The organism is Mycolicibacterium iranicum (assembly GCF_014190915.1).
GTDB classification, from domain to species: Bacteria; Actinomycetota; Actinomycetes; order Mycobacteriales; family Mycobacteriaceae; genus Mycobacterium; species Mycobacterium iranicum_B.
The window spans coordinates 1-115,343 of sequence record NZ_JACHVU010000007.1; the positions used below are offsets into that span (position 1 = coordinate 1).

The following is a 115,343-nucleotide window of genomic DNA, read 5'->3' on the forward strand; positions in this document are numbered from 1 at the left end:
GGCGTCCACTTCTTCACCCGCCAAAAAGCCATCACCACCCGCTGGCTCGACCCCAGCCACGGCGGCATCAACCTCGGCTTCCCCGAAAACACCTAGACGCCGAACGGGCCGGCACCGCGAGCGCGCGTGTCTGCACAGCGACACACCGTGTCCGACTGGGCAGATGCGCGCGCTCGCGCTCAGGGAGCGACGTGAAACTACCGCAGTTGATCGCGACGGCATGGACGAGTGCAGGCAACACCTCACCGATGGCCTGCCCCGCAACAAGCCCGGTCCCGATCACCGAGCGCGTGCGCGCGATCGCCGAGGCGGGCTACGCGGGGTTCGGTCTCATCGCCGACGACCTGCTGGCAGTGCGGGATTCCATCGGATTCGCAGCGTTGCGCGACCTCGCCGCCGACCTCGGGTTGACGCACATCGAGATCGAACTGATCGAACGGTGGTGGGTCCCCCGCGGCGCACCGGGTCACACCTTCGATGTTCGGGACCTCCTGCTCGACGCGGCCAGGGTCCTGAAACCGGCGTTCGTCAAGATCGGCTCTGAAAACGGCGCCCCCGCTGCGGATCTGCGTCCACTCGTCGCTCCGCTGCGGGAACTCGGCGACGATGCTGCCCGCCTGGGCACCCGTATCGCCCTCGAGCCCATGCCATTCTCACGCGTCGATTCGGTGCCGAGGGGTGCCGAACTTGCCGCAGCGACAGGGCATCCCGCCGTGGGCCTGGTGATCGACGCCTGGCATGTCTTCCGGGCCGGCACCTCACTGTCCGAACTGCGTGCGACTCTGCCCGGTGACATCATCTTCGGTGTCGAGCTCGACGACGCGGCGCCGGAGGTTGCGGGCACACTCTTCGACGACACGGTCGAACGCCGGCTGCTCTGCGGCGAAGGGTCGTTCGACCTGGCCGGGTTGGTGCAGTTGTTGCGGGACAAGGGCTTCGACGGTCCGTGGGGCGTGGAGATCCTGTCCTCGACGTTCCGCGAACTCCCGGTGCAGGAAGCACTGGCGCTGGCCGCCGACACCGCCCAGACGGTGCTCTAGACCGCGACCCAGCCACCCGCAGAATGCATCGATTCGACGAGGGCGTCGGCGACACGCGCTGCTCTGAGTCCGTCGTGAGCCGTCGCCAGGGTGGACGGCCTCTTCTCGACGAGGGAGTCGACCCACTCCTGGAGCTCGATGCGGTAGGCATCGCGGTAGCGCAGGATCCAGTCGGCGGGATAGTCGACGGCCCGTCGGCGTTCGGCATCGGTGACGACGTGCGTGGGCAACGTGAGGGCGGAGGTCCCCGTCTCCATGACCACCTCGCAGCGGGTGTCGTAGCCGTACCGGGCGTTGAGGAACAACTCGACGGTGACCAGGACATCCGACGCGGTACGGAGCAGGTACAGCTGAGGATCCTGGCGGGTGCCCGAGTTCACAGATGACCGACCCCGCTGCCAGCTGACCTCGACGATCGGCGAGTTGAGCAGCCACGGCACGATGTCGAGTTCGTGAATGGCGGAGTTGGTGACCGACGACGCCGAATCCCCACCCGGCGAGGTGGCCACGGTGCGGCTCACGCAATGTGCCATCAGCGGCGCACCCAGGTCACCGCTGAGCACACGGTCACGAAGCGTGACGTAGGACGGATCGAATCTGCGCATGAAGCCGACGGTCACAAGGTCCACCGGTGCCGCCAGGGCCCCCTGCGCGGAGATCACCCGTCGGCAGTCCTCTGCCGTTGGTGCCAAGGGCTTTTCGCACATCACCGGTTTGCCCGCCGCTAGCGCGGCCAACACCAGATCGGTATGGGTGTCGTCGCGGGTGGCGATGACCACGGCATCGACATCCTCATCGGCGATCAACGCCGCCCCGTCGGCGCACACCCGTGCATCCATCTCGGCGGCCACGGCAGCCGCCACCGACGAGTCGAAATCCGCGACCGCGACCAGCTCACCGCCCGAGACCACGCGGGCGATGGTGCGGGCGTGATCTGCCCCCATCACCCCGACGCCGACCACTCCCACCCGCACACTCATACCTTGAGTATTACATGCTGTTGTCTTAACAAATGCAGCCGCAGACCGATAGGCTGCCGCCATGGCCGTCACCGCACTCCCGTCCCCCCGCACCCCGGATCCGCGCGAAGCACCCACGCTGCGCTGGGGCATCGTCGGGCCCGGCTGGATTGCCCACCGTTTCGTCGAGGCGTTGCAGAACAACACGACTCAGCAGGTGGTGGCGGTGGCTTCGCGCGATCTGACACGCGCCGCCGCCTTCGCCTCGGCATGGTCACTGCCCGCGGCCTACGGCAGCTACCGGGAATTGCTCGACGACCCCGGCATCGACATCGTCTACATCGCGACAACGCATCCCAGCCACCGCGACAACGCGATCGAGGCGCTGGACGCCGGTAAGCACGTCCTGGTCGAGAAGCCGCTGGCGGTCGATTCCGCCGGCGCATGGGCCATCGCGGACGCCGCGCGCCGGGCCGACCGTTTCGCCGGCGAGGCGATGTGGACCAAGTTTCTGCCCAAGTTCGACGTGCTCCGCCAACTCCTCGACGACGGCGCACTCGGTGAGGTGCATTCAGTCATCGCCGACCACGGCGAATTCTTCACCCCGGACCACCGGATCTACGACGCCGGATTGGCCGGCGGCCCACTGCTCGACCTCGGCACCTATCCGATCGCCCTGGCGCACATGGTGTTCGGATCCTTCATCTCGGTTGCGGCGCACGGCCAGGACGCAATTCCAGGCCTCAACGGCCAGATTTCGGCGATCCTGACCGACACCGCCGGCAATCAGGCGTCTCTGCACACGACCATGCTTGCCGACACGCCCACCTCGGCGGTCATCGCCGGCCGCGACGCCACCGTGCACATCGACGGCCCCTTCTTCATGCCAGGCCCCTTCACCGTGACGCGCCACCAGGGACACCCGACCCATCCCGGGCACGTCCTGCGGTACGACGAGAAGCCGGGCGTACAGGCAGACGGCCTGCACTTCGCGGCGACCGACGCCGCACGCGTGATCGCCGGGGGCGGTGTCGAATCCGAGATCCACCCGCTGCGGTACGCGATCAGGACACTCGAGGTCGCCGACGAAATCCGCCGCCAGCTCGGCATCACCTACTAGGGGGCGGTCGGCCCCGAGGCCTCAGGACGGACCCAGGACCCGGTGCGTACGGACTCACCGATCGCCTCGATCACGCGCGCCGCGGCGACCGCATCCCAGATCGTCGCCCCGGCAGGCTCTCCGGATGCGATCGATGCCAGAAAGCGCTGCGCCTCGATGACTTTGAGGTCGTCATAGCCGAGGGCGATCGCCGAGCCAGGCTGGAACGCGCCGTACTCGCCGTCGCCGGGCCCGACGAAACGCGTCGTCACCGGCTGGTCCTGATACTGCGCGCCCACGCCGACGCGCAGCTCCCCGATCCGGCGGAAGTCCCACCCCACGACACCCGCCGTGCCGTGGATCTCGAAGCCGTACGCGTTCTGCTCACCCACGGCGACCCGGCTGGCCTCGACCGAGCAGCGCGCCCCCGACGCCATCCGCATCTGAGCGATCACGTAGTCCTCGTTCTCCACCAGGCCGCGGGCTCCCCCGGCGGCCAGTTCGTGCCCGCTCGTCGCGCCCGTGGGCAGCGGCCGCTGCGGGATGAAGACGGCTGTGTCGGCGACGACGGCATCGACGGGGCCAAGCAGGTGGTGCACGAGATCCACTGCGTGCGAGGCCAGATCGCCGAGGACTCCGTTGCCTCCGCGTGCCTGTTGATATCGCCAGCTCAGCGCCCCGTCCGGATGCGCGGCGTAGTCGCTGAGGAAGTAGAAGCGCGCATGGGTGATGTCGCCGAGTTCGCCTCGCGCGAGGAGTTCTCGCGCCGCCGCGACGGCGGGGGCGTTGCGGTAGTTGAAGCCGACGGCGGTGCGGACGCCCTGGGTGTCGGCTGCCAGCGCGACGTCCAGGGCATCGGCGGCAGTGAGCCCGACGGGCTTCTCGATCCACAGGTGCTTCCCGGATTCCGCGACGGCGACGCCGATCTCGCGGTGCAGGAAGTTCGGCGCGGTGACGCTCACCGCCCGCAGCTCGGGGTCGTCGAGAAGCGCCCTCCAATCGGTGAGGGCACGCTCGGCACCGAATTGCCGTGCGGCGTCCTGCGCGCGGCCGGGAGCCTCGTCGGCGATCGCGACGAGTGCCGGGAACTGCACGAGATCGGGGTAATGGTGGCGCACCCGCAGGTACGCCTGCGCGTGCACCCGGCCCATCCAGCCGAACCCGATGATTCCGACGGGGACACTCCGGTGCCGTTCGGAAGGGCGGGAAGACGCGGCGGTGTCGATGCTCACGGCGGGAGTGTAGCTTCGGCACAGATCACCCGTCCACTATTGTCCTTACGTCAGGACAAAAGCTCTGAACTGCACCAACTGTCACCGGAAGCCGGTTGAGCCGGAACGTAAGATTCTCGCGGGCCGCCTCGGGTATCCGGCAGCGATGAGAAGGTTGCTGTGGGTCGGTGTCACAGCGTGCATGCTCACCGCCTGCGGCACCGACGCCGCAGAGGAGGCGTCGACGCCGGCCTCCGAAGGGCCCGCCACGACAACGGGATTGGTCCCCTCCGGCGTCCCGACCGAAGGCAGCCGACCGCCCGCCGACAACCTTCCCCCACCCGCGGAACCTGCGCAGGCAGGTGCACCGACACAGCCTGCACCGGGCCGCCAGGTCGCGGTCGGGTCCGCCCCCGAGGGCATCGTGGTCGACCCCGTGACCCGGACCGTCGCCGTCGCCACCCGCAACCCCAACCAGCTCGTGCTCCTCGATGCCGACACCGGCGAGATCCGAACGCGCACCGCGCTTCCCGGCGCCGTGCGCCACCTGCAACTCGCGCAGCCCGGCGGCCCGGTGCTGGTACCCGTGGAGAGCGCGAACGCGCTGGTGCGTGTCGACCTGCCCGGCGGACAGGCACGACCTCAGGTGATCACCGGGACGGTGCCGCACGACGCCACTCAGGCACCCGACGGCACCGTCTTCGTCGCCAACGAGCTCGGCGGCACGGTCACCGTGCTGCGCGGGGACGAGATCGTCAAGGTGTTCTCCGACAGCGTGCAACCGGCCGGGCTCACCCCCGTCGGCGATCGTGTCGGCCTGCTCGACGTCCGAAAGAACGACCTGACGATCTACGACGTCACGAACCTGACGATCGTGGGGTCGACCCCGGCGGGCGAGGGACCCACGCATCTGGTCGCCGACAAGCACGGCCGGATGATCGCCGCCGACACACGCGGGGACGCCGTGCGGGTGTTCGACACCGAACCGAAGCAACTCGCCGAGATCGCGCAGCCGGGAGCGCCGTACGGCATCACCTACGACGGAGTCCGCGACAGGCTGTGGGTGGCCTCCTCTGGGACCAACGAGGTCGTCGGCTACGACATGACCGACCCGACTCCGCGCGAGGTCGCGCGGATACCGACGGTGCAGAACCCCTACACCGTCGCCGTGGATCCGAATACCGGCCGCTTGTTCATCGCCGGTGTGACCGCCGGCGTCGTCCAGATCGTCGAGCCGGGATGAGACGCGCGTTCGCTGCGGCGCGAGCGCGCGCAAATGCACGGTAAACCCGGCGCGGCGGCGTGCAGACACGCGCGCTCGCGGTGCAGGTCCGGGAGCGGGCCTAGGCTGGACGGCATGCGTGCGCACCACCGACCCCAACGATCCCGCGCGGCCCGGCGGCGCGACGGGCGGGTCTCGTAGTGGGGCGGGTGACGGCGCGCCGCAGGGTTCACCACGTCACCGCCGAGGACGCGGTCGCCAGGCCCGACACGCTGGTCGTCGAGGAACCGCTGGAGATTCGCGTCAACGGCGCCCCGCTCACCGTCACGATGCGTACCCCCGGCTCGGATGTCGAACTGGCACAGGGTTTTCTGCTCACCGAGGGGATCATCGGCAGCCGCGAGGACATCGTGTCCGTGCGGTACTGCCGCGGGGCCACCGAGGACGGGGTCAACACCTACAACGTCCTCGACGTGACCCTCGCGTCCGACGTTCCGCCGCCCGACGTCGATCCCACGCGCAATTTCTATACGACGTCGTCGTGCGGTGTGTGCGGCAAAGCCTCCCTGGACGCGGTGCGCCTGATCAGCAGACACGGCCCGGGTGACGATCCGTCGACCGTGACCGCCGAGACGCTCTCCGCGCTGCCAGAGAAGCTTCGCGGTCGGCAGAAGGTGTTCGCCGCGACCGGCGGACTGCACGGCGCCGCGCTGTTCACCACGGCCGGCGCCGTCCTGGCCGTGCGGGAGGACATCGGCAGGCACAACGCCGTCGACAAGGTCGTCGGGTGGGCCCTCGAACAGCGCCGGATCCCACTCGGCGGCACCGTGCTGCTGGTCAGCGGGCGCGCGTCGTTCGAGCTCACGCAGAAAGCCGTGATGGCGGGCATCCCGGTGCTCGCCGCCGTGTCCGCGCCGTCGTCGCTGGCGGTCGATCTGGCCGGCCAGTCCGGCCTGACGCTGGTGGCCTTCCTGCGCGGGGACTCCATGAACGTCTACACCCGGCCCGACCGGGTGCGGAACTAGCGCCGGCGCCGGCCTCCCGGCAATCTCCACACAGTCTCCACCGAACCTTCAAGCGTGCCCGCTGCCGACCGGCGAGCATCGACTCCATGCCAGAGATCCTCATCGCGTCCTGCCCTCCCCTGGGCCACATCTCGCCGCTGCTGAACGTCGCGCGAGGGCTCGTCGCGCGGGGTGATCGCGTCACGGTGCTCACCAGCGCGCGCCACGCCGACAAGATCCGGGCCGTCGGCGCCGAACCCCGGCGCCTGCCCTACGGAGCGGACTACGACGACGCGACGTTGGACGCCGACCTGCCGGGGCGCGCCGAGACCTCGGGCATCCCCCGGATCAACTTCGACGTCGAACACGTCTTCGTCCACCCGCTGCCCCACCAGTTCAGTGCCCTGCAGGAACTGTTGTCCGACAACCACTTCGACGCAGTCATCACCGACGCGTTCTTCCTCGGCACGTTGCCTCTGCTGTTGGACGGCACCGCGCCGCGGCCCCCGATCCTGTCCTACTCGACGACCCCGCTGTTCCTGAGCAGCCGGGACACCGCGCCGGGTGGGCCGGGGATCGCGCCCATGCCGGGACCGATCGGTCGCCTCCGGAACCGGCTGCTGACACTGCTCACGCAGAGCGTGCTGCTACGGCCGTCGCAGCGCGCCGCCGACCGCATGCTCAGGGCGTTGGGCCTGCCCCGGCTTCCGGTCTTCGTCCTGGACTGCGCGGCGCTGGCCGACCAGGTGATCGTCCCGACCATCCCCGAGTTCGAATACCACCGCAGCGATCTGCCCGCCCACATCCGCTTCGTCGGAGCCGTGAACCCGATGCCCAGCGACGACTTCGTCGCGCCCTCCTGGTGGCCGGAGCTGAGCGGGGACCGTCCGATCGTGCACGTCACGCAGGGCACCGTCGACAACGCCGATCTGACGCGGCTCATCGAACCGACCATCGAAGCACTGGCCGACGAGGACGTCACGCTCGTGGTGACGACCGGCGGGCGACCCGTGTCGCAGATCGGGATCCCGTTGCCGCCCAACACCTATGTCGCCGAGTTCATCCCGCACGACGTCCTGCTGCCCCTGGTGGACGTGATGGTGACCAACGGCGGATACGGGGCGGTGCAACGCGCACTCACCGAGGGGGTGCCGCTGGTCGTGGCCGGGCAGACCGAGGACAAACCCGAGGTGGCAGCCCGCGTCCAGTATTTCGGCGCGGGGGTCGATCTCAAGACCGGCACCCCGGCGCCCGACCAGGTGCGCCTCGGCGTACGCCAGGTGCTCGACGACCCGACGTACCGGACCAACGCCCGCCAGCTACAGCGCGCCTATGCCACGCGCGACAGTATCGCCGAGATCGCCGCGGTGGTCGACGAGGTCATCGGCGAGCACACGCCGCGCCCCCAGAGTGTCGGTGCAGCGCCGTGAACCCCTGCGTCGACCCCTACCTGCCCGGGCCGCGCGACGCGGACCGACACCCGGGCGGCCGGCCACCCGTGAACCCGAGCTCCTCGCCGTTGCCGCACTCCTGCTGTGGGGGCTGGCCGGCGCCGTCTGCGACGCCGCACGTCCCCACGCCGTCGCACACAAACAGCGAGAGCGCACCGACTCGTGTCGATGCGCTCTCGCTGAGTGAGATCTAGGCGCTCTTGTCGCGCCGTTCGGTGCGCGACGGCTTGCGCGGCACGATCGTCGGAAGCACGTTGTCGTCGACGGTCTCCTTGGTGACGACCACCTTGGCGACGTCGTCGCGGCTCGGGATGTCGTACATCACCGGCAGCAGGACTTCCTCCATGATGGCGCGCAGGCCGCGAGCTCCGGTGCCGCGGTGGATGGCCTGATCGGCGATGGCCTCCAGCGCGTCCTCGGCGAACTCCAGCTCCACACCGTCCATCTCGAACAGGCGGGTGTACTGCTTGACCAGAGCGTTCTTCGGCTGGGACAGGATCTGCACGAGCGATTCCTTGTCCAGGTTGGTCACCGAGGCGACGACCGGCAGGCGGCCGATGAACTCCGGGATCAGACCGAACTTGATCAGGTCCTCCGGCATGACCTCGGCGAAGTGGTCCTGGGTGTCGATCTCGGCCTTCGAGTGCACCTCGGCGCCGAAGCCCAGACCACGCTTGCCGACGCGGTCGGAGACGATCTTCTCCAGCCCGGCGAACGCACCGGCCACGATGAACAGCACGTTCGTCGTGTCGATCTGGATGAACTCCTGATGCGGGTGCTTGCGGCCGCCCTGCGGCGGAACCGAGGCCTGCGTGCCCTCCAGGATCTTCAGCAGCGCCTGCTGCACACCCTCGCCCGACACGTCGCGCGTGATCGACGGGTTCTCGCTCTTGCGGGCGATCTTGTCGACCTCGTCGATGTAGATGATGCCGGTCTCGGCGCGCTTGACGTCGTAGTCGGCAGCCTGGATCAGCTTGAGCAGGATGTTCTCGACGTCCTCGCCGACGTACCCGGCTTCGGTGAGTGCGGTCGCGTCCGCGATCGCGAACGGGACGTTGAGCATCTTGGCCAGCGTCTGGGCGAGGTAGGTCTTGCCGCAGCCGGTCGGACCGAGCATCAGGATGTTGGACTTGGCTAACTCGACCGGCTCAGAGCGCGAGTCGCGGCTCTTCTCCCCGGCCTGGATGCGCTTGTAGTGGTTGTAGACCGCCACCGCGAGGGTGCGCTTGGCGGTGTCCTGGCCGATGACATAGCCCTCGAGGAAGTCACGGATCTCGGCGGGCTTGGGGAGTTCGTCGAGCTTGACGTCGTCAGCGTCGGCGAGTTCCTCCTCGATGATCTCGTTGCACAGGTCGATGCACTCGTCGCAGATGTAGACGCCCGGTCCCGCTATGAGCTTCTTCACCTGCTTCTGGCTCTTTCCGCAGAACGAGCACTTCAGCAGGTCACCGCCGTCTCCAATGCGTGCCATGGTGCTGGTGTCCCACTTCCTGTCGCCGTCGATGTCGTTCGTCCGGTGGCGCCCACCGGGACTGCGAAATACGTAGTCCCGACGCTACCCGCTGTTTCCGTTGCCGTGCGACCGATAAAGCCGAATAGCGCCGCTGGTATTTACCTGTAGTCGCGTCAACATATCGCCTGAACCGCCGCGGATGGCCACGGAGCGCCCACCGTGTCTCTGGCGTGTCGCCGCTGTTACCCGACCGAGAGTACCTGTCCGGCCGGAACGTAACCGGCGGGTATCCGAGTGGGGCGCATGCCAAACCCCGCAGCCGGGGCCACGGGACGCTCCCACCGCCACCTGTACCGCTTCCGCGCTGGTCACCCGCGGCGCTCCCGCGACCGAAGACAGCGTGCCGACAGGCCACGGCCGCGGCAAGCCCGCCAGGACATGGTTGCTGGACATCTGTTCGCCGCCGTTCTGCTGTGCGCGGAACCCGCGCATCGGCGGCCCCGGTGTCAGCGCGGTCCGAGCGGACCGGGGCCCGCCGGGCCAGGACCGACCGGTCCGGGGCCCACCGGGCCGACGACGCCCCCAACCCCCACCGGGCCGGCGGGGCCGACGACCGGGTTGGGCGGGTTGACGTAGACGGTCACGGCCACACATGTGGCGGTCGCGGCGTCCCAGTAGGTTCCCGCCGGACAGACCGGCTCCTGTGCCTGTGCGACGGCCGGTGCGACTCCCGTGAGCACGGCCCCTGCGGCCACCCACGCCGCCACCGCAGCTCTGCGCATCTTCATGGCCCGACCTCCCGCCGAAACTGACGACTGCGTCGATATCAGAGTGGCACTTTCGCCGCGGCGGCGGCGCCGTTTCGCCGTAATCGCGGACGCGTGCGCCGTCACCGGTCGCGGAAGGACCGCAGTCGTAGTCTGCGGACATGAACACGCTGCAGGAGGCCTTCGCGCTCGCCGAGGCCGACAACGGGCTGGCGGTGGTGTCCACGCTGCGCGCCGACCACACCATCCAGTCCACGCTGATCAACGCCGGCCCGCTGGCGCACCCGTCCACCGGTCGATCGGTGCTCGGATTCGTCACCTACGGCCGGGTGAAGCTGGCGAACCTGCGAGCCCGCCCGCAGATCACCGCCACGTTCCGCAAGGGCTGGCAGTGGGCCACCGTGGAAGGGCGCGCCGAACTCGCCGGCCCCGACGACCCGCAGCCGTGGCTCGACGCCGGGACATTGGCCCCGCTGCTTCGGGACATCTTCACCGCAGCGGGCGGCACCCACGACGACTGGGACGAGTTCGATCGCACGATGCGCGAACAGCGCCGCACCGCCGTGCTGATCGACCCGACGAGGATCTACAGCAACGGCTGACGATCAGCCCTTCTGGGCGGACAGCTTCCGGTACTCCAGCACCGTGTCGATGATGCCGTAGTCCTTGGCCGCCTCGGCGGTCAGGATCTTGTCGCGATCGGTGTCCTTGCGGATCACGTCGGCCGGCTTGCCGGTGTGGCGCGACAGGGTCTCCTCCATCAGCGTGCGCATGCGCTCGATCTCGGCGGCCTGGATCTCCAGGTCGGAGAACTGACCCTGGATCACCCCACCGAGGGCGGGCTGGTGGATCAGGACGCGGGCGTTGGGCAGGGCCAGACGCTTACCGGGGGTACCGGCAGCCAGCAGCACCGCCGCGGCCGACGCGGCCTGACCGAGGCACACCGTCTGGATGTCGGCACGCACGTACTGCATCGTGTCGTAGATCGCCATCAGGCTGGTGAACGAACCACCGGGCGAGTTGATGTACATCGTGATGTCGCGGTCGGGATCGAGCGACTCCAGCACCAGCAGCTGCGCCATGATGTCGTTGGCCGACGCGTCGTCGACCTGCACCCCGAGGAAGATGATGCGTTCCTCGAACAGCTTGTTGTACGGGTTCGATTCCTTGACGCCGAAGCTCGAATGCTCGATGAACGACGGCAGGATGTAGCGGGCCTGCGGCTGCACGCGGGGATCCAGCGACGGGTGGATAGCCGAATGGATGTTGTCGGTCATTTGTCGAGTCCTGCTCCTGGTCCTTCGCCGTTGAGGCTGGCGCTGGTGATGATGTGGTCGACGAAGCCGTATTCGAGTGCTTCCTGGGCCGTGAACCAGCGGTCGCGGTCGGAGTCGGCTTCGATGCGCTCGATGGACTGCCCCGTGAACTCCGCGTTGAGGCGGAACATCTCCTTCTTGATGCTGGCGAACTGCTCGGCCTGGATCGCGATGTCGGCCGCGCCGCCGGTGATGCCACCGAGCGGCTGATGCATCAGGATGCGGGCGTGGGGCAGCGCGTACCGCTTGCCCTTGGTGCCCGCGGCGAGCAGGAACTCGCCCATCGAGGCGGCCATGCCCATGGCGTAGGTGGCCACGTCGCACGGCGCGAGGACCATCGTGTCGTAGATCGCCATGCCGGCGCTGATGGAGCCACCGGGCGAGTTGATGTAGAGGTGGATGTCCTTGGTCGGATCCTCGGCCGACAGCAGCAGGATCTGGGCGCACAGCCGATTGGCGATGTCATCGTCGACCTGGGAGCCCAGGAAGATGATCCGCTCGGCCAGCAACCGCTCATACACCGAGTCGACAAGGTTGAGGCCCGAAGAGGCGCCACGCATGTCAGTCACGACTGGATACCTGCTTTCTTTGTGTACTTCCGACGCGGTGACCGGTCTTACGAATGACACTAACGAACCCGCGCCGCCGGGGAGTCCCCAGACGGCGCGCGTTCGCTCAGAGCATCACTTCGCGTCGTCGTCCCCGGCGCTTGCTTCGATGTCGTTGTCGGCGTCCGCACCGTCCTCGACGGCGTCGGCGGTGTCGTCGGCGGTGTCGTCACCGCCCTCGACGGCGGCGGTGTCGTCGCCGTCACCGCTGGCGGCAGCCGCGGCGGCCTCACCCGAGGGCCCGAAGAATTCGGTGGTGTCGATCTCGGTGCCGTCGGTGTCCTTGACCGTCGCACCGTGGACGACCGCGGCGACGGTCAGGCCGCGGCGGACGTCGGCGAACATCGCGGGCAGCTGGTTGTTCTGCTGCAGCATCTGCAGCAGCTGCTGCGGCTCGAGGCCGTACTGACGCGACATCAGCACCAGACGTTCGGTGAGGTCGTTCTGGCCGACCTGGATGTCGAGCTTGTCGGCGATCGCGTCCATCAGCAGCTGGGTCTTGATCGCCTTCTCGGCGTTGGTGCGGTTGTCGGTGTCGAACTCTTCGCGGCTGCTGCCCTGCTCCTTGAGCGTCTCGGCGAACCGGTCCTCGTCGTGGTCGAGGCCGTGGATCGCGTTGTGCAGCGTGTCGTCGACCTGGGCCTGCACGACCGCCTCGGGCAGCGGGATCTCGGTCTGCTCCAGCAGCACCTCGATAGCCTTGTCGCGGATCGCCTCGGCCTGCTGAACGGTCTTGACGCGGGTGACCTTCTCCCGCAGGTCGGCGCGCAGCTCGTCGATGGTGTCGAATTCGCTTGCCAGCTGGGCGAATTCGTCGTCAAGCTCGGGAAGCTCACGCACCTTCACCGACTTGACCGTGACGGTCACCTCGGCCTCCCGGCCGGCGTGCTCGCCGGCGACCAGCGTCGTGGTGAAGGTCTTCGACTCGTCTTCCTTGAGGCCGATGATCGCCTCGTCGAGGCCCTCGATGAGCTGCCCCGAACCGATCTCGTGGGACAGGCCCTCGGTCTTGGCCTCCGGGACGTCCTCGCCGTCGACGGTGGCCGACAGGTCGATGGAGACGAAGTCGCCGTCCTCGGCGGGGCGGTCGACCCCGGTCAGGGTGCCGAAGCGCTTCTGCAGCGCCTCGACCTCGGCCGCGACGTCCTCGTCGGCGACCGCGACCGGGTCGACGGTGATGGTGAGAGCCTGCAGGTCGGGCAGCTCGATCTCGGGACGGACGTCGACCTCGGCGGTGAAGACCAATTCCTCGTTGTCTTCGAGCTTGGTGACCTCGATCTCCGGCTGGCCGATCGGCTGCAGCGATTCGGCGCTCACGGCCTCGCTGTAGCGGGCGGGCAGCGCGTCGTTGACGACCTGCTCGAGCACGGCGCCGCGGCCGACGCGGGCCTCCAACAGCTTGCGGGGCGCCTTGCCGGGACGGAAGCCGGGCAGCCGGATCTGCTTGGCGAGCTGCTTGAACGCCTTGTCGATGTCGGGCTCGAGCTCAGTGAAGGGCACCTCCACGTTGATGCGAACCCGGGTCGGGCTCAACTTCTCGACGGTGCTCTTCACGTTCGTACTCCTCTATTGCTTCTCTGCGGATGGTCGTGCTCGGGGCGTGCTGGTCGGGGTGACAGGATTTGAACCTGCGGCCTTCCGCTCCCAAAGCGGATGCGCTACCAAGCTGCGCTACACCCCGGTCATGGCTGCTCGCGCCTGCGCGCACAGCATCAGACCACCGGCGATCTTACGGCCTGGCCACGCCGAAGCTTCAATTGGATTTGAGTTGGGCGGTGCCGGTACAGTCTGCCGGTACTGTCACGTAGTGCAGCAGCACGCGGGCGTAGCTCAATGGTAGAGCCCTAGTCTTCCAAACTAGCTACGCGGGTTCGATTCCCGTCGCCCGCTCCACTGGCACCATCGCAGAGCCGTCGAACAGCCCGTTCGGCGGCTCGCGTGGTCTCAGGGTCAGCGCGGGGCAGGCGGCGGCGGATCGGTCGGGGTCACCGCGATCGGCAGCCGATGAGTGCCTGGTCCCTCACCGGGGCAACCGGCTCCCCCGACGACCAGGGTCCTCTCACCGGAGAAGCTGCCGTCGGGGTTCGGGATCAGATAGTCCGAGCGCACCGACTGGACGACGCTGTCGGGATTCGCGCGGTCACAGAAGTACGGGTAGTCGCCACTCGTCTCCCACCGGTCGCCGTTCCATCTGTACTCGAAGACCGCGGGAGCACCGGGGTTCCTGGTGAGGTCGCCGGAGTTGTCCATGCTCACCACGCAACCGTCGACGTCGCAGCGGGCGGTGTATTCGACGACGAAAGTCTTGGCGGGCATCGGTGTCGGAAGACCGTTGAACGTCTGGCGGGAGAAATCGACGAAGACTTCGTAGTACCCGTACAGCAGCGGCGGAGTGCCGCGCTCGGCGTTCGCGACGGGCGTCACCGCAAGCATCGCGCATGCTGCCAGCAGCGCGGCACCCACCGACTCGGCACGGTTCTTCGGCACCCGACCAGTAACCCACAGGTCGGCCCCGTCCATCGCCGATTCGCGCGTTCGATCCCCGGCTCCGGCAACGGCAACGGCTCCGGCGACCGCCCCCACCGAGCGCTGCCGCACCCACCCTGCGAATCGGGGAGCGAACGGAAGGGATAAAAGGGCGCCGACGGGGTAGCCCGCGGCCGAGCAGCTTTTCAGAAACGAGAAGGGGGCCGGATGAGCGCGGTCGACAACGGACAGGGCGCAGGTGCGGCCCTCCTGGGTGTCGCCATGCCGGACCTTCTCGAACTCGACGACGTGGACCTGGTGCGACTGCGGGCGGGAAACGAGATCTTCGCCGAGGGCGACGGCGACGCCCGCCTGTACCTGATCGAGGACGGCCGGGTGAAGGTCGGCCGTCACGATCCGGACGGCAGGGAGTGCCTGTTCACCATCCTCGGCCCGGGCGAGGTGTTCGGCGAGGAGTCGGTCTTCGACCCCGGGCCCCGAAGCTCCAGCGCCACGGCGATGACCGACGTCGTGGCGCTCGCCGTGGGGCGGGCGTCGCTGATGAACCTCACCCTCGCCAACCCGCAGATCGCGCAGAGCCTGTTGAGGATCCTCGCGCGCCGGATCCGCTGGACGTCGGGCAACATCACCGACACCGTCTTCGCCGACGTCGCGGCCCGCGTGGCCAAGCACCTGCTGGGCCTGGCGCAACGATTCGGCCGTCAGGAGGACGGCGCGATGCGTGTGCCGATGAACCTCACCCAGCAGCAGTTCGCGCACCTGGTGGGCAGCTCCCGCGAATCGGTCAACAAGGTGCTCTGCGACTTCACCGAGCGGGGCTGGATCCGCCTCGGCACCGACAGCATCCTCATCAGAGAATCAGAGCCCCTCGCGACCCGGATGCGTGGCGCGCGACGCGCCGGCGGCGGTGCGGCGGCCCGGCAGACAGGCAGCTGACATGCAGGTAGACGTGACGTTCATCGGAAACGCGACCACCCTGATCCGGTGCGACGGGATCACCGTCCTCACCGACCCCAACTTCCTCCACCAGGGGCAGCACGCCTATCTCGGCCACGGTCTGTGGTCCAAACGCTTTCGGCCGCCGGCGATGTCGCCCGATCAACTGCCCGACCTGGACGCGATCGTGCTCTCCCACATGCACGGTGACCACTGGGACAGGGTCGCTCAACGCAGCCTCGACCGCTCGCTCCCAATCGTGACCACCCACCACGCCTCGAAGCGGTTGCGGCACAGGGGTTTCGACGCTGCCGTCGGCCTGGGCACGTGGAACACGTTCGTGCTGGACAAGGGCGAGGAACGGCTGACCGTGACCGCCCTGCCGGGGCGCCATGCCCCCACCCCGATCAATCGCTTTCTACCGCCGGTGATGGGCACCATGCTGGAGTTCCAGCCGACGCCGGACATGACTCCGCGCCGCCTCTACGTCTCGGGCGACACCCTGTACATCGACGAGTTGAGCGAGATCCCGGTGCGGTTCCAGTCGATCGACGCCGGGATCCTGCACCTCGGCGGGACCCGGTTACCGGCGGGCAACCGACTGCCGTTCGGGCTGACCGTGACGATGGACGGCCGACAGGGCGCCCAGACGGCACAGCTGCTGGACCTCCCCCGCATCATCCCCATCCATTTCGACGACTACAGCGTATTCGCCTCTCCCCTGGAGGATTTCACCAAAGAAATGGCCGCGCGCGGACTCGCCGAACGGGTGTCGGTCATCGAACGCGGCGAGACCATCTCCCTGTAGAGCACTCCCTGCTGAGCACGGCCGAACGTACGGTCCCACGGGAGAACAGAACCCGTCAGGAACCGTACGTTCGGCGCTTCCGGGCGACTCAGCGGCGCACTGCGGGGTCGGTGACCCCGTTCTGCGTCCGAGCAACAGACCCAGGGCGAGCATGCCGACGGCCAGCGCCAGGTGCAGCCAGTTGTCCGCGGTGTTGACCGGCACGAAATTCGCGGAGCTGTCGTGGTCGATCACCAGGCCGTAGAGCCACAGCACCGCGTAGATGACGCCCCCGACGATGAGGTACAGCCGCGCCGTGTGGAACGTGCGGGCCAGGGCGATTCCGGCGACACCGAAGAGCAGGTGCACGACGTTGTGCAGAATCGACACGGCGAACACGCCCAGCAGCATCGCGCTCGAGTGGTGACCGGCGAAGCTCAACTCGCTGTAATTGGTGGTCACGCCCGGGATGAACCCGGCGATACCCACCACGAGGAACACCGCTCCGACCGCGAGCGCGGCGAGTTGTACGGGTTCACGTTTGGCCCGCACCCGATTTCCCGGTGTTGTCATCTTCGGTCCCTTCTCGATACTGCTCTGACCCCACCTGGGTCACGCACCGAGCTACCCGGCCTCCACGCGCGAAAACCGAACTGGGCAAATCGACTCCGGGGACGTGCAGTTTCTGTCGGTACGCTGTGAGCCATGAATGGCGTACTGCTCGTCCTCATCCTGGTGGTCGTCGCGGCGATCGGTTTCGCCGTCTACGCGTCGTCGAAGGCGTCGAACAAGCGCACCGCGGCATCCCTGGCCGATGCCAAGGCGGACGCGCGCCGGGTCATCGAGCGCCTCGGGGGCCAGGTGTTCGCGCTGAGCGGCTCCGACGACGCCTCCAAGCAGGCACTCGCGGACGCCTCCGAGCGGTACACGGCCGCGTCCTCGCAGATCGACCAGGCCACCACGGCGCGCCAGGCCGAGCTCGCCAAGGAGAGCGCGATGGAAGGTCTCTACTACGTGCGCGCCGCCCGCACCGCGATGGGCATGGACCCCGGCCCGGAACTGGAATCACTGTCGGGTCAGCGGACGGCGGGCACCGTGACCGAGGACCGTCGCGTCACCTTCGAGGGCCGCGAGATCGAGGCGTCGCCCTCCCCGTCGCAGCGCACCCCGAACTATTACCCGGGCGGGCGGGTGGCCGGCCGACCTGTCCCCGCAGGCTGGTACTCCGAACCGTGGTGGAAGCCCGCCCTGGTGGCCGGGGCGTGGGGCCTCGGTTCGGCGCTGCTGTTCAGCACGATGTTCTCCGGGATGGCCGGTGTCGGCTACGACGCGCAGGCGTTCGAGAACGGCTACGGCGACGGCTTCCAGGACGGACTCGACCAGGGCCAGCTCGAGGATGGTGGTGGCGGCGACTGGGGTGGCGACGGTGGCGGCGACTGGAGCGGCGACACCGGCGGCGGCTGGGATTCCGGCGGCGGGGACTGGGGCGGCGACTTCGGCGGTTTCGACTTCTAGCCGGTGCGGCGGCAGCCCGCTGCGCTCAGAAGCGGCTCTCCAGCCGGGCCGAAACCCCCGCCTCCTGCAGGTCCAGGCGCTCCAGCATGGCCCGCACCGCCTCATCGTCGATGCGTCCGGCGTCGCGTTCCCCGATCAGCGCCGCCCGCTGGGCGGCCAGCACGTCGCGGTAGAGCTGGGCGAACACCTCGGCCCGCAGCGTGTGCGCCTCGGGATCGGGCATCTCGTCGGCGTCCTGTGAATGCCGGGCCACGATGCCGCGGATCTCGGCGAGGACCTGCGGGTTCAGGCCCGCGGGCGGATGCGCGCGGAACTCGGCGATGATCTCATCGGCGGCCGCGTGCACCACATCCTCGGCTTTGCGGGTCTCGGCTGAGGCGTAGACCTGATCGACGTCGCCCGACACCTTCAGGCGCCGGATCAGCAGGGGCAGCGTCCAGCCCTGCAGCAGCAGGGTGCCGACGCTGACCACGAACGCGATCGCCTGGATCGTGGCGCGTTCGGGGAACGGCTCACCAGCCGCCGTGGTCGCCGGGATGGCCGCCGCGGCCGCCAGCGTCACGACGCCCCGCATCCCCGTCCAGGACACGACGACGTTCTCCTGCCAGCTCAGCGCACGGTTGCCGGTCCTGGGCCGCCAACTGCCCCGCGAGGCGTCCCGGCGTCGGACACCCAGCGCGCCGCGGCCACCGCCTTCGGGGATGGGCACGCTCAGCCGCTTCTCCACCTGCTTGGCGAGCTTCTTCCTGCCGAACATCGCGAACACCGAGACGGGCCGGATCACCAGCACGATGAGCAGCACGACGCCCGAGGCCACCGCCACCTGCATCAGCGACTCGTGGGCTTGGTTCAGATCTTCCAGGACGAATCGCAGGTGCAGGCCGATGTAGGCGAAGACGAACGCCTCCAGCAGCACGTCCAGCGAGTTCCACACGTAGCGCTCCTGCAGCCGGGTCTGATAGCCGGCGTCGACCGTGCCCGTGCCGACGACGAAGCCGGCCACCACGACGGCCAGCACGCCGGAGGCGTGCATCTCCTCGGCCAGGATGAACGCCGCGAACGGCACCATGAGGCCCTGCACGGTTTCCAGCGCGGGGTTCGCCAGCCGCCTGCGGATCCAGAGCGTCACGAACCCGAGCGCGGCGCCCACCAGCGGCCCGAGCACCGCGCTGTAGGTGAACAGCAGCAGGGGGTTCTCGATGAACGTGTGGCTGCCCGCGACCTGGGCGACGGCGACGGAGAACAGGGCCAGCGCGGCGGCGTCGTTGATCAGGCTCTCGCCGGTCAGGATGGACATGACGCGTTTGGGCAGACCGAGTTTGCGGCCCACCGCCACGGCGGTGACGGCATCCGGTGGGGCCACGATCGCACCCAGCACCAACGCGGTGGCAAACGTCAACGGGACGACGACCAACCACGACGACACCGCCGCCACGGTGAACGCGGTGACGACGACCAAGCCGACGCCGAGCCCGAGGATGGGTTTGATGTTGCGCAGAAACGTCGGAAACGAGAAGTCCAGTGCGGCGGAGTACAGCAGCGGGGGCAGGACCACCGACAGCAGGATGTGCGAATCCAGTTCGGGCGCTTCGAAACCGGGCACGAAGGACACCGCGATACCGACCACGACGATGATCAGCGCGGGTTCCAGACCACGCCGATGCGCCATCGCGGTGACCACGATGGCGCCGACGACTACCAGGATCAGTTCCACGCGAGAATTCTCCCGGCTGCCCGGGCCGCCCGCCCGGCGGGGGCGTTTAGCTCTGACAGGTCGGGCACCAGAACAGGTTGCGCCCCTCCAGCACCTCGGTGCGGATCGCGGTGCCGCAGATGCGGCACGGGTCCGTGGCGCGCCGGTAGACGTAGGTGCGCGGGCGCCGCGGCGCGTAGGACGGCATCCCGTGATCGTCTTCCGGGCGCATCGTGATGATCCTGCCGCGCCGCACGCCGACCTTCATCAACGCCACCAGGTCCGTCCAGGCCTCGGCGAACTCGCTCTCCTCCATAAGGGTGCCCGGTCGGTGGGGGTTGATCCGGTGGCGGTAGAGCAGCTCGTTGCGGTAGACGTTGCCGATGCCGGCGATGATCGTCTGGTCCATCAGCAGCGCCCCGATCACGCGGCGCGACTTGCTGATTCGCGCCCACGCCGCCGACGGGTCGGCATCCTTGCGCAGCGGATCGGGGCCCAGGCGCGCGAGGATGGCCGAGACCTCGGCCTCGTCGACGACCTCGCAGGCGGTGGGGCCGCGCAGGTCGGTGCCCTTCTCGGTCCCGACGATGCGCATGCGCACCTGCCCCACCGGTTCGGGGACGCCGTCCTGGACCGGGAAGTCGGAGAACTTGCCGTACAGCCCGAGGTGGACGTGCACGATGCGGCCGCCCTCGTAGTGGTGGAAGAGGTGCTTGCCCCACGCGCTGGCCCGGCTGAAGACGCGCCCGTTCACCGCGTCGGCGCCGTCGATGAACCGGCCCTGCGGGCTACTGACCGCGACGTGCTGGCGGCGGAAGAGGGTCTGATGCCGGCGCGCCAGGCGGTGGATGGTGTGACCTTCGGGCATGCCTCAAGTGTGCGTCAGGCCGCTCACGCGCCGGGAACGGACGGCGCCTCGTGCGTCTTTTCGTACTCGGCGAGGATGTCGATGCGGCGCTGGTGACGCGGCGCCTCGGACCACTGCGCGGCCAGGAACGCGTCCACGATCGCCAGCGCCTCCTCGGTGGAGTGCATGCGGCCGCCGATTCCGATCAGCTGCGCGTTGTTGTGCTCGCGGGCCAGAGTGGCGGTCTCGGTGCTCCAGGCCAGTGCGCACCGCGCGCCCGGGACTTTGTTCGCCGCGATCTGCTCGCCGTTCCCCGAGCCGCCCAGCACGATGCCGAGGGAACCGGGATCGGCGACCGTCTTCTCCGCGGCCGCGATGCAGAACGCCGGGTAGTCGTCCTCGGCGTCGTAGGCGAACGCGCCGCAGTCGACGGGCTCGTGGCCTGCCGCGGTGAGGTGCTCGAGGATGGCCTGCTTGAGCTCAAATCCGGCGTGGTCGGCTCCGAGGTAGACGCGCATGGCGCCTACCCTAGCGCCCTGCGCGAACCGCTCAGCCGACCCAGCCGGGCTGTCGGCTCAGCCGACCCCGGCAGGACTGTCGGCTCCGCCGACCCCAGCCCGACTGTCGGCTCAGCCGACGGTGATCGCGTCGAGTCGTTCCTTGATGAAGTCCGCCGACGTGACCGCGTCCAGCCCGGCGACCTTGCCGATCGGCGGGTCCAACGGCGTGACGAGCGCATCGTGGTTGGCCTCGTAGAAGTAGATCAGCGAGACCAGATCCTCCTCGGGCGCGTCGGCCTGGGGTGGCAGCACGCGGTGCCGCCCCGAGGGCCAGCGCCGTCCGCTCCAATACTCCAGCAGGTCACCGATGTTCACCGTCAGGGCGCCCGCATCGTAGGGGGCGTCCTCCCACCCGGCGGCCTCGGAGTACACCTGAAGCCCGCCCGCTCCCGGTTCGCGGTCCAGGATCGTCACCGTGCCGAAGTCGGTGTGCGGACCGATGCGGAACTGGCCCGGCTCGGGGTCGCCGACCACGCTCACGGGCGGATAGTGGTTGATGTTCATCGTCCAGGTGGGCGTGCTGGCCAGTTCGGCGAACGGGTTCACCGGCAACGTCAGCGCGTGGGAGAACAGTGCCAGCAGGTCGTCGGCGACGCGGCGCATCTGCTCGGTGTACCTGTCCACGAGCCCCTGCAGCGCGGGCACCTCGGCCGGCCATACGTTGGGCGCGAACCAGATCCGGTCGATCTCGGGGTCGCCGGTCGCGGTCTCCGCACCCAGGCTGAAGCTCTCCTTGAGATCCGGTGGCGTCTCGGTCCCTTCGGCGTACGCGTTGGCCTCCGCGCCGGGGCCGATCCATCCGTGCCCGCCGACGCCGACCGAATACCTCGACTTCACCGCATCCGGCAGCGCGAAGAACTCGCGCGCCGCGGCGCGCACGTCCCGGGCCAGCGCGGGGTCGACGCCGTGACCCCGCACCATGATGAATCCCGCCTGCTGCAGGCCGGCATCGACCTGCGCGGCAACGCGGTCGGCGTCCGCGCCGCCCGCGCGCCAGCGCGAAAGGTCGACGCTTGCAATCACACTCATTCTCCGATGTCCTCCGCCCACAGGTCGGGTTGTGCGTCGATGAAGTCACGCATCAGGGTCACGCAGCGTTCGTCATCGAGGATGGTGATCTCGACACCGTGCTCGGCGAGCCAGTCGTGGCCGCCGCTGAAGGTCCGGCTCTCCCCGATGACGACCGCCCCGATGTTGAACTGGCGCACCAGCCCGCTGCAGTACCAGCACGGCGAGAGGGTCGTGACCATCGTCGTCGAGCGGTATCCGCGCTGGCGGCCCGCATTGCGGAACGCGTCGGTCTCGGCATGGATGGACGGGTCGTCGAGCTGCACTCGGCGGTTGTGGCCGCTGCCCAGCAGGGTCCCGTCCGCGCCGAACAGAGCCGCTCCGATCGGTATTCCGCCCTCTGACAGCCCTTTTCGGGCTTCGTCGACCGCGACGTCGAGCATCTGCTGCGGTGTGGTCATCTCATCTCGGCGGTGATCTTGGATCGGCACAGGATCAAGTATGCGGCTCCCGAGAGCAGGAAACCCACGAAGAACGCGATGTCGCCCAGCTGTGGCAGCGCAGCGGCGACGACCCCGACGAACTTCTCCTGGTTGGCGAACAGCACGACCGAAACGACCAGACCGAGGACGAATGCCGCGAACCCACCCCAGTTCGTATACGACCGGTCGTAGAGCAGATGCGAAACCTGTTGCCCCCGGCGCAGATACTGATCGGCGAAGAAGACGCCGAGCCAGGGGCCCACCCAGTACGCGATGATCAGGAGGAACGCTTTGTAGCTGTGCGCCGCGTCGGCCAGCGCCCACCACGCGACCAGGAACCCGGCCACGCCGAAGAACGCGGTCACCACGGCGCGCGCGGTGTGCTGGGGCAGGGTGATGCCGATCGTCACGAACGCCATCGCCCCGGAGTACACATTGATGGCGTTGGCGGCGATGGCCCCGACCGCGATGGCCAGCAGGGTCGCGGCGGCCAGCGGCGAGGCCAGCTCCGCGGTGAACGATCCGGTCGGGTCCGCCAGCGACGCCTCCCCCGTCGTGACCGACGCCGCACCGACCACCTCAAGGACCGCACACGCCGTGAACAGTCCTGCCGCGGCGAAGAATCCGGTGCGCCGGGTCGACACCGTCGCGGGCAGGTACCGGGTGAAGTCGGCCGCGTACGGCGCCCACCCGGCCGCGTAACCGAACGACGTGCCGACGGTGAGCAGGAAGCCGCCCAGTCCGCCCACACCGTCGGCCGCGGGTGTGGCGTTTCCGATGTCCGCGTGGGCGAAGACCACCACCGACGCCGCGATGAAGACGACCGCCAGCACCGGGAACGAGTACCGCTCGAACGCCTGGATCAGGTTGTGCCCGAAGAACGCCAGCGCCGTCTGCAGGAGCACGATGATCACCAGACCGACCAGCGGGCCGAACCCGAATAGGGTCGACAGGGCGAACGCGCCGCTGACACTGTTGGTGGCGAACCAGCCGACGCCGGCGGTGACCGCCATCAATACCGACGGCAGTGCGTTGCCCTTGAAGCCGAAAGGCAGGCGCGCCAACACCATCTGCGGGACGCCGTGCAGAGGTCCGCGAGCGGACAGGAAATAGTGTGCCATCGCGCCGAGGCCGGTGCCGAGGACGATACCGGCGACGGCCTGCCAGAACGTCATGCCGAACGCCAGCACCGAGAGCATGCCCACGAAGATCGTCGCGAACTCGAGGTTCGGCGACGTCCAGGTCCAGAACAATTGACTCGGCCTGCCGTGGCGGTCGGCGTCGGCGATGTACTCGTTGCCGCCGGGCTCCACCGCGACGACGCGGTCGCGGTAGGTCCCGTCGGTGGTCGGTTCGGACACAATCACCGGTACAACATCGCCCCGAACATGGCGCGCCGCAACCCGAGTCAACGTGATGGAAACATTCCGGGCTCGACGGTGGTTGCACGCGAGGATGAAGGTCCTGATCTTGAGCGCCAGCCCCCGCGATGACGGGAACTCCCACACATTGGCGCTCGCCGCGGGTGACGGAGCGCGCAAGGCGGGCTCGGCGGGCTCGGAGGTCGAGCACCTGTTCCTCGACGACTACGTCGACAGAGATGCTCCGCAACTGCGAACAACCTGAAGATCACCCGCAACGACGAGGTGTGACTCCAAGCTGAAGATCAACGGCATCGCAGTACCGGCTCCCAAGCCAACTACCCTCAGATCTATGGGGAAAATGGGGGACTCCTTCGCAAGCTGGTTCGTCGCGCTGCCGAAGGGTCGGAAGTTTGTCATGTCGGCGGTTATGGCTTCGACCACGATCCTTACCCCTGTATTGCTGCTTACGCCTACGCATCACTGGGACGACAGGATCTCCCCGAGCCAGTTCGAGTTCACCTGTGCCGACCCCCGGCAGGGTGACCATCAAGTCAGCGTCGAACTCCCCACCGACCCTGACCGGATCGACGAGATGAATGCTCATCCCGAGCAGTTTGCGGCCCTGTTCCGGACGGCCTGCCCGACCTACTGACAGCAGAGCGCCCACCTCCGAGAAGGTGGGGCTTCTTTGCGTTGTGGGTGTCAGCAGAGCTGATGCTCTGCGGCCTCGACGAGGAACATGCCGTGGGGCCGCCGGTGCCGACGCTCGGACAGCCGCTGCGCACTCGACGACGCATACGAGACGCTGCTGATGGACCACATGCTGACCGCCGATGCGATTCGTGTACGCGATGCCGCTGTACTTCTACGGCATGCCGGCGCGGCTGAAGACGGTCTTCGACCGTCTCTTCTGTTACACCTCGCCCAGTTCCAGGAACTCACGCGATATCTGCGCCAGGACCTCGTCGGTGTGGTGGTGGGCAATGCGAACAGCCGCGGCGAGATCGTGCGCGACCACCGGCTGGACACGGCGCGGTCCCACCGGGTGTGGGGCGACGCCCGGTGAATCAGTCGAATTCCGGGCTCTCGGTACGGGACCGCTTGAGTTCCCAGAAGTGCGGATAGGACGCGAACGTCACCGAGGCGTCCCACAGCTTGCCGGCCTCCTCGCCGCGCGGGATGCGGGAGAGCACCGGGCCGAAGAACGCGACGCCGTTGACGTGGATCGTGGGGGTGCCGACGTCGTCTCCCACGGCATCCATGCCGGCGTGGTGGCTTTCGCGCAGTGCGTCGTCGTACTTATCCGAGGTCGCGGCCTCGGCCAGTTCTGCGGGCAGGCCGACCTCTTCGAGCGACTCCCTGATGACCCTCTCGAAGTAAGGGTCGGATTCCCGGTACCCCTGGTTGTGGATCCGCGTGCCCATCGCGGTGTAGAGGGGGCGCAGGACCTCGCGGCCCTTGAGCTGCTCGGCGGCGATGGCGACCCGGACCGGGCCCCAAGCCGTCTTCATCATCTCCTTGTACTCCTCGGGCAGGTCACGACCCTCGTTGAGCACAGCCAGGCTCATGACCCGGAAATCGACGTCGATGTCGCGCACCTTCTCGACCTCGAGGATCCATCGTGACGTGATCCAGCACCACGGGCACAGCGGGTCGAACCAGAAACCGGCGACATCCTTGTCTGACATCTGCAGATCCTCTCGAAGCGTTTCGGACGGACTTCCGTTCAGCACAACCATGCACCGCCAGCCTGTGTTCCCGTTCACGGCTAGTGTTGACGAGCGTGGCACTTCCTAACCTGACCCGCGACCAGGCCGCCGAGCGCGCCGCCCTGGTGACCGTCGACAGCTACCGCATCGAACTCGACCTGACCGACGGGGACGGCAAGCCGAGCGAACGCACCTTCCGGTCGGTGACGACCGTCGAATTCGACGCCCTCGCCGGCGCCGACACCTACATCGACCTCGCTGCCGACGCAGTCCGCAGCGCGACGCTCAACGGTGCCGAGATCGACGTGACGGGCTACGACGAATCGTCCGGGATCCCGCTGCGGGGCCTGGCCGAGCACAACGTCGTGGTCGTCGACGCCGACTGCTCGTACTCGAACACCGGTGAGGGCCTGCACCGCTTCGTCGACCCGGTCGACGACGAGGTCTACCTCTATTCGCAGTTCGAAACCGCCGACGCCAAGCGGATGTTCGCGTGTTTCGACCAGCCCGACCTGAAAGCCGCCTTCGACGTCACCGTCACCGCGCCCGCGCACTGGGAGGTGATCTCCAACGGCGCCACCGCCGACGTGACCTGGGACGGGTCCGCCAAGCACCACACCTTCAAGGCCACCCCGCGGATGAGCACCTATCTGGTGGCGCTCATCGCCGGGCCCTACGCCCGGTGGGACGACGTGTACTCCGACGACCACGGCGACATCCCGCTGGGCATCTTCTGCCGCAAGTCGCTGGCCGACCACATGGATTCGGACCGGCTCTTCACCGAGACGAAGCAGGGATTCGGCTTCTACCACAACAACTTCGGGATCCCGTACGCGTTCGGCAAGTACGACCAGCTGTTCGTCCCGGAATTCAACGCCGGAGCGATGGAGAACGCCGGGGCGGTCACGTTCCTCGAGGACTACGTGTTCCGGTCCAAGGTGACCCGCTACTCCTACGAGCGACGCGCCGAGACCGTGCTGCACGAGATGGCGCACATGTGGTTCGGCGACCTGGTCACCATGCAGTGGTGGGATGACCTGTGGCTCAACGAGTCCTTCGCCACCTTCGCGTCGGTGCTCTGCCAGGCCGAGGCGACCGAGTACACCCAGGCCTGGACGACCTTCGCCAATGTCGAGAAGTCCTGGGCCTACCGCCAGGACCAGCTGCCGTCGACCCATCCGGTCGCCGCCGACATCCCGGACCTGCACGCCGTCGAGGTCAACTTCGACGGCATCACCTACGCCAAGGGCGCAAGCGTGCTCAAGCAGCTCGTGGCCTACGTCGGCCTGGAGGCTTTCCTCGCAGGGCTGCGCGACTACTTCCGCGACCACGCGTTCGGCAATGCGACGTTCGGCGACCTGCTCGGGGCGTTGGAGAAGTCCTCGGGCCGCGACCTGTCGGGATGGGGCAGGCAGTGGCTCAAGACCACCGGCCTCAACACGCTGCGGCCCGAATTCGACGTCAACGGCGACGGCGCGTTCACCCGCTTCGCCATCGCGCAGGGCGGCGCCAAGCCGGGCGAGGGCGAGACCCGCGTGCACCGGCTGGCAGTCGGCGTCTATGACGACGACGGATCCGGCAAGCTGGTGCGTGTCCACCGCGAGGAACTCGACGTCGACGGTTCGACGACCGAAGTGGCTGCGCTGCAGGGTGTTCCGCGCGGCAAGCTGATCCTGGTCAACGACGACGACCTGACGTACTGCTCGCTGCGGCTCGATCACGATTCGCTGCAGACCGTGCTGACCCGCATCGCCGACATCGCCGAGCCACTCCCGCGCACGCTGGCGTGGTCGGCGGCCTGGGAGATGACCCGCGACGCCGAACTACGGGCTCGCGATTTCGTCGCGCTGGTGATCAGCGGGCTGCACGCCGAGACGGAGGTGGGCGTGGCGCAGCGGCTGCTGCTGCAGGCCCAGACTGCCCTCGGCTCCTACGCCGACCCCGCCTGGGCCGCCGAGAACGGGTGGCCGGCCTTCGGCGACGCACTGCTGGACCTGGCCCGCGAATCGGCGCCGGGTTCGGATCACCAGCTGGCCTTCGTCAACGCGCTGTGCTCGTCGGTGCTGTCGCCGAACCACATCGCCGTCCTGTCGACGCTGCTGGACAACGAGCCCGCGTCGGTCAACCTCGAAGGTCTGGTCATCGACACCGATCTCCGCTGGCGGGTCGTGACCGCGCTGGCACGCGCCGGTGTGATCGACGCCGACGACACCGACACGCCGTTCATCGATGCCGAGGCCGACAACGACCGGACCGCGGCAGGCCGGCGTCACGCCGCCGCTGCGGCGGCGGCCCGGCCGCAGTCGGCGGTGAAGAACACCGCGTGGGAACAGGTCGTCGAGGACGACACGCTCGCCAACATCACCGCGCGCGCCATCATCGGCGGGTTCGTGCAGCCCGGTCAGGGCGATGTGCTGGCGCCGTTCCGGGACCGCTACTTCGGCACCATCTCCTCGGTCTGGCAGCGGCGGTCCAGCGAGGTCGCCCAGACGGTCGTCGTCGGCCTCTACCCCTCGTGGGAGATCAGCCAGGACGCCCTCGACGCGGCGGACACCTTCCTGTCGGATCCCGAGGTGCCACCGGCGCTGCGCCGGCTGGTGCTCGAAGGCCGAGCAGGCGTGGAGCGCTCGCTGCGGGCGCGCCAGTTCGACGTCAGCTAGACCCCAAGCCCCGCACACCCCCACCCCGGCACCGCGAGCGCGCGTGTCCGCACGCGACACGCCGCTCGCGGCCGGCAGTTCACGCGCGCTCGTCGCGCCCGCGCGCACCTATGCTCACGCCGTGGCGGTGAACAACAGTCGCAGAGCGCGGGCGGCGCGGCGACGGAAGCGGCGCGTCGCAGCCGTCGTCAACGATCTGACCGACACGCAGTGGGCGTCGATCAAGGCTGCCTGGAATGGGTGCGCCTACTGCGGCACGACCACCGGGACGATGCAGCGGGACTGCGTGATGGCCATCTCGCGCGGCGGCCGGTACACGGTCGACAACGTGGTCCCCGCCTGCGCGGCCTGCAACGCCAGCAAGTGCAACGACGAGGTGACCGGCTGGCTGCGACGTAAACGGCTCGACGAGCGGCTGTTCCTGGAACGCTACGTGCGGATTCGTGCCGAGCTCATGGCCGCCCACGCCGAACGTGCACTCTCGGTGGCGACCGACGTCCGGCCACTACCGTGAATGCACGTTCGCGGCGGGGCTAGCGGGGCGAGACGCCCGCCGAGAGCACGCGGATACCGCTGATCAGGCCGTCGATCAGGTTGCCTTCGCGGAACGACGCGGCGGCGGCGGACACCCCCAGCGGGGCTGCCTCCTCGATGCCGCGGCCCTTGACCTCCGAGCCGTAGACGACCTCGATCGCGCGCTGATCCGGCGACACGGCCAGCAGCACTGCATTTCCGGGCGTGGGCACCTTGGCCAGAATCTCGCGGGCCGTGGCCGCGGTATCGACACCGAGATCGCCGATGTAGACGGCGAACCGGGCCTTGGCAGCCCGCGAGCCGTACTTCAGCGCGTTGTCGAGGACCACGAGCTCCCGCGTCGGGAACGGGTAGTGCACCGACAGCTCACCGGGCTCGGTGACCCCCGAGACGCGCCCGCTGGCGGTGATGACCGAGCCGTAGGGCAGCTCGGCGAGCTCCAGCGCACCCGCTCTGGTCAGTTCACCACTTGCCACTTGCGCCACCTCCGATGGTCAGGTGCGAGCCGTGGCCGCCGTGGCCGTGGTCCGCCGGTTCGTCAGCCGCCCACAGGACGGGCTCGTGCGTCCACTTCTCCGACATGTCGAACGTCGCGGGATGCGGACCCTTCTTCGTGAAGATGAACAGTGCCAGGATTCCTGCCAGGACCAGCGGAACCACCAGGAAGCTTGCGTGCACAAGAGCTGTTGTGTTCACGCGCAAACCGTATCCCACGGTCTGTTCAGGCCGCGCCCTCACCCAGGTATCTGACCCAGGCCGGGTCGAGTTCCTTGACGCTCGACAGCAGTCGCCAGTGCTGACCCTTCGGCGGCAACGGGGTGGTGTGCAGCGACCACCCCAGTTCGCTGAGCAGTTTGTCGGCCTTGCGGTGGTTGCAGGCCGAACACGCCGCCACGCAGTTCTCCCACGAGTGGTCGCCGCCGCGGCTGCGCGGGATGACGTGGTCGACGGTGTCCGCCTTGGTGCCGCAGTAGGCGCACCGGAACCTGTCGCGGTGCATCAGCGCCGCCCGCGTCATCGGGATGCGTGCCCGGTACGGCACCCGTACATAGGTCCGCAACCGGATCACCGTGGGGACGACTATCGAGCGCGACGCCGAGTGGATCACGGGCCCGACCGGATCGTCGTGGACGACGTCGGCCTTCCCGCACATCAGCATCACGACCGCACGGCGCAACGGCAGGGCGGTCAGGGGTTCATAGGTTGAGTTCAGCAGCAGCACGCGGCGGCGTCCCCAGATCGAGGGTTCCGGCACCAGCGCGGGCTGGGTGTCGACGGCGGGGACCACGCTGTGCAGCGCGCGCGAGGCAGTCGTGGCTGTAGACCCGGATGAGCCCGCCGCGGCCCGGTGATTCCGGTGGCCGCGTCCATTCTTACGCTGCGCCATACGTCCTCCGACCGACAGTCCACCACGGATCACTCCAGATCGCACGGCAATTCCGGTCGTGTTCGCAGGTCGGCCCGGTGAACATCGCGTGACCGATGCCCCCCGCCCGTCCCGCTGCCTGCAGGCGCGCCCCGACTGCGCCGTCGAACAGCGAAAAACAGGTAGTCGGTTACTCACGCCGGTCCCGCAGCGGGACACCACACTGATGCCCATGGGGACGACACCGCCGGGCACTTACCTGGAGTTCGACGACTCGCATGCGAGGTGGCCGGCCGGCGAGGACGCGCTGATCGACCGGATGATCGAGGACCTGCGGACGAACAACGAGTTCCAGTACCGCAAGAGCCGGCTTCGAGCCGCGATCCTGCGGCGGGGCCGGCCTCACGCGATCCGCGACGCGCACGCCAAGAGCTGCGGCATCCTGCATGGCGAGCTGACCGTGCGCTCGGACATCCCGCAGACCCACCGTCAGGGGATGTTCGCCGAACCGGGACGGACCTACCCGGTGATCGCGCGCATCTCGAGCACCTCGGGAGCGATCCGGTCGGACCGGGTGCGCGGCGTTCGGGGCCTCGGGCTGAAGATCCTCGGCGTGGGTTCCGAGGACCGGGCGCACCCGGACTTCGCCGGGGACGCGAACCAGGACTTCGTGTTCGTCACCGAGCCGGAGTTCCTGTTCGCCGACGCCGCCGACTACGCCTCGAGCGGTATGCGGACCGCCAAGATCCTCGCCCGTCTGCCCGACGCCGGGATGATCGCGCTCAACGGCCTGCTGCGCGGCGCCCGCGCAGTCGTGGATCGCTCGGGCCGACCGTTCCCCGACAAGCTACGGGTGTTCGCCGAGCCGAACCATCACCCACTGGGCCAGACGTTCTACACCGCGGCCCCGGTGCGCTTCGGCAAGTACATCGCCAAGATCAGCGTCCGGCCCGCCTCGACGGAGGTCGCGGCGCTGCAGAACACGGCGATCACGCCCCCGGGATACGACGCGGCCTCGGCTGCCGTCCGAGAGTTCTTCTCCCGCAACGATGCCGAGTACGAGGTCGGCGCCCAGCTGTGCACCGACACCGACGAGATGCCGATCGAGGACGCGACGAAGCCGTGGTCGCAGGAACTGTCGCCGTACGTGCCGGTCGCGACCATCCGCTACCCCAGGCAAACCGCACACAGCGAACAGCTCCGGAGATTCGGCGACGACGAGCTGACCTTCAACTCGTGGCGTGGGATTGCTGAACACGTACCGCTCGGCTCGATCAACCGGCTCAAGCTGCGCGTCTACGCGGCATCGAGCAAATTCCGACACGACCTCAACCGCGTCGAATACACCGAGCCGGCCGACCTGTCCCGGTTCACCGATCCTGACCTGGGATGAATCGATGAACGACCACACTGCGCATTGGCGAGAATCGGCCGGCCCGCCGATCTAGGATTCACGGCATGGCGGGGGTTTGGCAAATACTCGATCGCCCCACGGAGTTCGGCGCGGTCCGATCTGCACTGACCGGTTCCGAGTCGTGCGGCGTGGTGCTGGTCGGAGCCGCGGGCGTCGGAAAGACCACGCTGGCACGCGCGGTGACCGAGTCTCTGCGCTCCGAGGTGCACTGGGTCGCCTCGACCGAATCGTCACGCAACATCCCGCTCGGCGTGTTCTCGCACCTGGTGGGTTCCACCGGGTCGCGCGACGCGACGGCGCTGCTGGCCACCGCCCGCGAATCCCTTGTCGCGCAGGGCGCCGACAACGTCGTCGGGGTGGACGACGCCCATTTGCTCGACGAGCTGTCCGCCACGCTGCTGCACCAGATTGCCGTCGATCAGACCGGGCGCATCCTGGCCACGGTCCGCTCCGGCGAACCCGTGCCCGACGCGGTGACCTCGCTGTGGAAGGACGGTTATCTCCGCCGCATCGAGCTGCAGCCCTTCTCCAAGGACCAGAGCGTCGCACTGGTCGAATCCGTCATCGGCGGGCGGCTGGAGGGCCTCTCCGCCGACCTGATGTGGGAGTCCTCGGGGGGCAACCCGCTGTTCCTGCGCCATCTCGTGGAGGGGTCGATCGACGCCGGCACCCTGAACCGGGTCGGCGACGTGTGGCAGCTGCGCGGGCCGACGGCGGTCCCGGCCGGTCTGGCCGAACTGCTCGACACCCGCCTGGACCAGGCCGGTGAGGACGTCATCAACGCCCTCAAGCTCCTCGCGCTGTGCGAGCCCCTCGACATCGACGCGCTGACCGAACTGGCCGGGGAGAGCGCTGTCGACGACGCGGAAACCCGCGGCCTGATCCGGTGTGTGTCCCACGGCGACACCCTGAATGCGCGGTTCAGCCACCCGCTCGTGGGGGACGTCGTGCGCAGCCGGGTCGGGCGCGCCGCCGCACGTCGCCTCAAGGGCCGGATCGTGGAGGTCCTGCGCCGCCAGGAGATGGATTCCGCCGCGAGCCGAATCCGGATGGCTCAGTTGTCGATCGACAGTGACCAGACCGTCGACGAGACCCTGCTGATCACCGCGGCCAAGGACGCGGTGTACCTGTCGAACCTGCCGCTCGGTGAGCGCCTCGCCCGCGCGGCCTTCGAGCGCAGCGGAACCCTGCAGGCAGGCGAGCTGCTGTCGCGGGCACTGCTGTGGCAGGGCAAACCCGCGGAGTCCGAGGCGGTGCTCGCCCGCTTCGATCCCGACGACCTCGACGAGCTGCAGTTGGTCCAGTGGGGCGTGCCGCGCGCATCCCGGCTCTTCTGGTCGCTCGGTGACGTCGAGCGCGCCCGCGACGCGCTGGCCTTGGTGCGGGCGCGCACCGGACATCCGTCGCTGACCCTGTTCGTCGACGCCGCGGCCGCCGCGATGGCCGTGCACGAGAGCAAGATCGACGACGGCATCGCGCAGGCGCTGGCGATCCTCGACGATGCGCGGGCACCGAACCAGGCCGTGGAATTCGCCGCATTCGCCGCAGGGATGGCGATGCCGGTCGCAGGCCGGGGCGACGAATTCGAGCCGATCGCCGCGCGGTGCCGTGCCGAGCTCAGCTCCACCGACGGGATGATCCGGGTGATGGTGCGCTACTGCGACGTGCTCGCGCTGACGCACACCGGACAGCTCGACCTGGCCGATCAGCGCGCGGCCGACTACGCGAACTTCTCCTCGGTGGGCCAATTCCTGGCCTGGGCCATCGCCAAGATCATGGCGGGCGTCGTTGCGACCGCCCGCGGCGACTTCGCCGAGTCCATCCAGTCGATCGAACAGGCCCTGGCGGCGCTCAACGCCGAGAATTCGCTCCCCTGGCAGTTGCCCGGCCGCTTGCTGCTGGCCCGCGCCTATGCGGCGTTGGGCCGCACCGGGGAAGCCGAACGTGTGCTCACCGACGCCGCGGAGCACTCGGGGCCGTCGATGGCGATCCACGAGCCGCAGCGACTCATCTCCCGGTCCTGGTACGCCGCGGCCAAAGGTATGGAACGCCGCGCGGTCGAACTCGCCAGGGCCGCCGCCGACAACGCCCACCGATCCGGCCAGTACGCCCTCGAAGCCGAGGCGCTCCATCACGCCACGCGGTTCGGCGATCGGACCACGGCGGCGCGTCTGGGCGAGCTGGCCGACATCGTGCACGGCCCCGTCGTAGGTCTGCTGGCCCGTCACGCCGCCGCGTTCGCCGCCCACGACGCCGCCGCGCTCGACAGTGTCGGCGCTGATCTCGAACGCGCCGGCCTGCTGCTGGCGGCCGCCGATGCCGCCGCTCAGGCCGCCGCGCTGCACGATGCCGCCGGCGATCGCCGCCGGACCAACGAATCGGGTGCGAACGCGTTGCGGCTGGCCGAACGGTGCGGCGGCGCGACCACACCGGCGATCAAGATCGCGGCCCGGCCGTTGCCGTTGACTCCGCGTGAGCGCGAGATCGCCGAGCTGGTCGCCGCCGGGCTGTCCAACAGGGAGGTCGCCGAACAGCTCACCCTGTCCGTGCGCACCGTGGAGGGCCACGTGTACCGCGCCTGCTTCAAGCTCGACGTGGCCGACCGCGACGAGCTCGCCAGGCTGATCAGGAAGAAGAGCTAGTCGGCGGTGCGACCGTCGGGCCTGGAACGAGACCGGGCCGGCGATGGACCACAATGGAAGCGATGGACGCTCAGAACACGCAGCAGTCGTTCTACGACGCGGTCGGCGGTCACGCGACCTTCCGCGCCATCGTGTCGCGGTTCTACGAACTCGTGCGCGAGGACGAGATCCTGCGCCCGCTCTACCCTGAGGACGACCTCGTCGGCGCCGAGGAGCGGCTGCTCATGTTCCTCGAGCAGTACTGGGGTGGTCCGCGCACCTACTCCGATCAGCGGGGCCACCCGCGCCTGCGGATGCGCCACGCCCCGTTTCGCATCGGATACCTGGAGCGCGACGCATGGCTGCGCTGCATGCACACCGCCGTCGCCGAGATCGACTCCACCACGCTGGACGACCGCCACCGCCAGGAACTGATCGCCTATCTGGAGATGGCGGCCCAGTCGATGGTGAACTCACCCTTCTGAGCGCCCCCGCGGGCGACGTCAGCGCAAGACCACCGCAGGATCGCCACGACGCCGGTAGACCGTGCCGAATCGCGCGTCGATGCGCAGCCAGGTCGGCATCGCACGCACCCGGACCACCTCGTCGGCGCTGACCGACTCCGGGGAGAACCGGTCCCGCGACGGCGATTGGGGCAGGAACCCCATCGCCGTCAGCGCGAACACGCACCGCATCGGAATGCCGACGTCGTCCTGGCCCGAGGACACCGCCACGACCTCCTGATCGAGCAGCGACGCCGGCGGGCCGTGCGCGCTGGAATGCTCCTTGGCCAGGCTCATCCCCCGCTGCGCGAGATCCAGCACGGCGCGGGCGGGTACGTCGTCGAGGTGGACGAACCCCGTGTCCGGCGGAAGCGCGCCGCGCCACGCCGAATCCATCGCGAACCCGGGCTCGACGAACCCGTCGGGACCCATCCCCCTCAACCCCGGTAGCAGCGCGTCGGCGCCGGCGCTGAGGTCGGCGGGGTTGACGCGGCCCCCCACCACCCGGCTGGCGAGAACGTCGAACCCCGTGGCGACCCACGCGACGACCAGGCCGCCGGGACGCTGCCGCAGGCGCACCACGCTCGCTTCGTCCAGCCGCAGCGCACGCTCCGTGAACGTCGCCAGGTCCTCCCGGTGTGCGGCGTCGGCCAGCCACACCCCGCGCTCGCCGGTGGTCACCGCAGCCAGCGTTGCAGGTATTCGTGCTGCTTGTCCGAAAGCCGCTGCAGCCGTTGCTCTTCGATGTGCACCGCGGCCAGCTGGGTGTCGGCGATGACGGCGGGCCTGGAGTTCGCCGGGGCGCCGACGGGCCGCACCTCGTAGCCGATCGTGAAGTCCACCGCGCGGACACGCTTGGACCACATCGTCACCTGCAGCGGCGAGTCGATCAGCCGCAGCTGGGCCTTGTACTTGATGTTCACCTCGGCGATCAGCAGCCCGATCGTGGTGATCTCGTCGCCGAACGGTTCCAGCAGGAACGGGATCCGGGCCTCTTCGAGGATCGTCACCATGGTGGCGTGGTTGATGTGCTGGTACATGTCGATGTCGGACCACCGCACATGGACCGGCGCTGTGAAGCCGTCAGAGGTCACCCGTTGGATCCCGTTCCGCTCGTCCTGGTCATGCTCCGGATCTGGCGGGCCGCCACCGACAGCGTCGCCAGGTCGTGCTCCCCGCTCTCGTACAACTCGGTCAGTGTGCGGCGCGCCCGTCCGATGCGGGAACTGTTCGTCATCTCCCACTCGGCGATCTTCTCGACGCCGTTCTCGTCGGGCTCGCCGACGGCGAGCACGTCGAAGCACAGTGCCCGCAGCGAGCCGTAGATGTCGTCGCGGATAGCCAGGCGCGCCAACGAATGCCACCGGTCGTTGCGCGACAGCCGGGACACCGCGGTCAGCAGCCCGTCGGTGCCCAGGTGGTCCATCAGCGCGAAGTACGCGTCGGCCACCTCGGCGGGGTCGCGATCGACGATGTCGGCGATGTCGATGATGTCGAGCAGGCTGAACTGATAGAGACCCGTGGCCACCATGTAGGCGACGTCCTCCGGCACCCCCTGGGCGCTGAACTCACCGGCCTCTTTCTCGACGATCGCCTTGTCGTCCCCGCGCAGCCAGTCCGCCATCAGGGGCGTCAGTGTCGCCACCTTCTGGGCGAAGCGGTTGATCTCCGCGCCGACGGCCAGCGGGACCGGACGGTAATTGAGCAACCAGCGCGTCGCGCGGTCGATCAGGCGACGCAGGTCCAGTGTCATCCGGTCGGTCACGGCCACCGGCACCCCGTTGGTGCCGGCCTCCCGGATCTGCCGCCAGACCCGGCCGAGACCGAAGATCGCGTCGGCGGCGGCGAAGCTGCGCACCGCGTCGATCGGCGCGACACCCACATCTTCGGTGACACGGTAGGCATACGAGATGCCCGCCGTGTCCACGACGTCGTTGACCAGCATCGTGGTGACGATCTCGCGTCGGAGCTGGTGTGACCGGATGTCGGTGCCGAACTGTTCGCGCAGCGTGGTCGGGAAGTACGACGGCAGGCGGGAGGCGAACACCTCCTGGTCGGGCAGATCACCGGCGAGCAGGTCGTCTTTGAGCGCCAGTTTGACGTGCGCCATCAATGTGGCCAATTCCGGTGAGGTCAGCCCGATTCCGGCCTCGGTGCGGCGGCGGATCTCCTTCTCCGAGGGCAGGGCTTCGAGTTCGCGGTTGAGTCCGCGCTCGTCGACGAAGTCCTTGATCATGCGGGCGTGCACCGACAGCAGGCTGGCCGCGTTGGCCCGACTGGTGCCCATCAGGTCGTTCTGACTCTCGTTGTCGGACAACACGAGTCGGCCGACCTCATCGGTCATCGACAGCAGCAGGTCGGTGCGGTCCTCAGGGCTCACCTTGCCGGCGGTGACCAGCGAGTCGATCAGGATCTTGATGTTGACCTCGTGATCGGAGCAGTCCACACCGGCGGAGTTGTCCATCGCGTCGGTGTTGATGCGGCCGCCGCACAGATCGAACTCGGTACGGCCCAGCGAGGTCACGCCCAGGTTGCCGCCCTCGCCGATCACCTTGGCGCGCACCTGGTTTCCGTTGACCCGGACAGCGTCGTTGGTGCGGTCGCCGACGTCGGCGTCGGCCTCGGTCTCGGCCTTGACGTAGGTGCCGATACCGCCGTTCCACAGCAGGTCCGCGGGGGCTTTGAGGATCGACTTCATCAACGCCGGCGGGGTCATCTCGGTGACGCCCTCGTCGATGCCCAGCGCCGCGCGGGCCTCCGGGCTGATCGGGATCGACTTCTGTTCGCGGCTGAACACCCCGCCGCCCTTGCTGATCAGGGACTTGTCGTAGTCCTCCCAGCTGGAGCGCGGCAGGTCGAACATCCGGCGGCGTTCCTCCCACGATCTGGCCGCGTCGGGGGCCGGGTCGATGAAGATGTGCCGGTGATCGAAGGCGGCGAGCAGACGGATGTGCTGGGAGAGCAGCATCCCGTTGCCGAACACGTCACCGCTCATGTCCCCGACGCCGACCACGGTGAAATCCTGGGACTGGGTGTCGACACCCATCTCGCGGAAGTGCCGCTTGACCGACTCCCAGGCGCCCTTGGCGGTGATGCCCATCGCCTTGTGGTCGTAACCCACCGAGCCACCCGAGGCGAACGCGTCACCCAGCCAGAAACCGTAGGACTTGGCCACCTCGTTGGCGATGTCGGAGAACGTCGCGGTGCCCTTGTCGGCGGCTACCACCAGGTAGGCGTCGTCGCCGTCGCGCCGGACCACGCCGCCCGGGGTGACGACCTCGCCGGTCACCTTGTCGACGTTGTCGGTGATGTCGAGCAGGCCGGCGATGAACAACCGGTAGCAGGCCACGCCCTCCTCCCGGGTGGCGTCGCGGTCGACCGCGGCGTCCCCCGTCGGGGCCGGGGGCCGTTTCACCACGAACCCGCCCTTGGCACCGACCGGGACGATGACCGCGTTCTTGACCGCCTGGGCCTTCACCAGCCCCAGGATTTCGGTGCGGAAGTCCTCGCGTCGGTCCGACCACCGCAGGCCGCCGCGAGCGACGAAGCCGAACCGCAGGTGGACGCCCTCGACGCGGGGTGAGTACACGAAGATCTCGAATTTCGGCCGCGGCAGGGGCAATTCGTCGATCAGCTCCGGATTCAGCTTGAACGACAGCACGTTCTGCGCGCGCGCCGAGTCGGATCCGGTGATGAAGTAGTTGGTGCGTAGCGTCGCCTGGATCATCGAGGCGAACGCCCGCAGCACCCGGTCGGTGTCGAGGCTGACCAGCGCATCGATGTCAGCGGCCACCGCCGCCGCGGCGGCCTGGGCGTCCTGGTTGGCTCCGTCCCGCACGTCGCCGGCCGGGTGGAAGAGCGCCTCGAACAGCTCGACGAGAGACCGCGCGGTGCGGGCGTTGTCGTTGAGCACCGTCTCGATGTGGGACTGGCTGTAGGGAAAGCCGGCCTGTTTCAGGTACTTGGCGTAGGCCCGCAGGATCGCGACCTGCTGCCAGGTCAGTCCTGCGCGCAGCACCAGTTCGTTGAACCGGTCCATCTCGGCGTTCCCGTGCCAGATCGCGGTGACGGTGTCGGCGAAGCGTTGCGCCGCCGCCTCCCGCTCGGGCCCGGGCGGCGCCTCGGGGATGCCGTGGTGGGGAACGACCTTGAACTGGTAGATCCACACCGGCAGTCCGTCGGACCGCGTGACGGTGAACGGGCGCTCCTCCAACACGATGACGCCCATGGACTGCAACATCGGAAGCAGGCGACTCAACGACGCCGACTGCCCGCCCAGATACCAGATCAGGTGCGACACACCGGCATCGGCGCTGTCATCGCTGTCGGTGAGGACGAGCTTGACCGAATTGTCCTGCAGCTGTTCGATGATCGCGATGTCGTCGATCGCAAGGTCGGGTGCGATCGCCTGCTTGTACACCTCTGGGAACGCGGCGGCGTAGTGCTCGGCGATGCCCTGGTCGATCGGACCCCCGTCGCGCACCGCGCCGAGCAGCCGGTCGGCCCAGGTCCGGGCCGCCTCGGTGAGCAGACCCTGGATGCGTGCCTCGTTCTCCTCGGACACGTCGACGTCGCGCTGCCGCGATCCCTCCGGCAGCCGCACCGTGAAGTGCACGACCGCCCACGGCGACTCGCTGACCCGGGCGGCGTAGTCGATGCTGACACCGCCGAGTTCCCGGACCAGGATGTCCTGCATCTCCAGCCGCACCCCGGTGGTGTAGCGGTCACGGGGCAGGTACACCAGGCAGGACACGAAGTGCGCCAGCGGATCGGCGCGCATGAACAGCAGAGCCCGGCGGCGCGAGCCGAGGTCGACCACGGCCATCGCCATGTCCAGCAGGCCCCGGGCGCTCAGCGCGAAGAGCTCCGAGCGCGGGATCGTCTGGATGATGTCGAGCAGCAGCTGCCCGGGATGGCTGGGGTCGCGGTGGGCCATCGCCAGCGCATCGTTGACCCGACGTGACACCAGCGGGATCTCGAGGACGTTGGCGTTCATCGCCGCGACCGTGAACAGACCGACGAAGCGGTGTTCGATGGCCGAGGACGGGTCGTCGGCGGCCTGCTCGCGGACGACGACGATCTGCGGATAGGCCCCGTAGCGCAGGAAACTGGGAATCGTGGCCTGCGCCAGAGCCAGCAGCTCGTCCTTGTTCGTCAGCTGGGGCAGGACGTCCTGACGCAACCGCAGCACCCCGAGCCGGCTCGACGTCTCGACCGTGGCCTCCCCGTCGCGGACAGGGCAGCGCTGGTAACCGAGCAGGACGAAGTGACCGTCGGCCAGCCACCGCAGCAGGGCGGCGACGTCCTTGCGGTCGGGGCTGGGAAAGCGCTGGCCGGAATCGCCGTCGAGCTCGGCGGCCAGGATCCGCAGCGCCGCAGCCATATCCGTCGAGTCCAGCGCCACCTGCCGGGCATCGGCCAGCACCCGGGGCAGCAGCTCTTCCACCTCGGCCAGGGCGCGCCGATCCACCGAGCTGGACAGCTGCACATGCACCCAGGTCTCGTTGATGCCTTCGCTGAACGTGGCGTCGGAGGCGACCGCGACGTCGAGCAGCTCGCCGCCGGCGCCGCGCCGCACCCGGAACACCGGGTTCATGATCGCCGTGTAGGCCACGCCGAGGCGGTGCAGCAGCACGGTGACCGAGTCCATCAGCATCGACGCGTCGTCGGTGACCACCTGAAGGGCCGGGCCGAAACCGGATCCGTCCTCGCCGGAGTACACGGCCACGTTCGTCGCCCCCGCGGAACGCTGGCTGCCCAGGCGCAGCTGCGCCTCGACCAGGGCCGCGGTGTTCAGCCCGTCGCCACCCTGCCGCCGCAGCGGGCCGGTGACGGCGGCCTCGGCACCGGGGGCGCCGCCGTGGGGACCCCGGTACGTCGCGAGGTAGGCGGGAATGATCCGATCGACGACCTCAGCGGTCACCGCCGGGCTGTTCACGGCACCTGGGTTCAACGACATTCGCCGCTCCTGACTCACACGCGCGCACCGGCCGTCGTTGGCTGCAACCGGGCGCCCTGGGCTAGGGGTTGTCTTGCTCCGCGCGTTCGCGCCGGTTACCTGGTCCGCAGGTCGAGACTAGTCCCGAGTGAGCTTGCGGTGGGTCACCCTGTGCGGACGCGCTGCATCGGCGCCGAGGCGTTCGATCTTGTTCTCCTCGTAGCCACCGAAGTTGCCCTCGAACCAGAACCATTTGGCCTCGTTGTCGACGTCGCCTTCCCACGCGAGGATGTGCGTGCAGGTCCGGTCGAGGAACCAGCGGTCGTGGCTGATGACCACGGCGCAGCCGGGGAAATTCTGCAGCGCGTTCTCCAGCGAGCTCAGGGTTTCCACGTCGAGGTCGTTGGTCGGCTCGTCGAGCAGGATCAGGTTCCCGCCCTCCTTGAGGGTCAGTGCCAGGTTGAGCCGGTTGCGTTCACCGCCGGAGAGCACGCCGGCCGGCTTCTGCTGATCGGGCCCCTTGAACCCGAACGCCGACACGTACGCCCGCGAGGGCACCTCGTTCTGACCGACCTCGATGTAGTCGAGACCGTCCGAGACGACCTGCCACACCGTCTTGTTGGGGTCGATGCCGCCGCGACTCTGGTCCACGTAGCTCAGCTTGACCGTCTCGCCGACCTTGACGGTGCCGCTGTCGGGCTGTTCGAGCCCGACGATCGTCTTGAACAGGGTGGTCTTGCCGACACCGTTGGGGCCGATGACGCCGACGATGCCGTTGCGGGGCAGCGTGAACGACAGATCCTTGATGAGCTGGCGCCCCTCGAAGCCCTTGTCGAGGTGCTCGACCTCGACCACGACGTTGCCCAGCCGGGGGCCGGTCGGGATCTGGATCTCCTCGAAGTCGAGCTTGCGCGTCTTCTCCGCCTCGGCAGCCATCTCCTCGTAGCGCTGCAGGCGGGCCTTGTTCTTGGCCTGGCGGGCCTTGGCACCCGAGCGGACCCAGTCCAGTTCGTCCTTGAGCCGCTTCGCCAGCTTGGCGTCCTTGCGCCCCTGCACGGCGATGCGCTCGGCCTTCTTCTCCAGGTAGGTGGAGTAGTTGCCCTCGTAGGGGTAGGCGCGGCCGCGGTCGAGCTCGAGGATCCACTCGGCGACGTTGTCGAGGAAGTAGCGATCGTGGGTGACCGCCAAAATGGCGCCCTTGTAGTCGGCGAGGTGCTGTTCGAGCCACAGCACGCTCTCGGCGTCGAGGTGGTTGGTCGGCTCGTCGAGCAGCAGCAGGTCCGGCTTGGACAGCAGCAGCTTGCACAGCGCGACGCGGCGCTTCTCACCGCCGGAGAGGTGGGTGACGGGCTCGTCGGGCGGCGGACAGCGCAGCGCGTCCATCGCCTGTTCGAGCTGGCTGTCGATGTCCCACGCGTCGGCGGCGTCGAGCTCCTCCTGGAGCTTGCCCATCTCCTCCATCAGCTCGTCGGTGTAGTCGGTCGCCATCAGCTCGGCGACCTCGTTGTACCGATTGAGCTTGCCCTTGATCGCGACGCCGTCCTCGACGTTCTCACGCACCGTCTTCGTCTCGTCGAGCTCGGGCTCCTGCATGAGGATGCCGACGGTCGCACCGGGCTGCAGGAATGCATCGCCGTTGTTGGCCTGGTCCAGACCGGCCATGATCCGCAAGACGCTCGACTTACCGGCCCCGTTGGGTCCGACGACGCCGATCTTCGCGCCCGGAAGGAAGTTCAGCGTGACGTCGTCGAGGATGACCTTGTCGCCGTGCGCCTTGCGGACCTTCCGCATCGTGTAGATGAATTCGGCCATTGCCTCTGATGTCGCCTTTCTCGATCCCCGGTACTCGATCTACGGGGTCATCTCGGACCTCGCGATAGTCGGGCCCCATCCTAGGCGCGGCCGTATCGATGCCGTTGGCCGCTACGCGCTCAGGGCGAGCGCTTCGGCGTCGGCCTGCGACGGCTGCGCGTCCTGCGGACCGTCGGCACCGGCAGAGGTTCCGGCCTCGGGCTCGGGCACGCCGGTGGGAGCCGGCGGCTCGGGATGCCTGCGGCTCTCCATGCGGGTGATGCACCGCGCCAGGTCCGGCCCCACGGAGGTGGCACGGATCTCCAGCGACGATCGACGGTTTCCGTCGCGGTCCTCGTACTCACTGGTGTACACGCTGCCCACCACGATGACCGGGTCCCCCTTCCCGAGACCCGCGCCGACTCCGGTGATCAGGCGGCCCCAGCAATTCACCGTGGCGTACAGCGAATTACCCGGCTCCCAGCCGCCCTCGGCCGTACGCCGGCGCGAATTGCTGGCCACCCGGAACTTGATCAGCTCCTGGTCGCCGACCCAGCGGCGCTCCGGGTTGGTGACGATGGTGCCGACGACGGTGATCGGTGTCTCGAACATGTGATGTGCCCTTCTCGATTCTCGGCTGCGGGCCGGGCACGTGCCCGGCTCGTGGTGACACCACCATTGAGCTCTCCGCCGCCGACATCGCACCGGCGCGCACGCCTGCGCCGGCATTCGCCTGGGGATGAACGAGGGTTTGGGGATGACCGAGAAGGAATGTCAGTGCGGGCCGGCCGGGAAGTCGATGTGCTGCATCGGTGCCGCCGGGGCCGGCCCGCACGGTCGACGCTACACGACACCTGAATATCTGAACAGCTGAAAAGATGTTGGCCGGTCAGCTTCGTTCCCGCTCGCGCCGCGCGAGTTCGGCGAGCATGTTGTTGTAGGCGGCCAGATCGGCGTCGTCGTCCCGGTCAGCGGCCCGATCCATCCGTCTGGCAGTGCGGTCGTCGGTGCGCCGCCACTGCACGAACAGCGCGATCAGCACCACCACCAGCGGGACTTCGCCTGCCGCCCAAGCGATTCCACCCCCGAGCCGCTGATCGCCCAGCAGGTCGGTGTGCCAGGGCAGCTGCAGGGAACGGTAGAAACTCTCCGCGATCACCGACTGGGTGCCCATCAGCACCACCCCGAAGAACGCGTGCAGCGGCAACGACGCGAAGACCATCCCCAGCTTCGCCAGGTGCGGAATCGGCCGCGGTGTCGGGTCCACCCCGATGACCACCCAGTAGAACAGGTAGCCGCTGAGCAGGAAGTGCAGGTTCATGGCCAGGTGCGCGGCGTGGCTGCCCGCCGCGGCGTCGAAGATGCCGCCGAAGTACAACCCGTAGAACCCGACGATGAACAGAGCGGTCGCGACGAACGGGTTGGTCAGCACCTGCGACACCCGCGAGTGCAGAGCGGCCAGCAGCCATTCGCGCGGGCCCGGTGCGCCGTTGCGCCCGGCCGTCGGAAGGGCGCGCAGCACCAGCGTCACCGGTGCGCCGAGCACCAGCAGGATGGGGGCGAGCATGGACAGCAGCATGTGGGCGATCATGTGCAGGCTGAACATCGCCGGCATGTACCGGCCGATGCCCGAGGACGTGGCCAATAACAGGACCACGCAGCCGAGCAGCCAGGCCGCGACCCGGCCCGCGGGCCAGGCGTCGCCGCGGCGTCGCAGCCTGCGCACCCCGGCCAGATAAACGAGCGCCAGCACGATCGCCGCGGTGCCGAACACGAGGTCGAACCGCCAGTCGAACAGCAACCGCGCCGCCGTCGGCGGACCGGCGAGGTCGTAGCCGATCTCCACCTCGGGGATCGACAGGTCGGTATCCAGCGGCGGTGGCGGCGGCGTCCGGCCCAGCGCCACCGCGACGCCGAAGGTGAGCCCGAACAGGACGGCCTCGGCCAGCGCGAACCTGATCAGCGGACTGCGTGCGGCGGGGTCTGCCTGAAGGGCCGTCACTCCCCTGCGGCGCTGCTGCCAGCCCAGGACACCCAGTGCCACCAGCGCTGCTGTCTTGGCCAGGACCAGCAGCCCGTAATCCGTGGTGACCAGGTCGGTGAGCCTGAGCCGGACCAGTGCGTTGACCACGCCGCTCGCCGCCATCGCGACGAAACACCAGAGGGCGACGGTGGAAAACCGCCGCGCTGCCAGACCCCCGTGCTCACCGCCCCGAAGGGCGTGGACGAGCAGCGCCAGCAGGCCACCGGCCCATACGGCGCCGGCGATCAGGTGGATCAGCAGGCTGTTGGTCGCGACATCGTGGGCGCCACCGGACGACGAGTGTCCCGACAGGGCCAACGGCAGCAAGGTGAGCAGGGAACCGGCGAACAGGACCGGGGTCCAGGACCAGCGCAGCACCGGAATGCTGACGACGGTGACCAGTACGGCGAACAGCGCCGTCCACCGCCACGCACCCGCGATGTCGATCAGGCCGGCCACCGACCAGATGTCGGCGGGGCTGAGCCGGGTCGACAAGGGCTGACCGCTGACGTCGGAGACCGTCAACGGCACCATGAGCACCGCACAGACCGCCCACACCGCCGAGGCGGCGGTGCCCATCCGCAGCGCGCGATAGCCGGCTGCGTCCAGCACCCCGGTGGGCTGCGGGGGGACCAGGAACGCCGCGAAGAGGAATCCGCCGGTCGCCGTGACGGCGGCGATCTCGCCGACCGCCCTGACGAACGGGAGTCCGTACGAGGTCACCGGACCCGGGTCGGGCAGCCCGGTCGCGGTCAGCGCGTCGGCCAGCGACAGCGCCGACAGCGCCGCCGCAGTCAGGCCGGCGAGCGCCGCGATCCCGTAGAGCACCGCCCATACCGGCGCGGCGTGCACCCGGGAAGGCGCGATGCGGACCGTCGACGACATGAACCCAGCGTATGACCTCGGCGAGCGCGATCTACGACACAGGGTCGTTGCGGAGCTGCCTGCGGCTGCGCTCGCGGGCGAAGAACTGCTCCCGCGAGTACGCGTCCACCTTGTCCATGTCGGTCAGGATGCCGCGGAGCTCGTCGCGGAACGCCCTGCGCCGATCGGCGAGGTCGGCCGCCGATTCGAGGAGATGCTGATCGGCGGCGACCTGCCGGGCCGTGGTGAACAGCAGCGCCGACACCGACTCGGTGCTCTGCACCCGACCCTGCGCCACGTACTGCTGCCCCAGCCCCAGTGCCTTGGTCGTCAGCTCCTTCTCGGCGAGGTCGGCAGGCGCGTCGAGCAGCACGTCGGCCACGATCTGATACGCCTCGAAGAACGGCCGCAGCAGCGGCCCGGCGATCGCCGGACGCTTGGCGCGCAGCAGCGCCTCGATCTGCTCGCCGCCGGCTTCGACATGGTTCTCCCAGTCCGCATGCCAGGACATCTCCTCGGCGACGTGCTGGCGGAACGCCGCCGAGTCGGCGAAGTAGAACTCGAACTTCAGGAGGTCGCGCAGCCGCATGACCTGCGACCAGAACGCCTCGAGACGGTCGGATTCGGTGCGCGCTGCGTAGGCCAGCGCCAGTTCGACCAGCGAGGTCTCCAGGAACGCGTCGATGAGCGAGTTGCGGTAGAACGACGCCTCCAGCTCATCCTGTGGCGCGATGTACCAGACGGGCTCCGAGCCGCCGTCGACCCGGGTCACCGGATGGCCGTTTGACAGCGCGTCGACGGCCACGCGGACGCCGTCGGGGGTGCGCAGCCGCAGCGCACTGTTGGTCATCGGCGTCTGTTTGCGCTCCAGGTAGTCCAACGAGTCCTGCAGTGTGTGGTGCAACTGATCCAGGGTCAGGGCCACCCCGCGGGTGCTGAGCAGCAGGGCGGACACCAGTGCCGTCGCATTCACGGGGGTGACCTGAAGGATGCGCCACGCCACCTCGAAGGCCATCTTCTGCATCGCGAGCCGTTTGGCGCCTTCGTCGGTGGTCATCGGTCCGTGCGGCTCACCGAGGTACTCGCGCATCGAAACCGCCTCGGGGAAGCGGACATAGATCTTGCCGTAGTTGCGCTCCCCTTGCGCCCGAATGTAATTGACCAGCCAGGACAACCCCTCCGGGGTCTTCTCCCCGCCGCGGGCGTAGCGCGCGTACTCGGCGGTCTCGTGCAGCTGGTCGAAACTGATCGACACCGGCTGCAGCAGGATGTCGTCGCTGCGGCCGTCCAGGTAGGCGTCGGCGACATAGGCGAGCAGGCCGAGCTTGGGCGGCAACATCTTTCCCGTCCTCGAACGGGTGCCCTCGATCGCCCAGGATAGGTTGAAGCGCTTCTCGACGATGTAGCCGACGAACTGCCGGAGTACAAATTTGTACAGCGGGTCGTCGAGCTTGCGGCGCAGGAAGATCACCCCGGAGCGGCGCATCAACGGGCCCATGAACCCGAACGAGAGATTGATGCCGGCGAAGGTGTGAACGGGCGGGAGGCGGTTCTCCTGCATGGCGACGGGCACGATCGCGCCGTCGAGGTAGGACCGGTGGGAGAACAGCAGGACGGCCGGATGCGATTCGAGCGAATGGCGCATGGCCTCGACCTCGGCGCGGTCATAGTCGATGTTCGGGTCGAAGCCCCTGCTGAAGATCGCCCGGCCCAGCGACGGGATCAGGTCGACCGAGAAGCGGCTCCAACCGGTGCCGAGCTCGTCGAGCATCTCCCCGGCCTGTTCGATGGTCGCCCCGGGGATCTGCTCGAGCCCTTCCCGGAACCGTGCCGAAGCCAGCACTTCGGGCTTGATCAGTTGCGGCGACTTGTATTCCGGCCCCAACAGCCGCAATTCGACGCGCTCGATGGCCAGGATCGCCCGCCGGATCACGAAACGGGCGAACTCCCGCGGGTTCTCGGCGACGGTGGTCTCGCTCCACCGCTGACGCAGCTCCGAGACCTTGGCGGGCTCTCCCGCGACGACCCTGGCGCGCGACGCGTCGCGCTTCAAGATGCTGTGCTGCAGCACCTTCGGTGGCCGGTAGGTGTCGCGACCCGACAGCAGTGCCACCACCTTCGAGCGCGTGGGCAGACCGCCGGGAATCCAGAACACCCGCACGGGGACGACGGAGCGGTCCTCATCGGATTCGAGGAGCTCCACCAATTGGGCCAGTACCGCAGGCGGCGGATCGTCGTCGGCGGGAAGCTTCAGCACCTCGATGCGGGAATCGGGATGCGCCCGGCGCTGGGCCCGCAGCCAGTCGTTGAGCAGCGCTTCCTCGGCCGGCGAGGACACCGACGCCAGCACCAGCGTGTCGTCGACGGCGGTGTAGGCCGCGATGTCGTCCGCGCGGATCTTCATCGGCGGCCCTTGTCGGTGGACTTCGGCGCCGAATCACCCTGCGCCGACGAACTCGGCGCGACCTGGGTGGTCGCCTTCTTGACCGGCGCGACCTGGGTAGTCGCCTTCTTGACCGGCGCCTTCTTCTGCGCTGCCTTCTTCGGGGCTGCCTTCTTCTGGGCTGCCTTCTTCGGGGCCGCCTTCTGGGCGGTCTTCGCCGGCGCCTTCTTCTGGGTTGTCTTCTGGCCCGGCGCTGCCCGCGTGTACAGCTCCGGCAGCACCAGCTCGTCGTGCGGCCAGTCGGTCAGGGTGTCCAGGTAGAGCTGGCGGATCTCCTCGATGCGCTCCGGGAGATTGTCGTGCGTCCAGTCGTCGACCGGAATCGGCGGGTACACAACGATGTCCACGGTGCCGGGGTTGAACGTGCTCGAATCGCGGGCGGCGATCACCTCGGCGTTGCGGATCACGATCGGCACGATCGGGATGCCCGCCGACATCGCGATGCGGAACGGTCCCTTCTTGAACTCCCCGACCTCGGTGGTGTCGAGCCGGGTGCCCTCGGGGGCGATGAGAATCGAGATTCCTTTGCGCGCAAGGTCTTCGACCTTCTTGAGCCCCTCGATCGCCTTCTGCGGATCGTCGCGGTCGATGAAGGCGGCGTCCATAATCTTGCCCATGGTCCCGACGATCGGATCGTTCTCCAGCTCCTTCTTGCCCACGGAGGTGAAGTTGTCGCTGACCAGGCGTCCGGCGATCAGCGGGTCGGCCTGGTTGCGGTGGTTGAAGATGAACACCGCGGGGCGCTGAGCGGTGAGATTCTCCTCGCCCAGGACCTGCAGGTTGATGCCGATGGTGCTCATCAGCGTGCGGCTGAACATCGAGGTGAAGAAGTTCACGCCCGTACGACGGTTGCCGGTCAGAATGCCGATGCCCAGCGCCCCGGCGGCGATCGGCACCATGCTGGCGATGCCGGCGGCGGTGCGCAGCTGCGAGGCCGGGTTGGATCCGCTGCGGCTGCTGAACCGCAGGATGGGCCAGCCCCGCTTGGCGGCGACGGCGGCCATCTTGCCCTCCGGATTGGTGGGCCGCGGATTCCCGACGAGGTACATCAACGCGACGTCCTCGTCGCCGTCGGCGTAGAAGTAGCTCTGCGACAGGTCGATACCGTTGGCCGCGGCGAACTCCTGCACCGCCCGGGCCTTGCCGGGGCCCCAGATGACGGGGCGCTGCACCTCGCCGGTGATCAGGCCGTTCTCGTCGGTCTCGAACCGGTTGCTCAGCACGTTGGTGATCCCCAGGAACCGGGCGACGGGCTCGACCTGGACGGTCAGGGCCGACGAACTGAGCACGACGGTGTGACCGCGCGCCATGTGTGCACGGACGATCTCCCGCATCTCCGGATAGATCTTGCTGACGATCTTCTGGACGAAGAGGCGTTCGGCGAGTTCGTCGATCTCATCGACCGAGTTGCCGCGCATCATGCGGGCACCCTTGCCGATGAGGTCTTCGAACTCCGAGCGGCCGAGCTGGTGGTTCAGGCCCGCCTGGACCATACCGACGAACTCCCCGACCGACATCTGCCTGCGCCGCAGGCGATCCTGCGTCATCACCACGCCGGTGAACCCGGCCACCAGGGTGCCGTCGAGGTCGAAGAAAGCCCCGATCTCGGGGCCTTCGGGACTCGCCCGGATCTCGGCGACCGAGCCCGGTAGACGCATCTGACGGTTCCCCGCGCTCTCCGGATTCATTGTGGGCCACTCCCGTTCGATCGGCTGGGTTCGCTGGGCGGTGTCGGGTCTTCGGCGAACGTCGCCGGCGTCGCCCGGCCGTCACCGCCGAGGGCGAGCACCTCGTCGAAGCCGGCCAGCAGGCACCGCGCGAAAAGCTTCGGATCGGTGACCGCGGCGCGGTCGTACCGCGCGGTGATCGTGCAGTACCCGGAGCGCGAGATCAGCACGACCATCATCGCCACGCCGGGCAGCGGCCCGAGTCCGTACTGCCGCAACACCTTCGCGCCGGCGATGAAGGTGTCGCCGGCGTAGACGGGCACGTTCGACGCCTGCACATCCGAGTTGACGATGGAGCCCGCCATCTGCTCGAGCACGGTGTCGGGCAGGAAGCTGACGACGGGTGCGATGGCGCCGACCATGTCGATGGCCCGCTCCTCGCGCTTGCTCCTCATCTGCGAGTGGATGTCCTTGATCCGAACCTCGGGGTCGGCCAGCCCGATGGGTGCGGCGAGGTTGACGCCGGCAAACCTGTTGCCGCCGGCAGGGTCGTCTTCTGATCGCAGGTTCACCGGCACGGCCATCGGCAGCGAGTCGACGGGAACGCCTTTGGCCTCGTGATAGAGCCTCAGCGCGCCGCACACACCCGCGAGGTACGCATCGTTGATGGAGCCGCCGGCGGCTTTGGACGCCCGGTGCAGATCCCCGAATGCGATGTCGATGGCCTCGCTGCGCGACGACAGGCTGCGGCGGCGCAGGATCGGGGACGGGTCGGCCACCGGGCCGACCACCCGCACGCCCGACATCGCGTAGTCGATGACGCTGCCGAGACGCGTCACCGGATCGCGCACCACGTGCCCGGCGGCCTTCGCGGCGCCCACGATCGCGTTGCGGAAGCCGCCGACGACGGTGCCGGGCAGACGATTGATGCCGCTGCGCATCAGATCGCCGGGCGACAGGTCGGTCGGAACGGGCAGCGGCGGAACCGGTTGCGGCGGTGGGTCGCGTTCGAGGTCGTACAGGTTGGCGAACATCTCGACGCCGCCCACCCCGTCGGTGACAGCGTGGCTGAGGTGGACCATCAGCGCCGCCTGTCCGTTCTCCACCCCTTCGATCAGTGTCGCGGTCCACAGCGGCCGGGAGATGTCCAGCGGTGACTGCGCGGCGATCTCGGCGAGATCCATGACCTGGCGCATGGTGCCCGGTTCCGGCACACGCACCCGGCGCAGGTGGAAGTCGAGGTTGAAGTCCGGGTCGACGACCCAGCGGGGCGCGGCCGTGGGCAGCGTGGGGGTGACGACCTTCTGGCGCAGCCGCAGCACCTTGCGCGACGCATGCTCGAAGCGGGTACGGAACGTGTTCCACTCAGGGGCGGTGTCGAGCAGTTCGACGGTCAGGATGCCCGAGCGCGTCCGCGGATTGGCCTCGCCGCGGTGCAGGATCTGGTCGAGCGGGCTGAGTTCCTCCGGGAGTCCGGCCGCATCCATGTCCGGCAGATTGCTCATGCGTCACACGCTAGTCGGCGTACCTGAGCCGGGTTGTCGGTTTTGGTACCTGGTGCCGCCCGTTGCCACCTGTCGCCGGCGGACGCCCGCGATACACTCCTCGGCGTTGCCTCCGTAGCTCAGTGGATAGAGCAACCGCCTTCTAAGCGGTCGGTCGCAGGTTCGATCCCTGCCGGGGGCGCGACATCGTCAGCGCCGTTCCTGATCGCCCGGTTGCCGCCTACGGCTTGAGCCAGCGCCATTGCGCGGTGCACCAGGGCGCGGCCCCGTCGAGCGAGTCGGCCACGGCCTGCACGACGCCGGGCCAGTTCCACTGGTCGTAGTCGTCACCGGAGAGCCAGCCGCCGGAACGCACCTTGGGTTGCCAGGCCTTGATGTCCTCGCAGACGCTCTCGTAGTCGTGCCTGGCGTCGAGGTGAACCCACGCCAGCGACTCGTCGGGGAACAGATTGGCCGCTGCCAGGGAGTCGGTGATCAGCAGACGCACCGCGTCGGCGGCACCGCACGCGATGACGTTGCGATGCAGCAGCCCCGCCATGGTGCCTCCGCCGAACTCGACGGCCGGGCCGTGCGCGTCGGTGTTGGCCGGGCCTTCGGGTCCGCTGCCCCGCGCGGTGTCCACACCGATGATGTCGACCTCGCGTCCGTGCTCGCGCACCACCTCAGCCAGCGAGCAGATGCTGCGGCCCAGGTAGCAGCCCACCTCGACGAACCTGTCGCCGTCGGCGAAGAACGCCACGGCCTCCTCCTGGCCCGCCCGCCACTGGAACCACCCGGGGATGTCGCGCCAGCTGTGCACCGGGCGGTCGAATCCTGACATCGCATCGTTCACTGTGAGCACCACTTCCTGTTCCACGGCCGCGCAGCGTGTGCGGTCGTCACGCTGCGTCCCGCTCGTCGAGTACGCGTCGATAGATTCTGACGATTTCGTGACGCACCTCGGACCGCTGCGCCAGACGCAGTTCGCAGCGGCTGCGGTCGACCACGTGCGGCCGCTCGCGCGCCTCGGCCACGGCGCGTTCGACCGCCTGCAGGAGGCCTGGGGCGTCGAAATATCCGAGACCGAAACCGAAGAGGTGCGCCGCCTGCTGTTGATGGAAGAACCCGCAGTCAGGGACAACCCGAGACACTCCTGCGTCGAAACATGCCTCCACCCAACCGGAATGGGTTCCGAATCGGTACGGCAGGACCATGACGTCGATCTCGGTGAGGTAGTCGACGAGCCCGGCGTCGGTGAAGGGTGGGTGGATTCTCACGTCGACGCCTGCGGCCCGGTAGCGGTCGAGACGCTCCGACACCTCCTGATCCGCACGGGGGGAGGTGGTCGCATTCTGGTCCATGTCGAAGCGCACCGCGGTGCCGCACGAGGGCAGGCCCGAGGCGAGCAGCGCATCCATGAGTGGCCACGGATCGACGTTCTCCCGCAGGAACTTTGCGTGCATGGCCACAACAGGCACCGGCGCCGGGTCCCGCTGCGCACCGACCGACTCGAGGGGCAGCAGGTGCGGGTGCGGCAGCACCGTGGGCGCCACGCCCCAGCGGTCCGTGATCACCCGCGCCGCACCGGGCGTGAGGGTGATGACCGCGGACGCCGCCCGCAGCAGCAGCTCGAGCCGTTCCCGGTGGCGGGACTGGTCGCGCAGGTGCGGGTTGGCCAGATCGTGGACGGTGACCACGAGCGGCACCCGGTATGCCCGCAGCGTCTCGATGACCGCGCGCAGATCGGCGACGGGGACCGTTTCAAAACCGAAATGCACGTGCAGAACATCGATCTCGGCGATGTTGGCTTTGATGTATGCGGGATCGAGCCAGCGCGGCGGCCACCACTGGCCGGGCAGCGTGGCCCCCGGGACGACAGGGTCGGGGCAAAGTGCGACGCGGTCGGGGTCGGTGGAGGAGACCACGAAGGGATGCCCGGCCGGAACCGACGCAGCACGAATCACAACACAACCCTTCGACAGTCGAGGAGAGCTTGCGCCCGCTGTCACAGGCGATCGACCTTCCAGAGATATACCACGCACCGGCGACGGGTACCCTCGGTGGCGTGGGCGATGACATCGGGCGCCGGCGGCATTACGCCGGCTTCTACGGTATGCCCGAGGCGACCTCCGGTGACGACCGGCCACTGTGGATCGTCGTCGGCAACTGCCAGGCCGAGGCCTTGCGGTTAGTGCTCGACGCCGCGTCCGATCGCCCCTACCGGACCGTCCGCATCCCGCCGGTGCACGAACTGCAGCGCAGCGACCTCCCCCACCTCGACGCCCTGCTGTCGCAGGCCGCGATCCTGCTCAGCCAACCGGTCCGCGCCGATTACCGCGATCTGCCCATCGGTACTTCTCAACTTGCAGAGCGTCTTTCGCCGTCAGGGCGATGCATCCGGTGGCCCGTGATCCGCTACGCCGGGCTGTACCCGTTCCAGGCCATCGTCCGCCATCCGGCGGACCGCTCGGTGGTACCTCCGGTGGTGCCCTATCACGACCTGCGCACCGTCGCCGCCGCCCGCGCCGGTCGGCACCCGGGAGAACCGTGGGATGTCGAGGTCACGGCCGACCAGATCAGGGCGGTCGCGGATTTCAGCCGGGACCAGCTCGCCATGCGGGAACGGCGTGACTGCGACGTGGCCGTCTCCGATGTCCTGGCGGGCGCGGGAGCCGAGGCCGCCCACACGATCAACCACCCCGGCAATCCCGTGCTGGAAGCCCTCGGCCGGCGCATTCTCGATCACGCCGGGGTGCCGCCGAACGCGCTGACGATCGCACGCACGCTGCTCGGTTCGGTGTACGCACCCCTCGAGACCCGCGTGCTCTCCGCCCACGGCATCGACGCCGCGCCCCGCACGCACTGGGTCCAGCACGGCGAGACCATCGCCGCCGACCATGTCCACGACACCCAATTGTCTTGGTATCAGCTCAATCCCGATTACCTCGACCTCGCCGTGGACCGGCACGGGGCTGTCATGGACATCCTCGGACTGCTCACGAGCAGGGCGACGGCGTGACACTCACCCACCTCCTCGTCGGTCCGCGCCCGCACGGGGTCGTCCGGTTCGGCTGGGACCTGCACGAGATGATGCAGGCAGCGGGCTTCGCCGTGCGGCGTCAGTGGGCGGCCCATTTCGGCTCCCTGACGACCGCCGGCGCCGCCGGGGCGATCCACCTCCAGTTCACCGACCGCCTGTTCGGCACCTGCCCCGAAGATGCTGCCGCGCTGGTCACCTCGCTCGCCGCCGCCCACCCGGGCCGCGTGACCGCGACGCTGCACGACCTGCCGCAGCCCTCCGACGGAACGAATTTCAGCCGCCGCACAGCGGCGTATGCCGCCGTCGCGGACGCGTGCGACGGCATCGCCGTCAGCAGCGACCACGAGCGGGAACTGATGCGCGACAGCGGGATACATGCTTCACAGGTCGCGGTGATACCGTTGCCGATCGCCCCGCGCGTCACCTCCCGGCCGGCCGGTCGCCCACGTCGTAGCGTCGGGGTGTTCGGCTACCTCTACCCCGGCAAGGGGCATGCCGAGGTGCTGGCGGCCGCGGCCGAGTTCGCCGGGCTCGATGTGGTCGCCATCGGCGAGAGCTCGCCCGGCCACGCGGATCTGGTGACCGAGCTGAAGGAGGCCGCCGAACGCCGGGGCGGGGTGTTCGAGGTGACGGGGTTCGTCCCCGATTCCCGCCTGGTGCCGATGTTGCAAGAGGTGGCGGTCCCGGTGGTGGCGCACAGGCATGTGTCGGCATCGGGTTCCATCAACTCGTGGTTGTCGGCAGGCCGGCGCCCACTGGCGGCGACGAACCGCTACACCGTCGAGTTCGAGTCGCGAAACCCGGGATCGCTGACTCTTTACCCTGACACGCCGGTCGGGTTGCGAGACGCGATCGGGGTGGCGCTCGCCGCACCCGCCACCACCTGGCTGGACGCCGATACCGTGCTGAGCCCGGCACCTGAGAGGGTGGCCCGGCTCTACCACGATTTCTTCGCGATGCGCCGACCGTGAGGGGCGCCGGCCCCTTACCACTGACCGACGGCCGGTGGGTTGTTCCCGCAAACCGTTGGGACTTGCTGGCCGACAACGATGTTCAGCGGTCCGCCACCGTGGCTGTCGTCATACCGTACTTCGACCAGCAGGCCGATCTCGATCTGGTGCTGGCTGCCCTGGCCATGCAGGACTATCCCCGCCACCTCATCGAGGTGGTCGTCGGTGACGACGGTTCCCGGCAACCGCCCGACGTCTCCGCGGCACCATTGAGGTGCTCCGTGGTTCGTCAAGAGGACAGGGGCTTTCGCGCCGCTGCGGCGCGCAACCTCGCCGCGCGACATACCGACGCCGAGATCCTGTGCTTTTTGGACGCCGACACCATCCCCGAGCCGCGCTACCTCAGCTCCCTCGTGCGGTTGCCCTCCCTGCTGCCCGATGCGCTGGCCGTCGGGCGCCGTCGGCACGCCGACCTCACCGGATGGACGCCCGCGCAGTTGGATTCCTGGTGGTCCGGACAGACCTCACCCGAGGTGCTCGACGAGCCGCGATGGCTCAGCGACGCCTACGGGCGCACCCGCGATCTGCTCGACATCGACCACCGCGCCTACCGCTACATCATCAGCTCGGTGATGTGCTGCAGTCGCGAATTGTTCACTTATTGCGGAGGTTTCGACGAATCCTTCGACCGCTACGGCGGGGAGGACTGGGAGTTCGCCCACCGAGCGATGGCCTGCGGAGCCGTCCTGCACCATGCACGGAGCGCTGTCGCCTGGCACAACGGACCCGATTGGGCCGGTCGCGACGTGGCGGACCGGGTCCCCGGCAAGAATGTCGAAGCGCTGGCCATGGCGCGACTGATCACCGACCCGGACGCGCGCACCCACGGTCTGCGCTACGAGATACCGGACATCGCTGTGGAAGTCGATGCCGCAGACCACGCCCCCGGGTCCCTGGTCCGCACCGCCGCCTGCTTCCTCGACCGCGATGTCGGTGTGTTCGTCAGCGGCCCACGGGGTCGTGAGCTCGTCGAGGCGGTGGGCGCCGGGGACCCCCGTCTCCGGGCGTGCCCGGTGCCCGAGCACGTGCGTGCCCGCTGCCGCTTCGTGGTCACGCTGCACGGACGCCCGGTCCTGCCGCGCGATTCGGTCGCCGAGGTCCTCGCTCACTTCGAGGCACCGGGGGTCTCGCGCGTCGAGGTCCGCCATCCCGATGCCACCCTGGTGTGCCAGGCGTCCTGGGCAGCGCACCGTGCTCGGCGGTGGTCGCAGGGACCAGTGCGGTTCGTCGAGGACAGGGACCGCGCCCGTCTCGGCTCGGCCGTCACGTGCGACGCCGAAGATCTCAGGATGGATGTGGTGCCGCGCGACGCGGCGCTGGCCTGGTGAGCGTGTCCGGTCGTCGGCGCGGCCCGGTCAGCGTGTCTGAACGTCCGGCGCCGCAACGAACTGCTCTGCCAGGAATCCCAGTAGCACGTCGTTGAACTCGTCGGCGTGGCTGACCGTGATGCCGTGCGGTCCGCCGGCGATGACATGGAGACGGGAGTCCGGCAGCGCCTCGTGTGTGCGCCGGCCCGAACCGGCGAACGGTACGACGGCATCCCGGTCACCGTGCACGACCAGGCTGGGCACCGTCACCTTCGGCAGATCTTCGCGGAAGTCGGTACCACCGAAGGCCGCCATACAGGCCAGCGCCGCGGCCTTGGAAGCCTGACCGCACATCGCCAACGCGTGCTGCCGCTGATCCTCGCTGACCACGAGCCGTCCGTCGACCGAGAAGATCTCCGTCATCATCGAGTCGTAGAACGCATCCTGGTTGGCAGTCAGCGAGGCGGCCATCTTGGCGGCCTCCACCGCGCCCAAGGGACCGTCCGGGTTGTCCTTGCGGTGCGACAGGAACGGTGTCACCGAGCCGGCGAACACCACACTGCGGAGGCGCTCCACGCCCTTGCGGGCGCAATAGCTCGCAACCTCGCCACCGCCCATGGAGAACCCGACGAGCGTGGCGTCGCGCAGGTCGAGTTCCTCCAGGAGCGCCGACAGGTCGTCGGACAGGCTCTCGTAGGTGTAACCGACCAGCGGTTTGTCGCTGCGCCCGAAGCCGCGGCGGTCGTAGGTGACCACGCGATAGCCGGCGTCGCGCAGAGCTCCCAGCTGCGGGCCCCACGAGTCGCTGTTCAGCGGCCATCCGTGGATCAGGACCACCGGCCGGCCGTCACCGCCGGTGTCGTCGACGTGCAGGTTGGTGGTGCGCAACGGCCCGCGGTAAGCGGTGATCGCAGTCATGGACGACGGGTCCTCTCGGCTCGGGGTCCCTGTGCCTGTACCCGATGCCGCGGCGGTCCCTACCCGCGTGTGCGGTCGATCACGGGGGCCAGCCCGTCGAGCACCCGGGCCATCCCGAAGCGGAACGCATGGTCGGCGTCGTAGGCGCTGTCGTGCGCCTGTCCGGCCGCGGCGCCCACCCGCGCCGCGAGCGGAAACCGCTGCGAATCGAAGACTTTGACGAGCAGCGGCTGCACACGGTCCCACCAGGCCCGGTCGGTCATACCGCTGTCGGCGCGGGCGTTGTCGGCGTCGATCGCGATGCGGGCCACCGACGTAACGAACCCGAGCACATAGGTCAGGGCCGAATCCATGTCCAGGTCGGAGAGACCCAGACCGTCGAATGCGCGCAGTTCGTGCTCGTATTTGGCCATCGCCCCCGGCCCCAGCGGAGGCCTGGTGGTCGCCAGCTGCACCACCCAGGGATGCTGGGCGAACAGGTCGCGATTCTCTCCGGCGATGGTTGAAACCCTGTCGCGCCAGGGCAATCCGGCGATGTCGGTACGCGGCATCTGCCCGTAGACGGCGTCGAGCATCAGGTCGAGCAGCTCGGCCTTGCCCGGGACGTAGGTATAGGTGGCCATCGGGGCGATGCCGAGCCGCGCGGCGACCGCGCGGATCGTCAGCGCCGCGAGCCCCTCGGTGTCGGCGATCCCGATGGCGGCACCGACGACAGCCTCGACGCTGGTGCGCTGCTTGGGGCCGCGGCCCGCGCGGGTGTCGCCGCGTGTGCGCCACAGCAGCTCCAGCGTCCGCGCCGGGTCCCCGGCGCTGCTCCGGTCCGGGGTCGGAGCGGGTTTGTCCACGCGCAGATCGTAGCCGTGCTGCACGTCGGCTCGTTTTCGCGTACGTTGTACGTCGTACGTAGTACGGCAATTCGAGGAGGTTCCATGCCCATCCCGTCCACCGCTCGTGGCTTCACCCCGTCCGACGACGACGTCGAGTCCGTGCTGGCGTGGTTCGGCCGCTACGACGCGTTCGTGGAGGCCAAGGACGTCGGCGCGATGGCGGACATGGCGATGTTCCCCCTCAACGAGGTCACCGACGGTCATGCCGCGGCCTGCGATCGCGCGACATTCGTCGCGCAGATGACCGAGCAGGTCGGCGGCGCCGAGGACATCGTCATGGAGTCGGTGCGCACGCCACACTTCGTCGACGCGAATCTCGTCTTCGTCATCACGGACGCCGCCATCACCGCAGGAGGCCAGACCCAGCAGGTCCGGTACGGCGACCTGCTGGTCAAGTGCGACGGCCAGTGGAAATTCCAGACCATGGTGCAGGGCGGCTGGGACGAGTTCTGAACGAGGGCTGCGCGGTACTCGCCCCGCGAACGCTCCCCCGCCGTGACCGCGTTCGTGGAAACGTCCCAGCGGTGACCCGCCCGCACCGTCGCGACACGCCCGCCTACTGGAACCACAACACCGCCTATCACCCCTGGCTGGCCCGCATCGCCGCCGAGCACCGCGGCGACGTGCTCGACGTCGGCTGCGGCGACGGCCTGCTGGCCGCGCGCCTCGCCCCGCTGTCACGGTCGGTGACAGGCGTCGATTGCGACGCTGCCGCAGTGGAGCGCGCCCGCGCCCGGGTCCGACAGATTCCGAACGTCACGGTCACCCAGGGAACATTCGGGGAGGACAGCGACGGCGACGCGCGCTACGACCTGATCGCCTTCGTCGCAACGATCCACCACATGGATCTGCGTGCCGCGCTGGGCAGGGCGCGCGACCTGCTGCGGCCGGGCGGGGAGATCGCCATCGTGGGACTCGCCGCCAACCGGTCCCCGGTGGACTGGATGTGGTCGGGCCTGTGCCTGCCCGCAGTGCGGATCGGGTCGCTGTGGCATCGCGAAACCCGCGACATCGGCGTCGCGGTCGCCACCCCGCAGCACAGCCTGGCCGACATCCGGCGGATCGCGGACGAGGTCATTCCCGGCGCCCACATGCGGCGCGCCCTGTACTACCGCTACCTGCTGCGGTGGCGGAGGCCATGACGGCCTCGCGGCCCCCGCCGCGGTCCGTAGGCTGACCCCCGATGACCATCCACGACGAGAACCCGGTGCGCCGTCGCCTGGCCGAGCAGCCCGACACCGGCTACGTCTACCGCACCTCCTGGCGCGTGGCGACCGGGGACATCGGCAGCGACCTCAACCTGCGCCTCGACGGTGTCGCCCGCTACATCCAGGAGGTCGGTGCCGAGAACCTCGTCGACGCGGGCGAGGCCGAAGACCACCCCCACTGGCTCGTCCAGCGCACCGTCATCGACGTGATCGAGCCGATCGAGTTCCCGAACGAGGTGTCCTTCAGTCGCTGGTGTTCGGCCCTGTCGACACGGTGGTGCACCATGCGCGTCGACCTCGTCGGCAGCGACGGCGGCCGCATCGAGACCGAGGGTTTCTGGATCGCCATCAATGCCAAGACCCTGACACCGCAGCGCGCCACCGACTCCCTCATCGAACGGTTCTCGACCACGACGGACGAATACCGGCTCAAATGGCGTCCGTGGCTGCAGGATCCGGACACCACGGACCAGTCGATTCCTTTTGCGTTGCGCCGCACCGACATCGACCTCTTCGAGCATGTGACCAACACCGCGTACTGGCACGCCGTGCACGAGGTGATGGCCCACGTGCCCGACATCTGCACGCCGCCCTACCGTGCCGTCGTCGAGTACCGGAAGCCGATCAAGTACGGCGAGGAGGTCAGCGTCCGGTGGGTCCGACACGGCGAGGGGGACGCCGCCGAGGTCCACATCGCCCTGAGCGTCGGCGACGAGGTGCGGGCCGCCGCTGCGCTTCGCGCGCTGTCGTTACGCTGACCCGGTGACCGATCGTGTACTGACCCAGGTCGACAACCGCGTCGCCCTCATCACCATCAACGACCCCGACCGGCGCAACGCCGTCACCGCGGAGATCTCGGCGGCCCTGCGCGACGCGGTCGACAGCGTCCAGGCCGATCCCGAGGTCCACGCGCTGATCGTGACCGGTGCGGGCAAGGCGTTCTGCGCCGGCGCGGATCTGACCGCCCTCGGGGCGGCCACCGAGGACGGGTTGCGGGTCATCTACGACGGGTTCCTCGCGGTCGCCGAATGCACGCTGCCGACGATCGCCGCCGTCAACGGCGCCGCGGTCGGCGCAGGGCTCAACCTCGCCCTGGCCGCCGACGTGCGTATCGCCGGGCCCGCCGCCGTGTTCGACCCGCGATTCCAGAAGCTCGGGATCCACCCCGGCGGCGGCGCCACCTGGATGCTGCAGCGACTGGCCGGCCCGCAGGTGGCACGCGCATCGCTGCTGTTCGGGATGCGCCTCGACGCCGAGGCCGCGGTACGCCACGGTCTCGCGCTGGAGGTCGCCGACGATCCGGTCGCCGCGGCCCGAGAGCTGGCGGCGGGACCGGCAGGCGCCCCGCGCGACGTCGTGCTGTCGACGAAGGCCTCGATGCGCGCCACCGCCAACCCGGGCACCGTCGACCTCGACCAGCATCGACTGGCCGTGGACGTCGAGATCGGCCCGCAGGCGGCGTCCATCGAGTCACCGGAGTTCGCGGCGCGGCTCGCAGCCGCCAAGCGCCGCTGACTACGGCGCCAGCGCCACGATCCGTTCGGCGCGGCGCAGCACCGGCATGTCGACCATCTGGCCTTCGAACTGGAACACGCCGCGCTCGTCACGGGCGGCGGCCAGCACACGACGCGCCCACTCGGCGCTTTCGGCGGTCGGGGTGTAGCCCTCCCGGATCACCGGGATCTGCGTCGGGTGGATGGCGACCTTGCCGTCGAAACCCACCGCCACCGCGTCGTCGACCTCAGCCCGCAGCCCGTCGAGGTTCTTGATGTCGAGGAACACCGAGTCCAGGGCGAGCCGACCGTAGGCCTTCGCGGCGAGCAGGGTCTGTGAGCGCACGTGGCGGGCCACCTCGCGGTAGGAGCCGTCCGGATAACGGTTGGCGGTACCACCCAGCACCGCGAACAGGTCCTCGGCACCCCACATCAGCGCATAGGCGTTGTCGACGCGGGCCAGGTCCACCACGGCCAGCGCACCCAGCGGGGTTTCGATGAGCACGATGACGTTCAGCGGCGCGAGCGCGCCGACCTGCTCGGGTGTCTCGGTCTTGGCGAGCATCACGGTCGTGTAGGCCGTGCCGGACACCGCTTCCAGGTCGAGGTCGTGGTCAGGGGTGCCGGCCGGATTGACCCTCACCACGGTGCGCTCGGGGTCCAGCGGTGTGTCCGCCAGCGCCTGGCGCGCAGCCGGCCGGTCCTTGGCGGCCACGCCGTCCTCGAGGTCGAGGATCACGATGTCGGCCGCCGCCGCGGCTTTGGCGTACCGCTCCGGCCGGTCGGCCGGGCAGAACAGCCACGCGGTTCCTGCCACCAGGCTCACGCGGATTCCTCCTGAGGCCGCTTGCGCACCATCGTTTTTCGCGACGCGGTGGCCACGACATCGCCGTGTTGGTTGCGGCCGACGTGGCTGAAGGTCACGATGCCCTCGCCCGGGCGGCTCCTGGATTCCCGCTTCTCCGTCACCTCGGTCTCGGCGTACAGGGTGTCGCCGTGGAACAGGGGCTTGGGAAAGGCCACCTCGCCGAAGCCCAGGTTTCCCACGATCGTGCCTTGGGTCAACTGGGCCACCGAGAGACCCACCAGGGTCGACAACGTGAACATCGAATTCACCAGCCGCTGGTTGAACGGCGGCAACGCATCCGAGAACGCGGCGTCGAGGTGCAGCGCCTGCGTGTTCATCGTCAGCGTGGTGAACAGCACGTTGTCGGCCTCGGTGATCGTGCGTCCGGGCCGGTGCTGGTAGAGGACGCCGGTCTCGAACTCCTCGAACCACAGCCCCCGCTGGACGACGATCCGCTTCGCCGCCGGTTCGCCGCTCACGTCCGCCTGATCGTTCGGCACACTCACAGCCCGAGCTCCCGGCCGATCAGCATCAACTGCACTTCCGTTGTCCCCTCACCGATTTCGAGGATCTTGCTGTCGCGATAGTGGCGCGCGACCGAGTACTCGTTCATGAAGCCGTATCCACCGAAGATCTGGGTGGCGTCGCGCGCGTTGTCCATCGCGGCCTCGCTGGCGATCAGCTTGGCGATCGCGGCCTGCTTCTTGAAGGGCTTGCCCGACAACATCAATGCCGCCGCGTCGTAGTAGGCCGCCCGTGCGACATGGGCGCGGGTCTCCATCCTGGCGATCTTGAAGGCGATGGCCTGATTGGTGCCGATGGCCCGCCCGAACGCCTCCCGTTCCTTGGAGTACTTGACGCTCTCGTCCACGCAGCCCTGCGCGGCACCGACCGACAGCGCGGCGATCGCGATGCGGCCCTCGTCGAGGATCCGCAGGAAGTTCGCGTAGCCGCGACCCCGCTCACCGAGCAGGTTCTCTTGCGGCACGCGCACGTCGTCGAAGCTCAGCGGGTGCGTGTCCGAGGCGTTCCAGCCGACCTTGTTGTAGGCGGGCTCGGCAGTGAACCCCTCGGTCGGGACCGGCACCAGAATCGACGAGATCTCCTTCTTGCCGTTGTTGTCCCCGGTGACCGCGGTGACCGTGACGAGCTTGGTGATGTCGGTGCCCGAGTTGGTGATGAACTGCTTGCTGCCGTTGATCACCCAGTGGCCGTCGTCGAGCTTGGCGGTCGTCTTGGTAGCCCCCGCGTCGCTGCCGCCGCTGGCCTCGGTCAACCCGAACGCGCCGAGCGCCTTGCCGCTGGCCAGGAGCGGCAGCCATTCCTGCTTCTGCTCCTCGTTGCCGAAGCGGTACACCGGCATGGCGCCCAGCGAGACCCCGGCCTCCAGCGTGATCGCGACACTCTGATCGACCTTGCCGAGTTCCTCCAGCGCCAGGCACAGCGCGAAGTAGTCACCGCCCATGCCCCCGTACTCCTCGGGGAAGGGCAGCCCGAACAGGCCCATGTCGGCCATGCCCGCAACGACCTCGTACGGGAACGAGTGTTCCTCGTCGTGTTTCGCCGACACCGGCGCCACCACGCTCTGCGCGAAATCGCGCACCGTCTTGGCCAGCTGCTCGTAATGGTCCGGCAGCGTTCCCGTCGAGAGAAATGTGGTCATGTCTGCGGCTCCTTGATTGCCGTTATCCGGGCCAGCACCTGGCCCACCTTCACCTGTTCACCCGCGTCGACCAACAACTCCGCCACCCCGTCGACGGGGGCGGTCAACGCATGCTCCATCTTCATCGCCTCGACGGTCACCACAACGGTCCCGGCGGTGACCGCCGCACCGTCCTCGACACCGACAGCGACGACCGCACCCGGCATCGGGCTGGTCAGCTCGGCGTCGCCTCCTGCCTCGTCGTCGGGACGCACCGGTGCCTCCCTGACCTCCTCGACGCTCACCACGCGTCCCGCTGCGGCCAGCCACACCTGCCCACCGGCCTCGGCGACCAGGTAGTCGGTACGCAGGCCGTCGACCGTCACCGCCAACGCATCCCCGGTCAAAGACGCACTCAGCGTTCGGTTTTCGCGTCCTTCGACGACCGCGGTCGCCCTCTCCGGCGTGCCGGTGAGCCAGACGTGGTCGGTCCGGTCCCCGGCCTTGAGCCGGATCGGTGTCGGGGCGCGTCCGGCGATACGCCACCCCGACGGGACCGCCCACGGGTCGGTGGGGCCCGTCGGCCAGGACCGCAGCCAGCGGTAGGCCGCCCCGGCGATCAGATCGTCGTCCGACGGCTCGGCGGCGGTGAAGTCGGGAAGTCGGCGATCGAGGAGGCCCGTGTCCAGGTCTCCGGCGGCCACGTCCGGGTCGGCCAACAGGAATCGCAGGAAGTCGACGTTGGTCGTGAGGCCGAGCACCGCGGTGTTCGCCAGCGCGGAATCGAGCGCCCGCAGCGCGGCGCCGCGGTCATCGGCGTGGGCGATCACCTTCGCGAGCATGGGGTCGTAATCGCTGCCGACCACAGTGCCCCGCGCCAGCCCGCTGTCGACTCGGATCCCGGGCCCCGCCGGCTCTCGCAGCCCCACGACGTCGCCGCCGGTGGGCAGGAAGCCGCGAGCGGGATCCTCGGCGTAGACACGCGCCTCGATGGCATGGCCCACCAGGCGGATCTCGTCCTGCGCGATCGGGAGCTTCTCCCCCGCGGCGATGCGCAACTGCAGCTCGACGAGGTCCAGACCGGTGACCATCTCGGTGACCGGATGCTCCACCTGCAACCGCGTGTTCATCTCCATGAAGAAGAACTCGTCGGGCCGGTCGGCGGACACGATGAACTCCACGGTCCCCGCACCGGTGTAGTCCACGCTGCGGGCCGTGTCGCACGCGGCGGCGCCGATCCGTGCGCGGGTCTGCGGGTCCAGCAGGGGCGAGGGGGCTTCTTCGATGACCTTCTGATGGCGCCGCTGCAGGCTGCATTCCCGCTCGCCGAGGTGCACGACGTTGCCGTGGTTGTCCGCGAGCACCTGGACCTCGATGTGGCGCGGGTTGAGCACGAACCGTTCCAGGAACAGCGTGTCGTCGCCGAACGCCGACGCCGCTTCGCGCCGCGCACTGGCCAGCGCGGCAGGCAGGTCGGCGGCATCGTGCACCACGCGCATGCCCTTACCGCCGCCGCCGGCCGACGGCTTCACCAGCACGGGAAAGCCGACGTCGGGCGCACCGGAGATCAGGTCGTCGTCGGTCAGACCTGGACGCGAGATGCCCGGGACGACGGGCACGCCGAACCCGGACACGGCGGCCTTGGCCGAGATCTTGTCCCCCATCGTCTGGATCGCGGTGACCGGCGGCCCGATGAACACCACTCCCGCCGCGCTCAGGGCCTCGGCGAATTGCGAGTTCTCCGAGAGGAATCCGTAGCCGGGATGGACCGCCTGGGCCCCGGTGCGCTCGATCGCGGCGAGCAGGGCGTCGATGGACAGGTAACTCTGCCGCGCCGGGGCCGGGCCGATGTTCACCGCGACGTCGGCCTCGGCGACGTGGCGGGCGTGCGCGTCGGCATCGCTGAACACGGCGACCGAGCGGATCCCCATCGCCCGTAGCGTACGGATGACCCGGACCGCGATCTCCCCGCGATTGGCCACCAGAACCGAGTCAAACATCACGCCGCTCCCGATCTGTGGAAACCATCGTCACATCCTGAAGACGCCGTAGGAGACCGGCTCCAACGGAGCCTGGCCTGCGACCGAAAGAGCGAGACCCACAACATCTCTGGTGTCCACGGGGTCGATGACGCCGTCGTCCCACAGCCGTGCGGTCGAGTAGTACGGATTGCCCTGCGCCTCGTACTGGGCCCGGATCGGCGCTTTGAACGCCTCCTCCTCGTCGGGGGTCATGTCACCCCGGACGGTGGCGAGCACCGAGGCGGCCTGCTCACCGCCCATCACCGAGATCCGGGCGTTGGGCCACATCCACAGGAAGCGTGGGGAGTACGCGCGTCCGCACATCGAGTAGTTGCCCGCACCGTAGGACCCGCCGATCACCACGGTGAGCTTCGGCACGCGCGCGCACGCGACCGCGGTGACCATCTTGGCGCCGTGCTTGGCGATGCCGCCCGCCTCGTAATCGCGGCCGACCATGAAGCCGGAGATGTTCTGCAGGAACAGCAGTGGGACGAGTCGTTTGTCGCAGAGCTCGATGAAATGCGCTCCCTTGACGGCCGACTCGCCGAACAGCACGCCGTTGTTGGCGACGATACCGACGGGGTGGCCGTGGATGCGCGCGAAGCCGGTCACCAGGGTGGTGCCGTATTCGGCCTTGAACTCTGCGAACTCGCCTCCGTCGACGATGCGGGTGATGACCTCGTGCACGTCGTAGGGCACCCGCGAGTCGACGGGCACGACGTCGTACAGCTCGCTCTGGTCGGCCACCGGGTCGACCGGCGCCGCGACCTCCCACGGGGTTTCGCACTTCGGAGCGAGCGTGCCGACGATGCGGCGCACGATGCGCAGCGCGTCGCGGTCGTCGTGGGCGAGGTGGTCGGTGACGCCGGAGACCTTCGAGTGCAGGTCTCCCCCGCCGAGCTCCTCGGCGGTCACCACCTCACCGGTCGCGGCCTTGACCAGCGGCGGGCCCCCCAGGAAGATCGTGCCCTGGTTGCGCACGATCACGGCCTCGTCGCTCATCGCCGGGACGTAGGCGCCGCCGGCCGTGCAAGAACCGAGCACGGCGGCGATCTGCGGGATTCCCTTGGCGCTCATGGTCGCCTGGTTGTAGAAGATGCGTCCGAAGTGCTCGCGGTCGGGGAACACCTCGTCCTGCCGGGGCAGGAACGCACCGCCGGAGTCGACGAGGTAGATACACGGCAGGCGGTTCTGCAGTGCGATTTCCTGCGCCCGCAGGTGCTTCTTGACGGTCACCGGGTAGTACGTGCCGCCCTTCACCGTCGCATCGTTGGCGACGATCATGGCTTCGCGGCCCGACACCCGCCCGATGCCGGCGATCATCCCGGCCCCGGGGCATTCATCGCCGTACATGCCGTCGGCGGCCAGGGCAGCCAGTTCCAGGAACGGACTTCCCGGGTCGAGAAGACCGTCGACCCTGTCGCGGGGCAGCAGCTTGCCCCTGCCGACGTGGCGTTCCCGGGCCCGTTCCGGACCCCCCAGGGCCGCCGCGGCGAGCTTGGTTCGCAACTGGTCGACCAGCGCGACGTGGTCGTCGCGATGAGATGCCCGCGCTGCCATCGATGAACCCACCTTTAGTTAATGATGACTAACCGGATGGTATGTTAATCAGCATTAACTGATGCTGTCCACCACCCGAGGCAGGAGCGCGTCATGACCACGACGGATGCCACCTCACCGCGCAGCAGGGCGAAATCGGATCGTCGCAGCCAGCTCGTCGCCGCCGCCGAGCGACTGTTCGCCGAACACGGGTATCTCGCGGTCCGGCTCGAAGACATCGGCGCGGCGGCGGGCGTCAGTGGCCCGGCGATCTACCGCCATTTCCCCAACAAGGAGGCGCTGCTCGTCGAGCTCCTGGTCGGGATCAGCACCCGGCTTCTCGCGGGCGCCACAGCGGTCGTCGCGGACGCTCCCCATGCGACCTCGGCGCTCGAAGCGCTCATCGATTTCCACCTCGACTTCGCTTTCGACGAATCCGACCTGATCCGCATCCAGGACCGAGACCTGGGGAACTTACCGGCGGCAGCGAAGCGTCAGGTGCGGCGCAAACAACGCCAGTACGTCGAACTGTGGGTCGACGTCCTACGGCGGTGCGATGAGCGACGAACGGAAAGCGATGCACGGCTGATGGCGCACGGCACCTTCGGGCTGCTCAACTCCACCGCGCACAGCGTCAAACCCGGGACCACGAAAACGGCCGAGGCCGGCTCGCGGACCGTCCTGCGAGAGATGACGGTCGCGGCGCTGACCTCGGCCGCACGACGTGATTGAGCGTCAATACCAGGCTCGGCGCCCACCGACCGGACGGCCGACGGACCCCAGAATCCAGAACACCGCACCGATCACGAGCAGGACGACACCGATGTAGGTCAGTATCGACATTCCGAAAACGAGACCCAGGATGAGCAGAATCACACCGAGGACGATCATTTCCACTCCGATCTTTCAGTTATCCAGTTGTCCGGTCAGCAGAATTACTGACTGGGTTCGGGGACGTTGCAATCCGTGACCTTCGGATTGACTCCCGCATAGTTCAGTGGTCCCGCGACCACCGTCAGGGCAATGCTTCCCGCTGTGGCGCAATTGGTTTCGCCACCGCTGAAGTAGTCACGCTGATAAGCGGCGAAAACGCCGATCAGCAACCAGACGAGCACAATGACGCCGAGAATCCCTCGCATGCCGCGCCTCCTCTGTCCGCACGCCTCCATGGCGCGCAGCAGAGTTTTACCCCTAGGAAAATTGCGGTAAACCTCCGCGGCGCCAGGTCAACTGGCGAACGCGGTCACCAGCCATTCGCACATCGCCTTGCGCAGCACGGCGCGATTCTCCCGCTTGTCGATCTCGTGGCCGTCGTCGTCGAAAACCAGCAGTTCGACGGTGCGTCCCAGAGCCGTCAGGGCCTCGCACATCTGCTGAGATTCGCTGGGCGGCACGTTCGTGTCGTTGAGACCGTGCACCAACAGCAGCGGTGCGGTCACCGCGTGCGCGCGCGGCAGCGGTGAGAGCGCCTCGAGCAGATCCTGGTCGCTGACCGGGTGCCCGTACTTGGGATAGGCGGCCGAGGCGATCCACTGTTCGGTGCTGCGGTACCAGGTGTTGAGGTCGCTCATGCCGCAGATGCTGATGCCGGCCGCGAAGTGATCGGGATGGAACGCCAGCGCCGCCTGGGTCAGATAGCCGCCGTAGGACCACCCGCAGCAGGCCACCTTCCCTGCCGGCGCATGGCCGTTGTCGACGAGGAACTGCACCGCGTCGGCGACGTCGTCGATCGCGGCGAACCGGCGCTCGCGGTCGTCGGCGTGCATGAAGGAGCGGCCGAACCCGCCCGAGCCCCGCACGTTCGGCAGGAACACACAGATGCCTTCGTCGAGCAGGGCGGGGAAGAACTCGTTGTACCCGGGCCGGCCCTGACCTTCGGGACCGCCGTGCAGGAACAGCATGGCCCCGATCGTCTCGACGCCGGCCGGCGGCCGGAACAACCATCCGGTGAACGTCAGGCCGTCGCGGGCGGTGACGGTCTCCAGCGTCGGATCGGCCGACAACGGCCCGCTGCTCGGTTCGCGGTCGACGAGCTGCCATTCCCGGCTGCGCGGGTCGACGAGCTCTACGGTGGGCGGCTTCGACGGGCCCTCGACGGTGAGCGCAAGCATGGACCCACCCGCGCTGATACTGAGCTCGCTGGCCACCATGCCCGGGAGGGGAATCGGGTCGTACAGGGTGCCGTCGGCGTACTCCAGGATCTGTAATTCGCTGGCGCCGTGCAGGTTCCACAACATCGCCACCGTCGAGAGGTCGTCGCTGACCGTGAACTCGTCGAGTTCGCAGCCCGGACGTTCGGCGAGCACGTGGTAGGTGACGCCGTCGGCGGTCACCGTGACCTCGAGGAGGCGCGCATGTTCGGCGCCGTTCTCGCTGCGGATCACCGCACGCACGTACCCCTCGGTGCTGTTGAGCCCGTAGTCCTTCGCCGGGTGGTACAGCTCGGTCAGCTCACCTTCAGGACCCGTGCGCAGTCGGCGCGGACTGTGATCGTCGAGGATGACCCCGGTGTCGGTCGTCGAACCCGGGTCGTAGGGCAGCAGGCCGGTTTCGGTCAGACCGCGCAACATGATCAGGTCGCGGTAGCCCCGCGGGCCGACCCGGACCAGCGAGGCGCCCGCCCAGGCGTCGACGAGCCGGCCGCCCGAGCGCCGGTCCAGCACCGTCGTGGTGCCGGCGGACGGATCGATCAGACACGAGCTACCCACCCCGTCCTCACCGGTCAGGATGGCGGCCACCAGCGTGCCGTCCCAACTGATCAGCTCGGCCGTTCCCTCCACCCCCGACGGCCAGTGGTCGATCCGGCGCGCGGCGCGGTCGTCGGGATCGGTTGTGACAACCCAGATCTGGCTGCGCGTACCGCCTTCGGGCGCCACCTGGCAGGCCAGCCAGTGGCCGTCGGCCGAATGCATGACGCGCGTGACCGGGCCGTCGATCGGCAGCTCGACATCGCGCGACGAGCTCGCGCGCCACCCCCGCAGGAACCGCTGGACCGCCCGCGGATATCCGCCGTCGTCGACGAGATGGGCGAACGCGGTGGCGTCGGGAGACATCGACGCGCCATAGATTCGGCGGACCTGTTCTGCCACGGTTCACGATTGTGCACCGTCGACGGCCGTGACGGCATGCGGGCCGGTGTGGGACCCCCTGAGCGGCCGCACAGGTACCCTGCAGCCATGAGGTGGGTATGACGGATTCACCTGACCGCGGGCGCGACGAGCAGTGGGGCCGGGGCGGACGAGACGAGCCGACCGGCTACGGCTCTCCCGGGTATTCGGGATATTCCGACCCCGCCTATGCGAGTCAGACGCCCTACGGCGCGCCCTATCAACCGCCTCCGACGCGGCCCACCGAACGACTTCCCGCGTATGCGCCCTACGGCTACGACCCGTACGCGACAGGGCAGTATCCGAACCAGTTCGGCCAGGGTGGCGGGTCCGAACCTCCACCGGAGGGCCCGAAATCCCCCCGATGGCTGTGGATCGTCGCCGGCGTCGCGGTCGTCACCGTCGTCGGGCTGGTCATCGCGCTGGTGATCGTCAACAGTTCCCGGCAGCAGACGGTAGTGGCGCCGCTGCCGCCGCTGGCCGAACCCTCCTACACCCCGTCGCCGACGACCACGCGGCGCACTCCGACGACGACCAGACCGACGACGCCGGTGGTGCCGCTACCGACACTGCCGACCAGGCCGTCACCCACGACCACCGCGCCCACCATCCCCGGGGTCACCGACTCCGTCGTATACACCGTGGAGGGCACGGGCCGCGCCATCAACCTCACCTACGTCGACAGCGGCGGTCTGCTGCAGACGGAGTTCAACGTGATGCTGCCGTGGAGCAAGGAGGTTCTGCTGCCGCAGCCCGGTGAGGACTCGGCGAGCATCAGCATCATCAACGTGGGCCGTGAGGTCACCTGCTCGATCGCCGTCAACGGCACGCAGCTGGAGCTGCGCACCGGCGTCGGGCTCACGATCTGCGCGCCGACCCGCTAGAGGTCGCGACGGCCCGGGGTACGCACCGGCAGGAACAGCAGCAGCCCGAGCGCCAGCACGAGCACCAGGCCGCCCATGCCGGCGCGGTAGCTGTCGAAGATGTCGATGGACAGCGAAAACAGCCAGGGCGCCAGGAAAGTCGCCGCGCGCCCGGCGGTGGTGTACAGCCCGAAGGTCACGCCCTCCTTGCCGTGGGCGGCCATCCGCATCATCAGCGTCCGCGCCGACGACAGCGTCGGGCCGATGAACAGGCACAGCAGCAGCCCGCACGCCCAGAAGGCCATGACGCCCGAGAGCACCATCAGGACGACACCCACCACGATCATCGCGATCAGCGACGCGACGATCACCGGTTTGGATCCGACGCGGTCGTCGGCGCGGCCGCCCAGCACCGAGCCGAGTGCAGCCACCACGCACGCGGCGACACCGAACAGCAGCACGTCGGCCTGCGAGACCCCGTACACTTTCACGCCGAGCACGGCGCCGAAGGTGAAGACACCGGTCAGCCCGTCCCGAAACACCGCGCTCGCGCCCAGGTAGTACACGACGTTGCGGTCGCGGCGCCATTCCCTGCGCACCTCCGCCCACAGCCTCCGGTAGGCGCCGAGGAAGCCGACGCGCGGTGGTGTCTCCTGCGCGGGCGCGGTGGGCACCGCGACGAGCAACGGCAGCGCGAACAACGCGAACCAGACGGCGACCAACACCATCGCCGCGCGCACGTTCTGGCCGTCGTCGACAGCCAGGCCGAGCAGCCCGCGGGTGTCCCCCTCGCCGGAGATGAACCCCAGGTAGACCACCAGAAGCGCCAGCACACTGCCGAAATAGCCGAGGGCCAAACCGAATCCGGAGATCCGGCCGGAGGTCTTCGGGGTCGACAGCTCACGCAGCATGGCGTTGTAGGGCACCGTGGCCAGCTCGCTGCAGGCGGCGGTGCACGCGAGCAGCACCAGGCCCGGCCACAGATAGCGGTGGTCGTCGCGGATGAGGCTCAGCGACGCGGTCAACAGGACCACCAGGCCGGTCAGGATGGCCAGGGCGCGCCGGCGCCGGGCGGGGGCATCCACCAGCACTCCGGTCACCGGCGCGAGCAGCGCCACCACGAGTCCGGCGACCGCCAGTGCCCGGCCCAGCCAGCTCGCCGGGGTGGTGTCGCCGGGCAGGTCGTCGCCGACGGTGGTGGTCAGGTACACCGTGAACACGAAGGTGATGACGATCGCATTGATCGCGGTCGCCCCGAAATCCCACAGCGCCCAAGCCAGCACGCGGGACCGTGCGGCGGCTGCGGGCGGGCCCGTCGTGGGCAACACCTCGCTCATGGACGCCCACGATATAGTCCGGCGCATGCCAGTACCCGCTCCCAGCGCGGACGCCCGTGCGGTCGTCACCGGTGCATCTCAGAACATCGGCGAGGCACTGGCCGTCGAGCTCGCCCGCCGCGGCCACCACCTGATCATCACGGCGCGCCGCGAAGAGGTGCTCAACTCCCTCGCCGAGCGGCTGCGCGACCAGTACGGCGTGACCGTCGAGGTGCGTGCCGTGGACCTGGCGGACCCGGCGGCGCGCGACGTGTTCTGCGACGAACTGCTCACCCGCAACGTGTCCATCCTGTGCGCGAACGCAGGCACCGCGACTTTCGGTCCGGTCGCGGCCCTCGACCCGGCCGAGGAGCGGAAACAGGTGCAGCTCAACGTGCTCGGCGTCCACGACCTGGTGTTGGCGGTGCTGCCGGGGATGGTCGAGCGCCGCGCCGGCGGGATCCTCATCTCAGGTTCTGCTGCGGGCAACTCGCCCATCCCGAACAACGCGACCTACGCCGCGACCAAGGCGTTCGCCAACACCTTCAGCGAATCCCTGCGCGGTGAGGTGAAGGCGGCGGGCGTGCACGTCACCGTGCTGGCCCCCGGCCCGGTGCGCACCGAACTCCCCGACCCGAACGAGCAGTCGCTGGTCGAGCGCCTGATCCCGGATTTCCTGTGGATCGACACCGAATACACCGCGCGCGTGTCGCTGGATGGGTTGGACCGCAACAAGATGCGCGTCGTGCCGGGCGTGACGTCCAAGGCCATGTCGGCGGCCAGTGGCTACGCGCCGCGGTCCATCGTCGCCCCGATCGTCGGTGCGGTGTACAAGAAGCTCGGCGGCGAGTAGCACCACTTTTCACCGGGTGCAGCGGGCCCTGCGTGGCCATGGGGCTTACTGTGAGCGCTGTGCGCGACGAACTGGTGTGGATCGACTGCGAGATGACGGGCCTGGACCTTAAGTCGGACCTGCTCATCGAAATAGCGGTGCTGGTGACCGACTCGGAACTGAACGTCCTCGGCGACGGCCTGGACGTCGTCATCCACGCCGACGATGCGGCGATGTCCTCGATGGTCGACGTCGTGGCCCAGATGCACACGAAATCGGGTCTGGTCGAAGAGGTGCGCGCGTCGACGGTCGACGTCGCAACGGCCGAGGACATGGTCCTCACCTATGTGCGCGACCACGTCAAGCAGGCCAAGACGGCGCCGCTGGCGGGCAACTCGATCGCCACCGACCGTGGCTTCATCGCCCGCGACATGCCCAAGCTCGACGACTACCTGCATTACCGCATGATCGACGTGAGCTCGATCAAGGAGCTGTGCCGCCGGTGGTATCCCCGGATCTACTTCGGCCAGCCGGAGAAGGGGCTCGCGCATCGCGCCCTGGCCGACATCCACGAGTCGATCCGCGAGCTGCGGTACTACCGCCAGACGGCGTTCGTCACTCCCCCGGGTCCCTCGACCAGCGACATCGCGGCTGTCGCGGCCCAACTCGGACCCGCTGCGTCCGACGATTCGGCGCAAGGGGACTCCAGCGGCTAGTATGACCAAGCCGCTCGCGCGGCGATGGTGGCTGTAGTTCAGTTGGTAGAGCACCAGGTTGTGATCCTGGCTGTCGCGGGTTCGAGTCCCGTCAGCCACCCCGCAGGGGAAACGCCGCCTACTCCGGTAGGCGGCGTTTCTGCTGTCAGGCGTCGTTATCGCGAACCAGATAGGTGCCGTGCCCCTCGATCACGAGGCCGGCGTCGTTGAACCGCAGCACCTCGCTGACCGACCCGCCTGCCTGGTTCCGGTAGGCGATGACCAGCGTGTCGATGCCCTCGAACACGCTCTCGACGGTGAATCGCAGGTCGGGGATGCCGGCCAGCGCGGTGGTCCAGTAGTCGCGCAGGGCGGCTTTGCCTCGTACGACCCCGCCGGTGTCCGGAACGACTCTGAGCGCCACCGGGGAGGTGAAGACGACGTCGTCGTCGAAGTGCGCAAGGACGGCGTCGACATCGTGGGCGTTCCACGCCCGCTCCCAATCGGCAGCGAAGCGTGCGGCGTCGATGGTCACGGCGGCGCGCCCGTCAGACGTTCGCGTTGCCCGCTTTCCACTGCTCCCAGGGGATGTTCCAGTCACCGAGGCCGTCGGTACCCGACAGGGGCGATCCGACGGTGTTGACGATCTCGACGATGTCTCCGCGCTTGGAGTTGTCGTAGAACCACTGACCGTTGCTCGTGCTGACGTTGATGCAGCCGTGGCTGACGTTGCTCTCACCCTGACTGCCCACCGACCACGGCGCCGCGTGCACATAGATGCCGCTGTAGGAGATCTGGGTGGCCCAGTCGACCTCGGTGCGATACCCGTTGGGCGAGTTGGTCGGAACGCCGTAGGTCGACGAGTCCATCACCATGTGGGCGCGCCGGTCACCGACGATGTACACCCCGTTGTTCGTGGGCGTGCTGTTCTTGCCCATCGACACCGGCATCGTCTTGATGACCTCGCCGTTGCGGCGCACTGTGAGCGTCTTGGTGCTGTCGTCGACGCTCGTGATCACCTGGTCGCCGATGGTGAAGTTCGTCGCGACGTTCTCCTGACCGAACAGTCCGTCACCGAGGTCCACGCCATAGGTGTCGACCTTCACCTCGACCGTGGTGCCCGGCTTCCAGTATTCGGCCGGCCGCCAACGGACCTCCCGATTGTTCAGCCAGTAGAAGGCGCCCTCCACGGGCGGATTGGTCTTGACCGAGATCGCGCGCTGGGCAGCGACCCGGTTCGTGATGTTCTCGTCGAACTGGACGGCCACCGGCTGCCCGACCCCGACGACCTCGCCGTCGTTGGGCAGAACGTAAGGCATCGTGAGGTTTTCGGGCGAATGCGTCTCGAACGTCATCTGCCTGCTGGTCACGCCGCCGAGGCCCAGCGACTGGGCGGTCAGCGTGTAGCGCTTGTTGTAGCCGAGCGGCTCCGCGGTCTCCCAGGTCAGACCGTCCTTGGACAGCTTGCCCTCGACCGTCTCGCCGTCTTCGTTGACCATCGTGACCGACCCGAGCACACCGTCCTCGGCGCTGACGGTGACGGGCGCTCCGGCGCTGACCCCCACGGCGCCGTCTCGCACCGACGAGGTGAGCTTCGGGATCAGCAGATCACCGAAGGGGGTGCCCTTGTCACTGATGACCTCGGGCTTGGGTGTCTCGGAGCTCCCACCGCACGCGGTGAGGCCCAACACCATCGCGGGGACAAGCGCGGCGGCCACCATCCAGGACCGCCTCCTGCGCGCACGGTTCACCGTGTTGACCTGCCTCATACTCCGCTCCACCTCGCATACAGGGCTGTCGCCCACAGTCGTCGACGACGATTCTACGGTCAGATTCGATGTGGGAGCACGACTGCGGCGTCGGCATCGGACACTCGCGGCAATCGATTTTCGTCCTGCGCCGCGGGCCTGTTATTGTCTCACACGCGCGCCGTTAGCTCAGTTGGTAGAGCAGCTGACTCTTAATCAGCGGGTCCGGGGTTCGAAACCCTGACGGCGCACCACACGAAGAAAGCCCCGCTCCGGCGGGGCTTTTCTCGTCCGCACTGTCGTCATACGCCATCCCGATCTTCGACGTCCTCGTCCGTCAAAATTGACGCGTTCAGCAAATAGACCCGGTAGCGTCGACTGCGACGCCGGCACCCGGTGCGAGACGCAGAAAGCGTCCCCCTCCACACGACGAGAGACGAGACCCTGTGACCTTCTGCGCGAACCTCCTCAAGATCGGTTCGGTCGCGGCGACCCTGGGCATCGGATTGGGGCTGAATGTGACCGCCGTATCCGGTGCCGCAACGACACCGGGACATGTCTCCATTTCGGAGGACGGCCGCCTGATCATGCAGGAGGGCAGCGCGACCGCTTCGACGATGGCAGGTATGGAGGGTTACGCCGTCGCGCGGGGTGTCAACGCGTTGGCTCGTGGACAGGGGTTCGAGGACAGGGTTCTGGTCAACGGCGACGGCAGCTATGTGAGCGCCGGATTCGGTTTGCCCTTCCAACGCAACCTGATCGATGTCAACGGTGAACGCGTCCGCGTCACCGTGTTCAACGGAATGAACAACCGGATCAACATCACGGGCGACAACAACGTCGTCGAGACCCATGCTCGCAACAGAATCACCATCGAAGGAACCGCGAACCTCGTCTCCACCTTCGGTGAATACAACAACATCACGGTGCGCGCCGACCGGCAGATCGTCAGTATCGGTGAAGAGCGCAATGTGAAGATCTGCCGGGGCACCGGATGCCCGTCGGCACGCAGCGCAGCGCGCGCCTCCCGCGACGTCGCCGTGATCACGGGGTCGTCTTACCGCGGCCCGCTCTTCGGTCTGTTCGGCGACGGGATCGACGCGGCTTCGGACTGCGCCGGAGACGCGTGCAACGGCGGTCGCGGCGGTCTGCTCTGGGGTAACGGCGGAGACGGCGCCAACGGCGGCACCGGTGGCGCAGCAGGGCTTTTCGGCACCGGCGGGCGCGGAGGCGACGCTTCGGCAACGGCGGCCGCCGGAGAGGGCGGACGGGGTGGCCTCCTGTTCGGCAGTGGCGGTGCCGGCGGCAGCGGCAATGACGAGTTCCTCGATGCGGGGCGCGGCGGCGATGCCGGTCTGGTGGGCCACGGCGGTGCCGGAGGTGCCACCTCGGCCGCCGACGGCCAGGGAGGAGCCGGGGGTCGTGGTGGCCAGATAGCCGGCAACGGCGGCCGGGGCGGGGACGCTACGGGCGATAACGGTGTGGGCGGCGATGGCGGAGATGGGGTGTCACGCGGCCGGGGCGGTCATGGTGGTAACGGCGGCTCTTTGACTGCCGACACCGGATTCGGCGGCGACGGCGGCGACGGCGGCACCCGGTCGGGCCGGGGCGGCAACGGCGGCACCGGAGTCGGCATCTTCACCGGCTTCGGCGGCAACGGGGGCAACGCCCGCGGTATCGGCGGTGGCGGCACCGGCGGAGACGGCATCAGCACGGACATCGCGGAGGGAGTCGGCGTCGGGGGCAGGGGCGGCGACGCTGCCAAGGTCGGCAACGGCGGAGACGGCGGCCAAGGCCATGGACCCTACGCCGGAGCGGGCGGTGACGGCGGTTCAGGCGGGTACGTCTATGGAGACGGCGGAGACGGGGGCGACGCCACGGCGGATGCCGAAATCGGTGTCGCGGAGGGTGGCGACGGCGGCGACGGGGGCGATGGCACCCGCGAAGGTGGCTCGGGCGACGGCGGTAGGGGCGGGTCGGGCGATGGAGGCATCGTCGGGCGCGGGGGCAGTGGCGGCGACGGGGGCGGCACTGCCGGCGATGGCGGCGACGGAGGCGACGGCACCACCGAGGGTGGCGACGAAGGGGACGCGCCCGGCCGCGGTGACGACGGCACCGCCGGAGACGGCGATGGGGGTTCCGCGGCCGGATAGTCCGCGGTTCAGCGTCGAGGCGCCCCCGGGCCCGGCTGCTGGCCGAGCAACGGGTTGACCCCACCCGGCTGCCCGACATGCTCGCGCTGATGCTGCTGGATGGCCTGCATCAGCGGGTTGTCCTTCACCAGCTGGCGCTTGTCCTCTTCGGACAGTTCGTAGAAGGTCCACATGCCCCACGCGGCCGGTCGCACGTACAGGGTGACCTTCTGCCGCTTGCGGGTGTTCTGCGGCAGCATCGCCGGGATTGCCACCACCCTGTCCAGCGTCACGGCACTGGCCAGTTCCTGGGCGAGCTTGTCCACGTCGGTGGTGTCCTGAAGTTCGTACACCGACGCCTGATGACTTGGCTGCGCCGGGCCCTGCAGGGCGAGAAACCACGCCATGCGGCGTCTCCTTCGCTGTTCGCTCGTCGTTGGTCAGCGCCAGCGTAGAGGACAACGCGTGCGCTCCACGCCCACCCCTTGCCGACGTCTCGCGGCCCGGAGGTCGTGCCGCGACCGGCCGGGAGTGAGGCGGCGGAGACGCCCGTTGGGAGTGTTTTACCTCGTCGGCGCGATGCCATGTGCTAGATGTCACAGGTCGGGGACACTATCCGCGCTATGAGCCACGGCCCTTCGGTAACGGCTCGTACCCCAAGCAAGATTCCCACCCACTTTGCGCTGGGCAAAGGTTCCGATGGGTGTTATGGTTCGGTTAGCTGACGCGGTCTGGATGAGAACGAAACGGAGCGCGCGAGTAGGAATCGAGGAATTTGCTGATGTCTAGCCCGGTCGAGCCGATGGTTACCGAAACCGACGGTGAGGACCCGGCTGGAGGCGTGGCGACTCAACAGCCGGTCGTGGTGTACAACTGCAGTCGGATCGGCCGCGTGGCCAACCCGCCCGGATTCTCGTTCACCGACTGGTTTCGCCCCAGCCGTCGACGCCGACTTTCCTAGGGACGGCGCGCGCGGCGGATCATCAGCACGAGCACGAGCGCCCCGACGCCGGCCAGCGAGGCGGCCACCGGGGGCTTGGTGACGAAACGGATGACACCGGTCTTGACGTCGTCGGCAATGCGTTGCGGGTTCGCCCGCGCCGCGAGCGAGTCGACGGTCACGGCCAGCTGCTCGCGTGCCTCGTCGATCTCAGCCTTGATGGTGTCAGGATCCCGGTCCGCCACAACTTCCTCCAATGCCTGCAGCACCTGTGCGCCGGCCGCACCCCAACCGACAGTGTCTGTCGCACTACCCTAGTTGAGCCGGAGCACACCCGATCGCCCCGGTCGACCGAACGATCAACCTCGCAGAACCGCCCGGAGGCACACCCATGCCGCAGACCCCCCGACTCGAAGCCGGCGACACCGCGCCCGCGTTCAGCCTTCCCGACGCCGACGGCAACACCGTCGCCCTGTCGGACTACAAGGGCCGCAAGGTCATCGTGTACTTCTACCCGGCGGCGTCCACGCCGGGCTGCACCAAGGAAGCCTGCGACTTCCGCGACAACCTCGCCGAGCTCAACGACGCCGGCCTCGACGTCATCGGCATCTCCCCCGACAAGCCGGCGAAGCTCGCCAAGTTCCGCGATGCCGAGAACCTCACGTTCCCGCTGCTGTCGGACCCCGACAAGTCGGTCCTCGAAGCGTGGGGCGCCTACGGCGAGAAGACCATGTACGGCAAGACCGTGCAGGGAGTCATCCGGTCGACGTTCGTCGTGGACGAGAAGGGCGACATCGAGGTCGCGCAGTACAACATCCGCGCGACGGGCCACGTGGCGAAGCTACGGCGCGACCTGTCCGTCTGACCCGCCCAGCCGCGCGAGCAGGAACGCTTCGGCAGTCGCCGCGCGTTCCAGCACACCCAGGTGCAGGCTCTCGTTGATGCTGTGCGCCTGGGTGTCCGGGTCCTCGACGCCGGTCACCAGAATCTTGGCGTCCGGAAACGCCGCGGCGAACTCCGCGATGAACGGAATCGACCCGCCCACACCGGCATCGACGGCGTCGTGCCCCCACGCGTCGCGGAATGCGCTGCGCGCCGCGTCGTAGACCGGTCCGCTCGCTGCAATCGCGTACGGCTCGCCCAGGTCCCCGGGCGTGACGGTGACCTGCGCGCCCCACGGGGCGCGGGCCTGCAGGTGACTCGTCAAGGCTGCGAGGTGGGCGGTGGCGTCCCCACCGGGCGCGACGCGCATGCTGACCTTGGCGCGGGCGCGGGGAATGAGCGTGTTCGACGCCTTGGCGATCGGCGTGGTGTCGATGCCGATGACGGTGATCGCAGGCTTGGCCCAGAGTCGTTGCGCCACTGAGCCCGAACCGATTTCCCGCACGCCGTCGAGCAGACCGGTGTCGGCGCGGACCCGCTCCGGGGTGTAGTCGGGAAAGTCCAGGCCGCTGGTGTCGGTGTCGTGCAGTCCCTCCACCGCGACGTTGCCCTCGTCGTCGTGCAGCGTTGCGAGCAGTCGGACCAGCACCGTCAGCGCATCGGGCACCACCCCGCCCCACATCCCCGAATGCAGGCCGTGGTCCAGCGTCGCCACCTCGACGATGCAATCGGCCAGCCCACGCAGCGAGACGGTCAGCGACGGGATCTCGGTGCTCCAGTTGTCGGAGTCGGCGATGACGATGACGTCGGCGGCCAGCGCCTCGCGGTGTGCGGCGAGCAGGCGCGACAAGGACGGCGAACCCGACTCCTCCTCACCTTCGACGAAGACGGTCACACCTACCGGCGGACGCCCGCCGTGCGCGCGGAACGCCGCGAGATGCGTTGCGATACCGGCCTTGTCGTCCGCGGTGCCACGGCCGTACAACCGGCCGTCGCGTTCGGTCGGCTCGAACGGCGGCGTGTGCCACTGCGTCGCCTCGCCCTCGGGCTGCACGTCGTGGTGGGCGTACAGCAGCACGGTCGGCGCGCCGTCGGGGGCGGGATGGTGGGCGATGACGGCCGGGGCGCCCCCCTCGGCGACGATGCGCACATCGCCGAATCCGGCGTCGGACAACAGCTTCGAGACCGCTTCGGCCGATCGCTGCACCTCCGGCCGCCGTTCCGGGTCGGCCCACACGGACTGGATCCGGACCAGATCCTCCAGGTCGGCACGCACCGACGGGAGGACGTCGCGGACGCGCTGCACCAGATCAGTCATGGGGTCGAGATTAGTCCGGGGTCACCCTCACGAGGACTCCGCGTCTCGACGTTCCTCCTGCAGCCGGTCCTTGCTCCTGAGCAATCGCAGCAGGGTCACCAGCACCAGACCGCCGACGACATTGCCGACGACCGTGTAGCCGAACCACTTCGCCCAGTCGAGATAGCCGAAGGGCGCGTCGCCGGCGATCAGGGCGCCGAAGATCAGCAGGGAGTCCAGGATCGAGTGGAACAACTGCAGCCCTGCCAGCAGGAAAGCGCCCGCGACAGCGGCGGCGACCTTGCCGAACACCGAATCGGTGCCGTGCTGCATGCGCGTCATCAGCGTGATGACCATGCCGCCCAGCAGCGAGAGCGCCATGGTCTCGACAGACAGCGGTGCGGTCGCATAGTGGGCGGCGGATTCCACGGTCTGCGCATGCAGCCGGGGCAGGGCCGTCATGATCAGCCACATCAGGACCCAGCCCCCGGCGAGGTTGGCGACCAGCGTGCCGCCCCACAGCTTGAGCAGTTGCGGGACGCCGGCCCGCTTCGCGGCGACCGTGGTGACGGGGATCAGGAATCCCTCGGTGAACAGCTCGCTGCGTCCGAGCAGGAGTGCCAGAAAGCCCACGGAGAAGGCCAGTCCCGCGACCAACGGCTCCTGCGTGGCGTGCAGTACGGCGAGGTAGGCCACCACGCCGATCGCGATGTCCGTGCCGCCGAAGAACCCCGTCACCAGCACCTCGCGCCAGCCGCGGTGGAGGCGCTGGGTGCCCTCGTCGACCATGCGCCGGAACGCGTGCTCCAGAGCGTCCTCGATGGGACTGTCGGACTCCCCCAGCTCTCGCTGGCTGGTTTCTGCCACGTGACACCCCTTCGGCGCTGACCTGCGTGAGGTGCCCGGGTACCCCAAGCGTGGACGTCGAACCGGGCCTAGCGCTCCTCGAGCACCGCGACCGCCGCCGCCGTGTCCGCCTCATGGGTCAGCGACAGGTGGATCGTCACCTCTTTGAGGTGCTCGGCCACCGCCCCGGACAACCGCACCCTGGGCCGGCCCCACATGTCGGTGATGACCTCGATGTCGCGGTGGATCGCCTCGGGCAGGACCGGACGCTTCGAGAACCGGGATCCGGACCAGGCCTTGATCACCGCTTCCTTCGCCGCCCACCGGGCTGCGAGGTGGCGCGCCGCCGACGAACTCTTGTCGGCGGCGTCGCGCCGCTCGCCCGGCGTGAACGTCTCGGCGAACACCGTGCCGGGCCGGTCGACCTGTTCGGCGAACTCCGGAATGGAAACGAGATCGATGCCTATCCCGACGATGCCCACGGGCAGCACGCTATCTCACCGGTCAACGCCGATACACGCCGTTCTCGTCCAGGCGGGACGCGGTGTCGAGCAACATCGCGGCCTCCTGTGCCTTCTCCGAATGGTCGCCGTCGAAACGCCGGTCGGCGGGCCGTTCGAACATCGGCCTGCCACCGGCGATCGCCGAGGCCAGCCTGCGCTGTCCGGCCAGCGTGCGCTCCTGGGCCTGGGCGGTGTAGGTCGCCCGCTGCTCCGGAGTCAGGGTGGCCAGGAAGGCCTGCGGGTGCACCAGGGCGATCAGGCCGGACACGTGGCCGAACCCGAGGCTGGTGACCAGACCCGCCTTCAGGGGGTACTTCTCCCCCAGGTGGAGGGTCTCACGCGGCCACACGAAGTGCGCCGAGGTCGCCAGCTCGTCGTCGACACAGTCCAGGCTGCGGTTCGGCGGGATCACGCCGTCGCGCAGCACCTGGCACAGACCCATCATCTGGAAGACCGCCGCGCCGCCCTTGGCGTGCCCGGTGAGGCTCTTCTGGCTGACGATGAACAGTGGCGCACCGTCGGACCTGCCCAGTGAGTCGGCGAGCCGCTCGTGCAACTCGGTCTCGTTCGGATCGTTGGCCAGCGTCGAGGTGTCGTGCTTGTAGATCACCGCGATGTCGTCAGCGCCCACGCCCAGCTTGTTCAGCGACCGCGCCAGCACCGAATCCCTGCCGCCGCGGCCGGCGCCGAGCGCGCCCAGGCCGGGGGCCGGGATCGAGGTGTGCACGCCGTCGGCGAACGACTGCGCGTAACCGACGACCGCCAGAACCGGCAGGCCCATCCTCAGCGCCAGGTCGCCGCGGGCCAGCAGCACCGTGCCGCCGCCCTCGGCCTCCAGGAAGCCGAGCCGCCGCCGGTCGTTGGCGCGCGAGAACTTCGAATCGCTGATGCCCTTGGCCCGCATCACCTCGGTGTCGGCCGTGGCCGCCATGTCGCCGAAGCCCATGATGGCCTCCAGCGTCATGTCGTCGAAACCACCCGCGACCACGAGCTCGGCCTTGCCGAGCTTGATCTTGTCCACGCCCTCTTCGACGGACACAGCCGCGGTGGCGCAGGCGCCGACCGGGTGGACCATCGCGCCGTAACCGCCCACATAGGACTGCATCACGTGTGCGGCAACAACATTCGGCAGGACTTCCTGCAGGATGTCGTTCGGCTTGCTCCGGCCCAGCAGGTTGCCGTGATACATGGTCTGCATCGACGTCATGCCACCCATACCGGTGCCCTGCGTCGAGGCCACCAGGCTCGGGTGCACCCAGCGCATCAGCTCGGTCGGGGTGAAGCCCGACGACAGGAACGCGTCCACGGTCGCCACGATGTTCCACAGCGCCACCCGGTCGATCGAGGTGGCCATGTCCTGGCTGATGCCCCACACCGTCGGGTCGAAGCCCGTCGGGATCTGAGCGCCCACCGTCCGCGACAGCTTGGTCTTGCGCGGCACGCGAATCTCGGTGCCCGCCTTGCGGATAACCTCCCAGTCGCCGGAATCGGGGATCGGCCGGGCCACGGTGTGCTCGGGATCGAACTCGACGAACGCCCGTGCGTCGGTCTCGCTGGAGACCACGAAGCGGAAGTCCTTGTCCAGGAAGACACTGACCAGCAACGGCGACGCGTGGTCGGGATCGATCGCCCCGTCGTCGACGAACTCACGGATACCGCATCGGCTCACGACCTCGTCGTGGTAGCGCTCGACCAACTCGGACTCGTCGACCAGATCGCCGGATTCGGTGTCATACCAACCCGGTTGCGGATCGTCCTCCCACTTGATCAGGCCCGTGGTCCACGCCAGTTCCAGCACGCCCGCGGCCGACAGTTCGTTGTCGACCTCCATCTCGAAACGGGTGCGCGACGAACCGTAGGGCCCGAGCTCGGCACCGCCGACGATGACGACGAGGTCGGCGGGGTCGACGTCGAGGTCGGCCCACTCCGGTGCGGGCGCCGACGTGGCCGGACGCGGCGGGGACGGCAGCGCAGCGATCATGTGATCGGCCGCGTCGTCGTCTGCATCCTCGTCCGCGGTTGCGGCGGAACCGTTTTCGCGGGCCTTGGTGGCCAGCTCCGACAGATCCAGGTCGATCTCGGCCAGGCCGCCGGTCATGTCGGCGAGCACCGGTTCCCGGGCCGCCGCGACCTTGGTCTCCACATCGCACAGGTCCAGCAGCATGCCGGCCATCTGCTCGGTGGAGTAGGTCGTCAGTCCGGCTTCCTCGACGGCGTCGACGATGACGTCGTTGTGCCCCATCAGACCGGTGCCGCGCGTCCAGCCGATCAGCGCGTGCGCCAGGCTGACACGCTGCGCCCACGAGGTCTCGGCCTTCCAGCGCGACACGACGGCGTCCAGCGCCGCCTTCGACTCGCCGTAGGCCCCGTCACCGCCGAACTTTCCGCGGTTCGGCGAACCCGGCAGCACCACGTGCAGGCGCGCGGCGATGTCGCGGTCGGCACCGATGTGGGACAGGCCGCCGATGAGCCGCTGCACGGCCCACAGCAGGACCTTCATCTCCATCTCGGAGCGCGATCCGGCCTCGGACAGGTCGCCGCCCACCCGCGGAGCCGCGAACGGGAACAGCAGCGTCGGCGTCAACGCATCCTTGATGTGGATCGACTTGGGCCCGAGGCTCTCGGACTGTTCGGTGCCGATCCACTCCACCAGTGCGTCGATGTCGTTGTAAGAGGCCATGTTCGCCGGCAGGACCCACAGCTTCGCGTCGAAGCGCGCGTTGTCGCGGTAGAGCTGACGGTAGAAGGCCAGCCGGGAGTCGTCGAGCTTCGACGTCGTCGCGACGACCGTCGCGCCGCCGTCGAGCAACTGCGCGACCACCGACGCCGCGATCGAACCCTTGGACGCACCGGTGACGACCGCGATCTCGTCGCAGTAGCGGCCCTTGCCCGGGTTCTCCGCACCTGCGGCGGCCCGTGCGTAGAGCGATGCGTGGACGTTGCGGCCCGCCGCCAGGGCCTTGCCCTGCCAGTAGGTGGCCTGGGTGCCGACGACGTGACCGGTGCCCTCGAAACGTTCGGAGAGGCGGGCCCAGTCGGCGTCGATGTCGCCTTCGTCCATCAGCCAGATGCGGACCAGATCCTCACGCGCACTGGCCCAGCGGTCGTCGAGGACCACGGCCTTGCGGGCGTCGAACACCGGCGCCACCAGACGAGGCCAGTCCGAACCCAGTTCGGCGGTGACCAGGTCGATGAGCTCGGCGTCGGCCGACGCCTCAGGCGTGGCGAAGGGCGCACCGAGGCCCAGCTGATCGAGAATCGTGCGCGCCGCCGAGGCGAGCACGCCGTCGGGTCCGGTGACCTGTTCGGCGAACTCGCCGAGCGCCGCGGAATCGACGACCCCGCCGCCACCGCCGGCGGCGGAGGGCAGCGACACCGGCACACCGAGGCGGGCACCGACCGCCGCCACTGCGGTGTCGATCGCCTTGTCGACGGCCGCGGCATCGGCGAGCGCGCCGTCGTGCAGGCCGCCCAGCGCACCACCGCGGACACTGGAACCCTCCCGGGTGCCCAGCGCCACCTCGACGGTGGCGTGCTTGGCCCAGCCCTCGCCGAGCTCCCAGGTCTTCTTGACCCGCTCGGCGATGTAGGCCGGCCGCTTTCCGGACGGCCCGAAGACCGTGCGCAGCTGGTCGTTGATCGCGTCGGACAACACCGGACCGAACGGCTTGTAGGTGCGGGCCAGCTTGGTGACCTGCCCCTTCAGCCCGGCCAGGTCGGCCTCCGCCGCGCCGTCGATGGCGCCGAGGTTCAATTCCGAGCCGAGGTCGACCAGCATCTGGTTGCGCCGCGACGACGCACCGTCGGTGATCGACTCGATGGAATCCAGCGCCTCGATCTGGTCGATGCGGATCTTGGCCGACAGCGCGATGAGCGCCATCGTCGCATCGGCCGCGTCGAACGCGAGGTCGTCCGGGCGGGGTCCACCGCTGGGCGCCGCAGCAGGCGCCGGAGCGGCGGCGGGTGCCGCCGACGGGGCCGCCTCGGCCGCGGGCGCGGCCTCCTCGGGCGCCTCGTCGATCTCGGGCTCGGGATCGGTGTCGGTCGCGAACAGCACCGCGGCGTCACGCTCGGCGTTGAGCACCTCGGTGGTGTTGTGCGAATACTCCGGCAGCTTCAGCGTGTTCGCGGCCAACCCGGCGACGGTCGGCGCGTTCTTGACGCCGATCTCGACGAAGCGCTCCACCCCGAGACCACCGGCGGCCTCTTCGATGAACAGCAGATCCTGGGTCTCGATCCAGCGCACCGGGCTGGCGAACTGCCAGGCCAGCAATTCGATGACGATCTTGCGGCACAACTCGTTCGGGCGTTCGTTACGCCACGTGTCGTAGTCGGCGAGGATCTCGTCAAGCGGCTCGGCGGGAACCAGATCGCGGATCTCCTGGATGAAGTCGCGGTCGAGGGTGAACGGCCGTGGCACCAGATTCGGGATGTACCGGCCGACCAGCAGCTCGGCATCGCTGGGTTCGGGCATCACGCGCTCGAGCGCCCGGCGGAAATCGGCGACGCCGACACGCAGCACCGAGGAGTGGAACGGCACGTCGATGCCCGGCACCAGGATGAACGAGCGCTTCCCGCCCGACATCTCGCGACGCTTCTCGACCTCCTCCTCCAACGCTTCGAGACCGGCGACGGTCCCGGCGATCGCGTACTGCGAACCGCGCAGGTTGAAGTTGACGATCTCCAGGAATTCGCCTGTGCGCTCGGAGATCTCGGCGACGAAGTCCTTGACGTCGGCGTCGTCGAGGTCGATCTGGGACGGCCGGATCGCGGCCAGGCGGTAGTTCGACCTGCCCTGGGCGTCGCGCGGCACGATGTCGTGCATCTTGGATCCGCGGTGGAATACCACCTCCAGGAGCGCGGGCAGTTCGTAGACACCGGACACGCACGCCAGCGCGGTGTACTCGCCGACCGAGTGGCCGCACGCGATGGCGCCCTCGACGAACGCGCCCTGCTCCCGCATCTCGGCCACCTGGGCGGCGGCCACCGTGGCCATCGCGACCTGGGTGAACTGCGTCAGGTACAGCACGCCCTCGGGGTGGTGGTAGTGCACCCCGGAGGCGATGAGGCTCGTCGGGTTGTCACGGACGACGTGCAGCACCGAGAAGCCCAGCGTCTCGCGCGTGAACTTGTCGGCGATGTCCCAGATCTTGCGGGCGGCCTTGGACCGCGCACGGACCTCCATGCCCATACCCTTGGACTGGATGCCCTGACCCGGGAAGGCGTAGACGGTCTTCGGTGCAGCCAGCTGCGCCGTCGCCGACATCACCAGCTCGCCACCCGATCCATTCCCCGGGCCGGCTTCGCTCGCTGCCCGCCGAGCCTTCGCAGTCACCTCGATGATCTCGGCGCCTCGGTCGATGCCGACGCGGTCGACGCGGAACTCGATCTCGTCGCCGGGCAGCACCATCCCGAGGAAGCGGGAGGTCCAGCCGACCAGGCGGGCCGGCGGGGTGGCGCGACCGTCGGTCGCGGTGACCGCATGCTGGGCCGCGGCGGACAGCCACATGCCGTGCACGATGGGCGTTTTCAGCCCGGCGAGCAGTGCGGCCGCACGGTCGGTGTGGATGGGGTTGTGGTCACCGGAGACGACGGCGAACGCGCTCATGTCGACGGGGGCGGTGACGATGACGTCGCGCCGCCTGCGCCGCGGGGTGTCCGTGGCGTTGTCGGTGATCGCCCCACCCGCGCGCGGCGGGTCGGCCAGCTCGGCGGCACCGGTGCGGCCGCGGATCGCGAAGCGCTCCTCCAGCGTCGCCAGGACGGTGCCCTCGGCATCGGTGATCGACACCTCGACGGGGACCACGCGGCCCACCTCGGTGTCGTTGGCCGCCAACGCCGTTGCCGTGACGGTCAAGTCGCCCTTCGTGGCGGGCATGGCCGCCAGCAGATGGGCGGCGTGGTCGAGGTGGACCAGGCTGAGCAGCCCCTCGACGACCGGGAACCCGTCCTCGGTGAGGGCAGAGCCGATGGCGGAGAACACCGCGGGCCAGCACAGGCCGACGAGTGCGTCGGGCACCAGGGTCAGGCCCGGCGCCAGCGGGGCCCCGAAGGTCGCGGTCACGCCGGTGTGGTCGGCCACCTTCTCCGGATCCCATTCGACCGTGACCGTGGAGGTGTTGTCCTGCACGGCGGGAAGCGATTCCGGCCCGTCGACGCCGGCGGCGATCGCCAGCACCGCGCGCATCGCCGTCGCGGCGTCCTCGACCGTCACGATCGGGGCGCCACCGTCGACTGTGGTCGCGGGAAGGGTGAAGCGGATGTCGATCCAGGTGTCGGAGAGCGGCACGCTCAGCGTGACCGAGACCTTGCCTGCGTCGTCGGTCGACTGCTCCAGGCGCGCACCGGTGTTCGGATGCGTGGCGCTGGGCTTACCGGGCACGTCGTTGACCTGCCACTCGCCCGGTGCGCCGATGCGGTGCACCGGGTTGATCGCGGTGCGCCCCGCCCACAGGACGTCGGGCGAGTCGAGCACCACGGCGAGCGGACCGCTGACGTCGGCACGCGCCTGACGGCGCGACACCACCGACACCGGCTTCGCACCGGAAGCCAGCACGCGGTCGACGATCTCCTGCTCGAACCGGTCGAGCAGATCACCGACAGGCTCGTCGACGCGGGTGATCCCCGCGACGGCCTGGGTGCCGGGGATGATGCAGACCTGGTCGGCGGTGTAGCGCGCATCGTGCGCCTGCCACAGTGAATCGCTGCGCCACCAGCGCCGCACGTCCTTGTCGATGACCGGGACGAAGTTGACCGGCTTGCCGGGCTTCTTGCACAGCGTCACGAAGAACGGCACGTCGGCCGGATGCAACTTGACCGTCTCGGCATCCGGGTAGCGCGCCTGCAGCGCGGCGATCGCGGTGTCGGGGTTGTCGAGCAGCGCACGACCGTCGGTACCGGCCTCGGCACCTGCGCTGAACAGCGACTCGATCGGACCGGAGTCCTTCTCGTTGAGGCGGGCCTCGGCACGCTTGAGCATCGCCTCGAAGCGCTCGCGCCAGGTGTCGGCCAGCCAGGGGCTGCCCGGGCCCGCGGTGTCGGCGGTGCTGTCACCGTCGCCGATCGCCAGCTCGACGTAGCGCTGCAGCCACTGCAGGTAGGTCATGTCGCCGATGTCGCCGAAGTACGGCTTGGCGGTGTCGGCCATCGCGGCGATGATCTCGTCACGACGCTCGGCGACGGCGTCGGCGTCGCCGGCGACCTCGTCGAGCAGACGTCCGCATCGCGAGGCGGTGTTGTCGATCTCGTGGATGTCGGCGCCGAGCTGACTGCGGCCGCTCGCCATCCCGTTGATGGCCTTGCCCGCGCCGACCCAGGTGTCGGTGCCCGTGGTGTCGACGAGCATCTGCTTGACGGCCGGCGAGGTGGTCGCCTCCAGGGTGGCCATGGCCGCGGTGCCGACGAGGATGCCGTCGACCGGCATGTCTGGGAATCCGTAGTCCCGGGCCCACTCTCCGGACAAGTAGTCGGCCGCGCGTTCGGGCGTGCCGATACCGCCGCCGACGCAGATCGTGACGTTCGAGTACTTGCGCAGTTCGCCGTAGGTGCTGAGCAGGAGGTCGTCCAGGTCCTCCCACGAGTGGTGTCCACCGGCGCGGCCACCCTCGATGTGCACGATGACGTCGCGGTCCGGAACCTCGGCCGCGATCTTGATGACCGACTTGATCTGGTCGACCGTGCCGGGCTTGAACACCACGCTGCTGATACCGACGGTGTGCAGCTCTTCGATCAGATCGACGGCCTCTTCGAGGTCGGGGATGCCGGCGGTCACGACGACGCCGTCGATCGGGGCGCCCGACTGGCGGGCCTTCTGGACCAGGCGTTTGCCGCCGACCTGCAGCTTCCACAGGTACGGGTCCAGGAACAGCGAGTTGAACTGGATGGCGCGGCCGGGCTCGAGCAGCTGGGTGAGCTCGGCGATGCGGGCGTCGAAGATCTCCTCGGTGACCTGACCGCCACCGGCCAGTTCGGCCCAGTGGCCGGCGTTGGCCGCAGCGGCGACGATCTTGGCGTCGACGGTCGTCGGGGTCATGCCGGCGAGCAGGATCGGGGAGCGCCCGGTGAGACGGGTGAACTTGGTGGAGGCCTTCACCGAACCGTCCGGCAGGGTGACGGGCTGGGGCGCGTAGCTCGACCAGGCCGGGGCGACGGCCGGGGCGGCGCCGACGGTGAACAGGCTTCGCTGCCCGGCGCGCGTGGCGGCCGGCACGATGCCGATGCCCAGGCCGCGGATCACCGGCGCGGTCAACCGGGTGACGGTGTCACTGGGCCCGAGATCGACGATCCACTTGGCGCCCGTGGCGGCGAGGCCTTCCACTTCGGCCACCCAGTCGACCGGCTTGATGAAGATCGCCTCGGTCAGTTCGCGGGTGAGGTCGCGGTCCAGGCCGGTGCGGCCGGCCCACTCGTTGACCAGGTCCACACCGGCGGCCAGACGCGGGGTGTGGAAGCCGACCTCGACGTTGAGCTGGTTGAACACGGGGCGGAAGATCGCGCCGCCGCGCGTCTTGTTCTTGCGCTCGGCCTCTTCCCTCTCGCTGATCTTCTCGCAGTAGAGCTCGAAGCGCGCGAGCTGCTCGGGGGTGCCGGTGATGACGACCGAGCGCCTGCCGTTGCGGATCGACAGCGCCGGCGGCAGCACGGTGCGCACGTCCTGGGCGAATTCTTCGAGGAGCTCGGCCATGCGCGCGGGGTCGACGTTCAGGACGGAGACCATGGGCGCCTTGTCGCCGCGGCTGACCATGCCGCAGCGGCGGGACACCAGGGATCCGGCGGCGCCGATCAGCTGGCCGATGGCGAGCAGCTCGACGTCCCGGGTGCCGCCGGCCTTCAGCGATTCGACGGCTGTGACGCCCTGTGAGTGACCTGCGATGGCGACGGGCGGGTGCGCGTCCAAATCGAGCCCCTGGCGCTTCAGCGCCCGCTGTGCCGCCATCTGGGTCAGCAGGATGCCCGGACCGGAGATCGCGGCCGTGGTGAGGTCCTTGGTGGAGGGCAGCGGCTCGTCGGCGGCCAGCGCGCGGATCCATTTCATCGGTTCGAAGCCGATGGGTCGCACCACGACGAGCTCTCGCGCCAACGGCTCCAGGAGCAGCTCCGCCTCGGCGACGAGCTGGCTGATCTCGGACTCGATACCGGCCGAGTTGACGAGTTCTTCGAGGTTCTCCAGCCAGGGCCCACCCTGACCGCCGAATGCGACCGCGTAGGGCTCACCGGAGTGCAGGCGATCGACGAGGGCGTGCGATCCCGTCAGAGGTTCGAATTCCTGATCTGCCTGGCTCGTGGAGCCGGCGGTCGCACGGTGCTGGTCGTTGATCGTCACGTCGTGTGTTCTCCTCAGTGCTGTTCCGCGCTACATCGCTGTCGTGGGGCTGGTGGGGCGTCGAGGGGTGCGTGTGTGGGGGCACCCGCCTGGGCCGTCGATTCGGCGTCGAATCCCGCTGTCTCGTCCGCAGCCTCGGCCGGGTCCACGGGGACCCGCGGGCGGACACTCCAGCTGTTGTAAGAGTGTCATAAGAGACTGCCCTAGTTTGGCGCATCAAATGGTTACTGGTGAGTTCTACGCACCGGTAACAGCGGGTTGCATAACGCGCGCTCCGTGGCGGCTCCGGCCCTTCCGGGACAAACGTCCTGCATGCAGGTGGTTACGGTTGAGTAGGATAGAAGCGCAGTTCAAAGCAGTATTGTTACCAAATCGTTATCTTGAATTCCGCGTTCTCAGATGGCGTTGCTCCGCTCGGCGGCGAGATGACAAGATCGCCCGACGTGTCCTGTCACGAATTCGCTGGGCGGACAGATGTTTGCTGCCAAAACCTACTAAAGAGTAAGTCCGGAGTCCGCCCTAGTCCCACTGCCCGAAACTGGGTTTGAGGACGTGGTTGATGTCGACGCCTACACCCGCCACCGTACGGCTGTCGATCTCCACCTGATGAAGGTGCGCGGCCGGGTGCGCCACCCCGCCCGGCGAGCCCCAGTTGTGCTGCCAGAACCAGGAGCCCAGGCCGTCCTGAAGTGCCCACTCGATCGTCGTGGAGTTGGCGTAGACGCCGGTGCGCTGGTGCCCCAGCACCCGTTCCCAGCCGCGCAGATACGGCACCACCTGGCGCTTGTACTGCTCATAGGTGGGGTCGTCGTCGATGGACGCGTACACAGGAGCGCCGACCGGTCCACCCGCGGCGACGTGCAATTGCCAGCCCCGCGTCGCGTGCTGTATCCCGGCAGGCTCGCCGGGCAGCCAGTCGGCGGTCTCGCCCTTACCGAACTGATAGCAGGAGACGATCTTCATGCCGTGACGGTAGAGATCACGCGCCTCGTCCAACTGGATCGGCTTGCCCAGCATCCAGGCCCCGCCGGGGCGCCGGTCGGACACATACCTGATCGCACCCACAGCGCCTGCGGAACGGAGATCCTCCGCGCTGAGCACGCCGGCGGCGTAGTCGAGCAGGATGCCGAGGGGCGCCGCCGCGGCCCCGGGCGTGACCGACGCAGGTCCGACACCAGCCGCCAGGGCACCCAGTCCGAGGACCGCCGGCGCTGCCGCGGCGTATTTGAGCACACGGCGCCGCGACGTCAGGCGATCGTGGGACACGCGGCACAGACTACGACAGCAGCCCGCGATTTCACGGTGACGCCACAGGTCACATCGCCGACACTTTCGCGAGGGCGGTTTCGGAAGGCCCGCTGCGTGGGACTAGGCGCCGCGCCGTGGCTCCCACTCGCCGCCCAACAGGATCCCTGCGGTGTAGCCGGCTGCCGAGGTGACCATGTGGCGCCGCGTCGCATGCTCGAAACGGGCCGCCATCACCTTCTCGCCCAGGACGCGATAGTCCTGCACCACGCGTCGAATGTCGTCCACCTCGTCGGGTCGCGGCAGGTAGTCGGCGCCGACGCGGGCCTGATAGAGCTCGGCGAGGCTGCTCACGAATGCTTCGGCGAGATCGTCGACGGACTCCTCGGCAGCCTCCAGGAACCGCAGAAGGGCGCGCACGTACAACACGTGGTCGGTGGATCGCGCCAGGATGTCGGCGGCGGCACCGTCGGTCATCACGACCTTGCCGCCGACGACGTCGGCCAGGCCGTACTCGACCAGCCGGCGGCCCTCGATGCTCTGCGGATCGATCGCCACCGAGGTGCCGTCGGCGGGCGCATCCTCCGACGGGCCCAGCACGGCGCGCTGAAGGCCCAGGATGTCGGCCAGGTCGGCCCCCTGGCGCATGCTCGCGAAGAACTCGGCGATGTGCGCGGAGTTGTAGCCCTTCCGTAGCAGCTGACTGATCGTGTTCAGTTGGGACAGGTGGTAGTCGTCGTAGAGCGCCGTGCGTCCGACGCGTCGAGGCGGGTCGAGTAGGCCACGCTCGCGATAGGCACGGATGTTCCGAGCACTGACCCCCGATTCCCGCGCCAGGTCCTCAAGTCGGTATTCAGCCACGCGCCGTCACCCACAGGTGTTCGACGCGGCGGGCCGGTCCGATGCCGGGGCGGTTCATACACACACTCTAACCGCCGAACGGCAAGAAGAGCGAAGTATCCCCCCGTGACCGTTGTTCGCGACCGGGAAGATCAATATGACGAGCTATCAGCGGTAATACTGAACACCTAGTCAATTTATGAACATTGCTGTGCATTTCTAGCCAACTACCTAGCCGCCCTGGACAAAGCGCGGCTGACCCGGGTGTGAGCAAATCGATTGGCGCGGCGAGTGCGAAGTGCGCGACCATGGAGTCACTTGCTCGTTTCAGCAGGACATTAAGACAAATTGCGTAGATTGTGAGGTGGCCGGTCGTGCGTCCCTGGATCGTGTGGGCGACCGGCCTCCTCGCCTACATCGTCGCGGTGTTCGACCGGACCACCCTGGGTGTCTCCGGACTCGCCGCGGCCGACCGGTTCGGCGCAGGCCCCAGCCTTCTGTCGACATTCGTCGTCCTGCAGGTCGTCGTCTACGCCGGAGCCCAGGTTCCCGCCGGCCTCCTCCTCGACAGGTACGGATCACGCGCCCTGATCGCGTCCGGCGCGGCGCTGATGGCCACCGGCCAGGTGATCCTGGCGTTCACCGAATCGCTGCCTGTGGCCATCGCCGCGCGCGCTGTCGTCGGTTTGGGCGATGCCGTGACCTTCATCTCCGTACTGCGTCTGGTGCCCCACTGGTTCGCGCCGCGGCAGATCCCGGTGGTGACGCAGTTGACCGGCATCGTCGGCCAGCTCGGACAGGTCCTCTCGGCGGTGCCGTTCCTGGCCGTCCTGTCCGCCGCCGGCTGGTCGACCGCCTATGCGTCGGCTGCGGCGATGGGCGTGCTGTCGATCGTGCTGACCGTGCTCCTGGTCAAGAACACTCCGGACGGCTCCACGACCACATCGGAGACGATGTCGGTGCGCGAGACCCTCAGCAGCGTGAAGACCGTCTGGCTGCGTCCCGGTACGCGCCTCGGCTTCTTCACCCACATGGGCACGCAGTTCTCCATCACGGTCTTCGCGCTCATGTGGGGGCTGCCCTATCTGACCGAGGCGCAGGGACTCTCACCGGGTGTCGCCGGTGCCCTGTTGAGCCTGTCGGTCGTGACCGCGATCGCGTGCGGGGTGCTCATCGGTGTGTTCACCGGGCGCTATCCACACCGCCGTTCACGTCTGGTCCTGGCGATCATCGCGAGCAACGCGCTCATCTGGACGGTCGTCCTGGCGTTGCCGGGCCCCGCTCCGCTGTGGTTGCTCACGGCTCTGGTCGTGGTGATCTCGGTCGGCGGCCCCGGCTCGATGGTCGGATTCGACTTCGCCAGGACCTTCAACACCCGCGCGACGCTGGGAACGGCGCAGGGCATGGTCAACATGGGCGGCTTCCTGGCGTCCCTGCTGCTGATGCAGGCGATGGGGATGGTCATGGAGGCCGCGGGCGGTATCTCGTTCGAGTCTTTCCGCGTCGCCCTGACGTTGCAGTACGTGGTGTGGACGATCGCCGTGATCGGCATCCTGATCACCCGCCGGAAAGCGCGCCGTCAACTCGCCAAGGACGACCGCTTCCTGCTCGAAGACGTCACGAGGTAGTCCCGGTGGTGGCGGCGACCGCCGCGGCCGCGTGCCTGTGCCCCACGAGTTCGTACCCGACGACGGAGACGACGGGCGCCAGCGTGACCACCAGGAGGCAGTTGGCCATCGATATCCCGTTGGCCGCCAACAGCACCGCCACCCCGAGCACCGCTCCCGTCAGGACCGTCAGCAGCAGGTGGAACCGCACCACCCTGTGCGCCATCGACGCATAGAGCCCGTACACCGTCAGGATGTAGATCCCGACCGGAAGCACGACGCTGAGCACGGTCGCCGTGGACGACAGCTCCGAGTGATGCTCGATGTAATAGGCCGCCGCGTGCAGTCCTGCGCCCGTCGCCACGATCGAGGCGAACAGGATGATGTGCAGATATCCGAAGGAGAAGGAGCGCTCGCGGCGGGCGTGCAGGATGTCGGCCTGCGGCAGCACGAAATACGTCCACCACATGCCGAACGTGAGCCCCATGCCGGCGACGGCGACGAAGACCGCCTCCACCGACCAGCCCTGAGCCTCGACCACCGCGCTCAGTGAGGCGACCGTACCGACCACCCCTTCGCCCAGGGCGATGATCGTGAACAGCCCATAGCGTTCCACGATGTGGTGGGCGTGCCACGGGGTTCCGCCCTGTCTCCCCTCGGCGATTCTGGGGCCCATCATCTCGACGAGCACCAGCGCCAGCACGATCGCGACGGTCACGGGCACCGAGGTGTGCACGAAAATCGCGACGACCCAGCCGATCTGGGCGACGGTGATCCACAGCGCGTAAGTGAGGCAGGCGCGGCGACGTTCGGGATCCTGCCGGGCAGCGCGCAGCCACTGCGCGACCATCGCGACGCGCATGACCACGTACCCGGCGACGACCACGACGTTGTCGACATGCCCGCCGTGCTCGATCGAGGCGTACATCTGCGGCAATCCGAGGGCCAGGATGATCACGCCGACCATCTGCACCATGGTCGTCAGCCGGTAGATCCAGTCATCGGTGTCGTAGGCCGAGGCGAACCAGCTGAAATTGATCCACGCCCAGCACACCGCGAACATCGCGAAGAAGAAGCCTGCTAGTCCGGCAGTGACGTGCCCCTCGGCCAGCAGATGGGCGAACTGTGAGGCCGCGATGCCGAACGCCACGACGAACGTCAGATCGAAGAGCAGCTCCAGCGGGGTCGCGGCGCGTCCCGTCTCGTGGGGATCCCGTCCGGTCATCCGCCGGATCCGGTGCAACTGACCTACCGGTCGATACGGTTGCTCGCTCACGGGTCGCCCCTTTCGTCTGCCCGGCAGAGCGTAGCCGCGCCGCCGCGATAAGGTTCGCGGCATGGTGGCGGTCGGTGTGGTGTTGGCCGCCGGCCTCGGCACCCGGGTCGGGGCGGACGGCAACAAGGCCTATCTGCCGCTGGCCGGTCGCCCCATGATGGTGTGGTCGCTGGAGACCCTGACGCAGCTCACCGAGGTGTCGCGGACCATCCTGGTGTTCCGGCGGGGCGAGTACACCCTCGCCCGCGACGCCGTGCACCGCGAAATAGGTTCGCAGACGGTGGAATTCGTCGAAGGTGGCGACACCCGGCACGGCTCGGAGACCAACGTCGTCGACTATTTGGCCGCCGACATCGAGTCCGGCGACATCGACGTCGTGGCCATCCACGACGCTGCGCGACCACTGGCCGGGCCCGAGATGTTCCGCGAAGCGATCGCGCTGGCGCGGGTGAGCGGCGGCGCGCTGCCGTCGCTGGCTGTGAGAAATCTCGCCGTGTCCGACGGCGCCCGACTCAGCCCTGCCCCGGGCGGCGCGGGCGTGGTCCGCGTGCAGACGCCCCAGGCGTTCCGAGCCCCTGAACTGCTGCACGCCTACCGTCGCGCCGAGCGCGACGGATTCGAAGGCACCGACACCTCCTCGTGCGTCGAGCGCTACACCGATGTGCGGGTGCAGACCTTCGGCGGCCGCGCCGCCAACCTCAAGGTGACCTATGCGCGGGACGTTGCGGTCGCCGAGCAGCTTCTCCTCGACCGAACAGGTCCCCCGACCGGGCGATGACTGCGGCGAGATAGTCCGCGTCGGCGGGCAGGTCGATGCTCGCGACGTCGGTGTCGCCGTCGACCACGGTCACCGGTAGTTCCGCCGACACCGCGGCGGCCAGATCGTCGGCGTCGCCACCCGGTTCCGGCTCGGCGGCCGCAGCAAGCACCCGGGACATTGCGGCGGCAGTGAATCCCCGCGGGAACTGCACCGTGCGCAGCGGGCTGCGGTCCACCGTGGCGGTCACGCGTCCGGCGTCGTCGACCACCTTGATGCTGTCGGTGACGGGGCAGACGGGCAGAGCGACCTCGGCTCCGTCCTGCAGTGCCGCCACCACCCGACCCAGGACTCCGGGGGCGATGAGTGGCCACGCCAGGTCATGGACGAGGACGGTTTCGGTGGGGGCGACCGCACGCAGCCCGGCGACGAGGCAGTGGGCGCGCCCTCCCGGCGCGTCGGCGATCACGACGGGTACCTCCGCGAAACCGTGCGCCCGCAGGTCCTCCCCCACGTCGCGGGCCAGCGGGTCGGCCGCAGCGACCACCACGTCGCCGCGGGTCTGCAGTGCTTCGACAATGCGCGCCAGCGTCGACCGTCCGGCGACGGAGGTGAACACCGCCTCGCGACGCTGCAGAAACTCCGCCGGAACGGGCAGGATGGCCGTCACAGTCACGGCGACCGAGGGTATACGCCCTAGACGGGGTCGAACGATTCGATCAGCCAGGTGCCGTCGATCTTCGTCAGGCCGATCTTGACGCTGCTCGCGGCGAACGCGCCGTCGGGGTTTTCCTTGCTCGTGGTGGTCTGGTTGATGAACACCAGGACCTCAGCGGAGTCGGGCTCGATGTCGGCGACGGCCGCGCGGACCACGGAGGCGGCGGTCTTGACCGCCTTCTCCTTCGCCGCGGGCGTGACGATCTGCTCGGTGAACTGGGTGTAGTACGACAGGAAATCGCCGGTCAGCTTCGATTTGGCGTTGGCGAAATCCTGGTCCAGGCTCTCCGGCGAATACGAGAGCAACGCGATGGTGCCTGTCTTCGCGGCATCGAGGGCGACCTGGGCGGCTGCCGGGTCGGTCTCCCGGTCGGGGCGGTAGTCGTTGAAGTACAGCCAGGCGGCCAGGCCCGCAGATCCGAGCAACGCAACAGCCAAGATGCTGGCCGTCACCAACGTGCGGACGCGCCCCGCACGCTTCCTCGCGGGCTTCGTGGGGGGCGCCTCCTCGGTGGAGGCGGCATCTGCGGCGTCGGTCTCCGTGATCTCGGTTCCCGTCGCGTCGCTGTCCTTCACCTCGGCGGTGTCGGCCGCGGGGGTGTCGGACTCGGCCGCGGGGGCGTCGGACTCGGCCATCTCCGCCTCGGCGACCTCGGTCTCGGCGGTGTCAGGGTCGACGTTGCGGTCGTTCTCGCTCACGGCACGAACTCGACTTTCGCCATCTTGATCTGTCCGTCCTCACGTTCGAGGCTCACGGCCAGGCGCCAGGTGCGGGGCTCCTGATTGGCGCCGGCGGTGTTGGTGACCCGCGAGGATGCCGCGACGAGTACCTCTGCCTTGTCGTCGGTCATCGACTCGACTGCGGTGGAGTTGACCGTCACCTCGGTGACGACCTTCGAATCCTGGGCGACCTTCACGAAATCCGCTGCCTGCGATTCGAAGTCACTCTTGAACTGACCGGTTGAGTTGTCGATGATGCGTTGCACGTCGGCCTGGGCGTTGTTGAAGTCCAACGACATCAAGGTGACGACACTCTGGCGCGCGGCCGCGGAGTACTCGGCATTCTGCTGGCGCACCTTGTCGGCCTCGCGGTGGCTCCAGATCATGAAGCCGCTGACGCCGAGCAGCCCCAGCGTGCACAGCACGACCACGACGGCCGCGACCGCCTTCCAGCTCGGGAGGGGGATCCGGCGCCTGCGCTTGGGGGCCGGCGCGTTCAGCAACTCGTTATCCGGAGCTGTGCCGTCCGGAGCCTCGTCGTCGACTGCGCCGTCGAGGTCGAGGGCCTCTTCGGTGTCTGCGCCGCCGGCCGGCGAGGTGTCGGCGTCGACCACTGCCGATGCGGTCGGCCCCGCTGCGGATTCCGCGGTGTCTGCGGCCGGCTCGGCGACGTCGGCGGCGAGGGCCTGACGGCGCAACCGCGCCGCCCGTGCCCGCGCTCGGGCGGCGGCTGCCAGCGCGTCGGCCTCGGCGGCTTCGGCCTCGGCTTCCTCTGCCAGAGCCTTGGCCTGTTCGGCGTCGGGAACCCGATCAGGATCCACGGTCGATTCTTCGACGCGATCGGCGTCGATCACCGAGTCGCGGCGCCTGAAAGACGGCACACCGACCTCCTTATCTGCTGTGTGGGCACGATCCTGCAACGAGAACGTCATTCTTCTTTTTTGCGTATCGTATTCACGATACCCCTGTCCGCTACGTTCGGACGCGAGGTCTGTCTGCGGAAATGGGATTCACCCGCTGTGCGTCCGCTCAGCGTTGCAGGTTCTGCAGCTTGTCTTTCATCACCTTGCCGGTGGCGTTCAACGGCAACTCGTCGAGGAACTCTACATACCGTGGCACCTTGAAACCGGCCATTCGGTCGCGACACCAGGCGATCAGACCCTCGGCGCTGAGCTGACCACCGCCGTGACCGGCGTGGCGTTGCGCGACGATGAAGGCTTTGCCGACCTGGCCCAGGCGTTCGTCGGGCACGCCGATCACGGCCGCCTGTGCGACGTCGGGATGCTCGAGCAGGAAGCCCTCGATCTCGGCGGGGTAGGCATTGAAGCCGCCGACGATGAACATGTCCTTCTTGCGTCCGACGATCCGGAGCCGGCCCGCGTCGTCGACCGTGCCGAGATCGCCGGTGTGCAGCCAGCCGTCGGCGTCGATCGTCTCCGCGGTGGCCGCGGGGTCGTCGAGGTAGCCCTGCATCACGGTGTAGCCGCGGACCAGCACCTCGCCGTCGGCGGCGATCCGCATCTCCACCCCGTCGCAGGCCACCCCCGCGGTGGTGGCGATGTCCTCGAACGAATCTCCGGGCCGCGACAACGTGACGGTGCCCGCCTCGGTGAGCCCGTACCCGGTCGCCAGCGTCTGGAACGGCAGTTCTTCGTGCACCCGCCGGATGAGCTCGACGGGGATGTCCGCGGCGCCGGTCACGCCGGCCCGCAGGGTGGCCAAGGTGGACTTGTCCTCGACGCCCAGCAGCGAGTGGTAGAGCGTCGGCGGCCCGGGCAGCATCGTGATGCGTTCCTCGGCAATCAATTCCACCACGCGGTCGACATCGAACACCGGGACGGGAAGCATGGTCGCGCCCCGGATGAAGGACGCGATCAGACCGGCCTTGTACCCGAAGGTGTGGAAGTACGGATTGACCATCAGATAGCGGTCACCCTCACGCAGGTCGGCGAGGTCGCACCATTCTTCGTACAGCCGGAGGTTCTGCTGGTGGTTCATCATCACCCCTTTGGGGCGACCGGTGGTGCCCGAGGTGAAGATGATGTCGGAGATGTCCGTGCTCTCCAGCGGACAGGCGAAAGGCGTTCCGCTGGACAGGAAGTCGGATTTCAGATCGATGACGGGCACGCCACCGGGCGCCGTGTACTCGACGCCGAGAAAACCCTGTTGGACGAGGACCGCCTTGGCGCCGCTGCGGGCGATGATGTCGCCCGCCTCGTCCGCCTTGAACCTCGTGTTGACCGGCACCAGCACCCCGCCGGCGGTGAGCAGACCGAACGCCGCGATGATCCATTCGACGCTGTTGGGCGCCCAGACCGCCGCGCGGTCGCCCTTGCTGATCCCCAGCTCGGCGAACGCACCTGCGGCGCAACTGATCCGATCGACCAACTCGGTGAAGGACAGACGCAGCGGACCGTCGACGACAGCTTCTGCGTCGCCGAAACGGTCCGCCGCGCTGGCGACCAACTCGGGGATGGTCGCCCAACGACTCCGGTACGTCACGTCGTGACGAGACGTCCCAGGTTGCCACCCATGATCTTGGCCTGGTCCTCGACGGCCAGGTGCTCGAGCGCCGTCACGTAGTGGGTCGGTTCGGCCAGACCCTCGGGGTGCGGCCAGTCAGAGCCGTAGAGGACCTGGTCGACACCGACCAGGTTGATCAGGTCGTCGATGCCCTCCTCGTAGAACGGGCTGACGTAGATGCGGTTCTTGATCTCCTCCATCGGGTTGCCCAGGAAGGCTTCCGGAGCCTTCTTGTACACCTCGGCCATGGAGTCGAGCAGCGGGAACATCCACTTCGAACCCGCCTCGACGATGCCGACCTTGAGCTTGGGGAATCGGAACAGCGCACCGTGGATCACCCACGAGGCCACCGCGTCCTGGATCGGACGCCATTCATTGAGGATGGACATCGCGTTGGTCTGGAACGGCAGCATTTCCTGTGCGGCGCCGTCCCATTCGGACGTGTACCGCGAGTAGCCACTGTCCGACGAGTGCATGCCCACGAAGACGTCGTGGTGGACGACCCGCTCCCAGAACGGGTCGAATTCGGGCAGCGCGAACGACCGCGGACCGCGGAAGCCGGGGACCGGAGCGGGGCGGATCAGGATGGCGCGGGCGCCACGCTTGACCGCCCATTCCAGCTCCTCGATCGCCTTCTCGACGATGGGCAGCGTGATGACCGGAGTGGTGAAGATCCGGTTCTGGTAGTTGAAGCCCCACACCTCGTGTAGCCACTCGTTCAGCGCGTGGACGATCACGTGGATGGCGAGCGGATCGTCGGACAGACGCTCTTCGATCAGGCTGGCCAACGTCGGGAACATCAGGCTGCGGTCGACACCGAGCTCGTCCATGACCTTGATGCGCGGCTCGGGCTCGAAGAACGCCGGGATGGCCTTCATCGGCTCGCCGAAGAGCTCACGCTTGCTCTTGCCGTCGGGGTTGCCGAACTTGAAGTACTCCTCCCACGCGCCCGGCTTGGCGACCACCGAGAACGTCGGATTCGGGATGTAGTTGCTGATCTGACCCTTGAGCGCGATCTTCGTCCGGCCGTTGATCTCGACGTACTGGACGACGTCCTTGTACTCCTTGGGGAGGTACTTCGTCATCGCCTCTGGCGGTTCGTACAGGTGGTTGTCCGCATCGAACAGCGGGAACGGGATATCCACCCGGTGCGACAGTTGTCCCATGAAAGACTCCTTTTCCTATCGAGAGAATCGTATTCTCATTTTCGGTGGGCCGCAACGGCCTGCCCCCGGCCGGCAGCCACTTGCTGCCGGATCACGTACTTCTGCACCTTGCCGCTGGCCGTCCGCGGGAAGTCCTGCCCGTCGGGGACCCGGTGCAACTCCTCGGGCCACTTCTGCTTGGCCACTCCCGCGGTGGTGAAGTGCGCGCGGACGTCGTCGAGGCTCGGCATCTGCCTGCCGTCCCGGATGCGCAAGACCGCGGCCGTGCGCTCCCCCAGCCGCTCGTCGGGTGCGGCGACGACGACGGCTTCGGCGACCGCCGGCATGCCCAGCAGCACCTCCTCGACCTCGAGTGCGCTGATGTTCTCGCCGCCGCGGATGATCACGTCGGCCTTGCGGTCGGTGATGGTCAGGTATCCGTCGTCGTCGAGTACGCCCACGTCACCCGTGCGGTACCAGCCGTCGTCGTCGAAGGCTCGCGCGGTGAGCTCGTCGTCGGTGTAACCCAGGCACAGGTCGGGACCCCTGCTGTAGATCTCGCCGTCCTCACCGAGGCGGATCTCGACGCCGGGGCGCGCGTTGCCGTCGGTGAAGAGCCGTTTGTCCTCGGGCGCGCTGGGCCCCGACCCGGTGATCGACGGGTGCTCGGTGCTGCCGTAGGAACGGAACACGAACATCCCGAGGTCGGTGAGCCGCTGCGTGACGGCCGCCGGAACCGTGGACCCCCCGAGGCCGACGGTCTTGAAGTGCCGCAGGTGCTCGGGCCTGCAGTCGGGATGGTCGAGCAGGCTGGTCACGAAGTACGGCGGGCCCCCTCCCACGGACAGCCCGTCGCTCTCGATCAGCTGCAGCACCCGGCCCGGATCCCAGACGTCGCACAGGTCGATCGGCGACCCCTCCAGGACGGGGATCAGGAATGCGCCGAGCATTCCGATGAAGTGCCCGACCGGCGTCGCGGTCAGCTGGCGTCCGCGGTCGGGCGGGTAGTTGGCCAGCAGCTGGCGTGTCTCGAAGCTCAGCGTCTGGTGGCTGTGGATGACGCCCTTCGGGTCGCGGGTGGTTCCGGACGTGAAGGCGATGAGCGCGGGCGAGGACGGATCGGCGGCGACGGTGCCGAGCATCGGTTCGTCGGCCAGGAGATCCTCGAACGGCTCGCTGCGTTCTCCGGATCCGCCCACGAGCGCGACCACCGGCACGTCGGCGCACAGGTCGGGGTGATGACGCAGCCGGCCGAACTCCTCGGTGGTGACGAACACCTTCGGCGCGGCGGTCGCCAGGATGTGGGACAGCTCCTTGCGGCCGTAGAAGTGCACGATCGGCACGATCACGGCGCCCAGGAACGCCGACGCCCAGAAGACCACCGCGGCTTCACGCCAGTTCGGCAGCTGGAAGGCCACGACGTCTCCCGGACCGACGCCCCGCGCGCGCAGGCCCGCAGCGCAGCGCCGGGCGTCGCGCTCGACCTCGCCGAACGTGCCGGTGTAGGGCCGCACCGAGGAATGCACCCGGAAGCCGACGTCGGCATTCGCGGATAGTCCGCCGGCCAGCAGGTCACCCAGGGTCTCCTTCGTCCAGTAACCCTCTTGCTCGTACCGCCTGACCAGCTCCGCAGGAATCCGTCGCATGGCTGCGGGCCACCCCTTCCAGTCGGCGAGTAGATACGTGCACGAGTGCGGCGAACCTCTCGGAATACCAGGTGATGCTATTCTCCGCCTGCGAGAATGCCAATACCGCAGAGGGAGAATGGCCAATGGTCGACCTCGAGATCGACGACGGTCTGGCGATCATCACGATCGACCGGCCCCATGCCCGCAATGCGATCTCCCTCGAGACCATGGAGCAGCTCGATAAGGCCCTCGACGGAGCGCAGGGGGCGGCGGCCCTGGCCCTCACCGGGGCCGGCGACAAGGCGTTCGTCTCCGGCGGTGACCTCAAGGAGCTCAGCGCCCTGCGCACCGAGGATCAGGCCGCGGCCATGGCTTTCCGGATGCGGTCGGTCTGCGACCGTATCGCCGGCTTCCCCGGCCCGGTGGTCGCCGCCCTCAACGGGCACGCGCTCGGCGGCGGGGCCGAGTTCGCCGTGGCCGCCGACATCCGGCTGGCGGCCGACGACATCAAGATCGGCTTCAACCAGGTGGCGCTCGCGATCATGCCTGCGTGGGGTGGAGCCGAACGACTGGTGAAGCTGGTCGGCTACAGCCGGGCGTTGCTCCTGGCGGGAACGGGCCGCATCCTGGCCGCGGCCGAGGCCGAACGCATCGGCCTGGTCGACCAGATCATCCCGCGGGCGAGCTTCGACGAACAGTGGCGGCTGACCGCCCGGGCCCTGGCTTCGGCGCCCGCCGGCGAGGTCAAGCGGGTGATGCGCGGTGTGCCGACGACCGAGGCGGTGGCTGCGTTCGCCCGCCTGTGGGTGTCCGATGAACACTGGGCGGCCGCCGACAAGGTGATGAACAAGGGCAGGTGACCCCGCGGGTCAGACCTCAGCCCGCCTCGGCCGCCGTTCGCACGGTCGCAGCGACATCGTCTGCCCGGGACGCCGATGCGCGGTCGACGATGCGGCTTCGCGGGACTTGTTCTCTCTAGACGAGAATGGCATTTCCAGTTATCGTCAACCTCGTGTCGACCACGCAGCGGGCTCTGGCGCCCGAAATCTCCACCTGGCCGAATGACGAGCCGCAGCTGATCGGGAGCTCATGTGGCACCTGTGGTGCCACGACCTTCCCGGTGCAGCAGCGTTGCCCGAAGTGCAGCGGCGGCGATATGTCCGACATTCTGCTCCCGCGCCGCGGGACCCTGGTCGCCTGGACGACGCAGGGCTTCCCGCCCGGCGCGCCGTACAAGGGACCGACCGGCAAGGATTTCGTGCCGTTCGGCGTGGGACTCGTCCAGCTCGGCCTGCACGAGGAGGCAGTCGTCCGCGTCGAGGGTCGACTCACCGAAAACGACCCGGCGAAGCTGCAATTCGGCCAGGAGGTCGAGCTGACCATGATTCCGTTCACCTCCGACGAGGACGGGACCGAGGTCGTCACCTTCGCCTTCCAGCCGGTCAGCAACTGAGGGACGGACAATGACCAACTCGAACGACGTCGCCATCATCGGCGTCGGCCTGCACCCGTTCGGCCGCTTCGACAAGACCGCGATGCAGATGGGCGCCGAGGCGATCCAGGCTGCTCTGACCGATGCCGGCGTGGACTGGAAGGACATCCAGTTCGGCTTCGGCGGAAGCTACGAGGTATCCAACCCCGACGCCGTCACCCGCCTGGTCGGCCTGACCGGCATCACGTTCACCAACGTGTTCAACGCGTGCGCCACCGCGGCGTCGGCGATCCAGCAGACGGCCGACACCATCCGGCTCGGAAAGTACGACATCGGCATCGCCATCGGGTTGGACAAGCACCCTCGCGGGGCGTTCACCGACGACCCCGCCAAACTCGCACTGCCGCAGTGGTATGCCGAGAACGGGCAGTTCGTCACGACCAAGTTCTTCGGCATCAAGGCCAACCACTACATCCACAAGCACAACATCTCCGAGGAGACGCTGGCGCGCGTGGCCAACAAGAACTTCCGCAACGGCGTTCTCAACCCGAACGCGTTCCGCCGCAAAGAGATCTCGGTCGACGAGATCATGGCCTCGCCGGTGCTGAACTACCCGCTGCGCCAGTACATGTTCTGCGCACCCGACGAGGGCGCGGCCGCGGTGATCATGTGCCGCGCCGATATCGCGCACAAATACACCGACAAACCGGTGTTCGTGCGCGCCAGCGAGATTCGGACGCGGACGTTCGGCGCCTATGAGGTCCACGGGACGTCGGCGCCGCTGGACGAGGATCCGTCGCCGACGGTGTACGCGGCGAAAGCCGCCTACGAGGCTGCCGGGGTCGGGCCCGAGGACGTCGACATCGCCCAGCTGCAGGACACCGACGCCGGCGCCGAGGTGATCCACATGGCCGAGACGGGCCTGTGCGCCGACGGGGAACAGGAGAAGCTGCTGGCCGACGGTGCCACCGAGATCCACGGCAGCATCCCGGTCAACACCGACGGCGGCCTGATCGCCAACGGGGAACCGATCGGCGCTTCGGGACTTCGGCAGGTGCACGAGCTGGTGCGCCAGCTGCGTGGCGAAGCAGGCGACCGGCAGGTGCCGGGGTCACCGCGCGTGGGCCTGGCCCAGGTCTACGGCGCCCCGGGCACCGCGTCCGCGACGATCCTGTCACTCTAGTCGCCACCCACCCCCTTGGAGCTTCAGTAGCCGATCGGCTACTGTCGCGGTAGCCGATCGGCTACTTCGGGAAGGTGGGCGCATGCAGGTACTCACGGACGCCGGCGAACGTCCCTCCCCGGCGGGGGTCAGATCTCAGTCGGTCGCGTTGTGGACGGCACCGGTGTTCGGCGCGATCCTGCTCGTCGCCTTCGTCGCGTTCCCCGGCTTCCTGCCGCCGATGTCACCGGATCTCTCCGCCGATCAGGTTGCCGACTTCTACGCCGACAACACGGCGATGATCCGGTTCAGCATGGTCACCTACAACCTGTGCGCCATCATGCTGATCCCGTTCTTCTCGGTGATCGTCGTCCAGATGAAGCGGATGGAAACTCAGAGCCATGCCCTGGCCTACTGCTACCTGACCGCCGTCGTCAGCGGTGCCACCATCTTCGCGTTGGCCGACATCTTCTACCTCGTCGCAGCGTTCCGGCCCGACCGCAGCCCGGAGCTTCTGCTGCTGCTCAACGATCTCGCCTGGATCACCCTGGTAGCCCCGGTCGGCATGCTGGTCGCCCAGAACCTCCTGTTCGCCGTGGCGGTCTACCTCGACACCGGGCCGCAGGCGGGCCCGAGGCCCGTATTCCCGCGCTGGGTGGGGCATTTCGCCGCGTTGACGGGTGTGGCGATGGCGCCGGCCGCTGCGGCGGCGGTATTCCGCACCGGTCCGCTCGCCTGGGACGGCGCGGTGTCGTTCTGGTTGCGCGGTGGCGCTTTCGCCCTCTTCGTGGTCGTGATGTTCTTCGTGCTGCGCGGTGTCCTCGCGCGGCAGGCAGCCGAGGCAGGGAGCGCGCAGTGAGCGCGGTGGTCTCGCCGCAGTCGCCCCCGCCCGCCGGCGCCCCCGGTCTGCCGGCCGCGGCCGGTAAGCGCGACCTCTGGATCGTCTTCTCGATCGTGCCTGCGTTCTACACGGCCTTCGGTGTCATCTTCTTCGCCCTCGCCCGGGTGATGCCGCCCCCGAGGCCCGATGTGACGACGCAGCAGAAGGTCGACTTCTTCGCCGCCCACGGTGCGACCATCCAGCTCGGTTTCGGCATCCTGATCCTGATCGTCGGCGGGGCGGGCGTCGCCAACGGGATCGTCGTCTACCACATGAAGCGCATGACGTCGGGTTCGGTGATGGCCTACGTCTACATGGGCGGCATGGCCGTCGGAGCCCTGCCCGGTTGCCTGCTCGTCGCGTTCTGCTTCCTGACGGCCACATTCCGGCCCGATCGCGATCCGGAGGTGCTGGCCCTGCTCTATGACCTCGGCTGCCTGTCCTACGTGGGGTCGCTGGGGTGTTTCGCCACCGCCTACTTCGGGTTCGCGATAGCGATCCTCTACGACCGCAACGGCATCTTCCCCAAATGGCTTGCCTACGTGACCGTCTGGCAGATCGTCACCGAGGTCCTCGCCATCCCGGTGTGGGTGGCAGGCGCCGGGCCGTTCTCGTGGAACGGGTCGATGTCGTTCTGGACGGGGACGGTGATCTTCGGATTCTGGCTGTCCTGCGTGATCTTCTTCTTGAAGAAGGCCAACGAGCAGCAGCCCCTCGATCAGGCTCCCCTGCCGTGACCGGCACCCGGTCCCGGCCCCGACCGTCGGGGGGCACCGAGCGCGACCACCTGCCCGGGGACGGTGCGATCTGGGTCATGGTGCTCGGCGACCTGATCATCTTCGGTTCGTACTTCGTGATCTTCATGGTGCACCGCGCCATGGCGCCGCAGGAGTTCCTGGCCGCTCAACAGCACCTGAACCTCACCATCGGCGCGGTCAACACCCTTGTGCTGCTGACCAGTTCGTGGTTCGTCGCACGCAGCGTGGTGGCCGCGCGCGCGGGCGACATCGCCGCCGCACTGCGCCTGACCTACTTCGGCGGGGCGTGCGGGGTCGTGTTCATCGCGATCAAGGGCTACGAGTGGACGACGAAGATCACCCAGGGCTATTCCCTGGGGAATTCGGCGTTCGACGAGTTCTTCAACTTCTACTACATGCTGACCGGGGTCCATCTGTTCCACGTGCTGCTGGGCCTGCTGATCCTCGGGATCGTGGTCCGCGAATTGAGAAACCCGCAGAAGCGCCGCGTCTCGATGGTCGAATCCGGGGCCGTCTACTGGCACATGGTGGACCTGCTGTGGGTCGTCATCTTCGGCCTGCTCTACGTGATGAGGTGACCGGTGAACACCAAGCTCGCACTCAGTGACAGCCGGGCCATCACGGCGGCGTGGCTGGGCCTCTCGGCCGTCACGATCGTGTCGTGGTGGCTGGCGCCCGGCCATGGCGGCACTCAGAGTGGCCCCAGCGTGCCGATCACGGTCGCGGCGATCGTGTTGGGATTCGTCAAGTCCCGCATCATCATCCGGTATTTCATGGAGGTGCGGACCGCCCCGGCCTGGTTGCGCCGCAGCACCGACGCGTGGCTGGTCATGCTCTGGACGGCCGTGCTGGGGATCTACCTGTGGTGACCGCCGGTCAGGCGCGCACCTGGGTCGCGTCCCGACCCTCCCCGAAGGCCGGCAGAGGGTCGCCCTCCAGGCGCCGGATCCATCGCTCGCAGAAGGCGAAGGTCTCGGCGTGCCCGGTGTCCATCCCCAGCGCGCGCTCCATGACCAGAGCCTGGGACACACTGGTCGCGAACACCGTCCAGACCACCGGCGGCACGTCGTCGGACACCATGCCGTAGCGCTGCAGCGCCTGCGCGATCGCCGCGTTCTGCACCTGCCGGAACCGCTCGCCGTAGTACACGATCTGCGCACGCAGGGCCTTGCGGTGGTTGGCCAGGCCCATGAACTCCATCGTGAGCCGCGTGGCCTCGGGAGCCGTGCTGAACCGCCACAGGGCCCACAGCGGCTGCGGGGACTGCAGCGCGGTGTCCAGCACCGCCAGCCCCTCCTCGGCGCGCCGGTGGAACACGGCGAGGAACAGATCCTCCATCGTGCGGAAGTAGTAGTGGACGAGCTGGGGTTTCAGGCCGGCGCGGTCGGCGACCCGGCGGGAGGTGACCGCCGCATACCCCTCCTCGAGGAGCAGCTGCTCCGCGGCGTCGAGCAGCACGACGCGATTCTTCGCATCCGGTGCCCCGATCCGTCGCGGCGATGCCATGCTGACTCCACTCCTCTACCTGCCCACTCCCCCGGGCCGGCCCGGCGATCCGCGCCGACACCCCGATCGCGACCCGCGGTGTCTCCCGAGATCCTTGACCCTAACTCTTACACCATGCTAAGCAGGTGCTCAGCATTTCGAACGGTTGTCGAGAAACTCTCGACCGCACGACCCGCCAGCCCTGGGAGGCCTTGGACATGAGCGACTTCGACACGATCGACTACTTCACCGATCCGTCCCTCGTGCCCGACCCGCACCCGTACTTCGACCACCTCCGCAGCAAGTGCCCGGTGACCCGGGAACCCAACTACGGCGTGCTGGCCGTGACGGGCTACGAGGAGGCCGCGACCGTCCTGAAGGACTCCGACACGTTCTCGTCGTGTATCGCGGTCGCAGGGCCTTTCCCGCCGCTGCCGTTCACCCCTGAGGGCGACGACATCACCGACCAGATCACCGCCCACCGGCCCCAGATGCCGATGTTCGAGCACATGGTCACGATGGACCCGCCCGACCACACCAATGCCCGGTCGCTCCTGAACCGCCTGCTGACGCCGAGCCGGCTCAAGGAGAACGAGGACTTCATGTGGCGCCTCGCCGACGAGGTCCTCGACGACTTCGTCGCCGCCGGCCGCTGCGAATTCCTGACGGCCTACGCAAAGCCGTTCTCGCTCTTGGTCATCGCCGACATGCTCGGCGTGCCCGAGGCCGATCACGACGAGTTCCGCACCGTGCTCGGCGCTCCTCGGCCCGGTGCCAACGTCGGCTCCCTCGACCACAGCGACCTGGTCGGCGCCAACCCGCTGGAATGGCTCGACGAGAAGTTCATCGGCTACCTCGAGGACCGCCGCAAGGAGCCCCGCGACGACGTGCTCACCGCGCTCGCGACCGCGAAGTACCCGGATGGCTCGACCCCGCCGGTCATCGAGGTCGTGCGGTCGGCGACGTTCCTGTTCGCCGCCGGTCAGGAGACCACCACCAAGCTGCTCTCGGCCTCTATGCGGGTGTTGGGTGACCACCCCGACGTCCAGGAGCGGCTGCGCCGTGACCGCAGCCGCATCCCGGTCTTCGTCGAGGAGGCCCTGCGGATGGATGCCCCGGTCAAGAGTCAGTTCCGGTTGGCCAAGAAGAACACCCGGGTCGGTGACATCGACGTGCCCGCCGGCACCACCATGATGGTGTGCCCCGGTGCGGTCAACCGCGACCCCGAGCGCTTCGAGCATCCGCACGAATTCGACCTGGACCGCAAGAACGTGCGTGAGCACATCGCCTTCGGGCGCGGCGTGCACTCCTGCCCCGGTGGCCCCCTGGCCCGCGTGGAGGGCCGGGTGTCGATCGAGCGGATCCTCGACCGCATGGGCGACATCGCCATCGACGAGGAGATCCACGGCCCGCCCGGGGCCCGCCGCTACAACTACGAGCCGACGTTCATCCTGCGTGGCCTGACCGACATCAACATCACCTTCACGCCGGTTCGATAGGGACCGTGATTCCGCCGCGGCGGAAGAAGCGGCGTTCTAAACTCCGAAAATGGTGTTCTCCAAAACGCTTCCGGTGACGGCTGTGTCCCTGACGGCGCTCCTCGCAGCGAGCGCCGTCGGGCTCGGCGGTGTCGCCGAGGCCCAGCCCGCCCTGCATCACGTGCAGTACACCGTGGGCGCCAGCGCCGACATCGCGAACGCCGAGATCTACTACCGCGAGAAGGATCCGCCGAACTGGGCGGAGTACAGCCACAACCCGTACCAGTTCACGCCCAACGCCGAGGCCAACCTCGGACCGAACAAGCCGTGGGTGTTCGACGCGTGGCTGGCAGACCCCGACCAGTGGGCCCTCGTCGTCGTCGGCCTGCCCGGACCGGTCTCGGCGCCGCTCGCCGACCCCGGCTTCGTCTGTGAGCTCAAGGTCGACGACGTGGTGGTTGCCACCGACTCCGGCAGCAAAGGCGCGCTCTGCTCGCTGCGCCCCTGGTGACCACAGGCGACGGCGGCTACTGCGGGGGCGGATTGCCTCCGCCGACCGACGCGTCGCCGCGGGCCCAGTAGGAACGGTTGTCCTTGGCGATGCAGGTCAGGAACAGACCGTCCGGGGCCTGCGCCACCTGTCCGTCGAGGGCGGGGCACAGGTCGCCCTCGTTCTTGACACCGTGCATCTCCGGCGACCGGAACCATCGCGGCTCGTAACGGCGCGGCGACCCGCAGAACACCAACCGGCCCCAGTTGGTCACTCCGAAGACGTAATACGTGGTGTTGGCGCAGTACGAGCCGAGGACGACGTTGGGCAGGATGCCCGGCGTGCAGTTCGGGTGGTTGCATTCCGCACCTGCCGGCGGAACGGGCGGGAGGACCGGGGGCTGGGCCGCGGCCGGTGGCGCTGACGTGAGGCACACCGGCGCCGCGAGAGCGGCCAGCGCTGCGGCGAGAGATCGCATCCGACCATTTTTCCATGCGGCGGAACGAAATTCTCACTTTTGAAGAGCCCAGCTCTGAGCGCCGTTAAGCTGGGATCATGCGCGCAACACGGCTTGTCGGTGGACTCGCGACGGCGGCGATGGCCGCACTCGGAAGTGTCAGCCTCTCCCCCGCCGCCCAGGCCGACGATTGGGGTGTCGACATCAGCGGCACCTGGAGCGTCTACTCCGACGGCGAATGGGCCAGAACCAATCAGGTTCTGATCGACGAACGTTCGGTGCTGGAGACCTGGACCGTCGACACCACCTGCGTGAGCCCGATCGAGTGCAGCGGCACCGTGACGAGCAGTCTCGGCTGGACAGGCACCGCACGGCTGGACGACTTCTGGTTCGTCGAGCACGACGTCCCGAACTGGATGCCGTGCCCCAACGGCACTTTCGCCACCGGTCATCAGAAGTTCATGCTGTGGGGCATGGACACGGTCAACGAGCGCCGGGTCACGCGCGACGTCACGACATTCGGCGGTCGCAACATCACGAGCAGTCTCAGTGGCGCCTGCGGCGTGAACAATCCCAAGGTCATCGAACTGCCGGTGCGCATGGAGCGGCTCTCCTAGCGCGCATTCTGCTCGCGCGTATTCTCCAACCGGCCTTCGCCCCCGGTGCGGTGGCGCCCGGTGTGCACCGGGCGCCGTCCCTCACATCGGCAGCAGGTCCTTCCACGACTTCGGCGCTCCGGCAGCCACATTGGTGACCCGGTGCATCGCTCCGTCGGGCGTCTGATACTCCCCCGTCTGCGGATTGTATTGCGCCGTCCCGACCGTTGGAACGCCGGATGCGTTGCCGCCGAACGCACTCGGCGCAGCGGGGATCGCACCGGGCGCTACGGGACCGGGCGCAGCGGGGATCGCACCGGGCGCTGTGGGACCGGGCGCCGGTGCTACCGGCACGGCCTGCCCGGGCAGCAGAGGCCCCTGCCCGGCCGGCAGCGGTGCCGGGGGCAGGATCGGCGGCTGGGCCGGCGGCGGGGCGCCCGGAGCCATGGGCGCGGGTGCACCGACGGGGAACGGCGGTGTGCCGGGTGGGGATACGGGCGGTGTACCGGCGCGCACCGCACCCGGCGGCAGCGGGGTGCCCTCCACCGGGGCGTAGATCCGTTCATCGGCGTCGACGCGGCCGTCGAGTGGAATGCCCTGCGAGACGAGGTTCGGGTCGAACGGGTAGGGCCCGAGGATGTGCTGGCGCACCGCCGTCGGCACGAATCCCCGCGGGTCGTTGCAGAGTTCGACGGTGGGCGCCCGCTTCCCGGGATGCTCGATGCAGGGATAGTTGCGCGCACCGCGGACGTTCATCGGAGAGTCCTGCGGCAGCTTGCAATAGAGGCCGTCCGGGGTGTCCAGGGTGGTCTCGTCCTCCGGGGAACGCCATTGCGAGGGCGGCAGGAAGCCGACCGTGCACGGGTTCGGATCGCTGATCGTCAGCGCGAAGTCACCCGCGGGAAGACCGGTCGGGTTGTTCTGCGGCAGACCGAAGGACTGCTGTGCGGCGATGATTCCGGGGAACAGCACCAACAGCTGCTCGATCGCGGGGTTGTACGTCATCAGCGTCTGCCCGACCGTGGTCAGGTTGGCCAGCAGGATCGGCAGCGTCGGCTTCAGCTGGTTGAGCAGCGTGCTGACCTCCTGCGCGAAGCCCGGCCCCTGCTGCAGCAGCGCACGTACCTGTGGGTCGTTCTGCACCACCTGCGCCGACACCCCGTTGAGGCTGCGCGCCCACGTCCGGATCGCGTCGGTGGTCTCGGCCTGCGACTCGAGCAGCGGCCCGCTGTCGTCGATCAGCGCCCGCGTCTGGTCGGAGATGCCGTTCGCATCCTCGGCCACCGTCGTCGCGGAGTCCAGCAGCGACCCGAAGTCCGGGCCGGCGCCGTTGAACGCCTTGAACGTCTCGTCGAGCAGATCCGGGATCCGGTCCTTGGGCAGGCTGTCCACCATCGCGCTCAGCTGATCGAGCATCGGCCCGACCTGCTGCGGAATCGTGGTGTTGGTCACCGGAATCCGCGAACCGCTCTCCAGGTACGGTCCGCTGTCCGTCGCCGGCAGGAGGTCGACGTACTGCTCGCCGACCGCCGACACACTGCGCACCTCGGCGCGCAGGTCGGCCGGGATCTTCGGTGACGTCTCCAGCGACAGCGTCGCTTCGGCGCCGTTCTCGGTGAGCTTGACGTCGGTCACCTTGCCCACCTGCACACCGCGGTAGGTGACGTTGCTGAAGCGGTACAGCCCGCCCGAGGCGGGCAGTTCGAGGGTGACCGCGAGCCGGCCGACGCCCAGCAGCGTCGGCACCTGCATGTACGCGAAGAGCATCACCGCCACCCCCACGATCGACGCAATCGTGAAGATAATCAGCTGGTTTCGCACAAAACGAGTCAGCATCAGCCGCCTCCTCCAGACATCGGGGCCCCAGGCCCGGGCGGTGCAGCCGCGGGTGCCGCGGGGGGCGCGGCGGCCTCGGCACCGTAGGGTCCGGCGAAGATCTGGTCACCTGTGATCGGTTGCGACTGCGGCAGCCACGGCGCCGCCGGAGGCGGCGGGGTGACCGGGAGCAGCGGCTCGGTGATCGGCGGCAGCGGGGAGCCGGCAGCCGCTTCCGGCGCCGGCGGCAGCGCCTGCTCCGGAGGCGGCGCGACACCGATCTTCATCGGGTCGTACGAATAGTTGAGGTAGTACGGATCTCCCGGCGCGGGAATGAGTTTGGCGTTCTCGTCCCCCCATCGCGTGCCGAGCAGCAGCGTCTTCTTCAACCGCGGGTACGTCAGGTCGAAGGTCGCGTACAGGTTGATGTAGTCGCCGCGCGTGATGCGGTCGGCGAAGGTCGGGCCGTAGGGGAACGCACTGGCCCACAACACCGCGAGGTTGAGGTCCGGACCCACATCGGCCAGGGCGCCGAGGACAGGTCCGAGGTTCTCCAGGTTCTTGACCAGGTCGTCCCCGGCGTCGTTGACCAAACCGGTTGCGGTGTCGCTGAACTGACCCAGCTTCGTCAGAGCCGTGGTGAAGTTCGGCCGCTCGTTGATCAGCACGTCGATCGCCGGCGGGATCTCCTTGAGCGCCCGGTCGATGACGTCGCGCTGACCGGCGAAGGTCCCTGCCACCCGGCGCAGCTGCTGGATCGAGGCGATGATGTTCTCCCGCTGCTGCGACAGCACCCCCACGAAATTGTCCAGCCGCGAGAGCAGTTCGCGAGCCTCGTCCTCGCGTCCGGACAGTCCGGTGCTCATGTTGTGGATGATGTCGCCGAGTTGGCCGAGCCCGCCCCCGTTGACGACGGTAGACAGCGAGGCCAGCGTCTGCTCGGTGGTCGGGTACGTCGAGGACGAGTTCAGCGACAGGGTGGAGCCGGGCTCCAGCCGTCCGCTCGGCTCCTCCCCCAACGGCGGGTTCAGCCCGAGGTGCATCGAGCCCAGCAGGCTCGTCTGGCCCACCGTCGCGACGGCGTTCTCCGGGATCACGACGTCGGGATTGA

The 115,343-nt window shown here is 68.5% G+C and carries 103 protein-coding genes, 5 tRNA genes and 1 pseudogene (1 of these 109 running past the window's edge); 46 read left to right on the forward strand and 63 right to left on the reverse strand.

Going from position 1 to position 115,343, the window contains the following annotated elements:
• Positions 1–191: 191 nt before the first annotated feature.
• Positions 192–1,040: a sugar phosphate isomerase/epimerase family protein gene (locus FHR72_RS15850; protein WP_311736159.1), complete on the forward strand. Its 849-nt coding sequence runs from the start codon at positions 192–194 to the stop codon at positions 1,038–1,040.
• Here FHR72_RS15850 and FHR72_RS15855 read toward each other — a convergent pair.
• On the reverse strand, positions 1,037–2,020 hold the full coding sequence (locus FHR72_RS15855) for a Gfo/Idh/MocA family oxidoreductase (protein WP_183469704.1): 984 nt from the start codon (positions 2,018–2,020) through the stop codon (positions 1,037–1,039). The genes FHR72_RS15850 and FHR72_RS15855 overlap by 4 nt on opposite strands.
• 61 nt (positions 2,021–2,081) lie before the next feature.
• Between FHR72_RS15855 and FHR72_RS15860 the strand changes: the two genes are divergently transcribed.
• Complete coding sequence (locus FHR72_RS15860; protein ID WP_183469706.1) at positions 2,082–3,119, forward strand: Gfo/Idh/MocA family protein; 1,038 nt, start codon at positions 2,082–2,084, stop codon at positions 3,117–3,119.
• On the opposite strand, the gene FHR72_RS15865 is transcribed toward FHR72_RS15860, so the two are convergent.
• Positions 3,116–4,330: a Gfo/Idh/MocA family protein gene (locus tag FHR72_RS15865; RefSeq protein WP_311736160.1), complete on the reverse strand. Its 1,215-nt coding sequence runs from the start codon at positions 4,328–4,330 to the stop codon at positions 3,116–3,118. The two genes, FHR72_RS15860 and FHR72_RS15865, sit on opposite strands and share 4 nt — an antisense overlap.
• 145 nt (positions 4,331–4,475) lie before the next feature.
• Here FHR72_RS15865 and FHR72_RS15870 point away from each other — a divergent pair, with 145 nt between their 5' ends.
• From FHR72_RS15870 to FHR72_RS15880, 3 genes are all read left to right on the forward strand, one after another.
• A complete protein-coding gene (locus FHR72_RS15870; protein WP_183469708.1) occupies positions 4,476–5,552 on the forward strand; it encodes a Vgb family protein in 1,077 nt (358 codons plus the stop codon).
• Positions 5,553–5,731: 179 nt separating this feature from the next.
• On the forward strand, positions 5,732–6,556 hold the full coding sequence (gene fdhD, locus FHR72_RS15875) for a formate dehydrogenase accessory sulfurtransferase FdhD (protein WP_183469710.1): 825 nt from the start codon (positions 5,732–5,734) through the stop codon (positions 6,554–6,556).
• Between the two features lie 86 nt (positions 6,557–6,642).
• The gene (locus tag FHR72_RS15880; RefSeq protein ID WP_183469712.1) at positions 6,643–7,965 is read left to right on the forward strand and encodes a glycosyltransferase; all 1,323 of its coding nucleotides are present in this window, start codon (positions 6,643–6,645) and stop codon (positions 7,963–7,965) included.
• A gap of 211 nt (positions 7,966–8,176) precedes the next feature.
• Here FHR72_RS15880 and clpX read toward each other — a convergent pair whose 3' ends face one another.
• Together clpX and FHR72_RS15890 are read right to left on the reverse strand one after the other, a co-directional pair.
• Complete coding sequence (clpX, locus tag FHR72_RS15885) at positions 8,177–9,457, reverse strand: ATP-dependent Clp protease ATP-binding subunit ClpX (protein WP_183469714.1); 1,281 nt, start codon at positions 9,455–9,457, stop codon at positions 8,177–8,179.
• Between the two features lie 488 nt (positions 9,458–9,945).
• On the reverse strand, positions 9,946–10,221 hold the full coding sequence (locus FHR72_RS15890; protein ID WP_260156068.1) for a hypothetical protein: 276 nt from the start codon (positions 10,219–10,221) through the stop codon (positions 9,946–9,948).
• Positions 10,222–10,367: 146 nt separating this feature from the next.
• On the opposite strand from FHR72_RS15890, the gene FHR72_RS15895 reads away from it, so the two are divergent.
• A complete protein-coding gene (locus FHR72_RS15895) occupies positions 10,368–10,808 on the forward strand; it encodes a TIGR03618 family F420-dependent PPOX class oxidoreductase (RefSeq protein ID WP_183469718.1) in 441 nt (146 codons plus the stop codon).
• A 3-nt stretch (positions 10,809–10,811) separates the two neighbouring features.
• On the opposite strand, the gene FHR72_RS15900 is transcribed toward FHR72_RS15895, so the two are convergent.
• From FHR72_RS15900 to FHR72_RS15915, 4 genes are all read right to left on the reverse strand, one after another.
• Entirely contained in the window at positions 10,812–11,483 is a 672-nt protein-coding gene (locus FHR72_RS15900; RefSeq protein WP_183469720.1) for an ATP-dependent Clp protease proteolytic subunit, read from the reverse strand.
• Positions 11,480–12,151 (reverse strand): ATP-dependent Clp protease proteolytic subunit, encoded by a 672-nt coding sequence (locus FHR72_RS15905; protein ID WP_311736161.1) that lies wholly within the window; start codon positions 12,149–12,151, stop codon positions 11,480–11,482. The genes FHR72_RS15900 and FHR72_RS15905 overlap by 4 nt, the downstream gene beginning before the upstream one ends.
• A gap of 54 nt (positions 12,152–12,205) precedes the next feature.
• Positions 12,206–13,684 carry a trigger factor gene (gene tig / locus FHR72_RS15910; protein ID WP_183469724.1) on the reverse strand — a complete coding sequence of 493 codons (1,479 nt, stop codon included), beginning with the start codon at positions 13,682–13,684 and terminating at the stop codon, positions 12,206–12,208.
• Positions 13,685–13,734: 50 nt separating this feature from the next.
• Positions 13,735–13,811, reverse strand: a tRNA-Pro gene (locus FHR72_RS15915).
• A gap of 138 nt (positions 13,812–13,949) precedes the next feature.
• On the opposite strand from FHR72_RS15915, the gene FHR72_RS15920 reads away from it, so the two are divergent.
• Positions 13,950–14,023, forward strand: a tRNA-Gly gene (locus FHR72_RS15920).
• A gap of 57 nt (positions 14,024–14,080) precedes the next feature.
• Here FHR72_RS15920 and FHR72_RS15925 read toward each other — a convergent pair.
• A complete protein-coding gene (locus tag FHR72_RS15925) occupies positions 14,081–14,650 on the reverse strand; it encodes an MBOE_33420 family protein (protein WP_472670785.1) in 570 nt (189 codons plus the stop codon).
• Positions 14,651–14,824: 174 nt separating this feature from the next.
• On the opposite strand from FHR72_RS15925, the gene FHR72_RS15930 reads away from it, so the two are divergent.
• Both FHR72_RS15930 and FHR72_RS15935 read left to right on the forward strand, forming a co-directional pair.
• Positions 14,825–15,553 carry a Crp/Fnr family transcriptional regulator gene (locus tag FHR72_RS15930; RefSeq protein WP_183469726.1) on the forward strand — a complete coding sequence of 243 codons (729 nt, stop codon included), beginning with the start codon at positions 14,825–14,827 and terminating at the stop codon, positions 15,551–15,553.
• A gap of 1 nt (position 15,554) precedes the next feature.
• On the forward strand, positions 15,555–16,361 hold the full coding sequence (locus tag FHR72_RS15935) for an MBL fold metallo-hydrolase (RefSeq protein ID WP_183469729.1): 807 nt from the start codon (positions 15,555–15,557) through the stop codon (positions 16,359–16,361).
• 117 nt (positions 16,362–16,478) lie between these two features.
• Here FHR72_RS15935 and FHR72_RS15940 read toward each other — a convergent pair.
• A pseudogene (locus tag FHR72_RS15940) lies at positions 16,479–16,913 on the reverse strand (DUF4383 domain-containing protein); the annotation flags it as partial.
• A gap of 132 nt (positions 16,914–17,045) precedes the next feature.
• On the opposite strand from FHR72_RS15940, the gene FHR72_RS15945 reads away from it, so the two are divergent.
• Complete coding sequence (locus FHR72_RS15945; RefSeq protein WP_183469731.1) at positions 17,046–17,855, forward strand: DUF1542 domain-containing protein; 810 nt, start codon at positions 17,046–17,048, stop codon at positions 17,853–17,855.
• 25 nt (positions 17,856–17,880) lie between these two features.
• Here FHR72_RS15945 and FHR72_RS15950 read toward each other — a convergent pair whose 3' ends face one another.
• From FHR72_RS15950 to FHR72_RS15975, 6 genes are all read right to left on the reverse strand, one after another.
• Positions 17,881–19,569: a cation:proton antiporter gene (locus tag FHR72_RS15950; protein WP_183469733.1), complete on the reverse strand. Its 1,689-nt coding sequence runs from the start codon at positions 19,567–19,569 to the stop codon at positions 17,881–17,883.
• Between the two features lie 46 nt (positions 19,570–19,615).
• Entirely contained in the window at positions 19,616–20,416 is an 801-nt protein-coding gene (locus FHR72_RS15955; RefSeq protein ID WP_183469735.1) for an Fpg/Nei family DNA glycosylase, read from the reverse strand.
• Positions 20,417–20,439: 23 nt separating this feature from the next.
• Complete coding sequence (locus FHR72_RS15960; protein WP_183469737.1) at positions 20,440–20,913, reverse strand: ribose-5-phosphate isomerase; 474 nt, start codon at positions 20,911–20,913, stop codon at positions 20,440–20,442.
• 111 nt (positions 20,914–21,024) lie between these two features.
• Positions 21,025–21,984, reverse strand: a complete 960-nt coding sequence (locus FHR72_RS15965) for an isopenicillin N synthase family dioxygenase (protein ID WP_183469739.1) — start codon at positions 21,982–21,984, stop codon at positions 21,025–21,027.
• Positions 21,981–22,424, reverse strand: coding sequence for a nucleoside deaminase (locus FHR72_RS15970; RefSeq protein WP_183469741.1), 444 nt, complete (start codon positions 22,422–22,424; stop codon positions 21,981–21,983). The genes FHR72_RS15965 and FHR72_RS15970 overlap by 4 nt, the downstream gene beginning before the upstream one ends.
• Entirely contained in the window at positions 22,421–23,812 is a 1,392-nt protein-coding gene (locus FHR72_RS15975; protein ID WP_183469744.1) for a purine-cytosine permease family protein, read from the reverse strand. The genes FHR72_RS15970 and FHR72_RS15975 overlap by 4 nt, the downstream gene beginning before the upstream one ends.
• Positions 23,813–23,900: 88 nt before the next feature.
• Here FHR72_RS15975 and FHR72_RS15980 point away from each other — a divergent pair, with 88 nt between their 5' ends.
• The 3 genes from FHR72_RS15980 (at position 23,901) to FHR72_RS15990 (ending at position 24,875) form a co-directional block, all read left to right on the forward strand.
• Positions 23,901–24,071: an NAD(P)H-dependent oxidoreductase gene (locus tag FHR72_RS15980; RefSeq protein ID WP_396888462.1), complete on the forward strand. Its 171-nt coding sequence runs from the start codon at positions 23,901–23,903 to the stop codon at positions 24,069–24,071.
• An 87-nt stretch (positions 24,072–24,158) separates the two neighbouring features.
• On the forward strand, positions 24,159–24,461 hold the full coding sequence (locus FHR72_RS15985) for a hypothetical protein (protein WP_183469748.1): 303 nt from the start codon (positions 24,159–24,161) through the stop codon (positions 24,459–24,461).
• Between the two features lie 87 nt (positions 24,462–24,548).
• On the forward strand, positions 24,549–24,875 hold the full coding sequence (locus tag FHR72_RS15990) for a hypothetical protein (protein WP_183469750.1): 327 nt from the start codon (positions 24,549–24,551) through the stop codon (positions 24,873–24,875).
• Between the two features lies 1 nt (position 24,876).
• On the opposite strand, the gene FHR72_RS15995 is transcribed toward FHR72_RS15990, so the two are convergent.
• On the reverse strand, positions 24,877–25,497 hold the full coding sequence (locus FHR72_RS15995; RefSeq protein ID WP_183469752.1) for a mycothiol-dependent nitroreductase Rv2466c family protein: 621 nt from the start codon (positions 25,495–25,497) through the stop codon (positions 24,877–24,879).
• A 95-nt stretch (positions 25,498–25,592) separates the two neighbouring features.
• On the opposite strand from FHR72_RS15995, the gene pepN reads away from it, so the two are divergent.
• Together pepN and FHR72_RS16005 are read left to right on the forward strand one after the other, a co-directional pair.
• A complete protein-coding gene (gene pepN, locus FHR72_RS16000) occupies positions 25,593–28,178 on the forward strand; it encodes an aminopeptidase N (RefSeq protein ID WP_183469754.1) in 2,586 nt (861 codons plus the stop codon).
• Between the two features lie 121 nt (positions 28,179–28,299).
• On the forward strand, positions 28,300–28,692 hold the full coding sequence (locus FHR72_RS16005) for an HNH endonuclease (protein WP_183470212.1): 393 nt from the start codon (positions 28,300–28,302) through the stop codon (positions 28,690–28,692).
• Between the two features lie 19 nt (positions 28,693–28,711).
• Here FHR72_RS16005 and FHR72_RS16010 read toward each other — a convergent pair whose 3' ends face one another.
• From FHR72_RS16010 to FHR72_RS16020, 3 genes are read right to left on the reverse strand one after another with little or no spacing between them, the layout of a single operon-like run.
• The gene (locus FHR72_RS16010; RefSeq protein WP_183469756.1) at positions 28,712–29,188 is read right to left on the reverse strand and encodes a DUF5130 domain-containing protein; all 477 of its coding nucleotides are present in this window, start codon (positions 29,186–29,188) and stop codon (positions 28,712–28,714) included.
• A complete protein-coding gene (gene ctaJ, locus FHR72_RS16015; protein ID WP_311736162.1) occupies positions 29,175–29,408 on the reverse strand; it encodes an aa3-type cytochrome oxidase subunit CtaJ in 234 nt (77 codons plus the stop codon). The genes FHR72_RS16010 and ctaJ overlap by 14 nt, the downstream gene beginning before the upstream one ends.
• 25 nt (positions 29,409–29,433) lie before the next feature.
• Positions 29,434–30,099, reverse strand: coding sequence for an HNH endonuclease (locus tag FHR72_RS16020; protein WP_183469758.1), 666 nt, complete (start codon positions 30,097–30,099; stop codon positions 29,434–29,436).
• Between the two features lie 205 nt (positions 30,100–30,304).
• Between FHR72_RS16020 and FHR72_RS16025 the strand changes: the two genes are divergently transcribed.
• The 3 genes from FHR72_RS16025 to FHR72_RS16035 all read left to right on the forward strand — a co-directional run bounded on the left by FHR72_RS16025 (position 30,305) and on the right by FHR72_RS16035 (position 34,598).
• Positions 30,305–31,471, forward strand: a complete 1,167-nt coding sequence (locus FHR72_RS16025; protein WP_183469760.1) for a catalase family protein — start codon at positions 30,305–30,307, stop codon at positions 31,469–31,471.
• A gap of 65 nt (positions 31,472–31,536) precedes the next feature.
• Positions 31,537–34,134, forward strand: coding sequence for a helix-turn-helix transcriptional regulator (locus tag FHR72_RS16030; RefSeq protein WP_183469762.1), 2,598 nt, complete (start codon positions 31,537–31,539; stop codon positions 34,132–34,134).
• A 53-nt stretch (positions 34,135–34,187) separates the two neighbouring features.
• Positions 34,188–34,598, forward strand: a complete 411-nt coding sequence (locus FHR72_RS16035) for a globin (RefSeq protein ID WP_221193701.1) — start codon at positions 34,188–34,190, stop codon at positions 34,596–34,598.
• A gap of 18 nt (positions 34,599–34,616) precedes the next feature.
• Here the strand turns inward: FHR72_RS16035 and FHR72_RS16040 are convergent, their stop codons facing one another.
• The 9 genes from FHR72_RS16040 to FHR72_RS16080 all read right to left on the reverse strand — a co-directional run bounded on the left by FHR72_RS16040 (position 34,617) and on the right by FHR72_RS16080 (position 50,847).
• Positions 34,617–35,297, reverse strand: coding sequence for a DUF8010 domain-containing protein (locus FHR72_RS16040; RefSeq protein WP_183469766.1), 681 nt, complete (start codon positions 35,295–35,297; stop codon positions 34,617–34,619).
• The gene (locus tag FHR72_RS16045; protein WP_221193742.1) at positions 35,294–35,656 is read right to left on the reverse strand and encodes an acyl-CoA thioesterase; all 363 of its coding nucleotides are present in this window, start codon (positions 35,654–35,656) and stop codon (positions 35,294–35,296) included. Before FHR72_RS16045 ends, FHR72_RS16040 begins: the two co-directional genes overlap by 4 nt.
• 50 nt (positions 35,657–35,706) lie before the next feature.
• Complete coding sequence (locus FHR72_RS16050) at positions 35,707–40,575, reverse strand: NAD-glutamate dehydrogenase (protein ID WP_183469771.1); 4,869 nt, start codon at positions 40,573–40,575, stop codon at positions 35,707–35,709.
• Between the two features lie 117 nt (positions 40,576–40,692).
• On the reverse strand, positions 40,693–42,366 hold the full coding sequence (gene ettA / locus FHR72_RS16055; RefSeq protein ID WP_183469773.1) for an energy-dependent translational throttle protein EttA: 1,674 nt from the start codon (positions 42,364–42,366) through the stop codon (positions 40,693–40,695).
• A 111-nt stretch (positions 42,367–42,477) separates the two neighbouring features.
• The gene (locus tag FHR72_RS16060) at positions 42,478–42,957 is read right to left on the reverse strand and encodes a single-stranded DNA-binding protein (RefSeq protein WP_183469774.1); all 480 of its coding nucleotides are present in this window, start codon (positions 42,955–42,957) and stop codon (positions 42,478–42,480) included.
• Between the two features lie 277 nt (positions 42,958–43,234).
• The gene (locus FHR72_RS16065; RefSeq protein WP_183469776.1) at positions 43,235–45,253 is read right to left on the reverse strand and encodes a bifunctional copper resistance protein CopD/cytochrome c oxidase assembly protein; all 2,019 of its coding nucleotides are present in this window, start codon (positions 45,251–45,253) and stop codon (positions 43,235–43,237) included.
• A 31-nt stretch (positions 45,254–45,284) separates the two neighbouring features.
• On the reverse strand, positions 45,285–47,636 hold the full coding sequence (locus FHR72_RS16070; protein ID WP_183469778.1) for a glycerol-3-phosphate 1-O-acyltransferase: 2,352 nt from the start codon (positions 47,634–47,636) through the stop codon (positions 45,285–45,287).
• Positions 47,633–49,333 carry an HAD-IB family hydrolase/lysophospholipid acyltransferase family protein gene (locus FHR72_RS16075; RefSeq protein WP_183469780.1) on the reverse strand — a complete coding sequence of 567 codons (1,701 nt, stop codon included), beginning with the start codon at positions 49,331–49,333 and terminating at the stop codon, positions 47,633–47,635. The genes FHR72_RS16070 and FHR72_RS16075 overlap by 4 nt, the downstream gene beginning before the upstream one ends.
• Positions 49,334–49,359: 26 nt before the next feature.
• Positions 49,360–50,847, reverse strand: a complete 1,488-nt coding sequence (locus tag FHR72_RS16080; RefSeq protein WP_183469782.1) for a wax ester/triacylglycerol synthase family O-acyltransferase — start codon at positions 50,845–50,847, stop codon at positions 49,360–49,362.
• A 108-nt stretch (positions 50,848–50,955) separates the two neighbouring features.
• Here FHR72_RS16080 and FHR72_RS16085 point away from each other — a divergent pair.
• Positions 50,956–51,028, forward strand: a tRNA-Arg gene (locus FHR72_RS16085).
• A 39-nt stretch (positions 51,029–51,067) separates the two neighbouring features.
• Here FHR72_RS16085 and FHR72_RS16090 read toward each other — a convergent pair.
• Both FHR72_RS16090 and FHR72_RS16095 read right to left on the reverse strand, forming a co-directional pair.
• Positions 51,068–51,703 carry a class I SAM-dependent methyltransferase gene (locus tag FHR72_RS16090; protein WP_311736163.1) on the reverse strand — a complete coding sequence of 212 codons (636 nt, stop codon included), beginning with the start codon at positions 51,701–51,703 and terminating at the stop codon, positions 51,068–51,070.
• A gap of 22 nt (positions 51,704–51,725) precedes the next feature.
• Positions 51,726–52,790, reverse strand: coding sequence for a glycosyltransferase family 4 protein (locus FHR72_RS16095; protein ID WP_183469784.1), 1,065 nt, complete (start codon positions 52,788–52,790; stop codon positions 51,726–51,728).
• A 101-nt stretch (positions 52,791–52,891) separates the two neighbouring features.
• Between FHR72_RS16095 and FHR72_RS16100 the strand changes: the two genes are divergently transcribed.
• The 3 genes from FHR72_RS16100 (at position 52,892) to FHR72_RS16110 (ending at position 56,204) form a co-directional block, all read left to right on the forward strand.
• Positions 52,892–53,845: a WcbI family polysaccharide biosynthesis putative acetyltransferase gene (locus FHR72_RS16100; RefSeq protein ID WP_311736164.1), complete on the forward strand. Its 954-nt coding sequence runs from the start codon at positions 52,892–52,894 to the stop codon at positions 53,843–53,845.
• A complete protein-coding gene (locus FHR72_RS16105; RefSeq protein ID WP_183469786.1) occupies positions 53,842–54,837 on the forward strand; it encodes a glycosyltransferase family protein in 996 nt (331 codons plus the stop codon). Before FHR72_RS16100 ends, FHR72_RS16105 begins: the two co-directional genes overlap by 4 nt.
• A gap of 98 nt (positions 54,838–54,935) precedes the next feature.
• Positions 54,936–56,204: a glycosyltransferase family 2 protein gene (locus FHR72_RS16110; protein ID WP_183469789.1), complete on the forward strand. Its 1,269-nt coding sequence runs from the start codon at positions 54,936–54,938 to the stop codon at positions 56,202–56,204.
• A 27-nt stretch (positions 56,205–56,231) separates the two neighbouring features.
• On the opposite strand, the gene FHR72_RS16115 is transcribed toward FHR72_RS16110, so the two are convergent.
• The gene (locus FHR72_RS16115; RefSeq protein WP_183469791.1) at positions 56,232–57,101 is read right to left on the reverse strand and encodes an alpha/beta fold hydrolase; all 870 of its coding nucleotides are present in this window, start codon (positions 57,099–57,101) and stop codon (positions 56,232–56,234) included.
• Positions 57,102–57,160: 59 nt separating this feature from the next.
• A complete protein-coding gene (locus FHR72_RS16120; RefSeq protein WP_311736165.1) occupies positions 57,161–57,970 on the reverse strand; it encodes a TetR/AcrR family transcriptional regulator in 810 nt (269 codons plus the stop codon).
• A gap of 60 nt (positions 57,971–58,030) precedes the next feature.
• Between FHR72_RS16120 and FHR72_RS16125 the strand changes: the two genes are divergently transcribed.
• The 4 genes from FHR72_RS16125 (at position 58,031) to FHR72_RS16140 (ending at position 60,711) form a co-directional block, all read left to right on the forward strand.
• Positions 58,031–58,441, forward strand: a complete 411-nt coding sequence (locus tag FHR72_RS16125) for a nuclear transport factor 2 family protein (RefSeq protein ID WP_183469792.1) — start codon at positions 58,031–58,033, stop codon at positions 58,439–58,441.
• Between the two features lie 71 nt (positions 58,442–58,512).
• Positions 58,513–59,130, forward strand: a complete 618-nt coding sequence (locus FHR72_RS16130) for a class I SAM-dependent methyltransferase (protein ID WP_183469795.1) — start codon at positions 58,513–58,515, stop codon at positions 59,128–59,130.
• Positions 59,131–59,177: 47 nt separating this feature from the next.
• Positions 59,178–59,954, forward strand: coding sequence for an acyl-[acyl-carrier-protein] thioesterase (locus FHR72_RS16135; protein WP_396888467.1), 777 nt, complete (start codon positions 59,178–59,180; stop codon positions 59,952–59,954).
• Between the two features lie 4 nt (positions 59,955–59,958).
• On the forward strand, positions 59,959–60,711 hold the full coding sequence (locus FHR72_RS16140) for an enoyl-CoA hydratase (RefSeq protein ID WP_183469799.1): 753 nt from the start codon (positions 59,959–59,961) through the stop codon (positions 60,709–60,711).
• On the opposite strand, the gene FHR72_RS16145 is transcribed toward FHR72_RS16140, so the two are convergent.
• Genes FHR72_RS16145 through FHR72_RS16165 form a run of 5 tightly spaced genes read right to left on the reverse strand, consistent with a single transcriptional unit; the run spans position 60,712 to position 66,759 of the window.
• Positions 60,712–61,515, reverse strand: a complete 804-nt coding sequence (locus FHR72_RS16145; protein WP_183469800.1) for an HpcH/HpaI aldolase/citrate lyase family protein — start codon at positions 61,513–61,515, stop codon at positions 60,712–60,714.
• The gene (locus FHR72_RS16150) at positions 61,512–62,015 is read right to left on the reverse strand and encodes a MaoC family dehydratase (RefSeq protein WP_311736166.1); all 504 of its coding nucleotides are present in this window, start codon (positions 62,013–62,015) and stop codon (positions 61,512–61,514) included. The genes FHR72_RS16145 and FHR72_RS16150 overlap by 4 nt, the downstream gene beginning before the upstream one ends.
• A gap of 23 nt (positions 62,016–62,038) precedes the next feature.
• A complete protein-coding gene (locus tag FHR72_RS16155; RefSeq protein ID WP_183469804.1) occupies positions 62,039–63,199 on the reverse strand; it encodes an acyl-CoA dehydrogenase family protein in 1,161 nt (386 codons plus the stop codon).
• On the reverse strand, positions 63,196–65,178 hold the full coding sequence (locus tag FHR72_RS16160; protein WP_183469806.1) for an acetyl/propionyl/methylcrotonyl-CoA carboxylase subunit alpha: 1,983 nt from the start codon (positions 65,176–65,178) through the stop codon (positions 63,196–63,198). The genes FHR72_RS16155 and FHR72_RS16160 overlap by 4 nt, the downstream gene beginning before the upstream one ends.
• Before the next feature lie 30 nt (positions 65,179–65,208).
• Positions 65,209–66,759 (reverse strand): carboxyl transferase domain-containing protein, encoded by a 1,551-nt coding sequence (locus tag FHR72_RS16165; protein ID WP_183469808.1) that lies wholly within the window; start codon positions 66,757–66,759, stop codon positions 65,209–65,211.
• A gap of 93 nt (positions 66,760–66,852) precedes the next feature.
• On the opposite strand from FHR72_RS16165, the gene FHR72_RS16170 reads away from it, so the two are divergent.
• On the forward strand, positions 66,853–67,470 hold the full coding sequence (locus tag FHR72_RS16170; RefSeq protein ID WP_183469810.1) for an SACE_7040 family transcriptional regulator: 618 nt from the start codon (positions 66,853–66,855) through the stop codon (positions 67,468–67,470).
• Positions 67,471–67,473: 3 nt separating this feature from the next.
• Here the strand turns inward: FHR72_RS16170 and FHR72_RS16175 are convergent, their stop codons facing one another.
• The 3 genes from FHR72_RS16175 to FHR72_RS16185 form a co-directional block, all read right to left on the reverse strand.
• Complete coding sequence (locus FHR72_RS16175) at positions 67,474–67,629, reverse strand: DUF6131 family protein (RefSeq protein WP_183469812.1); 156 nt, start codon at positions 67,627–67,629, stop codon at positions 67,474–67,476.
• A gap of 44 nt (positions 67,630–67,673) precedes the next feature.
• Positions 67,674–67,877, reverse strand: a complete 204-nt coding sequence (locus tag FHR72_RS16180; RefSeq protein ID WP_183469814.1) for a hypothetical protein — start codon at positions 67,875–67,877, stop codon at positions 67,674–67,676.
• Positions 67,878–67,964: 87 nt separating this feature from the next.
• Positions 67,965–69,791 (reverse strand): alpha/beta hydrolase family protein, encoded by a 1,827-nt coding sequence (locus tag FHR72_RS16185; RefSeq protein WP_183470222.1) that lies wholly within the window; start codon positions 69,789–69,791, stop codon positions 67,965–67,967.
• Positions 69,792–69,925: 134 nt separating this feature from the next.
• Between FHR72_RS16185 and FHR72_RS16190 the strand changes: the two genes are divergently transcribed.
• A complete protein-coding gene (locus FHR72_RS16190) occupies positions 69,926–70,729 on the forward strand; it encodes a hypothetical protein (RefSeq protein WP_183469816.1) in 804 nt (267 codons plus the stop codon).
• On the opposite strand, the gene FHR72_RS16195 is transcribed toward FHR72_RS16190, so the two are convergent.
• Positions 70,726–72,045, reverse strand: coding sequence for an MFS transporter (locus FHR72_RS16195; RefSeq protein WP_183469818.1), 1,320 nt, complete (start codon positions 72,043–72,045; stop codon positions 70,726–70,728). The genes FHR72_RS16190 and FHR72_RS16195 overlap by 4 nt on opposite strands.
• A 25-nt stretch (positions 72,046–72,070) precedes the next feature.
• Here FHR72_RS16195 and cmrA point away from each other — a divergent pair, with 25 nt between their 5' ends.
• The 3 genes from cmrA to FHR72_RS16210 all read left to right on the forward strand — a co-directional run bounded on the left by cmrA (position 72,071) and on the right by FHR72_RS16210 (position 73,672).
• The gene (gene cmrA / locus FHR72_RS16200; RefSeq protein WP_183469820.1) at positions 72,071–72,877 is read left to right on the forward strand and encodes a mycolate reductase; all 807 of its coding nucleotides are present in this window, start codon (positions 72,071–72,073) and stop codon (positions 72,875–72,877) included.
• Between the two features lie 59 nt (positions 72,878–72,936).
• Positions 72,937–73,572, forward strand: coding sequence for an oligoribonuclease (orn, locus tag FHR72_RS16205; protein ID WP_183469822.1), 636 nt, complete (start codon positions 72,937–72,939; stop codon positions 73,570–73,572).
• A gap of 27 nt (positions 73,573–73,599) precedes the next feature.
• Positions 73,600–73,672: transfer RNA gene (locus FHR72_RS16210), tRNA-His, on the forward strand.
• Positions 73,673–73,717: 45 nt separating this feature from the next.
• On the opposite strand, the gene FHR72_RS16215 is transcribed toward FHR72_RS16210, so the two are convergent.
• Positions 73,718–74,086, reverse strand: coding sequence for a nuclear transport factor 2 family protein (locus FHR72_RS16215; RefSeq protein ID WP_183469824.1), 369 nt, complete (start codon positions 74,084–74,086; stop codon positions 73,718–73,720).
• Between the two features lie 13 nt (positions 74,087–74,099).
• Positions 74,100–75,320 (reverse strand): L,D-transpeptidase, encoded by a 1,221-nt coding sequence (locus tag FHR72_RS16220; RefSeq protein ID WP_183469826.1) that lies wholly within the window; start codon positions 75,318–75,320, stop codon positions 74,100–74,102.
• A gap of 157 nt (positions 75,321–75,477) precedes the next feature.
• On the opposite strand from FHR72_RS16220, the gene FHR72_RS16225 reads away from it, so the two are divergent.
• A tRNA-Lys gene (locus FHR72_RS16225) sits at positions 75,478–75,553 on the forward strand.
• A 192-nt stretch (positions 75,554–75,745) separates the two neighbouring features.
• Positions 75,746–77,452 carry a PGRS repeat-containing protein gene (locus FHR72_RS16230; protein WP_183469828.1) on the forward strand — a complete coding sequence of 569 codons (1,707 nt, stop codon included), beginning with the start codon at positions 75,746–75,748 and terminating at the stop codon, positions 77,450–77,452.
• A gap of 8 nt (positions 77,453–77,460) precedes the next feature.
• Here FHR72_RS16230 and FHR72_RS16235 read toward each other — a convergent pair whose 3' ends face one another.
• Positions 77,461–77,838, reverse strand: a complete 378-nt coding sequence (locus FHR72_RS16235; RefSeq protein ID WP_183469830.1) for a hypothetical protein — start codon at positions 77,836–77,838, stop codon at positions 77,461–77,463.
• 550 nt (positions 77,839–78,388) lie between these two features.
• Positions 78,389–78,616, reverse strand: a complete 228-nt coding sequence (locus FHR72_RS16240; protein ID WP_183470224.1) for a DUF3618 domain-containing protein — start codon at positions 78,614–78,616, stop codon at positions 78,389–78,391.
• 146 nt (positions 78,617–78,762) lie between these two features.
• Here FHR72_RS16240 and bcp point away from each other — a divergent pair, with 146 nt between their 5' ends.
• Positions 78,763–79,236, forward strand: a complete 474-nt coding sequence (gene bcp / locus FHR72_RS16245; RefSeq protein WP_183469832.1) for a thioredoxin-dependent thiol peroxidase — start codon at positions 78,763–78,765, stop codon at positions 79,234–79,236.
• On the opposite strand, the gene FHR72_RS16250 is transcribed toward bcp, so the two are convergent.
• The 6 genes from FHR72_RS16250 to FHR72_RS16275 form a co-directional block, all read right to left on the reverse strand.
• A complete protein-coding gene (locus tag FHR72_RS16250; RefSeq protein WP_183469834.1) occupies positions 79,213–80,571 on the reverse strand; it encodes a dipeptidase in 1,359 nt (452 codons plus the stop codon). The genes bcp and FHR72_RS16250 overlap by 24 nt on opposite strands.
• A gap of 27 nt (positions 80,572–80,598) precedes the next feature.
• Positions 80,599–81,417 (reverse strand): formate/nitrite transporter family protein, encoded by an 819-nt coding sequence (locus tag FHR72_RS16255; RefSeq protein WP_183469836.1) that lies wholly within the window; start codon positions 81,415–81,417, stop codon positions 80,599–80,601.
• Between the two features lie 68 nt (positions 81,418–81,485).
• The gene (acpS, locus tag FHR72_RS16260) at positions 81,486–81,878 is read right to left on the reverse strand and encodes a holo-ACP synthase AcpS (RefSeq protein WP_179964069.1); all 393 of its coding nucleotides are present in this window, start codon (positions 81,876–81,878) and stop codon (positions 81,486–81,488) included.
• Positions 81,879–81,900: 22 nt separating this feature from the next.
• The gene (locus FHR72_RS16265) at positions 81,901–91,221 is read right to left on the reverse strand and encodes a polyketide synthase (RefSeq protein WP_311736167.1); all 9,321 of its coding nucleotides are present in this window, start codon (positions 91,219–91,221) and stop codon (positions 81,901–81,903) included.
• A gap of 519 nt (positions 91,222–91,740) precedes the next feature.
• Positions 91,741–92,487 (reverse strand): DUF1906 domain-containing protein, encoded by a 747-nt coding sequence (locus tag FHR72_RS16270; protein ID WP_311736168.1) that lies wholly within the window; start codon positions 92,485–92,487, stop codon positions 91,741–91,743.
• 102 nt (positions 92,488–92,589) lie between these two features.
• Positions 92,590–93,327, reverse strand: coding sequence for a MerR family transcriptional regulator (locus tag FHR72_RS16275; RefSeq protein ID WP_183469838.1), 738 nt, complete (start codon positions 93,325–93,327; stop codon positions 92,590–92,592).
• Positions 93,328–93,680: 353 nt separating this feature from the next.
• Between FHR72_RS16275 and FHR72_RS16280 the strand changes: the two genes are divergently transcribed.
• Complete coding sequence (locus FHR72_RS16280; protein WP_183469840.1) at positions 93,681–94,934, forward strand: MFS transporter; 1,254 nt, start codon at positions 93,681–93,683, stop codon at positions 94,932–94,934.
• Here the strand turns inward: FHR72_RS16280 and FHR72_RS16285 are convergent.
• A complete protein-coding gene (locus FHR72_RS16285; protein ID WP_183470230.1) occupies positions 94,924–96,138 on the reverse strand; it encodes a low temperature requirement protein A in 1,215 nt (404 codons plus the stop codon). The genes FHR72_RS16280 and FHR72_RS16285 overlap by 11 nt on opposite strands.
• Positions 96,139–96,250: 112 nt before the next feature.
• Between FHR72_RS16285 and FHR72_RS16290 the strand changes: the two genes are divergently transcribed.
• Complete coding sequence (locus FHR72_RS16290) at positions 96,251–96,967, forward strand: IspD/TarI family cytidylyltransferase (protein WP_183469842.1); 717 nt, start codon at positions 96,251–96,253, stop codon at positions 96,965–96,967.
• Here FHR72_RS16290 and FHR72_RS16295 read toward each other — a convergent pair.
• The 6 genes from FHR72_RS16295 to FHR72_RS16320 form a co-directional block, all read right to left on the reverse strand.
• Positions 96,888–97,622 (reverse strand): IspD/TarI family cytidylyltransferase, encoded by a 735-nt coding sequence (locus FHR72_RS16295; RefSeq protein WP_183469844.1) that lies wholly within the window; start codon positions 97,620–97,622, stop codon positions 96,888–96,890. The genes FHR72_RS16290 and FHR72_RS16295 overlap by 80 nt on opposite strands.
• A 20-nt stretch (positions 97,623–97,642) precedes the next feature.
• On the reverse strand, positions 97,643–98,299 hold the full coding sequence (locus FHR72_RS16300) for a hypothetical protein (RefSeq protein WP_183470232.1): 657 nt from the start codon (positions 98,297–98,299) through the stop codon (positions 97,643–97,645).
• A gap of 59 nt (positions 98,300–98,358) precedes the next feature.
• The gene (locus FHR72_RS16305) at positions 98,359–99,264 is read right to left on the reverse strand and encodes an Rv1363c family protein (RefSeq protein ID WP_183469846.1); all 906 of its coding nucleotides are present in this window, start codon (positions 99,262–99,264) and stop codon (positions 98,359–98,361) included.
• A gap of 148 nt (positions 99,265–99,412) precedes the next feature.
• Entirely contained in the window at positions 99,413–100,885 is a 1,473-nt protein-coding gene (locus tag FHR72_RS16310) for a FadD3 family acyl-CoA ligase (protein ID WP_183469848.1), read from the reverse strand.
• Complete coding sequence (locus FHR72_RS16315) at positions 100,882–102,072, reverse strand: amidohydrolase family protein (protein ID WP_183469850.1); 1,191 nt, start codon at positions 102,070–102,072, stop codon at positions 100,882–100,884. Before FHR72_RS16315 ends, FHR72_RS16310 begins: the two co-directional genes overlap by 4 nt.
• A gap of 35 nt (positions 102,073–102,107) precedes the next feature.
• A complete protein-coding gene (locus FHR72_RS16320; RefSeq protein ID WP_183469852.1) occupies positions 102,108–103,697 on the reverse strand; it encodes an AMP-binding protein in 1,590 nt (529 codons plus the stop codon).
• 125 nt (positions 103,698–103,822) lie between these two features.
• Between FHR72_RS16320 and FHR72_RS16325 the strand changes: the two genes are divergently transcribed.
• The 7 genes from FHR72_RS16325 (at position 103,823) to FHR72_RS16355 (ending at position 108,780) form a co-directional block, all read left to right on the forward strand.
• Positions 103,823–104,539, forward strand: coding sequence for an enoyl-CoA hydratase/isomerase family protein (locus FHR72_RS16325; protein WP_183469854.1), 717 nt, complete (start codon positions 103,823–103,825; stop codon positions 104,537–104,539).
• Between the two features lie 140 nt (positions 104,540–104,679).
• Positions 104,680–105,132 (forward strand): Zn-ribbon domain-containing OB-fold protein, encoded by a 453-nt coding sequence (locus FHR72_RS16330; protein ID WP_183470234.1) that lies wholly within the window; start codon positions 104,680–104,682, stop codon positions 105,130–105,132.
• 10 nt (positions 105,133–105,142) lie between these two features.
• Positions 105,143–106,294 (forward strand): thiolase family protein, encoded by a 1,152-nt coding sequence (locus FHR72_RS16335; RefSeq protein ID WP_183469857.1) that lies wholly within the window; start codon positions 105,143–105,145, stop codon positions 106,292–106,294.
• 82 nt (positions 106,295–106,376) lie between these two features.
• A complete protein-coding gene (locus FHR72_RS16340) occupies positions 106,377–107,132 on the forward strand; it encodes a hypothetical protein (RefSeq protein ID WP_183469859.1) in 756 nt (251 codons plus the stop codon).
• Positions 107,129–107,890 carry a hypothetical protein gene (locus FHR72_RS16345; protein ID WP_396888463.1) on the forward strand — a complete coding sequence of 254 codons (762 nt, stop codon included), beginning with the start codon at positions 107,129–107,131 and terminating at the stop codon, positions 107,888–107,890. Before FHR72_RS16340 ends, FHR72_RS16345 begins: the two co-directional genes overlap by 4 nt.
• On the forward strand, positions 107,887–108,489 hold the full coding sequence (locus FHR72_RS16350; protein ID WP_311736170.1) for a cytochrome c oxidase subunit 3: 603 nt from the start codon (positions 107,887–107,889) through the stop codon (positions 108,487–108,489). Before FHR72_RS16345 ends, FHR72_RS16350 begins: the two co-directional genes overlap by 4 nt.
• 3 nt (positions 108,490–108,492) lie before the next feature.
• Positions 108,493–108,780 (forward strand): cytochrome C oxidase subunit IV family protein, encoded by a 288-nt coding sequence (locus FHR72_RS16355; protein ID WP_183469861.1) that lies wholly within the window; start codon positions 108,493–108,495, stop codon positions 108,778–108,780.
• A gap of 7 nt (positions 108,781–108,787) precedes the next feature.
• Here the strand turns inward: FHR72_RS16355 and FHR72_RS16360 are convergent, their stop codons facing one another.
• The gene (locus FHR72_RS16360) at positions 108,788–109,417 is read right to left on the reverse strand and encodes a TetR/AcrR family transcriptional regulator (RefSeq protein ID WP_183469863.1); all 630 of its coding nucleotides are present in this window, start codon (positions 109,415–109,417) and stop codon (positions 108,788–108,790) included.
• Between the two features lie 197 nt (positions 109,418–109,614).
• Here FHR72_RS16360 and FHR72_RS16365 point away from each other — a divergent pair, with 197 nt between their 5' ends.
• Positions 109,615–110,895, forward strand: a complete 1,281-nt coding sequence (locus tag FHR72_RS16365; protein WP_183469865.1) for a cytochrome P450 — start codon at positions 109,615–109,617, stop codon at positions 110,893–110,895.
• Between the two features lie 49 nt (positions 110,896–110,944).
• A complete protein-coding gene (locus FHR72_RS16370) occupies positions 110,945–111,385 on the forward strand; it encodes an Rv2576c family protein (protein WP_183469867.1) in 441 nt (146 codons plus the stop codon).
• A 16-nt stretch (positions 111,386–111,401) separates the two neighbouring features.
• Here FHR72_RS16370 and FHR72_RS16375 read toward each other — a convergent pair whose 3' ends face one another.
• Positions 111,402–111,842 (reverse strand): hypothetical protein, encoded by a 441-nt coding sequence (locus FHR72_RS16375; protein ID WP_183469869.1) that lies wholly within the window; start codon positions 111,840–111,842, stop codon positions 111,402–111,404.
• A 77-nt stretch (positions 111,843–111,919) separates the two neighbouring features.
• Between FHR72_RS16375 and FHR72_RS16380 the strand changes: the two genes are divergently transcribed.
• Positions 111,920–112,438: an Rv2253/PknI dimerization domain-containing protein gene (locus FHR72_RS16380; RefSeq protein WP_183469871.1), complete on the forward strand. Its 519-nt coding sequence runs from the start codon at positions 111,920–111,922 to the stop codon at positions 112,436–112,438.
• A gap of 81 nt (positions 112,439–112,519) precedes the next feature.
• On the opposite strand, the gene FHR72_RS16385 is transcribed toward FHR72_RS16380, so the two are convergent.
• Positions 112,520–114,253 carry an MCE family protein gene (locus FHR72_RS16385; protein ID WP_183469873.1) on the reverse strand — a complete coding sequence of 578 codons (1,734 nt, stop codon included), beginning with the start codon at positions 114,251–114,253 and terminating at the stop codon, positions 112,520–112,522.
• Positions 114,253–115,343, reverse strand: the 3' portion of a protein-coding gene (locus FHR72_RS16390; protein ID WP_183469875.1) for an MCE family protein. It continues 259 nt past the right edge of the window; only the last 1,091 of its 1,350 coding nucleotides appear in the window; its start codon lies off the right edge, out of view — the gene reads right to left on this strand; it ends in the stop codon at positions 114,253–114,255. The genes FHR72_RS16385 and FHR72_RS16390 overlap by 1 nt, the downstream gene beginning before the upstream one ends.

What these genes read in the sequence shown, in the direction of transcription:
- FHR72_RS16340 (WP_183469859.1), top strand. Translation starts at nt 106,377, where the DNA reads ATGCAGGTACTCACGGACGCCGGCGAACGTCCCTCCCCGGCGGGGGTC.
- FHR72_RS15960 (WP_183469737.1), bottom strand. Translation starts at nt 20,913, where the DNA reads ATGCGCGTCTACCTCGGAGCCGACCACGCCGGATTTGAGCTCAAGCAG.
- FHR72_RS16125 (WP_183469792.1), top strand. Translation starts at nt 58,031, where the DNA reads ATGCCCATCCCGTCCACCGCTCGTGGCTTCACCCCGTCCGACGACGAC.
- FHR72_RS16045 (WP_221193742.1), bottom strand. Translation starts at nt 35,656, where the DNA reads ATGTACCAGCACATCAACCACGCCACCATGGTGACGATCCTCGAAGAG.
- FHR72_RS15980 (WP_396888462.1), top strand. Translation starts at nt 23,901, where the DNA reads ATGAAGGTCCTGATCTTGAGCGCCAGCCCCCGCGATGACGGGAACTCC.
- FHR72_RS16180 (WP_183469814.1), bottom strand. Translation starts at nt 67,877, where the DNA reads ATGCGAGGGATTCTCGGCGTCATTGTGCTCGTCTGGTTGCTGATCGGC.
- FHR72_RS16335 (WP_183469857.1), top strand. Translation starts at nt 105,143, where the DNA reads ATGACCAACTCGAACGACGTCGCCATCATCGGCGTCGGCCTGCACCCG.
- FHR72_RS16050 (WP_183469771.1), bottom strand. Translation starts at nt 40,575, where the DNA reads ATGTCGTTGAACCCAGGTGCCGTGAACAGCCCGGCGGTGACCGCTGAG.
- FHR72_RS15945 (WP_183469731.1), top strand. Translation starts at nt 17,046, where the DNA reads ATGAATGGCGTACTGCTCGTCCTCATCCTGGTGGTCGTCGCGGCGATC.
- FHR72_RS16365 (WP_183469865.1), top strand. Translation starts at nt 109,615, where the DNA reads ATGAGCGACTTCGACACGATCGACTACTTCACCGATCCGTCCCTCGTG.
- FHR72_RS16035 (WP_221193701.1), top strand. Translation starts at nt 34,188, where the DNA reads ATGGAAGCGATGGACGCTCAGAACACGCAGCAGTCGTTCTACGACGCG.
- FHR72_RS15895 (WP_183469718.1), top strand. Translation starts at nt 10,368, where the DNA reads ATGAACACGCTGCAGGAGGCCTTCGCGCTCGCCGAGGCCGACAACGGG.
- FHR72_RS15965 (WP_183469739.1), bottom strand. Translation starts at nt 21,984, where the DNA reads ATGAGTGTGATTGCAAGCGTCGACCTTTCGCGCTGGCGCGCGGGCGGC.
- FHR72_RS15870 (WP_183469708.1), top strand. Translation starts at nt 4,476, where the DNA reads ATGAGAAGGTTGCTGTGGGTCGGTGTCACAGCGTGCATGCTCACCGCC.
- FHR72_RS15955 (WP_183469735.1), bottom strand. Translation starts at nt 20,416, where the DNA reads ATGCCCGAAGGTCACACCATCCACCGCCTGGCGCGCCGGCATCAGACC.
- FHR72_RS16185 (WP_183470222.1), bottom strand. Translation starts at nt 69,791, where the DNA reads ATGTCTCCCGACGCCACCGCGTTCGCCCATCTCGTCGACGACGGCGGA.
- FHR72_RS16375 (WP_183469869.1), bottom strand. Translation starts at nt 111,842, where the DNA reads ATGCGATCTCTCGCCGCAGCGCTGGCCGCTCTCGCGGCGCCGGTGTGC.
- FHR72_RS16320 (WP_183469852.1), bottom strand. Translation starts at nt 103,697, where the DNA reads ATGCGACGGATTCCTGCGGAGCTGGTCAGGCGGTACGAGCAAGAGGGT.
- FHR72_RS15935 (WP_183469729.1), top strand. Translation starts at nt 15,555, where the DNA reads ATGCAGGTAGACGTGACGTTCATCGGAAACGCGACCACCCTGATCCGG.
- FHR72_RS15930 (WP_183469726.1), top strand. Translation starts at nt 14,825, where the DNA reads ATGAGCGCGGTCGACAACGGACAGGGCGCAGGTGCGGCCCTCCTGGGT.
- FHR72_RS15995 (WP_183469752.1), bottom strand. Translation starts at nt 25,497, where the DNA reads ATGTCAGACAAGGATGTCGCCGGTTTCTGGTTCGACCCGCTGTGCCCG.
- FHR72_RS16020 (WP_183469758.1), bottom strand. Translation starts at nt 30,099, where the DNA reads ATGGCGCAGCGTAAGAATGGACGCGGCCACCGGAATCACCGGGCCGCG.
- clpX (WP_183469714.1), bottom strand. Translation starts at nt 9,457, where the DNA reads ATGGCACGCATTGGAGACGGCGGTGACCTGCTGAAGTGCTCGTTCTGC.
- ettA (WP_183469773.1), bottom strand. Translation starts at nt 42,366, where the DNA reads ATGGCCGAATTCATCTACACGATGCGGAAGGTCCGCAAGGCGCACGGC.
- FHR72_RS16385 (WP_183469873.1), bottom strand. Translation starts at nt 114,253, where the DNA reads ATGCTGACTCGTTTTGTGCGAAACCAGCTGATTATCTTCACGATTGCG.
- FHR72_RS16115 (WP_183469791.1), bottom strand. Translation starts at nt 57,101, where the DNA reads ATGACTGCGATCACCGCTTACCGCGGGCCGTTGCGCACCACCAACCTG.
- FHR72_RS15855 (WP_183469704.1), bottom strand. Translation starts at nt 2,020, where the DNA reads ATGAGTGTGCGGGTGGGAGTGGTCGGCGTCGGGGTGATGGGGGCAGAT.
- FHR72_RS15890 (WP_260156068.1), bottom strand. Translation starts at nt 10,221, where the DNA reads ATGCGCAGAGCTGCGGTGGCGGCGTGGGTGGCCGCAGGGGCCGTGCTC.
- FHR72_RS16165 (WP_183469808.1), bottom strand. Translation starts at nt 66,759, where the DNA reads ATGGCAGCGCGGGCATCTCATCGCGACGACCACGTCGCGCTGGTCGAC.
- FHR72_RS16190 (WP_183469816.1), top strand. Translation starts at nt 69,926, where the DNA reads ATGACGGATTCACCTGACCGCGGGCGCGACGAGCAGTGGGGCCGGGGC.
- cmrA (WP_183469820.1), top strand. Translation starts at nt 72,071, where the DNA reads ATGCCAGTACCCGCTCCCAGCGCGGACGCCCGTGCGGTCGTCACCGGT.
- FHR72_RS16290 (WP_183469842.1), top strand. Translation starts at nt 96,251, where the DNA reads ATGGTGGCGGTCGGTGTGGTGTTGGCCGCCGGCCTCGGCACCCGGGTC.
- FHR72_RS16360 (WP_183469863.1), bottom strand. Translation starts at nt 109,417, where the DNA reads ATGGCATCGCCGCGACGGATCGGGGCACCGGATGCGAAGAATCGCGTC.
- FHR72_RS15860 (WP_183469706.1), top strand. Translation starts at nt 2,082, where the DNA reads ATGGCCGTCACCGCACTCCCGTCCCCCCGCACCCCGGATCCGCGCGAA.
- bcp (WP_183469832.1), top strand. Translation starts at nt 78,763, where the DNA reads ATGCCGCAGACCCCCCGACTCGAAGCCGGCGACACCGCGCCCGCGTTC.
- FHR72_RS15990 (WP_183469750.1), top strand. Translation starts at nt 24,549, where the DNA reads ATGCCGTGGGGCCGCCGGTGCCGACGCTCGGACAGCCGCTGCGCACTC.
- FHR72_RS16380 (WP_183469871.1), top strand. Translation starts at nt 111,920, where the DNA reads ATGCGCGCAACACGGCTTGTCGGTGGACTCGCGACGGCGGCGATGGCC.
- FHR72_RS15880 (WP_183469712.1), top strand. Translation starts at nt 6,643, where the DNA reads ATGCCAGAGATCCTCATCGCGTCCTGCCCTCCCCTGGGCCACATCTCG.
- FHR72_RS16195 (WP_183469818.1), bottom strand. Translation starts at nt 72,045, where the DNA reads ATGAGCGAGGTGTTGCCCACGACGGGCCCGCCCGCAGCCGCCGCACGG.
- FHR72_RS16325 (WP_183469854.1), top strand. Translation starts at nt 103,823, where the DNA reads ATGGTCGACCTCGAGATCGACGACGGTCTGGCGATCATCACGATCGAC.
- FHR72_RS15900 (WP_183469720.1), bottom strand. Translation starts at nt 11,483, where the DNA reads ATGACCGACAACATCCATTCGGCTATCCACCCGTCGCTGGATCCCCGC.
- FHR72_RS16030 (WP_183469762.1), top strand. Translation starts at nt 31,537, where the DNA reads ATGGCGGGGGTTTGGCAAATACTCGATCGCCCCACGGAGTTCGGCGCG.
- FHR72_RS16160 (WP_183469806.1), bottom strand. Translation starts at nt 65,178, where the DNA reads ATGTTTGACTCGGTTCTGGTGGCCAATCGCGGGGAGATCGCGGTCCGG.
- FHR72_RS16025 (WP_183469760.1), top strand. Translation starts at nt 30,305, where the DNA reads ATGCCCATGGGGACGACACCGCCGGGCACTTACCTGGAGTTCGACGAC.
- FHR72_RS16300 (WP_183470232.1), bottom strand. Translation starts at nt 98,299, where the DNA reads ATGGCCGAGTCCGACGCCCCCGCGGCCGAGTCCGACACCCCCGCGGCC.
- FHR72_RS15970 (WP_183469741.1), bottom strand. Translation starts at nt 22,424, where the DNA reads ATGACCACACCGCAGCAGATGCTCGACGTCGCGGTCGACGAAGCCCGA.
- FHR72_RS16220 (WP_183469826.1), bottom strand. Translation starts at nt 75,320, where the DNA reads ATGAGGCAGGTCAACACGGTGAACCGTGCGCGCAGGAGGCGGTCCTGG.
- FHR72_RS16075 (WP_183469780.1), bottom strand. Translation starts at nt 49,333, where the DNA reads ATGCGTCTACCGGGCTCGGTCGCCGAGATCCGGGCGAGTCCCGAAGGC.
- FHR72_RS16250 (WP_183469834.1), bottom strand. Translation starts at nt 80,571, where the DNA reads ATGACTGATCTGGTGCAGCGCGTCCGCGACGTCCTCCCGTCGGTGCGT.
- FHR72_RS15985 (WP_183469748.1), top strand. Translation starts at nt 24,159, where the DNA reads ATGGGGAAAATGGGGGACTCCTTCGCAAGCTGGTTCGTCGCGCTGCCG.
- FHR72_RS16175 (WP_183469812.1), bottom strand. Translation starts at nt 67,629, where the DNA reads ATGATCGTCCTCGGTGTGATTCTGCTCATCCTGGGTCTCGTTTTCGGA.
- FHR72_RS16370 (WP_183469867.1), top strand. Translation starts at nt 110,945, where the DNA reads ATGGTGTTCTCCAAAACGCTTCCGGTGACGGCTGTGTCCCTGACGGCG.
- FHR72_RS16065 (WP_183469776.1), bottom strand. Translation starts at nt 45,253, where the DNA reads ATGTCGTCGACGGTCCGCATCGCGCCTTCCCGGGTGCACGCCGCGCCG.
- FHR72_RS16315 (WP_183469850.1), bottom strand. Translation starts at nt 102,072, where the DNA reads ATGGGACAACTGTCGCACCGGGTGGATATCCCGTTCCCGCTGTTCGAT.
- FHR72_RS15925 (WP_472670785.1), bottom strand. Translation starts at nt 14,650, where the DNA reads ATGGACGGGGCCGACCTGTGGGTTACTGGTCGGGTGCCGAAGAACCGT.
- FHR72_RS16070 (WP_183469778.1), bottom strand. Translation starts at nt 47,636, where the DNA reads ATGAAGATCCGCGCGGACGACATCGCGGCCTACACCGCCGTCGACGAC.
- FHR72_RS16155 (WP_183469804.1), bottom strand. Translation starts at nt 63,199, where the DNA reads ATGACCACATTTCTCTCGACGGGAACGCTGCCGGACCATTACGAGCAG.
- FHR72_RS16080 (WP_183469782.1), bottom strand. Translation starts at nt 50,847, where the DNA reads ATGAGCAATCTGCCGGACATGGATGCGGCCGGACTCCCGGAGGAACTC.
- FHR72_RS16285 (WP_183470230.1), bottom strand. Translation starts at nt 96,138, where the DNA reads ATGACCGGACGGGATCCCCACGAGACGGGACGCGCCGCGACCCCGCTG.
- FHR72_RS16170 (WP_183469810.1), top strand. Translation starts at nt 66,853, where the DNA reads ATGACCACGACGGATGCCACCTCACCGCGCAGCAGGGCGAAATCGGAT.
- FHR72_RS16060 (WP_183469774.1), bottom strand. Translation starts at nt 42,957, where the DNA reads ATGTTCGAGACACCGATCACCGTCGTCGGCACCATCGTCACCAACCCG.
- FHR72_RS16235 (WP_183469830.1), bottom strand. Translation starts at nt 77,838, where the DNA reads ATGGCGTGGTTTCTCGCCCTGCAGGGCCCGGCGCAGCCAAGTCATCAG.